Origin of the sequence: Bradyrhizobium huanghuaihaiense, from assembly GCF_007830635.1 — a bacterium.
Taxonomy (GTDB): domain Bacteria; phylum Pseudomonadota; class Alphaproteobacteria; order Rhizobiales; family Xanthobacteraceae; genus Bradyrhizobium; species Bradyrhizobium huanghuaihaiense.
The window spans coordinates 56,347-160,916 of the sequence record NZ_VLLA01000006.1 but is presented as its reverse complement, the minus strand read 5'-3'; the positions used below and the strand labels follow the sequence as shown (position 1 = coordinate 160,916).

106 protein-coding genes, 1 pseudogene and 1 riboswitch (1 of these 108 running past the window's edge) are annotated in these 104,570 nt (G+C 64.9%); of the genes and pseudogenes, 56 read left to right on the top strand and 51 right to left on the bottom strand.

All coding sequences use genetic code 11. The annotated features are described in order from the left end of the window. The first annotated feature begins 398 nt into the window (after positions 1–398). On the top strand, positions 399–2,660 hold the full coding sequence (locus IQ16_RS15310; RefSeq protein WP_018641065.1) for a cation:proton antiporter domain-containing protein: 2,262 nt from the start codon (positions 399–401) through the stop codon (positions 2,658–2,660). Positions 2,661–2,765: 105 nt separating this feature from the next. Here the strand turns inward: IQ16_RS15310 and IQ16_RS15305 are convergent, their stop codons facing one another. Both IQ16_RS15305 and IQ16_RS15300 read right to left on the bottom strand, forming a co-directional pair. Continuing rightward, on the bottom strand, positions 2,766–5,918 hold the full coding sequence (locus IQ16_RS15305; protein ID WP_018641064.1) for an efflux RND transporter permease subunit: 3,153 nt from the start codon (positions 5,916–5,918) through the stop codon (positions 2,766–2,768). Positions 5,919–5,930: 12 nt separating this feature from the next. Next, complete coding sequence (locus IQ16_RS15300; protein ID WP_020607783.1) at positions 5,931–7,124, bottom strand: efflux RND transporter periplasmic adaptor subunit; 1,194 nt, start codon at positions 7,122–7,124, stop codon at positions 5,931–5,933. Between the two features lie 234 nt (positions 7,125–7,358). Between IQ16_RS15300 and IQ16_RS15295 the strand changes: the two genes are divergently transcribed. After that, positions 7,359–8,150: an ABC transporter substrate-binding protein gene (locus IQ16_RS15295; RefSeq protein WP_018641062.1), complete on the top strand. Its 792-nt coding sequence runs from the start codon at positions 7,359–7,361 to the stop codon at positions 8,148–8,150. 37 nt (positions 8,151–8,187) lie between these two features. Here IQ16_RS15295 and IQ16_RS15290 read toward each other — a convergent pair whose 3' ends face one another. Continuing rightward, entirely contained in the window at positions 8,188–9,363 is a 1,176-nt protein-coding gene (locus tag IQ16_RS15290) for a YncE family protein (protein WP_020607782.1), read from the bottom strand. Between the two features lie 108 nt (positions 9,364–9,471). Here IQ16_RS15290 and IQ16_RS47285 point away from each other — a divergent pair. The 4 genes and pseudogenes from IQ16_RS47285 to IQ16_RS15275 all read left to right on the top strand — a co-directional run. Continuing rightward, a pseudogene (locus tag IQ16_RS47285) lies at positions 9,472–10,008 on the top strand (alkaline phosphatase family protein); the annotation flags it as partial. A 130-nt stretch (positions 10,009–10,138) separates the two neighbouring features. After that, positions 10,139–11,329: a phospholipase C gene (locus IQ16_RS15285; protein WP_283812181.1), complete on the top strand. Its 1,191-nt coding sequence runs from the start codon at positions 10,139–10,141 to the stop codon at positions 11,327–11,329. An 18-nt stretch (positions 11,330–11,347) separates the two neighbouring features. Beyond that, positions 11,348–12,691: a cytochrome-c peroxidase gene (locus tag IQ16_RS15280; protein WP_018641060.1), complete on the top strand. Its 1,344-nt coding sequence runs from the start codon at positions 11,348–11,350 to the stop codon at positions 12,689–12,691. A 104-nt stretch (positions 12,692–12,795) separates the two neighbouring features. Then, entirely contained in the window at positions 12,796–13,347 is a 552-nt protein-coding gene (locus tag IQ16_RS15275; RefSeq protein WP_035665907.1) for a DUF4240 domain-containing protein, read from the top strand. A gap of 4 nt (positions 13,348–13,351) precedes the next feature. Here IQ16_RS15275 and IQ16_RS15270 read toward each other — a convergent pair whose 3' ends face one another. The 4 genes from IQ16_RS15270 to IQ16_RS15255 all read right to left on the bottom strand — a co-directional run bounded on the left by IQ16_RS15270 (position 13,352) and on the right by IQ16_RS15255 (position 17,609). After that, positions 13,352–14,335 (bottom strand): NAD-dependent epimerase/dehydratase family protein, encoded by a 984-nt coding sequence (locus IQ16_RS15270; RefSeq protein WP_018641058.1) that lies wholly within the window; start codon positions 14,333–14,335, stop codon positions 13,352–13,354. Positions 14,336–14,425: 90 nt separating this feature from the next. Then, positions 14,426–15,499: a hypothetical protein gene (locus IQ16_RS15265; RefSeq protein WP_018641057.1), complete on the bottom strand. Its 1,074-nt coding sequence runs from the start codon at positions 15,497–15,499 to the stop codon at positions 14,426–14,428. Positions 15,500–15,569: 70 nt separating this feature from the next. Continuing rightward, positions 15,570–17,060, bottom strand: coding sequence for a flavin-containing monooxygenase (locus IQ16_RS15260; RefSeq protein ID WP_026311709.1), 1,491 nt, complete (start codon positions 17,058–17,060; stop codon positions 15,570–15,572). 99 nt (positions 17,061–17,159) lie between these two features. Next, positions 17,160–17,609 carry a cupin domain-containing protein gene (locus IQ16_RS15255; protein WP_018641055.1) on the bottom strand — a complete coding sequence of 150 codons (450 nt, stop codon included), beginning with the start codon at positions 17,607–17,609 and terminating at the stop codon, positions 17,160–17,162. Positions 17,610–17,797: 188 nt separating this feature from the next. On the opposite strand from IQ16_RS15255, the gene IQ16_RS15250 reads away from it, so the two are divergent. Then, on the top strand, positions 17,798–18,823 hold the full coding sequence (locus IQ16_RS15250) for an AraC family transcriptional regulator (RefSeq protein WP_018641054.1): 1,026 nt from the start codon (positions 17,798–17,800) through the stop codon (positions 18,821–18,823). A gap of 11 nt (positions 18,824–18,834) precedes the next feature. Here the strand turns inward: IQ16_RS15250 and IQ16_RS15245 are convergent, their stop codons facing one another. Continuing rightward, positions 18,835–20,679 carry an ATP-binding protein gene (locus IQ16_RS15245; RefSeq protein WP_018641052.1) on the bottom strand — a complete coding sequence of 615 codons (1,845 nt, stop codon included), beginning with the start codon at positions 20,677–20,679 and terminating at the stop codon, positions 18,835–18,837. 125 nt (positions 20,680–20,804) lie between these two features. Next, positions 20,805–21,437, bottom strand: a complete 633-nt coding sequence (locus IQ16_RS15240; RefSeq protein ID WP_018641049.1) for a cupin domain-containing protein — start codon at positions 21,435–21,437, stop codon at positions 20,805–20,807. Positions 21,438–21,656: 219 nt separating this feature from the next. On the opposite strand from IQ16_RS15240, the gene IQ16_RS15235 reads away from it, so the two are divergent. The 8 genes from IQ16_RS15235 (at position 21,657) to IQ16_RS15200 (ending at position 34,082) form a co-directional block, all read left to right on the top strand. Then, positions 21,657–23,348: a peptide ABC transporter substrate-binding protein gene (locus IQ16_RS15235; RefSeq protein ID WP_018641048.1), complete on the top strand. Its 1,692-nt coding sequence runs from the start codon at positions 21,657–21,659 to the stop codon at positions 23,346–23,348. Between the two features lie 27 nt (positions 23,349–23,375). Then, on the top strand, positions 23,376–24,326 hold the full coding sequence (locus tag IQ16_RS15230; RefSeq protein WP_018641046.1) for an ABC transporter permease: 951 nt from the start codon (positions 23,376–23,378) through the stop codon (positions 24,324–24,326). A gap of 3 nt (positions 24,327–24,329) precedes the next feature. Then, positions 24,330–25,205 carry an ABC transporter permease gene (locus IQ16_RS15225; protein WP_018641045.1) on the top strand — a complete coding sequence of 292 codons (876 nt, stop codon included), beginning with the start codon at positions 24,330–24,332 and terminating at the stop codon, positions 25,203–25,205. Positions 25,206–25,245: 40 nt separating this feature from the next. Beyond that, the gene (locus IQ16_RS15220) at positions 25,246–26,574 is read left to right on the top strand and encodes an NAD(P)/FAD-dependent oxidoreductase (RefSeq protein WP_018641044.1); all 1,329 of its coding nucleotides are present in this window, start codon (positions 25,246–25,248) and stop codon (positions 26,572–26,574) included. Between the two features lie 13 nt (positions 26,575–26,587). Beyond that, positions 26,588–27,514 (top strand): 2-hydroxyacid dehydrogenase, encoded by a 927-nt coding sequence (locus IQ16_RS15215; protein WP_018641043.1) that lies wholly within the window; start codon positions 26,588–26,590, stop codon positions 27,512–27,514. A 200-nt stretch (positions 27,515–27,714) separates the two neighbouring features. Continuing rightward, positions 27,715–29,583, top strand: coding sequence for an ABC transporter ATP-binding protein (locus IQ16_RS15210; protein ID WP_145831581.1), 1,869 nt, complete (start codon positions 27,715–27,717; stop codon positions 29,581–29,583). 337 nt (positions 29,584–29,920) lie between these two features. Then, positions 29,921–30,523, top strand: a complete 603-nt coding sequence (locus tag IQ16_RS15205; RefSeq protein WP_018641041.1) for a hypothetical protein — start codon at positions 29,921–29,923, stop codon at positions 30,521–30,523. A gap of 229 nt (positions 30,524–30,752) precedes the next feature. Next, a complete protein-coding gene (locus IQ16_RS15200) occupies positions 30,753–34,082 on the top strand; it encodes an adenylate/guanylate cyclase domain-containing protein (protein ID WP_018641040.1) in 3,330 nt (1,109 codons plus the stop codon). Between the two features lie 49 nt (positions 34,083–34,131). On the opposite strand, the gene IQ16_RS15195 is transcribed toward IQ16_RS15200, so the two are convergent. After that, entirely contained in the window at positions 34,132–35,355 is a 1,224-nt protein-coding gene (locus tag IQ16_RS15195) for a polyhydroxyalkanoate depolymerase (RefSeq protein WP_018641039.1), read from the bottom strand. Positions 35,356–35,537: 182 nt separating this feature from the next. On the opposite strand from IQ16_RS15195, the gene IQ16_RS15190 reads away from it, so the two are divergent. Next, positions 35,538–36,194, top strand: coding sequence for a glutathione S-transferase family protein (locus tag IQ16_RS15190; protein ID WP_026311707.1), 657 nt, complete (start codon positions 35,538–35,540; stop codon positions 36,192–36,194). Between the two features lie 280 nt (positions 36,195–36,474). Here IQ16_RS15190 and IQ16_RS15185 read toward each other — a convergent pair whose 3' ends face one another. Continuing rightward, positions 36,475–36,699 carry a hypothetical protein gene (locus IQ16_RS15185; protein ID WP_018641037.1) on the bottom strand — a complete coding sequence of 75 codons (225 nt, stop codon included), beginning with the start codon at positions 36,697–36,699 and terminating at the stop codon, positions 36,475–36,477. A 182-nt stretch (positions 36,700–36,881) separates the two neighbouring features. On the opposite strand from IQ16_RS15185, the gene IQ16_RS15180 reads away from it, so the two are divergent. After that, on the top strand, positions 36,882–37,238 hold the full coding sequence (locus IQ16_RS15180; RefSeq protein WP_018641036.1) for a hypothetical protein: 357 nt from the start codon (positions 36,882–36,884) through the stop codon (positions 37,236–37,238). Between the two features lie 9 nt (positions 37,239–37,247). Here IQ16_RS15180 and IQ16_RS15175 read toward each other — a convergent pair whose 3' ends face one another. Further along, the gene (locus IQ16_RS15175) at positions 37,248–38,351 is read right to left on the bottom strand and encodes a mandelate racemase/muconate lactonizing enzyme family protein (protein ID WP_018641035.1); all 1,104 of its coding nucleotides are present in this window, start codon (positions 38,349–38,351) and stop codon (positions 37,248–37,250) included. 178 nt (positions 38,352–38,529) lie between these two features. On the opposite strand from IQ16_RS15175, the gene IQ16_RS15170 reads away from it, so the two are divergent. From IQ16_RS15170 to IQ16_RS15150, 5 genes are all read left to right on the top strand, one after another. After that, positions 38,530–39,363, top strand: coding sequence for an AraC family transcriptional regulator (locus IQ16_RS15170; protein ID WP_026311706.1), 834 nt, complete (start codon positions 38,530–38,532; stop codon positions 39,361–39,363). 135 nt (positions 39,364–39,498) lie between these two features. Continuing rightward, positions 39,499–40,425 (top strand): SMP-30/gluconolactonase/LRE family protein, encoded by a 927-nt coding sequence (locus tag IQ16_RS15165; RefSeq protein ID WP_018641034.1) that lies wholly within the window; start codon positions 39,499–39,501, stop codon positions 40,423–40,425. 117 nt (positions 40,426–40,542) lie between these two features. Beyond that, positions 40,543–41,136 (top strand): GNAT family N-acetyltransferase, encoded by a 594-nt coding sequence (locus IQ16_RS15160; protein WP_018641033.1) that lies wholly within the window; start codon positions 40,543–40,545, stop codon positions 41,134–41,136. 16 nt (positions 41,137–41,152) lie between these two features. After that, positions 41,153–42,799: a GMC family oxidoreductase gene (locus tag IQ16_RS15155; protein ID WP_018641032.1), complete on the top strand. Its 1,647-nt coding sequence runs from the start codon at positions 41,153–41,155 to the stop codon at positions 42,797–42,799. A 161-nt stretch (positions 42,800–42,960) separates the two neighbouring features. Further along, positions 42,961–43,503: an REP-associated tyrosine transposase gene (locus IQ16_RS15150; protein WP_018641031.1), complete on the top strand. Its 543-nt coding sequence runs from the start codon at positions 42,961–42,963 to the stop codon at positions 43,501–43,503. Between the two features lie 995 nt (positions 43,504–44,498). Here IQ16_RS15150 and IQ16_RS15140 read toward each other — a convergent pair. Beyond that, a complete protein-coding gene (locus IQ16_RS15140; protein WP_018641030.1) occupies positions 44,499–45,341 on the bottom strand; it encodes an AAA family ATPase in 843 nt (280 codons plus the stop codon). 105 nt (positions 45,342–45,446) lie between these two features. Then, positions 45,447–45,692: a GlsB/YeaQ/YmgE family stress response membrane protein gene (locus tag IQ16_RS15135; protein WP_018641029.1), complete on the bottom strand. Its 246-nt coding sequence runs from the start codon at positions 45,690–45,692 to the stop codon at positions 45,447–45,449. A 123-nt stretch (positions 45,693–45,815) separates the two neighbouring features. On the opposite strand from IQ16_RS15135, the gene IQ16_RS15130 reads away from it, so the two are divergent. The 3 genes from IQ16_RS15130 to sseA all read left to right on the top strand — a co-directional run bounded on the left by IQ16_RS15130 (position 45,816) and on the right by sseA (position 48,566). After that, positions 45,816–46,991: a vWA domain-containing protein gene (locus IQ16_RS15130; RefSeq protein ID WP_018641028.1), complete on the top strand. Its 1,176-nt coding sequence runs from the start codon at positions 45,816–45,818 to the stop codon at positions 46,989–46,991. A gap of 108 nt (positions 46,992–47,099) precedes the next feature. Next, on the top strand, positions 47,100–47,513 hold the full coding sequence (locus tag IQ16_RS15125) for a rhodanese-like domain-containing protein (protein ID WP_018641027.1): 414 nt from the start codon (positions 47,100–47,102) through the stop codon (positions 47,511–47,513). Positions 47,514–47,711: 198 nt separating this feature from the next. Further along, the gene (gene sseA, locus IQ16_RS15120; RefSeq protein WP_018641026.1) at positions 47,712–48,566 is read left to right on the top strand and encodes a 3-mercaptopyruvate sulfurtransferase; all 855 of its coding nucleotides are present in this window, start codon (positions 47,712–47,714) and stop codon (positions 48,564–48,566) included. Between the two features lie 192 nt (positions 48,567–48,758). On the opposite strand, the gene IQ16_RS15115 is transcribed toward sseA, so the two are convergent. Next, positions 48,759–49,523: a hypothetical protein gene (locus tag IQ16_RS15115; protein WP_018641025.1), complete on the bottom strand. Its 765-nt coding sequence runs from the start codon at positions 49,521–49,523 to the stop codon at positions 48,759–48,761. A gap of 368 nt (positions 49,524–49,891) precedes the next feature. Here IQ16_RS15115 and IQ16_RS15110 point away from each other — a divergent pair, with 368 nt between their 5' ends. Continuing rightward, positions 49,892–51,088 carry a L,D-transpeptidase gene (locus IQ16_RS15110; protein ID WP_026311705.1) on the top strand — a complete coding sequence of 399 codons (1,197 nt, stop codon included), beginning with the start codon at positions 49,892–49,894 and terminating at the stop codon, positions 51,086–51,088. A gap of 59 nt (positions 51,089–51,147) precedes the next feature. Here the strand turns inward: IQ16_RS15110 and IQ16_RS15105 are convergent, their stop codons facing one another. Together IQ16_RS15105 and IQ16_RS15100 are read right to left on the bottom strand one after the other, a co-directional pair. Next, positions 51,148–52,110, bottom strand: coding sequence for a D-2-hydroxyacid dehydrogenase family protein (locus IQ16_RS15105; RefSeq protein ID WP_018641023.1), 963 nt, complete (start codon positions 52,108–52,110; stop codon positions 51,148–51,150). Positions 52,111–52,243: 133 nt separating this feature from the next. Continuing rightward, the gene (locus tag IQ16_RS15100) at positions 52,244–52,459 is read right to left on the bottom strand and encodes a hypothetical protein (protein ID WP_018641022.1); all 216 of its coding nucleotides are present in this window, start codon (positions 52,457–52,459) and stop codon (positions 52,244–52,246) included. A gap of 233 nt (positions 52,460–52,692) precedes the next feature. Here IQ16_RS15100 and ettA point away from each other — a divergent pair, with 233 nt between their 5' ends. Both ettA and IQ16_RS15090 read left to right on the top strand, forming a co-directional pair. Then, positions 52,693–54,342, top strand: a complete 1,650-nt coding sequence (gene ettA / locus IQ16_RS15095) for an energy-dependent translational throttle protein EttA (RefSeq protein WP_018641021.1) — start codon at positions 52,693–52,695, stop codon at positions 54,340–54,342. Between the two features lie 7 nt (positions 54,343–54,349). Continuing rightward, positions 54,350–55,576 carry a lytic murein transglycosylase gene (locus IQ16_RS15090; protein ID WP_018641020.1) on the top strand — a complete coding sequence of 409 codons (1,227 nt, stop codon included), beginning with the start codon at positions 54,350–54,352 and terminating at the stop codon, positions 55,574–55,576. An 80-nt stretch (positions 55,577–55,656) separates the two neighbouring features. Here IQ16_RS15090 and IQ16_RS15085 read toward each other — a convergent pair whose 3' ends face one another. Both IQ16_RS15085 and IQ16_RS15080 read right to left on the bottom strand, forming a co-directional pair. Continuing rightward, complete coding sequence (locus IQ16_RS15085; protein ID WP_018641019.1) at positions 55,657–55,938, bottom strand: hypothetical protein; 282 nt, start codon at positions 55,936–55,938, stop codon at positions 55,657–55,659. Between the two features lie 237 nt (positions 55,939–56,175). Further along, positions 56,176–56,496, bottom strand: coding sequence for a hypothetical protein (locus tag IQ16_RS15080; protein ID WP_018641017.1), 321 nt, complete (start codon positions 56,494–56,496; stop codon positions 56,176–56,178). Between the two features lie 131 nt (positions 56,497–56,627). Between IQ16_RS15080 and IQ16_RS15075 the strand changes: the two genes are divergently transcribed. From IQ16_RS15075 to bfr, 3 genes are all read left to right on the top strand, one after another. Further along, positions 56,628–56,936 (top strand): hypothetical protein, encoded by a 309-nt coding sequence (locus IQ16_RS15075; RefSeq protein ID WP_026311704.1) that lies wholly within the window; start codon positions 56,628–56,630, stop codon positions 56,934–56,936. Positions 56,937–57,095: 159 nt separating this feature from the next. Then, positions 57,096–57,368: a (2Fe-2S)-binding protein gene (locus tag IQ16_RS15070; protein WP_018641015.1), complete on the top strand. Its 273-nt coding sequence runs from the start codon at positions 57,096–57,098 to the stop codon at positions 57,366–57,368. 132 nt (positions 57,369–57,500) lie between these two features. After that, positions 57,501–57,989: a bacterioferritin gene (gene bfr / locus IQ16_RS15065; RefSeq protein WP_018641014.1), complete on the top strand. Its 489-nt coding sequence runs from the start codon at positions 57,501–57,503 to the stop codon at positions 57,987–57,989. Between the two features lie 99 nt (positions 57,990–58,088). Here bfr and IQ16_RS15060 read toward each other — a convergent pair whose 3' ends face one another. From IQ16_RS15060 to IQ16_RS15050, 3 genes are all read right to left on the bottom strand, one after another. Next, entirely contained in the window at positions 58,089–58,691 is a 603-nt protein-coding gene (locus tag IQ16_RS15060; protein WP_018641013.1) for an MSMEG_1061 family FMN-dependent PPOX-type flavoprotein, read from the bottom strand. 77 nt (positions 58,692–58,768) lie between these two features. Beyond that, positions 58,769–59,113: a hypothetical protein gene (locus tag IQ16_RS15055; RefSeq protein ID WP_026311703.1), complete on the bottom strand. Its 345-nt coding sequence runs from the start codon at positions 59,111–59,113 to the stop codon at positions 58,769–58,771. A 171-nt stretch (positions 59,114–59,284) separates the two neighbouring features. Continuing rightward, positions 59,285–60,346, bottom strand: a complete 1,062-nt coding sequence (locus IQ16_RS15050) for an alpha/beta fold hydrolase (RefSeq protein ID WP_018641011.1) — start codon at positions 60,344–60,346, stop codon at positions 59,285–59,287. A 128-nt stretch (positions 60,347–60,474) separates the two neighbouring features. Between IQ16_RS15050 and IQ16_RS15045 the strand changes: the two genes are divergently transcribed. Both IQ16_RS15045 and IQ16_RS15040 read left to right on the top strand, forming a co-directional pair. Beyond that, the gene (locus tag IQ16_RS15045; protein WP_018641010.1) at positions 60,475–60,741 is read left to right on the top strand and encodes a DUF2277 domain-containing protein; all 267 of its coding nucleotides are present in this window, start codon (positions 60,475–60,477) and stop codon (positions 60,739–60,741) included. A 99-nt stretch (positions 60,742–60,840) separates the two neighbouring features. Beyond that, positions 60,841–61,062 carry a hypothetical protein gene (locus tag IQ16_RS15040; RefSeq protein ID WP_026311702.1) on the top strand — a complete coding sequence of 74 codons (222 nt, stop codon included), beginning with the start codon at positions 60,841–60,843 and terminating at the stop codon, positions 61,060–61,062. A 149-nt stretch (positions 61,063–61,211) separates the two neighbouring features. Here IQ16_RS15040 and IQ16_RS15035 read toward each other — a convergent pair whose 3' ends face one another. Then, positions 61,212–61,721, bottom strand: a complete 510-nt coding sequence (locus IQ16_RS15035) for a collagen-like domain-containing protein (protein ID WP_018641009.1) — start codon at positions 61,719–61,721, stop codon at positions 61,212–61,214. 159 nt (positions 61,722–61,880) lie between these two features. On the opposite strand from IQ16_RS15035, the gene IQ16_RS15030 reads away from it, so the two are divergent. Then, complete coding sequence (locus tag IQ16_RS15030; protein ID WP_035665899.1) at positions 61,881–62,150, top strand: hypothetical protein; 270 nt, start codon at positions 61,881–61,883, stop codon at positions 62,148–62,150. A 21-nt stretch (positions 62,151–62,171) separates the two neighbouring features. On the opposite strand, the gene IQ16_RS15025 is transcribed toward IQ16_RS15030, so the two are convergent. Next, on the bottom strand, positions 62,172–62,417 hold the full coding sequence (locus tag IQ16_RS15025; RefSeq protein WP_018641007.1) for a helix-turn-helix domain-containing protein: 246 nt from the start codon (positions 62,415–62,417) through the stop codon (positions 62,172–62,174). A 265-nt stretch (positions 62,418–62,682) separates the two neighbouring features. Next, positions 62,683–63,450 (bottom strand): SDR family NAD(P)-dependent oxidoreductase, encoded by a 768-nt coding sequence (locus IQ16_RS15020; RefSeq protein WP_018641006.1) that lies wholly within the window; start codon positions 63,448–63,450, stop codon positions 62,683–62,685. Between the two features lie 111 nt (positions 63,451–63,561). Between IQ16_RS15020 and IQ16_RS15015 the strand changes: the two genes are divergently transcribed. Next, positions 63,562–64,047 (top strand): molecular chaperone DnaJ, encoded by a 486-nt coding sequence (locus tag IQ16_RS15015; protein WP_018641005.1) that lies wholly within the window; start codon positions 63,562–63,564, stop codon positions 64,045–64,047. Positions 64,048–64,170: 123 nt separating this feature from the next. Here IQ16_RS15015 and IQ16_RS15010 read toward each other — a convergent pair whose 3' ends face one another. The 4 genes from IQ16_RS15010 to IQ16_RS14995 all read right to left on the bottom strand — a co-directional run bounded on the left by IQ16_RS15010 (position 64,171) and on the right by IQ16_RS14995 (position 66,224). Further along, the gene (locus tag IQ16_RS15010) at positions 64,171–64,809 is read right to left on the bottom strand and encodes a hypothetical protein (protein WP_018641004.1); all 639 of its coding nucleotides are present in this window, start codon (positions 64,807–64,809) and stop codon (positions 64,171–64,173) included. Positions 64,810–64,940: 131 nt separating this feature from the next. After that, a complete protein-coding gene (locus IQ16_RS15005; RefSeq protein ID WP_018641003.1) occupies positions 64,941–65,192 on the bottom strand; it encodes a hypothetical protein in 252 nt (83 codons plus the stop codon). 242 nt (positions 65,193–65,434) lie between these two features. After that, positions 65,435–65,695, bottom strand: a complete 261-nt coding sequence (locus tag IQ16_RS45635) for a hypothetical protein (protein WP_018641002.1) — start codon at positions 65,693–65,695, stop codon at positions 65,435–65,437. Positions 65,696–65,840: 145 nt separating this feature from the next. Continuing rightward, positions 65,841–66,224, bottom strand: coding sequence for a RidA family protein (locus IQ16_RS14995; RefSeq protein WP_018641001.1), 384 nt, complete (start codon positions 66,222–66,224; stop codon positions 65,841–65,843). Between the two features lie 541 nt (positions 66,225–66,765). Between IQ16_RS14995 and IQ16_RS14990 the strand changes: the two genes are divergently transcribed. Then, positions 66,766–67,200: a hypothetical protein gene (locus IQ16_RS14990; RefSeq protein WP_018641000.1), complete on the top strand. Its 435-nt coding sequence runs from the start codon at positions 66,766–66,768 to the stop codon at positions 67,198–67,200. A 120-nt stretch (positions 67,201–67,320) separates the two neighbouring features. On the opposite strand, the gene IQ16_RS14985 is transcribed toward IQ16_RS14990, so the two are convergent. Together IQ16_RS14985 and IQ16_RS14980 are read right to left on the bottom strand one after the other, a co-directional pair. Further along, positions 67,321–68,013, bottom strand: coding sequence for a glutathione S-transferase family protein (locus IQ16_RS14985; RefSeq protein WP_018640999.1), 693 nt, complete (start codon positions 68,011–68,013; stop codon positions 67,321–67,323). A 248-nt stretch (positions 68,014–68,261) separates the two neighbouring features. Then, the gene (locus IQ16_RS14980) at positions 68,262–68,909 is read right to left on the bottom strand and encodes a glutathione S-transferase family protein (RefSeq protein ID WP_018640998.1); all 648 of its coding nucleotides are present in this window, start codon (positions 68,907–68,909) and stop codon (positions 68,262–68,264) included. A gap of 293 nt (positions 68,910–69,202) precedes the next feature. Here IQ16_RS14980 and IQ16_RS14975 point away from each other — a divergent pair, with 293 nt between their 5' ends. Then, positions 69,203–69,640 carry a VOC family protein gene (locus IQ16_RS14975; protein WP_018640997.1) on the top strand — a complete coding sequence of 146 codons (438 nt, stop codon included), beginning with the start codon at positions 69,203–69,205 and terminating at the stop codon, positions 69,638–69,640. A 321-nt stretch (positions 69,641–69,961) separates the two neighbouring features. On the opposite strand, the gene IQ16_RS14965 is transcribed toward IQ16_RS14975, so the two are convergent. Beyond that, positions 69,962–70,519, bottom strand: a complete 558-nt coding sequence (locus tag IQ16_RS14965) for a mismatch-specific DNA-glycosylase (RefSeq protein WP_018640996.1) — start codon at positions 70,517–70,519, stop codon at positions 69,962–69,964. A 56-nt stretch (positions 70,520–70,575) separates the two neighbouring features. Here IQ16_RS14965 and IQ16_RS14960 point away from each other — a divergent pair, with 56 nt between their 5' ends. Then, positions 70,576–70,779 (top strand): DUF6429 family protein, encoded by a 204-nt coding sequence (locus IQ16_RS14960; protein WP_026311700.1) that lies wholly within the window; start codon positions 70,576–70,578, stop codon positions 70,777–70,779. A gap of 65 nt (positions 70,780–70,844) precedes the next feature. Here the strand turns inward: IQ16_RS14960 and thiC are convergent, their stop codons facing one another. The 6 genes from thiC to IQ16_RS14930 form a co-directional block, all read right to left on the bottom strand. Further along, positions 70,845–72,743, bottom strand: coding sequence for a phosphomethylpyrimidine synthase ThiC (gene thiC / locus IQ16_RS14955; protein WP_018640994.1), 1,899 nt, complete (start codon positions 72,741–72,743; stop codon positions 70,845–70,847). A gap of 282 nt (positions 72,744–73,025) precedes the next feature. Continuing rightward, positions 73,026–73,631, bottom strand: coding sequence for a thiamine phosphate synthase (locus IQ16_RS14950; protein ID WP_018640993.1), 606 nt, complete (start codon positions 73,629–73,631; stop codon positions 73,026–73,028). Further along, the gene (locus IQ16_RS14945; RefSeq protein WP_018640992.1) at positions 73,618–74,400 is read right to left on the bottom strand and encodes a thiazole synthase; all 783 of its coding nucleotides are present in this window, start codon (positions 74,398–74,400) and stop codon (positions 73,618–73,620) included. The genes IQ16_RS14950 and IQ16_RS14945 overlap by 14 nt, the downstream gene beginning before the upstream one ends. 164 nt (positions 74,401–74,564) lie before the next feature. Then, on the bottom strand, positions 74,565–74,762 hold the full coding sequence (thiS, locus tag IQ16_RS14940; RefSeq protein ID WP_018640991.1) for a sulfur carrier protein ThiS: 198 nt from the start codon (positions 74,760–74,762) through the stop codon (positions 74,565–74,567). Continuing rightward, entirely contained in the window at positions 74,753–75,778 is a 1,026-nt protein-coding gene (locus tag IQ16_RS14935) for an FAD-dependent oxidoreductase (RefSeq protein WP_018640990.1), read from the bottom strand. Before IQ16_RS14935 ends, thiS begins: the two co-directional genes overlap by 10 nt. Continuing rightward, a riboswitch (TPP riboswitch) is annotated at positions 75,766–75,894 on the bottom strand. (Overlaps the previous gene by 13 nt.) 191 nt (positions 75,895–76,085) lie before the next feature. Next, on the bottom strand, positions 76,086–76,628 hold the full coding sequence (locus IQ16_RS14930) for a lytic transglycosylase domain-containing protein (protein ID WP_018640989.1): 543 nt from the start codon (positions 76,626–76,628) through the stop codon (positions 76,086–76,088). Between the two features lie 230 nt (positions 76,629–76,858). Between IQ16_RS14930 and IQ16_RS14925 the strand changes: the two genes are divergently transcribed. Next, positions 76,859–77,059: a hypothetical protein gene (locus tag IQ16_RS14925; protein ID WP_018640988.1), complete on the top strand. Its 201-nt coding sequence runs from the start codon at positions 76,859–76,861 to the stop codon at positions 77,057–77,059. Positions 77,060–77,068: 9 nt separating this feature from the next. Here the strand turns inward: IQ16_RS14925 and IQ16_RS14920 are convergent, their stop codons facing one another. Beyond that, entirely contained in the window at positions 77,069–78,394 is a 1,326-nt protein-coding gene (locus IQ16_RS14920) for an ATP-binding protein (protein ID WP_018640987.1), read from the bottom strand. A gap of 13 nt (positions 78,395–78,407) precedes the next feature. After that, positions 78,408–79,148 (bottom strand): response regulator, encoded by a 741-nt coding sequence (locus IQ16_RS14915; protein WP_018640986.1) that lies wholly within the window; start codon positions 79,146–79,148, stop codon positions 78,408–78,410. 180 nt (positions 79,149–79,328) lie between these two features. On the opposite strand from IQ16_RS14915, the gene IQ16_RS14910 reads away from it, so the two are divergent. Both IQ16_RS14910 and IQ16_RS14905 read left to right on the top strand, forming a co-directional pair. Continuing rightward, positions 79,329–79,883, top strand: coding sequence for a hypothetical protein (locus IQ16_RS14910; protein ID WP_018640985.1), 555 nt, complete (start codon positions 79,329–79,331; stop codon positions 79,881–79,883). A gap of 227 nt (positions 79,884–80,110) precedes the next feature. Further along, the gene (locus IQ16_RS14905) at positions 80,111–80,641 is read left to right on the top strand and encodes a PRC-barrel domain-containing protein (RefSeq protein ID WP_018640984.1); all 531 of its coding nucleotides are present in this window, start codon (positions 80,111–80,113) and stop codon (positions 80,639–80,641) included. Between the two features lie 172 nt (positions 80,642–80,813). On the opposite strand, the gene IQ16_RS14900 is transcribed toward IQ16_RS14905, so the two are convergent. The 8 genes from IQ16_RS14900 to IQ16_RS14865 all read right to left on the bottom strand — a co-directional run bounded on the left by IQ16_RS14900 (position 80,814) and on the right by IQ16_RS14865 (position 90,391). Then, the gene (locus IQ16_RS14900; RefSeq protein WP_018640983.1) at positions 80,814–82,025 is read right to left on the bottom strand and encodes an ABC transporter substrate-binding protein; all 1,212 of its coding nucleotides are present in this window, start codon (positions 82,023–82,025) and stop codon (positions 80,814–80,816) included. A 364-nt stretch (positions 82,026–82,389) separates the two neighbouring features. Next, complete coding sequence (locus IQ16_RS14895; protein WP_018640982.1) at positions 82,390–83,217, bottom strand: ABC transporter permease; 828 nt, start codon at positions 83,215–83,217, stop codon at positions 82,390–82,392. Continuing rightward, a complete protein-coding gene (locus IQ16_RS14890) occupies positions 83,214–84,476 on the bottom strand; it encodes an ABC transporter permease (RefSeq protein ID WP_018640981.1) in 1,263 nt (420 codons plus the stop codon). Before IQ16_RS14890 ends, IQ16_RS14895 begins: the two co-directional genes overlap by 4 nt. Before the next feature lie 22 nt (positions 84,477–84,498). Further along, positions 84,499–85,557, bottom strand: a complete 1,059-nt coding sequence (locus IQ16_RS14885) for an ABC transporter substrate-binding protein (RefSeq protein WP_018640980.1) — start codon at positions 85,555–85,557, stop codon at positions 84,499–84,501. Positions 85,558–85,605: 48 nt separating this feature from the next. After that, positions 85,606–86,715: an ABC transporter ATP-binding protein gene (locus IQ16_RS14880; RefSeq protein ID WP_018640979.1), complete on the bottom strand. Its 1,110-nt coding sequence runs from the start codon at positions 86,713–86,715 to the stop codon at positions 85,606–85,608. Positions 86,716–86,805: 90 nt separating this feature from the next. After that, on the bottom strand, positions 86,806–88,374 hold the full coding sequence (locus tag IQ16_RS14875; RefSeq protein WP_145831579.1) for a DUF4403 family protein: 1,569 nt from the start codon (positions 88,372–88,374) through the stop codon (positions 86,806–86,808). Positions 88,375–88,503: 129 nt separating this feature from the next. After that, a complete protein-coding gene (locus tag IQ16_RS14870) occupies positions 88,504–89,142 on the bottom strand; it encodes a Vgb family protein (RefSeq protein ID WP_018640977.1) in 639 nt (212 codons plus the stop codon). Positions 89,143–89,170: 28 nt separating this feature from the next. Next, a complete protein-coding gene (locus IQ16_RS14865; RefSeq protein ID WP_018640976.1) occupies positions 89,171–90,391 on the bottom strand; it encodes a hypothetical protein in 1,221 nt (406 codons plus the stop codon). 90 nt (positions 90,392–90,481) lie between these two features. On the opposite strand from IQ16_RS14865, the gene IQ16_RS14860 reads away from it, so the two are divergent. Together IQ16_RS14860 and IQ16_RS14855 are read left to right on the top strand one after the other, a co-directional pair. Beyond that, positions 90,482–91,276, top strand: a complete 795-nt coding sequence (locus IQ16_RS14860; RefSeq protein WP_018640975.1) for a DUF899 domain-containing protein — start codon at positions 90,482–90,484, stop codon at positions 91,274–91,276. Continuing rightward, positions 91,269–91,556 (top strand): hypothetical protein, encoded by a 288-nt coding sequence (locus tag IQ16_RS14855; RefSeq protein WP_018640974.1) that lies wholly within the window; start codon positions 91,269–91,271, stop codon positions 91,554–91,556. Before IQ16_RS14860 ends, IQ16_RS14855 begins: the two co-directional genes overlap by 8 nt. Here IQ16_RS14855 and IQ16_RS14850 read toward each other — a convergent pair. Continuing rightward, positions 91,535–91,951: a c-type cytochrome gene (locus tag IQ16_RS14850; RefSeq protein ID WP_035665896.1), complete on the bottom strand. Its 417-nt coding sequence runs from the start codon at positions 91,949–91,951 to the stop codon at positions 91,535–91,537. The two genes, IQ16_RS14855 and IQ16_RS14850, sit on opposite strands and share 22 nt — an antisense overlap. 112 nt (positions 91,952–92,063) lie before the next feature. Continuing rightward, positions 92,064–92,780, bottom strand: coding sequence for a L,D-transpeptidase (locus IQ16_RS14845; protein WP_018640972.1), 717 nt, complete (start codon positions 92,778–92,780; stop codon positions 92,064–92,066). A 274-nt stretch (positions 92,781–93,054) separates the two neighbouring features. Here IQ16_RS14845 and IQ16_RS14840 point away from each other — a divergent pair, with 274 nt between their 5' ends. The 3 genes from IQ16_RS14840 (at position 93,055) to IQ16_RS14830 (ending at position 95,644) form a co-directional block, all read left to right on the top strand. Then, positions 93,055–94,107: a glycosyltransferase family 4 protein gene (locus IQ16_RS14840; RefSeq protein WP_018640971.1), complete on the top strand. Its 1,053-nt coding sequence runs from the start codon at positions 93,055–93,057 to the stop codon at positions 94,105–94,107. Positions 94,108–94,140: 33 nt separating this feature from the next. After that, positions 94,141–94,830, top strand: a complete 690-nt coding sequence (locus IQ16_RS14835; RefSeq protein ID WP_018640970.1) for a class I SAM-dependent methyltransferase — start codon at positions 94,141–94,143, stop codon at positions 94,828–94,830. 154 nt (positions 94,831–94,984) lie between these two features. Further along, positions 94,985–95,644 carry a hypothetical protein gene (locus tag IQ16_RS14830; RefSeq protein ID WP_018640969.1) on the top strand — a complete coding sequence of 220 codons (660 nt, stop codon included), beginning with the start codon at positions 94,985–94,987 and terminating at the stop codon, positions 95,642–95,644. Positions 95,645–95,883: 239 nt separating this feature from the next. Here the strand turns inward: IQ16_RS14830 and IQ16_RS14820 are convergent, their stop codons facing one another. Continuing rightward, positions 95,884–97,548 (bottom strand): aminotransferase class III-fold pyridoxal phosphate-dependent enzyme, encoded by a 1,665-nt coding sequence (locus IQ16_RS14820; RefSeq protein WP_018640968.1) that lies wholly within the window; start codon positions 97,546–97,548, stop codon positions 95,884–95,886. A gap of 35 nt (positions 97,549–97,583) precedes the next feature. Here IQ16_RS14820 and asd point away from each other — a divergent pair, with 35 nt between their 5' ends. The 10 genes from asd to IQ16_RS14770 form a co-directional block, all read left to right on the top strand. Beyond that, the gene (gene asd / locus IQ16_RS14815) at positions 97,584–98,447 is read left to right on the top strand and encodes an archaetidylserine decarboxylase (RefSeq protein WP_018640967.1); all 864 of its coding nucleotides are present in this window, start codon (positions 97,584–97,586) and stop codon (positions 98,445–98,447) included. Positions 98,448–98,511: 64 nt separating this feature from the next. Then, on the top strand, positions 98,512–99,075 hold the full coding sequence (locus tag IQ16_RS14810; protein ID WP_018640966.1) for an NUDIX hydrolase: 564 nt from the start codon (positions 98,512–98,514) through the stop codon (positions 99,073–99,075). A gap of 500 nt (positions 99,076–99,575) precedes the next feature. Further along, positions 99,576–100,691, top strand: coding sequence for a site-specific integrase (locus IQ16_RS14805; protein ID WP_244635712.1), 1,116 nt, complete (start codon positions 99,576–99,578; stop codon positions 100,689–100,691). A gap of 122 nt (positions 100,692–100,813) precedes the next feature. Next, positions 100,814–101,278, top strand: a complete 465-nt coding sequence (locus IQ16_RS14800) for a hypothetical protein (RefSeq protein WP_145831577.1) — start codon at positions 100,814–100,816, stop codon at positions 101,276–101,278. 289 nt (positions 101,279–101,567) lie between these two features. Continuing rightward, on the top strand, positions 101,568–101,810 hold the full coding sequence (locus IQ16_RS14795; RefSeq protein ID WP_244635710.1) for a hypothetical protein: 243 nt from the start codon (positions 101,568–101,570) through the stop codon (positions 101,808–101,810). 150 nt (positions 101,811–101,960) lie between these two features. After that, positions 101,961–102,260: a hypothetical protein gene (locus IQ16_RS14790; protein ID WP_145831576.1), complete on the top strand. Its 300-nt coding sequence runs from the start codon at positions 101,961–101,963 to the stop codon at positions 102,258–102,260. Positions 102,261–102,322: 62 nt separating this feature from the next. Then, on the top strand, positions 102,323–102,511 hold the full coding sequence (locus IQ16_RS14785) for a zinc ribbon domain-containing protein (protein ID WP_145831575.1): 189 nt from the start codon (positions 102,323–102,325) through the stop codon (positions 102,509–102,511). Further along, entirely contained in the window at positions 102,511–103,617 is a 1,107-nt protein-coding gene (dnaN, locus tag IQ16_RS14780; RefSeq protein WP_145831574.1) for a DNA polymerase III subunit beta, read from the top strand. Before IQ16_RS14785 ends, dnaN begins: the two co-directional genes overlap by 1 nt. Further along, positions 103,614–104,456, top strand: a complete 843-nt coding sequence (locus IQ16_RS14775) for a bifunctional DNA primase/polymerase (RefSeq protein WP_145831573.1) — start codon at positions 103,614–103,616, stop codon at positions 104,454–104,456. The genes dnaN and IQ16_RS14775 overlap by 4 nt, the downstream gene beginning before the upstream one ends. Continuing rightward, positions 104,453–104,570, top strand: the start of a protein-coding gene (locus IQ16_RS14770) for a DEAD/DEAH box helicase family protein (RefSeq protein WP_145831572.1). Its footprint extends 1,388 nt past the window's final position; the window shows 118 of its 1,506 coding nt (coding positions 1–118); it begins with the start codon at positions 104,453–104,455; its stop codon lies beyond the right edge, outside the window. The genes IQ16_RS14775 and IQ16_RS14770 overlap by 4 nt, the downstream gene beginning before the upstream one ends.

The following is a 104,570-nucleotide window of genomic DNA, read 5'->3' as shown; positions in this document are numbered from 1 at the left end:
CTCCACTCGTCATTGCGAGGAGCGCTTGCGACGAAGCAATCCAGAATTTTTCCTCGGAGGGATCCTGGATTGCTTCGCTGCGCTCGCAATGACGGGGATGTGGCGGGATTGCTTCGCTTCGCTCGCAATGACGGGGGATGAGGAGGCACCCGGCCCATGCCACCCATGATGCCATTCTGCCCCTGTTTTGCCCGACGGAGCAAGTTGTTTCGGGAATACAGAAATTTTCTCGAGCTTTTTCAACGCCATCTCTACTGTGCATGGGGTTGTTCTCGCACTTTTTGTTTTCACCCCTTAATCCCCGCCGCGAGCGACGGGAACCCGCTCCACCTCCCGCGGGTTCTATTCCTGTGGCCTGGCAACCTCGCCGGGACAGCAAAAGGGGACAAGACACCTGCATGCAGTGGAGCCTGCTCCGACCGGTCGGCCTCGTCCCCGCGGTGCTCGTCCTCACCACCATTGCAGCGGGCGCCGAAGGCGGCAAATCGGCCGGCCCCTCCGAGTCCCTCCTGATTCTGCAGATCGTGCTGTTGATCGTCGTCGGCCGCGGCCTCGGCGAGATCATGCAGCGCGTCGGCCAGCCCTCGGTGATCGGCGAACTGCTCGCCGGCATCATCCTCGGGCCGTCGCTGCTCGGCTGGCTGTGGCCGGAGGCGCAGCACGCCATCTTTCCCAAGACACCCGAGCAGAAGGCGATGATCGACGGCATCGCCCAGTTCGGCATCCTGCTGTTGCTGTTGCTGACCGGCATGGAGACCGATCTCAAGCTGGTCAGGAAGGTCGGCAAGGCCGCGATCGCGATCTCGATCGCCGGCATCGTCGTGCCCTTCGCCTGCGGCTTTGCCCTCGGCGAGTTCCTGCCTGACGCGCTGCTGCCAAATCCGCAGCAGCGTCTGGTCGCCTCGCTGTTCATGGGCACGGCGCTGTCGATCTCCTCGGTGAAGATCGTCGCCGTGGTGGTCCGCGAGATGAATTTCATGCGCCGCGACGTCGGGCAGATCATCGTCGCGACCGCCGTGATCGACGACACCATCGGCTGGATCATCATCGCCGTCATTTTCAGCCTGGCCTCCCATAACACGCTGGATATCGGCTCGGTGGCGAAGGCCGTGCTGGGCACGCTCGTCTTTCTCGCAATCAGTTTCACCATCGGCCGCCGCCTGGTGTTCCAGCTCATCCGCTGGGCCAACGACACGCTGGTCAGCACCGCGCCGGTCATCACGGTCATTCTGCTGCTGATGGGCACGATGGCGCTGATCACGCACCTGATCGGCGTGCACACGGTGTTGGGTGCTTTCGTCGCCGGCATCCTGGTCGGGGAGTCGCCGATCCTGACGCGGCAGATCGACGAGCGTCTGCGCGGCCTGATCTCGAGCTTCTTCATGCCGGTGTTCTTCGGTCTCGCCGGTCTTGCCGCCGATCTGTCGGTGCTGCGCGATCCCAACCTCCTGATGCTCACCGGCCTCTTGGTCGTCATCGCCAGCGTCGGCAAGTTCGGCGGCGCGTTCGTCGGGGGCACATTGGGCGGCCTGAACTATCGGGAGTCGCTGGCGCTGGCGAGCGGCATGAATGCGCGCGGTTCGACCGAGGTGATCATCGCGACCATCGGCCTGTCCATCGGCGTGCTCAGCCAGAACCTGTTCACGATGATCGTGACCATGGCGATCGTGACCACGATGGCGATGCCGCCGATGCTGCGCGCGGCGCTGGCCAGGCTGCCGATGAACAAGGAGGAGAAGGAGCGCCTCGAGCGCGAGGAATTCGAGAAGCGCGGCTTCGTCGCCAATCTCGAACGTCCTCTGCTGGCGGTCGACGAGAGCGTCAACGCCACCTTCGCCGCCCACGTCGCGGGTCTGATCGCCGGCATGCGCGGCCTGCCGATCACCGTGCTGCATGTCGGCAAGCGCGCCACGGAGCAGGAGAGGGGCCGCGACGGGGAGGAGAGCCATGAAGCCGTGGTGAAGCGGGCGGCCGAAACGGTGACTTCCGATCCGGAGGCCGGGAACGTCGATGTGACGACGCGGATTCGCAGGTCGGACCTCGGCGAAGCGGTCGGCGAGGAGGCGAAGAAGGGCTTCGATCTCCTCGTCGTCGGCATCGACAAGGTCGTCGCGACCAGGGATCGTTTCGACAGGAAGGTCGAGGACATCGCCGCTCAATTCGAAGGGCCGCTCGCGATCGTCCTGGCCAAGGGCAGCCACCTGAAGCAGCCGGTGCCCGATGGGCTCAACATCCTCGTCCCGGTCTCCGGCAGCGCCGTCTCCAAACGCGGCGCAGAGGTCGCGGTCGCGCTGGCGCAGGCCGGATCAGGCTCGCTGCGTGTGATCTATGTGGCGACGACGCGGGACAAGGGCGCGCAACGCGGGGTGTCGCGTGGCCTCAGCCAGGAAACCGGCATCCTGAAGGACGCCAGTGATCTCGCCGCCCGCTACGATGTCGATATCACCACGACGCTGCGCGTGAACCGGTCGCCGGAGGCCGCGATCCTGCGCGAGATCGACACCACCGATGTCGATCTCGTGGTCATCGGCGTCGACCGCATCCAGGCCGATCATCTCTCCTTCGGCGGCGTCGCCGACGCCGTGCTGAGGCAGTCGAAGGTCTCGGTGCTGCTGGTCTCGAGCGGCGAGGCACGACGGGCATCAAGCGAGAAAGCCTAGCGGGCGGTGCGCATTCCGTCATTGCGAGCGAAGCGAAGCAATCCAGGCTGCCTCCGCGGAAAGACTCTGGATTGCTTCGCTTCGCTCGCAATGACGATCCGTTGTCTATCCTTTCACCTCCGCCACCGCCTTCGGCGCCTTCTTTGACGCGCGCCAGTTCTCGAAGCGCTGCACCACCACGAAGAAGGCCGGCACGAACAGCACCGCGAGGCAGGTCGAGGCCAGCATGCCCGAGAACACCGTGATGCCGATCGACTTGCGGGCGCTGGCGCCGGCGCCGGTCGCGAGCACCAGCGGCACCACGCCGAGGATGAAGGCGAACGACGTCATCAGGATCGGGCGGAAACGGGCGCGCGCCGCCTCGATCGCCGACTCCAGGATCGGCTTGCCGTCGCGGACGTGCAGCTCGAGCCCGACCTCGACGATCAGGATGGCGTTCTTCGCCGACAGCGCGATCAGGAGGATCAGGCCGATCTGGCAGTAGAGGTTGTTGTCGATCTTGAGGCCGCTCAGGATCAGCATCGGCCCGATCAGCGACAGCGGCACGGCGAGGATCACCGAGATCGGCGCGTACCAGCTCTCGTACTGGCCGGCGAGCACGAGGTAGACCAGCAGCATGGCGAGGCCGAACACCCAGTAGATCTGGTTCGAGACCGCCTTCTCCTGGTACGACATCGCGGTCCATTCATAGCCGGTGCCGGGCGGCAGCGTCTTGTCCGCGATCTCCTCCATCAGCTGCAGCGACTGGCCGGACGAGTAGCCCTGTGCCGGCAGGCCGATGATGGTCGAGGAGGGATAGAGATTGTAGAGGCTGATCAGCGACGGCCCCGTCGCCGGCGTGATCGTGGCGACGGTGCCGATCGGGATCATGTCGCCGTTCGAGTTGCGCACCTGCATGTTGGCGATGTCGCGCTCGGTGACGCGGAAGGCGGGATCGGCCTGCGTGTAGACCTGGAACACGCGGCCGAACTTGTTGAACTGGTTGACGTAGGATGAGCCGAGATAGGTCGACAGCGCCGAGAACACCTGGTCGGTGGTGACGTGCAGCGTCTGGGTCTTGATGCGGTCGATCTCGACGTTGAATTGCGGCACCGAGGAGCGGAACGAGGACTGCACGCGCTGCAGCGCGCTCTGGCTCTGGCCGTTGGTGACCATCGCGCCGGTGATCGCCTGCAGCTTGGCGAAATCGCTGTTGCCGTCGCGCAGCTCGACCTGCATCGAGAAACCGGCGGCGTTGCCGATGCCCTGGATCGGCGGCGGCGGCAGCACGATGGTCCGCGCCTCCATGATCACGGCGAGCTTGTCGTTGAGGCCAAAGACCAGCGAGCGCAGATCCTCGCCGGGGCCTTTGCGCGCATCCCAATCCTTCAGGATGATGTAGGCGACGCCCGCATTGGCAAGGCTCGCGCTGCTGTCGAGCGCGGAGATGCCGGCGATGGTGATGACCTGCGCCACGCCCGGCGCATCCTTGATGATATCGCTGGCACGATCGAGCACCTTCTGGGTCCGTTCCAGCGACGCGCCGTCGGGCAGCTGGATGGCGGCGATCAGATAGCCCTGGTCCTCGATCGGCAGGAAGCCGGTCGGCACCCGCGACAGGCCGTAGCCGCCGATCCCGATCAGCACCAGGGCGACCGCGACCGACGCCGTGGCGTGCCTGACCAGGAAGGTGATCAGCCGCGTATAGCCGCGCTCGACCCGGTTATAGACGTTGTTGAAACCGCGATAGAAGAAGTTGCGCTGCTCCGGCGGCACCGCCGGCCGCAGCCACAATGCGCATTGCGTCGGCTTCAAGGTCGCTGCGTTGATGGCGGACAATAGCGCAGTCGCCGCGATCACCAGCGCGAATTGCGAATAGATGCGGCCGGTGAGTCCTGCGAGGAACGAGGCCGGCAGGAACACCGAGATCAGCACCAGCGTGATGCCGACGATCGGCGCGAACAGCTGGTCCATCGCCCTGATCGCGGCGTCGTGGCCATTCATGCCCTGCTCGATATTGTGCGCGGCGCCTTCCACCACGACGATAGCGTCGTCCACGACGATGCCGATCGCGAGCACGATCGCGAACAGCGTCGACATGTTGATGGTGAAGCCGAGCGCCGCCATCGCGGCGAAGGCGCCGATGATGGTGACCGGCACCGTCGTCGCCGGCACCAGCATCGCGCGCCAGTCCTGCAGGAAGACAAGGATCACGACCAGCACCAGGAGGCCGGCCTCGATCAGCGTCATGTAGACCTCGTGCACCGAGGCCTCGACGAATTTGGTGGTGTCGAACGGCGTGTCGTATTTGATGCCTTCCGGGAAGCGCTTGGCGAGCTCCGCCATCTTCTTCTCGACCGCCTGCTCGACCTGGAGCGCGTTGGCGCCGGGCGACTGGAACACGCCGATGCCGGTTGCGGGCTGCTTGTTGAGCGAGAAGATCTGGCTGTAGGTCTGCGCGCCGAGCTCGACCCAGCCGACGTCGCGCACCCGCGTGACGTCGCCGCTGGTGCCCGTCTTGACGATGATGTTCTCGAACTGGGTGGTGTCGTCGAGTCGTCCGTTGACGTTGAGCGTGTACTGGAACGCCTGGCCCGGCGGCGTCGGCGGTGCGCCGACCTGGCCCGCGGAGACCTGCTGGCTCTGCTGCTGGATTGCGTTGATGACGTCCTGCGGCACGAGGCCACGGACCTGCAGCTTGTTCGGATCGAGCCACACCCGCATCGAATACTGGCCGGCACCGAACACCGTGACGTTGCCGACGCCGGGCAGGCGGGAGAGCTCGTCGCGGATGTTGATGGTGGCGTAGTTGCTCAAATAGAGGCTGTCATATTTGGCCTCCGGCGAGGTCAGCGTCACGAACAGCAGGATCGCGGTCGATTTCTTCTGGACGGTGACGCCCTGGTTCTGCACCGCCTGCGGCAGCTGCGCCAGCGCGCTGGAGACACGGTTCTGCACCAGCACCTGCGCGAAGTTCAGGTCGGTGCCGATCTTGAAGGTGACGGTCAGCGTGTAGGTGCCGTCGGAGCCGCTGTAGGACTGCATGTAGAGCATGTCCTCGACGCCGTTGACCTGCTGCTCGATCGGCAAGGCGACCGTGTCGATCACGGTCTTGGCGCTGGCGCCGGGATAGCGCGTGGTGACTTGCACTGTCGGCGGCACCACGTCGGGATATTGCGCGATCGCGAGGTTGAACAGCGCGACGCCGCCGATCAGGATCATCAGGAGCGCGATGACGTTCGAGAGGACCGGCCGCTCGATGAAGAACTTTGAGATCATGGCCGGCGGCTCCTACTTGGTGGACGCCTGGGACTGGTCGATCTTCGTCACCTGCGGGTCGATCTTCTGGCCCGGGATCACGCGCAGCAGCCCCGCGATCACGACGCGGTCGTCCGGCTTCAGCCCGCTTTCGATCACGCGCAGGCCGTTGTCGGTCGGCCCGATCTGCACCTTGCGCTGCTCGACGACATTGTCCTTGTTGACGACGAGGAGATAGCGGCCGCCCTGATCGCTGCCGAGTGCAGTGTCGGGGACGAGGAGGGCGCTCTTCTCCTGGTCGAAGGGCACGCGGACGCGAACGAAATAACCGGGCAGCAGCGCCCGCTTGTCGTTGGGTATGACGCCGCGCACCGCGAGCGTGCCTGTCGATGTGTTGAGGGTCGGCGAGACGTAGTCGAGGTGGCCTTCATGCGGATACCCGGTTTCGGTCTGCAGGCCCACCTGGACCGGCAACTGTTTGAGGTCGGCGACGGTCAGCCCGCGGCGGGCCGCTTCGGCGCGAATGCGAAGGACGTCCTGCTCGTTGACCGTGAAGTTCACCCAGATCGGGTCCAGCGCGACGATGGTCGCGAGCTGGGTCGGGGAGGAGACGCCGACAAGCTCGCCGACCGAAACCAGGTGCGCGCTGACGATGCCGTCGAACGGCGCGGTCACGTTGGTGTAGCCGTAATTGACCTCCGCGAGCCTGGTATTGACCTGGGCCTGCTGGAGGCTGGCCTGGGCGTTGTCGCGGGTCGATGTCGAGGTGTCCAGGGTGGACTGCGAGACCGCCTGACGCTGTACGAGATCGACCTGCCGCTTGTAATCGGCTTCGGCCTGCTTGACGGTTGCTTGCGCGCCGACCTCCGCGGCCTTCGCCTGCTCGACCTTGAGCTTGTACGTCTCCGGCTCGATCGTGAACAGCTGGGTGCCCTGCTTGACGAAGCTGCCGTCCTGGTAGTCGATCGATTGCAGGAAACCCTGCACGCGCGCGACGAGATCGACGCTCTTGATCGGCGCAGTATTGCCGGTGGCTTCGACATAGCGCGTCACCGGCCGCTGCACCGGGGGCGCCACGTCCACCTTCGGCGGCGGCGGCGCCACGAAGGCGTTCTTGTCCTCGCAGCCGGCGAGCGCGATCACGGCACTCGCGGCGGCCAGCGCCCGTCCGACATGTCTCCACGCGCCATTGCGATGGGCGAGCGATGTGGGATTCGCGCAGGTCATTCGGTGGCCCCCGATTTCTGTCTGTCGGTGCCGCAGGCTACCAATAAACGCCCGGCCGTGGAACACCATAGCCATGGCAGTCGCCGGCCTTGCACTGCAACCCGCGCCGTGGCCTTTGGCAGGTTTGTCATGACAAACCGCTTTTCACCGCGCGCACGATCGACCAGAATTGTGTCAGGCCGTGTGCCGGAGACGGAGCAGTTGAAAGAAGAAAAAAGGTGAGGAGAACATGACATGCCCACGATCCTCCACTCGGCCCTTGCCGGCCTCGTTCTCGCAGCGGCCCTCGTCATGCCCGCGCTAGCCGATGGCCTGAAGGACGAGATCGCGCCGACCGGCAAGCTCCGGGTTGCGATCGCGATCAGCCCGGCGGGCGGCGCGTTCTGGTCGACCAGGACGGACGCCGGCTTCGCCGGCGTGCCGGTCGACCTCGGCAAGGAGATGGCCGCGCAGCTCGGTGTACCCGTCGAATATGTCGTGCACCAGAATTCCGGACAGATCACCGACGCCGCCTCAAAGGGCACCTGGGACGTCACATGGCTGCCCAAGGATCCCGAGCGCGAGACCAAGATGCTGTTCGGCCCGATCTACGAGGTCGCCGACGCCACCTACATCGTCAAGCCGGGTTCGAGCATCGGCAGTTTCGCCACGCTCGACCAGGCGGGCATCAAGGTTGCGGCCGTCAACGCCACGACCACCATGCGCGGCGCCATTGCGCATCTGAAGAATGCGACGGTGACGGGCTATCAGACATACGATAAAATCTTCGGTCTGCTGAAGAGCGGCGAGATCGACGCCTTCGCGTTGTCACGCGACCAGCTCAACAAGATGGCGCAGAAGATTCCGGGGACACGCGTGCTCGACGAGACCTTCAAGAAGACGGTGACCGCCGTCGCCGTCCCGCTCGGCCATGGCCAGGCGCTCGCCTTCGTCAGCAAATTCATGAACGAAGCGGTGACGAACGGCACTTTGCGCAAGGCCTATGACAACAACGGCCTGAAGGACACGCCGATCCGGACGGAGTAGGGCAGGCGGCGCAGGGTGGCTGCGCCGCGCGCTGATCTCATGGCTCCGCGGTTCTGATCCCCGCGGGGCTCACCTGCAGCTTGAGCGTGGACGTCCTGGTCAGCGCCTTGCCGTCGAACGCGAATGCGATCAGCTCGTTCTCGACCATGCACTGCGCCACGACATGCTTGGAGTCCTTCGACCACACCATGCCCTGGCACCAATGGCCGATCTTGGCTTCCGCCACCGGCGCGAGCTCGGTACCCGAGATCCGGTAGACCTTGAGCAGGCCGAAATCGTTGAAGAACGGCGAGGCCGACGGCTTGTTCGAGCCGTTCATGACTGTGACGGCAACATGATTGCCGTCCGGCGACATCTTTACCGCTTCCGGCGTCTGTCCGACGGTCACCGTACTGACGACGCGGATCGGCTTTGCGGTCATGTCGATCAGGCTGATCGTGTCGTTGTCGCCGCTGCCGGCGCCGACATTGCCGACGACGGCCGCAGCGCTGCCGGTGAGGTCGATGTCATAGGGGCGAACGCCTGCGGAGAGGTCGCGCTTGGCGTACTCCACCTTGGTCCCGTCCACGGTGAGAAGCGAGATTTTGTTGTCGCCGTCGCGGGTGACCAGCGCGGTCGCGCCATCGCGCGAGAACACGGCGTGGCTCGGGCCCGACTTGGCATCACCAAGCTGGATCTTGCCGGCCGGCGTCAGCGTGCTCCCGCTGATCGCAAACACCGAGACGGTGCCTTCGCTGCGGTTCGCAACCAGCGCCAGCGTGCCCGCGCGGTTGATCGAGACGCCGGCCGCGCCCGCGCCGGCCTGGTGGGTCGCGAGCACTTTTGGCGGTGAGGACTTCAGGTCGATGACCGAAAGCTTGTCGTCGGGCACCGCCTTGGTCGGATCCGCCGGATCGATCTTCATCGCGCCCGTCACCAGCGCAAAGGCACCGTCCGGCGCAATTGCCACGCTCGGCGGAGGGCCGACGACGCTGGCAGGCGCCGGCACCTCGCCCAGCAGCTTCAATGCGCCGTCGGTGAAGTCGATGACGCTGACCGTATCCGGCAGCGGCTGCTTGCGCACCACGGCAGTGCCGTTCTCCAGCACCATCTTGCCGTCATTGGCGCTGACGACGATCTCGGCGTGGGCGGCAAAACTGGCAAGGCCGGCCAGGGACGTTGCGACCAGAGCTGACACGGCATGGCGCACGCGTATGCGAGGAGCGGCTTTCATGTTTCCCCCGAGGATTTGTTCTTGTCCGGCCAAGCTAAATGCAACCGGGCGCATGGCGCAACGATCTGGACGCGATCATTTTTGCCGTCGCCCACGGAATAAACCTGCATGCCTCGGCAAGGACGGCGCGAAGCAGGCGGCTGCGTGAAAAATCGAGTCTCGGCTACTGCGCAAAGTGTCTCGTGCGTCAAACTGACACAGCCCTGTCATCCGCCGCCATTACGTTCCCGAGCGTCGGCGTCAATCCTTCGGGGCAACACAACAATGAAAACCAGATTTCTGACGACGGTCGCGTTCTTCGCGGCCGCGACGGCACTCGCGTGCAGCATTCCCGTCCTCGCGGACGATTTCGGTCGGGACCGGGACCACGATCGGGATCATCACCGTCATCCGCACGACATTCATACGGAAACGCCGATCAAGCATCTCGTGATCATCTTCAACGAGAACCGCTCGTTCGACCATTATTTCGCGACCTATCCGAACGCGGCCAATCCGTCCGGCTCGATCCCCTTCGTGCCGAAGCCGCATACGCCGAAGGTGAACAACCTCGTCACGGCCAATCTGCTGGTCAACAACCCCAACACCAATCCGGCCAATGGCACTGGCGCGACCGACCCGTTCCGCCTCGACCGCACCCAGGCCAACACCCGCTCGCAGAACCATTCCTATACGCCCGAGCAGCAGGCCGTGGACAACGGCAGACCTGTTCCCGAAATTCACCGGCCGCGGCACCGCTGGCGGCGCCGGCGCATTCGGCACGAACGGGCAGGTGATGGGCTATTTCGACGGCAACACCGTCACTGCCTTCTGGAACTACGCCCAGCACTTCGCCATGAGCGACAACAACTGGACCGACACGTTCGGTCCGTCGACGCCCGGCATGCTCGAGGTGGTCGCCGCGCAGACCAACGGCGTGCAGCCGGTCATCGGCACGTCATCGTCGATCGCCGACGGTCAGGGCGGCCTGACACTGACCGGCGACACCGACCCCGGCAACGACGTCTGCTCGAGCGCGACGAGCACCATGCTGATGGGCGGCAAGAACATCGGCGACCTGCTCAACGCCGAGCACATCAGCTGGGGCAGCTTCATGGGCGGCTTCGACCTCACGCTCAAGAATGCCAACGGGACCACGGGCTGCGCCCGCAGCACCTTCTCCAGCAACGTCAACGGCACGATCGTGGACTACGTCCCGCATCACGCCTTCTTCCAGTATCATAAGTCGACGGCGAACCCGAGCCATGCGCGGCCGAGCTCGGTCCGTGCGATCGGCCATACCCATGACCTCAACGGCAAGGTCGATCCCGCCAATCACAATTACGACCTCGAGGACTTCTATGCCGCGGTGAAGGCCGGCAATTTCCCTGCCGTCTCCTACATCAAGATGCCGGCTTTCCGGGACGGTCATGCCGGCAACTCCGATCCGCTCGACGAGCAGGTCGGCAATGTCGAGCTGATCAACTTCCTGCAGAAGCAGCCGGAGTGGCGCGAGACCGCGGTCATCATCACCTATGACGACTCCGACGGCTGGTACGACCATCAATACGTCGCGCCGAAGAACGCCTCGTATGATCCGACCGCCGATCAGGTCAACGGCCCCGGCCTCTGCGGCCTTGGCGCCAGCAAGCAGCCGGCACCGAAGGGGCTCGAAGGCCAGCCAGTGAACGGCCGCTGCGGTCCGGGCACGCGCGTTCCCCTGATCGTGGTCTCGCCCTACGCCAGGACGAACTACGTCAGCCACACCTATACGACGCAGGCTTCGGTGGTTCGCTTCATCGAGGACAACTGGCTGCGCGGCCAGCGGCTCGGCGGCGGCGCATTCGACGCCACCACGGGGTCGATCATGGACCTGTTCGACTTCGACCATGACCACAGCCACGACCTCCGGGCCGATGCGCTGTTCCTCGATCCGACCTCCGGCACCGTCATCACCAGCCCGCCGGACGAGCACCACCACCACTAGTCCAATAGGATGCGACTAATGAACGGCCGCACCATGTGGCTCCTCGGCGCCGGCCTGCTTTGTCTGGCCGGCGCCGTCTTTGCTGCCGGAACGAAAAGATTTGCAGAGACGAATAAAGTGGGTGTGAACCCGAACCCGGTCCGTCTCATGCGTCCGGCGATCGCGCCGTTGTCTGCGATGGCACAGCTCGGCAAGGAGATCTTTTACGACGCCTCGCTCTCTTCGTCCGGAGCGCTGTCATGCGCCTCCTGCCACAGCCCGGATCACGCCTATGGGCCGCCCAATGACGGGCCGGTGATGCTCGGCGGCGCCACCCTGTTACGGCAGGGCGCACGCGCGGTGCCGTCGCTGACCTATCTCGAGCGCCATCCGAATTTCAGCATCGGCCCCGACAAGGGCGACGACGACAACATCATCGACCTCGCGCAGATGGCCGCGATCGGGCAGCAGGCCGCGCGCACGACCAAGACCGCGGGCGGCACCGGCGCATCGACGAACATCGTGCCGCAGGGCGGCCTGTTCTGGGATGGTCGTGCCGACACGTTGCAGGACCAGGCGCTGTTTCCGCTGCTCGATCCCAACGAGATGGACGGCGGCAGTGCCGAGATCGTCGCCGACAAGCTGCGCCGCGCGCCCTATACCAACCGCTTCGTCGAGCTGTTCGGCGGCGGTGTGCTCAGGAATCAGCGGCTCCTGATCGCGGAGGCGATGTTCGCGGTCGCGCGCTATCAGGTGGAGGAGCCGAGCTTCCATCCCTACACCAGCAAGTACGACTACTGGCTCGAAGGCAAGGCCCGGCTGTCAGAGAGCGAGCTGCGCGGCCTGCAGGCATTCAACGACCCTGACAAGGCCAATTGCGCGGGATGCCACACCTCGGCCCCGACGCGCGACGGCCTGCCGCCGCTGTTCACCGATCATCAATACGAGGCCCTCGGCGCGCCGCGCAATGCCGCGCTCGCCAATAATCGCGATCCCAATTACTTCGACCTCGGCGTCTGCGGCCCGCAGCGCACCGACATTTCCGAGCAGACGCAATATTGCGGCATGTTCCTGACGCCGACGCTGCGCAACACGGCGACGCGTCATGCTTTCTTTCACAATGGCGTTTTCCATAGTCTGGAGCAGGTGCTCGACTTCTACAATTTCCGCGACACCAATCCGGAGAAAGTGTTTGCGCACGCTGCCGATGGCACGGTGCTGAAATACGACGACCTGTCGCCAAAATATCACGCCAATGTGGATGTCACCGATCCGCCCTTCGATCGTCATCCCGGCGGCAAGCCGGCGATGACCGAGCAGGACGAGGCCGACATCATCGCGTTCCTGAAGACGCTGACGGACGGCTACAAGGTAGAGAATTGACGTCTGCGTGCGGTAGCGTGTAGCCACAATCTGGTTGACGTAAGCCGCACTATGCCCGGGCGTGGATGGTTCGAGCAGAGGTGCTGGTTCTGGTGGAGGAATTCATGACCGCACCCGCGATGCCGGCGGATCAGTTTTGGGAGATCATCGGGCGCGCCGGACAGGCCGACGCTGATCCGGTCGCTCATATCGATGCCTTGCGCGCGGAGCTGCGCGGGCTAGCTCTCGAGGAGGTCAAATCCTTCGAGATCGCGTTTCGGCGCCGTCTCAACGACGCGTACACTTGGGACCTTTGGGGGGCGGCCTACGTGATCCACGGTGGCTGCTCAGATGACGGGTTCGAATACTTCCGCCGCTGGCTCGTATCGAAGGGACGCGGCGTGTACGAGTCCGCGTTGGCCGATCCCGACAGCATGGCGCAATTGGATGTGCGAGCAGGCCCTGATGGGATGTGGGAGTTCGAGGAAATCTACTACGTCGCGAACCGGCTCTTCCAAGAGAAGGGCGGCCAAGGCGATGTGCGCGACTATTCCGAGCCGGAGGCGGGACTGGGAGGATCTGAGCCTTCCGGCGAGCCTTTCGAGGAGGATGAGGAGCATCTGGCCCGGCGCTATCCCAATCTCTGGCGTCGCTTCGGAGCCGAACCGCTGGGATAACGAGTTAAGGTGATCTTCCTACATGCCACGCGGCGAGCACGGCCTTCTCCTCATCCTCTGTCAGTCCGATGACAGCTCCGTTGCTGGCGCGGAGCCAGGCGCGCGTATCGCGCGCGGTGACCGCTGGCGGTCGCGAGGTCAGGCCAGCCTTCCGCGCCGGCGAAGTATCGCGCGTCATGAAGCCGGCGAAGTCGGGCAGGGGCAGCCACATCGGCAGTGACCGGGGGCCGGCCCAGCGCCGGACGTCATGCGCCTCAAGGAAGGTGCGATCGATCCAGGTGAATTTGCAGGACGGGTTCAGCGCAGATGCGCACTCGGCCAGAACTTCGCCGCGCGTGCGAACCGGTCCAATGCCGTCATAGATGCCCTTAAGGCCAATCTCTGCCGCATGCACGATCCATTGCGCGAGGTCGCGCACGTCGATGAACTGGACGGCGTCGTCAGGCGATCCCGGTGCCAGCACCTCGCCGCCGCGGACCAGTCGCGCCGGCCAGTACGAAAACCGTCCTGTCGGATCCTCCGGCCCGACGATCAGGCCGGCCCGGCAGATGAAGGCGTCGCTTCCGACCGCCTGTTCGCAGGCGACCTTGGCGGCGCCATAGATGGCGTCGGTGCTGTGCTCGGTATCCACTGTTACGGCCTCGCGGAGCGATGCCGTGTCGGCGCGCTGCCCGGGCGTGCGATTGTCCGCATAGACGCTGACGGTCGAGACGAAGCCCCAGTGTACGCCCGGCCGCTTCAGCGCCGCCACCGCGCGGCGGACCTGACCGGGATGACGTGAGACATCGACCACGGCATCGAACGTCCCGCCCGCAAGCGGCGCAAGCCCGTCAATGGTGTCGCGGTCGATCATCACGAAGCGGGCGGCCGCCGCGACCGGTCCCGCGAGGCCGCGGGCTGCGCAAGTCACATCGTGCCCGGCCGCGCAGGCATGGGTGGCGATCGCGCGCCCGAGAAACTGGCTGCCGCCGAGGATCAGCAGGCGCATGAGATGGCCGATGGCATCGTGGCGCGTCCTTCCCGATGACGAGTGGGAGAGGGAGCCTACGACGTCCGGTAGCAGTTGCAAACCGCTTCCTCAGCGCGACTTGATCTCCGCATATTTCGCCATCGCCCGCTCGAACTTCCGGTTGAACAGCCACATCGCCGCGAGGATCTCGCGGAAGCTGGCTGAGGTTCTCGCCCGGTCGGCCTGTCCGAACGCGAAAATGCTGTTGTTACGCAGGTGCTTCATGATGGTGGGGCTGGACACCCTGTAATTCAGCAGATCGCCCGATTTGAGCGCGGATCTGGTCGGGGTCGGCACGATCTGGATCAGCTCGAACAGCTTCATCTGGTCGATTGGGTCGGGCAACGTCTTCACGATTGCCGGGATCTCCCGGAAGATATCCGCATGCGCGTTCATCAGGCCGTCGCGCACATTGGTCCAGTGGTTGAAGCGGTGATCGGTGCCGCGGGCGCGCGCCTCTTCCTTGTCGTCACGCGCGTTCAGCTCGGGATCGATCGCTGCGATCTCGCCCTTGATGGTCTCCCATTTCCTGCGGCCGTTGCGGTCCTCGGACGGGCCGGTCTGGAAGCTGCCCATATAGGTGTTCGAGCGCCCATTGCGGACATTCTGCTTGCCGTTGGTCTCGGCAAAGAACAGTCCCAGGCTGATCCGGCCCGCAGCTTCGGCGTGAACAGGTGCAAGCCCCTTGGCGCGCGCGATCGCGGCCGCGAGATCGACGACGTCCTTGAAAGGCGTCGCCGAGTTCTGCGCATTGGCCGGCGGCGCCTCCATGATGTCGAATAACTTTCCGTATTCGTCGACCAGCGGCTCGATCTCGGCATCGAAATAGGCGGGAGGAATTTCGAACTTGTTGGGCTTGCCGATCCGTGACGGCATGACGTCGGTGAGATCCTTGTAGCTGCTGATCACAGCGACGCGCGCGAGATAGAGCGCCTGACCCGGCAGGTTCGGCAGCGGCTCCTTTGCCTCGATCTGGCGCCGCCGCTCGGCGAGGATCGATTTGAAATCACCGAGCGCGCGCTCGTAGGTGGCAAGCGCCTCGGATTGCTTCGGCGTCGGCGCGCCGCTCTGTGCAACGGCGGGCGTCGCGACGAAGAAAGCAACAGCCGCGAAAGCCGCGGCGGCAAGGCGTCTCGATCCCATGGCTGGTTCCCGTCGATTCGATGGCCAGGGAGATCGTAAGCACCAGACGCGAGCAGCCGCAATTCTCCTCTCATGCCGCCCGGTAGTCCGGCGCCGTCGCCAGGAACTTGGCATAGGCGTCTGCGTCCGGCGGCTGGAAGCGGCCTGCAAGTCCGCCGCGCTTCCAGTGTTTCGCGCCGATATCGGCCATCAGCTCGTCGAAATGGCGGTAGTGATAGGGCGCGACGCAGAGGCCGCCATAGACGCCCGCCGCCGGCCGCTCGACACGCTTGAAATGCAGCATCATCTCGATGTTGTCGCGCATCGCCTGCGCCGTCGGCTGGTTGGCCAGCTGGCCGTCGGCGTAGCGCACCAGCCAGTTGGCCGCGAGATCGGCGCAGAGCACGGTGCAGAACGAGGAGTTGAAGCCGACGAAGCCGAGCTCGGGCAGATCGGGATTGGCGATCAGGCGATAGAGCCGGTATTGCCCGTCGGCATCGACCAATTTCTGCCGATAAATCTCGGGCAGGAACGGCACCCCGAGCTTGTAGCCGATCGCGAGCACCGCGACATCGGCACTGACGCGCCCGCCGCCGCTCATCACGATGCTGTCGCCTTCGTAATGACCGAACGTGCCGAACACCGCCTTGATGCGGCCGTCTGCGACCATTGGATAGAAGCCCGGCGTTGCGATCGGCACCGAGCAGTTGACGCCGTCCTCGATCCGCTCCGTCGGGACCATCTTGCACTGCTTGAGCTTGAGCTGCGCCTTGAGCAGGCTCTCCAGCCCGCGCCAATTGGCCCACACCAGCGGGGATGCGATGCGATGCGCAAGCCTTGCCATCGCGCTCGCGCCCCAGCCCGGAAACATCTCCTCCTGCGCGCGGATGTAGAGGATGCGTTTGAAGTTCACGAGCCCGCCGATGAAATAGGGGATGCGCCAGACCGGCTCGCGCATCACGATCGTGACCTCGCGCGCGCCCGACTTCACCGCGTTCACGGCGATGTCGGTGGCCGACTTCGAGCCGCCGAGCACGACGACACGGCGGCCTTTCGCCAGCGTGGGATCGCTGTATTTCGACGAATGCAAAATCTGTCCGCCTTGCGCCAGGAAACCGTCCTCGCCCGGGCAGCGCAGCTCGCGCGGCTCGTTGAATTGGCCGGTACAGACCGCGACGAAATCGAAATCTTCGTTCGACGGCGTGCCGTCCTTGCTCGTCAGGGTGAGGGTCCAGCCCGGTCTGCCGTCGGCACGCCGAGCCATGCCGGCGACCTCGGTGTCGAGCCGCAGCATGCGGTCGAGGCTAAAGCTCTTCGCATAGTCGGAGAGATAGGCGTGGACTTGCGGCCCGGTCGGCCATTCAGGATAGACGTCCGGCATGGCGCGATCGGTGTAGCGGTAGAGATCTTTCGGGCTCTGGGTCTGCACCTCAGGATAGGAGCGCGCGGGCTCCCAGACGCCGCCGAGATCGCCGCTGCGCTCGACGATGGTGACGCGGTGGCCGCGGGTGGCGAACGCTTTTGCGGCGGCAAGGCCGGAGACGCCGGCGCCGATCACGCAGACATGCTTGGGACTGATCATGGGATTGCTCGATGTGTTCGCGCGCAAGCGGCCACGTTCGGCCGCTAGGCGCGGCCGGCAAGACCTGCAAGCAGATGACAGTGGACGAGGCGGCGACGGCTAGTCGTTGGCCTCGGGCGGCAGGAAGTCGACCTCGTGCAGCGCCGAGATGCGCACCACTTCGGCTGGGTCGGTCAGATTGTGCAGCTGGTTGAACAGCGCCTCCAGCTTCTGCATCGGCGAGACCCAGAACAGCGCGCGGCACGGCTTGTCGGACTTGTTGAAATAACCGTGCGGGATGCCGCGCGGCATGCGCACGAGGTCGCCGGCATGGGCCTTGACCCATTGGCCGTCGAGCTTGAGGTCGAGCGTGCCTTCCTGCACCAGGATGAACTCGTCCTGGGTCGGGTGGATGTGCACCGGCACGAACTGGCCCGGATCGCTGTTGGTCTCGAACGCGAAGGTGGAATCGGTGACGGCCTTGGGGAAATAGACCTGGCCAAGGATGTTCCAGCTCTTGCCGCCATAGCCCGTGCCGCTAGCGGTAATGCCCTTTTCGAGTGCAGTCATGGCTTGCTCCTCATGGATTCCGGCGGGGAGGGAGCTTCGGCCAGCCATGGGCCGCCTGTCTATCCGCTAAACGAATCCGGATGCGGCTATTGCCATGCAGCACGACGATTTTGCGGAGGCGGCCCTTTTCGCGTTCGGGGGACTATTATAGGCTTAAAGCAATTCCGTGACGCGAAGCGTGGTCGACGATGTCCGCAGCCGTGCAGGAGGTGAGCGCAAGGGCGTCCGCAGCCGAACGGCTTGCGGATTTCGCCTGCGTCACCACTGATGATGTCGACGAAGCGGCCGAGCAGATCGGACGCATCTTCTGCCCGCACGATCTCACACCGTCACGGCCACGCGCGGCCGGCTTCTCCGCCCGGCACAATTGCGCGGCATTCGCAGGGTTTTCCATCAACTACGTCGCCTATGGCGGATCGGTCAGCATCGATCCCGGATGCCTCGAGCGCTTCTTCCTGGTGCAGGTCCCGCTCACAGGCTCGGCCCGCATACGTGCCGGCGCCGGGGAGCTCGATGCCAGTCCGGGCCGGACGGCATCGCTGCTGTCGCCGACTATTCCGACCCGGATGATGTGGGCCGATTGCGCGCAGGCGATCCTGCTGCTCGACCGCCGTCTGGTCGAGCAGCGCGCCGCGGCGCTGTCGGGCAGGGCGGCTTGTGCGGTCGAGTTCGATGCTGCGATCGACCTGGACGCACCGTCCGGGCGCCGCCTGCAATCCAGTCTCGCCGAGCTGATGCTGATTGCCGAGCGCCTCGGGCCGTCCGGCAGGCTGTCGCCGGTCGCGATGTTCGATTGGCGCGAGGCGATGCTCGATCACCTCCTCAACGGGCAGCGGCATGGCTTGTCGGATGCGATCCGGACGTTCTCGGGCCAAGCCGAGCGACTGCCGCGCGCGCTTCGGGCCGCGCGCGACCATCTTGCGGACAATGCCGGCGAGCCGCTCGATCTCGTGCAGCTTGCCTGCGCCTCCGGCATCGGCATCCGCGCGCTCCAGCTCGGCTTCCGCCGTCACTTCGGCGTCTCGATCTCACAGATGCTGCTCGACATGCGCCTTGCCGGCCTGCACGCGCGTCTCGCCCAGGCCGCGCCTGATGCCTCCATCACCGGGATCGCCTTCGATCTCGGTTTCACCCATCTCGGCCGTATGGCCGGCGCCTACCGCGAAAAATTCGGCGAGACACCGTCGGCCACGCTGCGGCGAAGGATGAGCTAGGTCCAAGGCGGCTACTTTCGCGATCGCGAGGTGCCGCCGTCTTCAGCCGCCTGCCTGCGCAAGAAGCCGTCGACGTCCGCCTGCACCGAGTAGGGCGTCGGGATCGCATCGCCCGCGGAATCGACGGCGGTGTCGAGCGAGCGGCGCAGCATGCGCGCGAGCTCGGCCTTGCGGTACGGCTTCGTCAGCAGCGGTGCGCTCATCGTGGCGCGGCCCAGAGCTTGCGAGTCATATGCGTAGCCCGAGGTGAACAGCACCCTGAGCGAGGGCCGCGCGGCCACCATCTGCTCGGCGAGCTCGCGTCCGTTGATGCCGCCGCCCATGACGATGTCGGTGAACAGCAGGTCGAACGCCTTGCCTTCCGCCGCGATGGCGAGCGCTTCGGTGGCGTTCGCGGCCGGGATGACCTTATAGCCGAGGCTCTCGAGCTGCACCGTGACGTATTGGCGGACGTCGCGGTCGTCCTCGACGCAGAGGATGGTTTCCTGTCCCCCAACGATCTTGCGCTCGTCATAGCCGGCCGGGCGAAGCGTGCTGGTCTCGGCCTTCGGCAGGTAGATCGTGAATGTCGTGCCGCGGCCTTCCTCGGAGCCGACCTTGATGCCGCCGCCGGACTGCTTGACGAAGCCGAACACCATGCTGAGCCCGAGCCCGGTGCCCTTGCCGACCTCCTTGGTCGAGAAGAACGGATCGAAGATGCGTTCGAGAATGGCCCGGGCAATGCCGGTGCCGGTGTCGGCGATCTCGATCTCGACATAGTCGCCGGCATAGCCGGCACCGACCGCGACGGCCTCGCGGACGCCGAACACCACGTTGCGCGTCGTCAGCGTGAGCCTGCCGCCGCCCAGCATGGCGTCGCGGGCGTTGATGGCGAGGTTGAGCAGCGCCGAGCTCAGTTGACCGCGATCGGCGAAAGCCAGCCAGGCATTGGCGTCCAGCTTGGTCACGATCTCGATCTTCTTGTCGAAGGTCGCCAGCAGCAGCTTGGCCAGTTCCTCGAGCAGCTCGTTGACGTCGATCTCGGCCGGCTGGAGCGCCTGCTTGCGGGCAAAGGACAACAGGCTCGATGTCAGCGCGGCGCCGCGATCGGCGGCCTCGCTGATCAGCTTGGTGATGGTCGCAAGCGGCGGATTGTCCTTCACGGCGTCGGCGAGGATCTCGATCGTGCCGGTGATCACCGTGAGCATGTTGTTGAATTCGTGCGCGATGCCGCCGGTGAGCTGTCCGACCGCCTCCATCTTCTGGGCCTGGATCAGCTGCTCCTCGGCGGCCCGTTTCTGCGTGACGTCCTTGACGAAGGTGTTGATGATTTGGCGTTCCCCGAGACGCAGCGCCGTGCTGGACGCCTCGATCAGGATCTCGCCGCCATTCCTGTGCAGCAGGCTCGCCTCGAAGCGGATGCCGATCGGCGCATGCGCCAGTTCGGGCAGCAGCCGCATCATGCGTTGCCGGAAGCCGTCGCGGAGCGGCGCGGCGATGAGGAGGTCGACGACGTCGGCGCCGAGCGCTTCCTGTCGCGACCACCCGGTCAGGGCCTCGGCCTGGAAGCTCCACTCCAGGACGATGCCGCGCTCATCGGTCTGGACGAAGGCGTCGAGCGCGGTCTTGATGATGGCTTGCGTGATCTGCGCGCTCTCGGCGACGGTCTTCGCCTGATCGTGCTGCGTCGTCTCGATCGCACGCGTGCACAGACGCGCGATCAGCGCCGCAATGACAGTGCTTGCGAGCAGGGCAATGATCTGGGGCGTGCCGAAGCCGTCGGCGGCTCCGGTCACGGCATAGGAGGCGAGGAGGGCTGCGGCGGTCACGACGACCTGCACGGCCATCGCGAGTGTCAGAAGCCCCCTGAGTTTCATGTCTCACACCAAAGACGTCAGCCGCGCATGTCGACGAGCCCGGCATCATGTGAGCTACAGACTGCCCGGCTCTCCGTCGAGGGTCAATTTGCGCCCCCGAGGCCGCCGGGAACAGGGAACATGCTTCAACCTGGCGGCGAATCGGTCTTGAGCAGCGTCGTCACCCAGATTGCGCGCGCGACCTGCTGGGTCGGGTTGTCGAACATGTGCGGCACGATGCTCGGGAAGCGAAAGCTGTCGCCGGCCTCGAGCAGATGGGCCTGGTTGTCCAGCCACAGCCGCAGGCTGCCCGACAGGATGTAGCCGGCCTTCTCGCCGGTGTGCTGCAGGAAGTCGGTGCCCGAGGATGCCCCGGGATTGAGCGTGAGCTCGTAGAGCTCGAGCTGGCCCTTGCCGTCGGGGGTGAGGGCCTCCTTGACGACGCCGCTGGCAGTGAGCCGCAGCAGGCGCCTGGCGTTCTTGCGCACGATGTAGCGTTGCACGTTGTCGGGATCGCTGGTCTCGAAGAAGTAGGAGATCGGCACATCGAGCGCGATGCTGAGCAGGCGCAGCGTGCGGATCGACGGCATGGCGCGCGCGCGTTCGAGCTGGCTGATCATGCCGTTGGAGAGGCCGGTCTTGTTGGCGACGTCCTGGATCGAGAGCCCGGCGCGCTGGCGCAGCAGCCGCACGGTCTCGCCGAGGCGCTGGTCGACCGCATCGTCGGCCTCGATCGCCGGGACGTCCTTGGTGCCGTTCGTGTCGCCGCGACCATCCATGTCGCTCTCCCATGCATCGTCTCACCCCGCGACCGCATCGGGTCCGAGGTTCAGTCACAGTGAAAAGGTCGCGCATCCTAGCAATGTGATTGACAGCTGTATTTAGTCATGATGAACTTTTGATCGAAAAATTTAGAAGCACTAAAGCCCACTCCTTGTCCCTTGCCGGGGTCTCGGGGGCGCGGGAGACGGTGCCGCGTGCGACAAGGAGAGTGGGTCATGGCAGACGACACCGGCAGGTTCGGCGTTGGGGCAGTGCATCTCGGAGTTCCGAATCGCCGTCAGTTCTTCCAGCTCGGCGCCGGCGCCGCGGCGGGATGGAGTCTCGCGGGCAGCGCCTTTGCGCAGACCGAGCGCCCGACCAGCCCGCCGGACAAGCCGCGTGGCCAGGTGATCGCGGCGCTCTCGCAGGAGCCGACCGTCTTCCATCCGCTGATGCCCGGCATCGAGGTCGATCAGGGCATCTGGTGGCAGGTGTTTTCGCCGCTCTGGTACATCGACCCCGACGGGAATTTCGTTCCCGACCTCGCCCGCGAAGTCCCGACCCTCGAGAATGGCGGCCTGTCGGCCGACGGGTTGACCTGGAAGATCAAGCTCCGCAGCGACGTGAAATGGCATGACGGCACGCCGTTCACGGCGGAGGACGTCAAATTCTCCATCGAGCTGATCAACAATCCCGGTTTCCGCGCGCGCAGCCGGGTCGGCCATAGCCTCGTCAAGGACATCACCGTCGTCGCGCCCGACGAGATTCATTGGCGGATGGAAGCGCCCTATTCGCCCTACATGTCGATCCTGGCGTCGTTCACCTTCATCGTGCCCAAGCACATCCTGGAGAAGGTGTCCGATCCGAACGCTTCGCCGTTCCACAATGCGCCGGTCGGGACCGGTCCATTCCGCTGGGGCGAGCGCGTGCCTGGCGATCATATCCAGTTGAATGCCCACACCGGCTATCACGGCAAGGGGCCGTACGTCGAACGTGTGGTCTTCAAATACATTCCCGATCTCACCGTGCTCTACACCCAGTTCCGCACCGGACAGGTCGACTACACGGGCCTTGCGGGCATCCTGCCGAACTTCGTGCAGGAGGCGAAGACGCTGAAGGGCCGCAAGATCTTCGTCTCTTCGACGTCTTCGGTAGAGCATATCGCGCCCAATTTGGATTTTGGTCCCTTCACCGACCGCGCCGTGCGCGAGGCGCTCTATCTCGGCATCAACAAGCAGGCGATCATCGATGCGCTCTATTACGGCCTGCCGACGCAGACCGAGAGCTTTGTGCCGCAGCAGGCCTGGTCGTTCCAGCAGGGGCTGCCGCAGCACAAATACGATCCTGCCAAGGCCAATGCGCTGCTCGACGCTGCGGGCTGGGTTCGCGGCTCCAGCGGCATTCGCGAGAAGGGCGGCGTGAAGCTCGAATTCACCAATTCGACGACGGCGGGCAGTGCCGTGCGCGAGCAGTGCCAGCAGCTCCTGATCCAGGACTGGCGAGCCATTGGCGCGGCGATGCGCGTCAACAACATGCCGGCGGCCGTGATCTGGGGCGACTTCTGGCAGCAATCGAAGTTCAATTCCGTGATCGTCGGCGTCAACTTCATGCTGGGCAGCGACCCCGACGTGACGCCGCGCTTCGGCTCCGGTGCCATTCCCGCCAAGGGCGGTCGTGGCTACAACACTTATCAATACCAGAGTGCGGAGGCCGACCGGCTGCTGTCCCAGGGCGCCAAGCAATTCGACCTGGCGCAGCGCAAGGCGACCTATGGCGAGCTGCAAAAGCTCATCCGCAACGACCTCGCCATCCTGCCGCTGTTCCAGAGCTTCATCGCCGAGGGCATCAAGGAGGGGCTGCAAGGCTTCCGTCCCAACATCAACATGTCGATCAACAGCTGGAACATGCGCGAATGGTATTGGGCCTGATGTCTCAGGCCGGCTGGATCGCCTGAGATGGCCCGCTACGTCGCCAATCGCCTGGCACAGGCGATCATGCTGCTCGTGATCGTTTCGGCGATCGGCTTTGCCATTCTGCACCTGGCGCCGGGCGGCCCGCTCTCGCAGTTTGCCGTCTCCGGCCAGATGACGCAGGAGGATCTCGATCGCGTCACCAGGCAGCTCGGCCTCGATCGGCCGCTGCCGATCCAGTATCTCGACTGGTTCGGCCGCATGTTGAAAGGCGACTGGGGCAAGTCCTATCGGGACGGCGAGGCGGTGCTGTCGGTGATCTCCTCGCATCTCGGCGCGACGCTGGAGCTGATGGCGACGGCGACCATCATCGCGGTGCTGCTCGGCTGCTGGATCGGCATCCTTGGCGCGCTGCGCCGCTATTCGGTGTTCGATACGCTCGCCACCGTCGGCGCCATGATCGCGCTGTCGATCCCGACCTTCTGGTTCGGCCTCGTCACCATCTACGTGTTCTCGGTGAAGCTCGGCTGGTTGCCGGCCGGCAATCGCCAGACCGTCGGCGACGGCTCCTTCCTCGACCTGCTACATCATCTGATTGCGCCGGCGATGGTGCTGGCGCTGGTCGAGACCGCGATGTGGGGGCGCTTCATGCGCTCCTCGATGCTCGAGGTCATCAACCAGGACTACATCCGCACCGCGCGCGCCAAGGGCCTGCCGGAATGGCGCATCCTCACGGTGCATGGCTTGCGCAACGCGCTGCTGCCGATGATCACGGTGGCCGGCCTGCAATTTCCGACCCTGCTTGGCGGCGCGCTGGTGGCCGAGACCGTGTTCACCTGGCCCGGCATGGGCCGTCTGTTCCTGGATTCCATCGGCTACCGCGACTATCCCGTGGTGATGGGCATCCTGATGTTTTCGGCGACGATGGTGCTGATCGGCTCGCTGCTCGCCGACATCCTCTATGCCGTCGTCGATCCGCGCATCCGGGTGGGCTAGGCGATGGCGACTGTGGCCCTCTCCACCGTCCAGCGCACGCCCGGTCAGGCCGCGTGGCGGCGCTTTTGCCGTCATCGTCTTGCGCTTGCCGGTGCGATGATCATTCTCGTCCTCGTGCTCGGCTCGGCACTGGGTCCCTATTTCCTGCCGTTCGACGACACCTATATCGACATCATGAAGCGGTTCGCGCCGCCGCTGTCGGGCGCGCATATCCTCGGCACCGATGAGCTCGGCCGCGACGTGCTGGCGCGCCTGATGATGGGCGGACGGGTGTCGCTTTCGATCGGCATCGTCGCGATGGTGATGGCGATGGCGGTCGGTATCGTGGTCGGCGCCTTCGCCGGCTTCTATGGCGGCGCCGTCGGTGCGGTCCTGATGCGGCTCGTCGACGCCGTGCTGTGCTTTCCGACCATCTTCCTGCTGCTCGCGCTCGCGGCGCTCACCGAGCCCGGCCTCGTCACCACCACCGTGCTGATCGCAGCCACCGCCTGGATGGCCGTTGCCCGTGTCGTCGAAGCCCAGGTGCGTTCGCTGCGCGAGCGCGAGTTCGCCGTGGCGGCTCTCGCCTTCGGGTCGTCGAACCTGCGGATCATGTTCCGCGAGCTCGTCCCCAATGCGATCGCGCCGATCGTGGTGGCCGCGACGCTGAACGTCGCCAAGGCGATCCTGCTCGAATCCTATGTCAGCTATCTCGGCTTCGGCATCCAGCCGCCGGCGGCGAGCTGGGGCAACATGCTCAACAATGCGCAGATCTATCTCACCAGCGCGCCGTGGCTCGCGATCGTGCCGGGTGTCGCCATCACGCTCGCGGTGACCAGCTTCAACTTTCTCGGTGACGGCCTGCGCGATGCGCTGGATCCGCGAATGAACATTCCATGACGAGCAAGAGCTCGACCGAACTGAATGCCAGGAGTGCCCCATGTCCCCGCCGCTCACCCGTATAAATAGCGACGAACGCCTGCCGGCGCAGGCGGACGTCGTCGTCATCGGCGGCGGCGTCATCGGCGTGTCCGCGGCCTATCATCTGGCGAAGAAGGGCCACTCCGTCGCCCTCGTCGAGAAAGGTCATGTCGGCGGCGAGCAATCGAGCCGCAATTGGGGCTGGTGCCGCCAGCAAGGCCGCGCACGCGAGGAAATCCCGCTGGCGCGCGAGGCGCTGCGGCTGTGGGAAGACATGCAGAACGACGCCGGCGTCGATGCCGGCTTCCGCCGCACCGGCGTGTTGTTCCTCACCAAGAGCAAGGACGAGCTTGCCGGCTGGGAGCGCTGGGCCGCGATCGCGCGCGAGCAGCAGGTGCACTCCACCGTGCTGACGCCGGCCGAGGTCGCCGAGCGCTTGCCTGATAATGCCGACAAATGGGTCGGCGGCTTGCACACGCCGAGCGATGGCCGCGCCGAGCCGTCGATGGCCGTGCCCGCGCTCGCCACGGCCGCGCGCAAGCACGGCGTCACCATTCATCAGGGCTGCGCCGCGCGCGGGCTGGAGACGACCGGCGGCCGGGTCAGCGCCGTCGTCACCGAGAAGGGCACCATTCGCACGCAGTCCGTGCTGCTGTCGGGCGGCGCATGGTCGTCGCTGTTCTGCCGCCGCCACGGCATCGAGCTGCCGATTGGCCTCGTCAATGCCACCGCGTGCCGGACCACGCCGGCGCCCGAGATCACCTCGGGCGCACTCGGCACCGACTTCTACTGCATCCGCCGCCGCCTCGACGGCGGATTCACGCTGGCGCTGCGCAACCGCGGCACGGTCGAGCTGTCGCCCGATCTGTTCCGTTACGCGCGCACCTTCTGGCCGACCTATCTGCATCGCAAGAACGGATTGAAGCTGTCGTTCGGCAAGTCGTTCTTCGATCAGATCATGCGCGGCACGAGCTGGAGTTTTGACAAGCCGTCGCCGTTCGAGGCCGAGCGTGTGCGTGATCCCGCGCCCGATATGTCGCTGGTCAATGCGGCGCTGGCTTCGTTGATCAAGTCGAACCCCGAGCTGAAGGACATCGAGATCGCGGAAGCCTGGGGCGGCACGATCGACTGCACCCCGGACACCATTCCCGTCATCTCGCCGGTCGATGCGCTGCCGGGCTTCTTCCTCGCGACCGGCTTCTCCGGCCACGGTTTTGGCATCGGCCCGGCGGCCGGCAAGCTCGCCGCCGATATCGTGACCGGATCGACGCCGCTGGTCGATCCCGCCGCCTACAGCCACAAGCGCATGATCGACGGCCGCCGGCTCGCGCCGGTCAGCCCGTTCTGAGGGCGGGCGTGACATGACGGTTCTCTACAAGGCCAACACGGTGCGCGGCGCGGAGTGGGCGCGTTTCTTCGCGGAGCGCGCGCCCGACATGCCGTTCCGGCTCTGGCCCGACATCGGCGATCCCGCCGATGTTCGTTATCTCGTGACCTGGGTGCCGCCCGATGACATCGCGACGACGTTCCCGAACATCGAGCTGGTGTTCTCGGTCGGCGCCGGCGTCGACCAGTTCGACGTGACAAAGCTGCCGCCGCACATACCGCTGCTGCGCATGCTGGAGCCCGGCATCGCCGAGACCATGGTGGAATACGTCACCATGAGCGTGCTCGCCCTGCATCGCGACCTCCTGCACTTCATCAACCAGCAGACGGAGCAGGTCTGGCGCGAGATCCGGATCACGCCGGCCAAGCGCCGGCGTGTCGGCGTGATGGGGCTTGGCCAGCTCGGCCAGGCCGTGCTGGAGCGGCTCAAGGCGTTCGGCTTTCCGCTTCTCGGCTGGAATCGCTCGCCGCGCGAGATCGAAGGCGTCACTTGCTATGCAGATGCTGAGGCCTTGCCGGAGTTTCTCGCGCAGACCGACATTCTCGTCTGCCTGCTGCCCTTGACCGACGAGACCCGCGGCATCCTGAATGCGGACCTTTTCGCCCGCTTGCCGCGCGGTGCTTGTCTCGTCAATGTCGGACGCGGCCCGCATCTCATTGAGGCCGATTTCCTCGCCGCTCTCGACAGTGGCGCACTGTCGGGTGCGGTGCTCGACGTCGCCGAACCCGAGCCGCTGCCGGCGGGCCATCCGTTCTGGAGCCATCCGCGCATCCTGCTGACGCCGCACAATGCCAGCATGACCACGCCCGATACGGCCGTCGACTACGTGCTCGACATCATCGCACGTCACCGCCGCGGCGAAGACCTGCCGGGGTTGGTCGATCGTACGCGCGGCTATTGAGGGGTGGTGGTGATGGGAACATCGATGCAGCCGCGGACTCGGTGCACCTCTCCCGCTTGCGGGAGAGGTCGCGCCGAAGGCGCGGGTGAGGGCTCTCTCCTCTTGGGGGTCCTCGCCAGCGGAGACACCCTCTCCCCAACCCTCCCCCGCAAGCGGGGGAGGGGGCGGACCTCCGCCTGGGCACGTGCAGGGGTCCCCGCATGAACATTGGTGCAACGAGACCAGATCAAGTCCTGGCCGAAGCACAGTCCGCCGTGCTGTCCGTCTCGGGCCTCACCACGTCGTTCATGCTCGAGCGGCAATGGGTCCCCGTCGTCCGCAACGTCTCGTTCGAGATTGCGCCCCGCGAAACCGTGGCGATCGTCGGCGAGTCCGGTTCGGGCAAGAGCGTCACTGCGCTCTCGATCATGCGGCTCGTCCCGAAGGAGATCGGCCGCGTCGAGGGCCGCGTCACGCTCGCCGGGCGCGACCTCCTGACGCTGCCCGAAGCGAGCATGAAGGACATTCGCGGCAACGACGTTGCCATGATCTTCCAGGAGCCGATGACGTGCCTCAATCCCGTGCTCACCATCGGCTTTCAGATCGCGGAGGCGTTGATCCAGCATCGCGGCCTGTCGCGCGCGGCGGCAGAGGCCGAGACCGTCCGTCTGCTCGACCGCGTCCGCATCCCGGCGGCGAAATCGCGCTTCCACGAGCACCCGCACCGCTTCTCCGGCGGCATGCGCCAGCGCGTGATGATCGCGATGGCGCTCGCCTGCAAGCCGAAGCTCCTGATCGCCGACGAGCCGACCACCGCGCTCGACGTCACCATCCAGGCCCAGATCCTGGAGCTGCTGAAGGAGCTCCAGCAGGAGGAGGGGATGTCGATCCTCTTCATCACTCACGATATGGGCGTGGTCGCCGAGATCGCGGATCGCACCGTGGTGATGTATGGCGGGCAGGCGGTGGAGACGGATGCCACCTCGCGCATCTTCGCCGCGCCCTCGCATCCCTATACCCGTGCGCTGCTCGCGGCCGTGCCGCGGCTCGGCTCGATGGACGGGCGCCAGCGGCCGATGCGTTTTCCGATCGTCGACAAGGTGACGGGCACATCGGACGAGCCGATGGAGACCCCCGATACGGTCTCGATCGCCGAGCGGCCGCTGCTGGAAGTCTCAGGCCTCACCACGCGCTTTCCGATCCGCTCGGGCTTGTTCGGAAAAGTCTCCGGCCGCGTGCACGCGGTCGAGAACGTCTCCTTCACCTTGCGCGCCGGCGAGACGCTGGCGCTGGTCGGCGAATCCGGCTGCGGCAAGTCGACGACGGGCCGCTCCATCCTCAAGCTGCTCGAGCCCGACAGCGGGACGGTCCTGATCGACGGCCAGGATGTTCTCGCCATGAACGGTCGCACTTTGCGCGATTTCCGCAAGCACATGCAGATCGTGTTTCAGGATCCGTTCGCGAGCCTCAATCCGCGCATGTCGGTGGGAACGGCGATCGCCGCGCCGCTGCTCGCCAACGGTCTCGCCACCGCGTCGCAGGCGCGCGACAAGGTCTCGGACCTGCTCGTGCGTGTTGGTCTTGCCGCCGACATGGCCGCGCGTTTCCCGCATGAATTCTCCGGCGGCCAGCGCCAGCGCATCTGCATTGCGCGCGCGCTCGCGCTCGGGCCGAAGCTGATCGTCGCCGACGAGGCGGTCTCCGCGCTCGACGTCTCGGTCAAGGCGCAGGTCGTCAATTTGATGCTCGACCTTCAGGCCAGCATGGGGCTTGCCTATCTCTTCATTTCTCACGACATCGCGGTGGTCGAGCGGATGAGCCACCGCGTCGCGGTGATGTATCTCGGCGAGATCGTCGAGATCGGCCCTCGCGCTTCGGTGTTCGGCGATCCGCAGCATCCCTATACCAAGAAGCTGATGGCGGCAGTGCCGGTGCCAGACCCGTCGCGCCGCGGCACCAAGCGTGAAGCCTCCAACGACGAGATCAGAAGCCCGGTGCGCGCACCGGATTACCAGCCGCCGGTACGGCAGTATCGCGAAGTGTCGCCTGGCCACGTGGTGCAGGTGTGGGGTGAGGAGTGGTCGGCCTGATTGCGAACATCCTCCGGAATTCGTGATCGGATGGAGCGACAGGAAACAGCGGTGTGTGAACCGCTTCATAGTTCATCCCTCTCGTTTTGAACTAACACTCCGGCAAGAAATTGCCGCACCCGGACTCGAATTCGACAAATACGGGTGAGATGCAATGCCTGCGCAGCCGCGTGCGCGCAGCTTTGGATGGCTCCTCGTCTTGCGCACGAGCAAGCCAGCCCCATCACTCAGCACAGATTTTTCAGAAATTGGAATCGAGGGCATCGAGAAACTCGTCCAGGCAGATTCTATTTGGGGTCAGCCAGTAGGCTGCCAATTACTCAGAAGGAGCCCCCCAATGAAGATTAGCAGCGGAATTTCCAGCGCATTCTCTCTCCAAAGGCACGTCGGCAATCTTGGGATCGCCCGTTCCAGTCTGATCAAGTCGGCCCACATCCTTGAAAGAATTGGGCTGGCGGCCGTTGGGGCCTCTTGCGGCCTCTATGTCGGTGCAACCCTGTTGCGTCAGAAAGGCGGATTGTTCGAAAGCGGCTGGATTGTGCTCCTGACAATGCTCTACGGAGCTGTCAGCTGTTATGTCGGAATTGATTTGTCCGGCAATGTCTCGCGGAAGCCGACATCGAGCATCTCGGAAGAATGGACCGGCTCCGAGCCGGCTGAGATCATGAGTGCGGCCGGAACGTTCGGCGCGGCCATCGCCGCAACTTTGTCCGTCAGCATCCTTGTCCTTGATCAAAATCTGCCCAACGGCCTGATCGGCTTTGTTGCCGGCTGCTGGGTGGTTGGCTCTTCGCTTCAGATTGCAGCGGGCACGATGGCTCGCAGCCACGAAGCGTCCGCGAATGAGCCAATGAAGGAAGTGCGCTCACGGAAAGACGTCGGCTTGGCATCGCACGTGAGCGAAAGCCGCAGTGTTGGTTCGGCTTCTGGTCTGGAGTGAGCAGTGACGACTCATCGCAACCTCTGCCGTCCAACGCGGCGTGCCAACGATGTTTGGTAGCGCGGCCGTTTGCTTCGAGCACCGTCCCGGCCGAAATCCTATCGGTATCGAGTAACCTAAATTTTCGCACAGCAAACAAGACGTGCCATCATGGTGGCGTTGGGTTATTGTCTGCGCGCGGTCGTGGTCCAAGATTCTGCTAACTGCCAGCCACAACATCGGTGGTGCCATGCAGATTGCGGAGTGGCTCGAGAAGCTGGGGCTTGGGCAATACGCGGATTGTTTTGCCCAGAACGGGATCGACGTGGGCGTCCTCCCCGAGCTGATGGACGAGGACTTTGACAAGCTCGGAGTCCTGCTCGGTCATCGCCGCAAAATGCAGCGTGCCATTGCCGACCTCGATCCAGCCGCGTTGATCGCATCGCCCGCTCCTCCTCACGACGCCGAGCGGCGCCACCTCACCGTGATGTTTTGCGATCTGGTCGGCTCGACTGCGCTCTCGGCGCGTCTCGATCCCGAGGACATGTGGGAAGTGATCCGGGCCTACCGCGCCGCATGCGCGCGTGTCATTGCCGCTTATGACGGCAGGATAGCCAGGTTCGTCGGTGACGGGATACTCGTCTATTTCGGCTATCCGCGCGCCCACGAAGATGATGCGGAGCGCGCAGTGCGAGCGGGCCTCGACATCATCTCCGTAATTCGCCAGCTCAAGACAGGCGCCGGCGAGAAGGTTGAGCTGCGGATCGCCATTGCGACGGGGCTCGTAGTGGTCGGCGACCTCATCAGCGGAGACGCGTCGGAGGAGCACGCGACCGTCGGAGATACGCCAAACCTCGCTGCCCGGCTTCAGAGCCTGGCGGAGCCGGGAGTGGTCGTCGTTGCATCGTCGACGCGCCGGTTGCTTGGAGATCTCTTCACCTTTCGCAATCTCGGCCGCCGCGAAGTCAGGGGGATAGGCGAACCCATTGCGGTGTGGGCGGTGGAAGGAGCGACCGCATCCGAGAGCCGCTTCGAGGCGGTCCGCGCCGCGCGCTCGATCGGCTTTGTCGGCCGCAAGGACGAGATCGAATTCATTCTCTCGCGCCAGCGTGAGGCATGGCAGGGCCAGGGCCAGATCGTATTGATTTCCGGCGAAGCGGGCATCGGCAAGTCGCGCATTGTCGCAACGCTGTCCGAAAGTCCTTCGTTGGGGACACACCGTCGGGTGCGATATCAGTGTTCGCCATACCATACCAACAGTGCCCTGCATCCTTTTGTCGCGCAGCTCGAGCGCGCCGCCGGAATCCGCTCGCACGATACGCCAGAACAAAAGCTCGACAAGCTCGAGGCAATGCTGGCGCTGGGGACCCAGCAGGTCGCCCGGGCAACACCGCTCATTGCGGCCCTGCTTTCGATTCCAACCAGTGACCATTGCCCGCCCCTTGGCTTGAGCCCGGCGCAGCTGCGGCGACAGACATTTGCCGCCCTTCTCGATCAGCTTGAGGGGTTGGCGCGCGATCAGCCTCTGCTGATCATCTGCGAGGATCTGCATTGGGCCGATGCCACGACACTTGAACTGTTTGATCTCGCGGTCGATCGGATCAGGGCATTGCCGATACTCGTGCTCATGACATCCCGGCCGGAGTTCGAGCCTTCCTGGTCGGGCCTTGCCAACGTCGGTCTGTTGCGACTCGATCGGCTCGATCGGCAGGACACGCGCGCGCTGGTCGAACAGGTGGTCGTCGGTCGCCAGCTGCCGCGCGAGATGATGAAGCAGATCATCGACAAGACGGATGGTGTCCCGCTGTTCGTCGAGGAGTTGACCAAGATGGTGCTGGAGTCCGGCCTGCTCGTCGAAGATGCCGGGCGCTATCGCCTGAGCAGTCCGCTCCCGGCGCTTGCTATTCCCGCGACGCTGCAGGATTCGCTGATGGCGCGGCTCGACCGGCTCGCTCCGGTCAAGGAGGTGGCGCAGATAGGCGCCGCCATCGGGCGCGACTTCTCATACGCGCTGCTGAAAACCGTGGCGGGACGCGATGATCTGACGCTGAGCGATGCGCTGGCACAGCTTGAAGAGGCCGAACTGCTGCTTCGCCGCGGGGCTCCGCCCGAAGCAAATTATAGTTTCAAGCACGCCCTGGTTCAGGAAGCGGCCTACGAGAGCCTGCTCAAGAGCAAACGGCATCTGCTTCACACGCGAATTGGCGAGGTCCTGCGCGAGAAGTTTCCAGTCGTCGCCGAGACCGAGCCGGAGGTTCTCGCGCACCACTTCACGGAAGCGGGGCTGAGCGAGGTCGCCCTCGAATGGTGGCGCAAGGCGGGCCAGCAGGCGCTGAAACGCTCTGCCTATTCCGAGGCGATCGCGCATCTCGGCAAGGCCATTGCGACCGCCGACGAGCTGCCTGACGAACCTCGCCGGATGATCAGCAGGCTGCATCTTCAAATCTCATATGGCCGTGCCTTGCGGGGCAGCCTCGGGCACAGCGCTCCCGAAACCGTCGCGGCGTGGACGCGTGCGCGCCAGTTTGCAGTCGACATCGATGATCCCGTTGAACTTGCGCCGATCCATTCGGGGCTCTTCAATGCCTGCCTGACGCACGGCGAACTCGCTCCGATGCGGGAGCTGGCGGATGCCATCAGGAGTGCCGCTGACCGACGACCGGACTCGCCGGTGGCCGCCGTCGTCGCCCATTGGACGGGCGGCGTCACCAGCTGGTTCGCCGGCGATTACCTGAACGCGCGAACGCATCTCGAGCGGGCGCTCGCGATCTATGGCGCCGAACCGGATCCCGCGACATTCAGGGCTTCGGCGCTGGATCTGCCGTTCGTGATCATGAGATTCCTTGCACTGGTGCTCTGGCCGCTCGGTATCGTCGCGCGCGCACGCAAGCTCGCTGCCGAAGCGGTGGGTGCTTCGGCAGAAAAGCGCGCTCTGTCCCAGGCCAACGCGCTGGTTCATCGCGCCGTGTTCGACGGGGTATGCGGGGGCATGTTGCAGCAAACAGAGACGATCCTGGCGCTCGGTCTCGCGCGCGACCACACGATGCCGTTGTACGTGGCCGCGGGCACCTACCTGAATGGCCTCGCCAAGTGGCGGGCCGGCGACCGAATGGCCGGACTGGCGGACATGCGTCAGGGCTGGAGCTTGCTGCACGAGAACGATTGCTACCTGTGCGAGCCGTTTTGGGGGATGCATGTTGCCGTGGCGAATGCAGAGGTCGGCCAAGTCGAGACCGGGCTGGAGATCCTGAACGAACTGATCGCCCGGACCGAACAGTCCGGCCAGCATTGGCTTGATGCCGAGCTGCATCGTGTCCGCGGTAAACTCTTGTCGCGCCATGGTTCATCGAACGAATCCAGCGCCGAAGACGACCTCAGGCGAGCGCTGGACATCGCGCGACACCAGCAGACCAAGACCTTCGAGCTGCGCAGCGCTCTTGGACTTGCCCGCCTGCACAGGACAAATGGCCGAGCAGGTAGGGTGTCCGAACTGCTCGCTCCCGTGCTCGCTGGATTTGAGACGGAGCGAGATCTTCCCGAGCTCGTGGAAGCGAAAGAGTTGCTCACGCAAGCGCATTAGGCACGTGCCGCTTCCGCTGGCTGGCCGTCCTGTCGGCAGGGGATGACGGTTACGAATTCACGTGCACGAAATCCCGCAGCAGCGGATAGATCTCGTTGTTCCAGCGCTTGCCCGAGAACACGCCGTAATGGCCGACGCCGGCCTGCATGTGGTGGACGCGGCGGTAGGCGCGCACGCCGGTGCAGAGGTCTTGCGCCGCCAGCGTCTGGCCGATCGAGCAGATGTCGTCCTTCTCGCCCTCGACCGTCATCAGCCCCATGCGGCTGACGGCCCTGGTGTTCACGGGACGGCCGCGGTGCATCAGCTTGCCCTGCGGCAACAGGTGCTCCTGGAACACGTCGCGCACGGTCTCGATGTAGAACTCCGCCGGCAGGTCCATCACCGCGAAATATTCGTCGTAGAAGGTCTTGATGGTCGCGGCCTTCTCCTTCTCGCCCTTGGCGATGTGGTTGGCGAGGTCGAGATGCTGCTTGATGTGGCGCTCGAGATTCATCGAGACGAAGGCGGTGAGCTGCACGAAGCCGGGATAGACCTTGCGCAGCGCGCCGCGGCACTGCATCGGCACGTAGTTGATCAGGTTGCGCTCGAACCACTCGATCGGCCGGCTCTTGGCGAACTCGTTGACCCGGGTCGGCTGGATGCGCGTGTCGATCGGCCCCGCCATCAGCGTCAGCGTTGCGGGGCGCGAGGGGTGATTGCCCTCGCACATGATCGCGGCAGCCGCGAGCGCCGAGACCGAGGGCTGGCAGATCGCGACCATGTGCGGGCGCGGACCGAGCTGTCCCAGGAAGTCGATGAGATGCTCGGTGTAGTCGTCGAGCCCGAAGCGGCCTTCGCTGCGCGGAATGTCGCGCGGATTGTGCCAGTCCGTGATGTAGACGTCGTGGTCCTGGAGCAGCGTCTTCACGGTGCCGCGCAAGAGCGTCGCGAAATGGCCGGACATCGGCGCCACCAGCAGCATGCGCGGCTGCTCGCCCACGTCGTCCTTCCTGAAATGCAGCAGCGAGCCGAACGGCGTCGCGTAGGCGATCTCCTCGCGCACGGCGACCTCGCGGTTTCCGACCATCACGCTGTCGATGCCATAGGCCGGGCGGTCATAGGTGAGGGTGGAGCGCGAGATCAGCTCCAGCGCGGCCGAGAGTCGGCCGACCACCTGGTGCGACATTCCCTGGGGCGCCAGATTGAGGAATTTCAGCGCGGACGAGGCGCCCGCCCGCCACGGCGCCGTCAGATCCATATGGTTCTGAAAGGCCTGATAATACATCGACATCATACCGAATTGCCCACCCTGTTCCCTGCCGTCATGCAATATCGAAGCCAGACGGGAGCAGGACCGCCCGCAAAATTGGCACATCGCTTGCTCCGGAAGCGGGGTGAGGACACCGGGAAGCTCAGCGAATGAGCAAATCCGCGGCCGGGCGGGGTGCGGGTCACAGGCGTGAGGGAAGAGGCCATATGGCGAAAGCGACACTGACCATCAGCAGTAAGAACTATTCGTCCTGGTCGCTGCGTGGCTGGCTGCTGACGAAATTTTCCGGGCTCGACTTCGAGGAAGTTGTGACCGCGCCGGATGACGCATCGGCGCGTGCGGAGATCCTGCTGCTGTCGTCGTCGATCCTGGTGCCGTGCCTGCGGCACGAGGGCGCCGTGGTCTGGGATACGCTTGCGATCGCCGAATATCTCAACGAGGTGATGCCGTCAGCCGGGCTGTTGCCGGATGACCGCGTCCAGCGCGCCCATTGCCGCTCCATTTGCGGCGAAATCCATTCCGGCTTCACCACGCTGCGCGCATCGCTGCCGGTCAATCTCAAGGGCCACTTCCCCGGGTTCAAGATCTGGTCGCGCGCGCAGGCGGACATCGACCGCGTCTGGTTCATCTGGCGCGACTGTCTGGAGAAATCCGGCGGTCCGTTCCTGTTCGGCGAGCGGCGCACCATGGCGGATGCGATGTACGCCCCCGTGGTGACGCGCTTCGTCACCTATGACGTCAAGCTCGAGCCGCGCCTCAAGGCTTATGCCGATACCATCATGGCGATGCCCGAGATGAGGGAGTGGATCGCGGCGGCGAAGGAAGAGCCGGCCGAGATCGAGGAGCTCGAGGTCGAATATTAGGCAGGAGCGGCGTCGCCCTGCCTGTTTTGGGAGCGAGGCCTCGCGCCGCCGCCCCCTGCAGCCATGTCATTGAAGCCGTTAACTTTTGGGGCTCGTCCTCGGACGGGGCGGCCCCTCACGGTACGCAGATATTGTATGGGCCTTGGGGTTGGTTGCGATATCTAGCCGTGAACAGCTGTGTACGGAGCCGCTCCGCTGATTCGGACGTGATTCGTTCGGGCCGCGTTCCGTTCGTTAAGGCGGAGCGCGGCCCCGTCGCATTTTGGAACACAAGCCGCGGTCAGGCGACGCCCGTGTGCTTCACCCGCGGCAGGCGCCAGCCGATGACGGTCGCTTCGACTGCGATGCCGGCCTCGTGGTTTTGCCAGCGTCCTCCGACATAGCGGCAGGCGAACGGCAGCTGATATGTTCCGCTGTGATCCTCGCACAGCACTTCGACCGGCAGGCCAGGTGGCGGTTCTCCAGCGCCATCGAACTCCGCCAGACGTCTATCGCGCGTTGCCATTGTAAAAATCTCCCCTAAACAAAGCCGCGAAAGTGCGCCCACTTCCTTCGCGTGCGGTTCACTGCTCCCCGTCCCAGGGAACAAGCCAAGCTCAACGCGAGAATGCGGTACGAGTGTGGTAGCGTCCGGCCGCTGTGCGCAATCGGCGCACATTGCTGTGATCATTTGGCGAGGAACCCTGCATGCCGCTTCGAAGCACCGGCATTTTTTTCCCGATGTTGCTGCTCGCGACGCTGGCGGCTGCGCCGCTCCGCGCGCAGGATGTGCCGGGCATCGAGATCTGCACCGTCGAGAAGACCATGGAGCGCCGCACCAGCTGTCTCCAGAGCAATATCGACTTCCTCCAGAAGACGATCACCAAGCTCAACCTCGATCATCAGCAGAAGCTGGATGCGGCAGGTCGCCAGATCGACGCGCTGAAGACGAGCGTTGCCGGCCTGCAGAAGACGATCAGTGATCTCCAGGCCGCGCAGGCGAAGACCGCCGAAGATTTGAAGAAGAAGCAGGACGCGCCGCCGCCAAAGGACGCTGCGAAATAGGCGCGTCGATCACGCCACGCGATAGCGCTCCATCACGTCGCGATCGGGCTCATGGCCGAGCCCGGGTCCTGCCGGCACCGCGACATGGCCGGTGGCATCGGCATCGGCGCGGCCGCCCCACAGACAGGCTTCGCGCTTGAGGTAGAACATCTCGACCAGCCCGTCGTCGCGCGTCGCGAGCAGGTGCACCGTCGCCAGCAAGCCGGGACCGAAATAGGGGGAATGCGGGACGATCTTGACGCCGCGTTGATCGGCCTGCGCCGCGACCTTCAGGAACTCCGTGATGCCGCCGACCTTGATCACCGACGGCTGGGCGTGGCTCACGGCGCCGGCATCCATCATCTGGCGGAATTGATATTCCGTGCAGGCATTCTCGCCGGCGGCGATGCCGAGCCCGCCCTTGTTGCGAACGTCGGCGAGCGTGGCAAAATCCTCCGGCGGCCAGACCGGCTCCTCCAGGAACATCGGCTGCGCGTCCTTGCACGCCTTCGCGAATGCAATCGCCTGCTCGCCTGACAGCGGGCAGTTCATGTCGACCATCAGGGGAATGTTGGGCCCGATCGCCTCGCGCGCGGCGAACACCGCAGGTGTCGTGGTCTCATGCAGCTTGATCGCGCCATAGCCGAGTGCGAGCGCCTTCCGGCATTCGCCGGCGATGTTGTCGGGCGAGCCGATCCGCAGCAGGCTCGCATAGGCGGGAATGGCCGGGCGCCGGATCTCGCCGAGCAGGCGGTGCAGCGGCACGCCCCTGATCTTCGCAGCGAGGTCCCACAGCGCGATGTCGAGGCCGGAGATCGCGAACATGGTGATGCCGTAGCGGCCGAACAGATGCAGATTGCGCTGGATCTGCTCCATCGCCGCGGCAATGCCGGCGGCGTCAGGAACCTCGAGGCCGATGGCCTGCGGCGCGATCATCTCCTCGACGGCGCTCCGCGTGGTGCGCGGGCTGACATAGGCGAAGGCATCGCCCCAGCCGGTCAGTCCGGCATCGGTCGTGACCTCGACCAGCACCATGTCGAGGGCGGTGATGGCGGAGGCGCCCTGGCGGAAGCTCGCAACACCGGCGTCGTAGGGGATGCGGATATGGTGCGCCCGCACATCGGTGATCTTCATGTGGCGGTTCCTCCTGCTTTCTTGTGAGCGGTTTTGAGTTGTCGAATGTAGCCACGAACGCCCGGACGTTGCCAGTGGCAGTTCCGGCGCTATCTTCCTAAAGGACCGCAACGCCGATCAAGCGAAGCCGGCGGCCTTCGGTGCATCATGGTCTTGCTTCGAACGAGGTCCGACCGTCATGAACCCAGCCCAGCGCGCGCTCTGGTACATCGAGAGCCATCTGGCCGAGCCGATGACGCTCGACGAGATCGCCGCGGTCGCCGGCGTGTCGCGGTTCCACCTGGTGCGTGCGTTTGCCGCAGCCACCGGCCTGCCGGCGATGCGCTACCTGCGCGCACGGCGGCTGACGGAGGCCGCGCGCAGCCTTGCGAACGGCGCGCCGGACATCCTCAGCATCGCGCTGGAGGCGGATTACGGCTCGCACGAAGCATTCACCCGCGCGTTCCGCGACCAGTTCGGCACCACGCCCGAAGCTGTCAGGACCGCGACATGCGTCAGCCATCTCAAGCTTCAGGAGCCGATCCTCATGGACTCCACCATGCTCGACAACCTTGCCGCACCGCGTTTCGAGACGGCGAAGGCCTTCCTCGTCGCCGGCCCCACTGAGCGCATCGCCTGCGACAACGGCGCCATGATCCCGGGCCTGTGGCACCGCTTCCATCAGGAGGTCGCCGACATTCCCGCGCGCATCGGCAATGTCGCCTATGGCGTCTGCTGCAACGGCGATGATGCCGGCAATTTCGACTACATCGCCGGCGTCGAGGTCGCGGACTTCTCCGACCTGCCGCGCCGCTTCGGTCGCATCCGCATCCCCGAGCAGCGCTATGCCGTGTTCACCCACACCGAGCACGTCGCCTCGATCCGCCGCACGGTGAATACGATCTGGAATCAATGGCTGCCGGCCTCCGGCTTGCAGGCGGCCGATGCGCCGAACTTCGAGCGCTATGACGAAAAGTTCGATCCCGCGACCGGCAATGGCGGCTTCGAAATCTGGGTGCCCGTGCGGGAGTAAGCTGCAGGGCTGGCATACCATCCCGCTTGCTTGGCAAGCGGGGGTGACTTTGTCATAACCGCAGGCAAATCTTGCGTGTGGGGCCCGTGCCGGACATCCCGTGCAAGCCATAACAAGCAGCCGGGAGGGTCCCACATGTCCAACGTCCGCGTTCTCGCCACCGACCTCGAATTTCCCGAAGGGCCGGTCGTGATGCCGGACGGCTCGGTGGTGCTGGTGGAGATCCGCGGCCAGCGCCTGACGCGCGTCTATCCCGACGGCCGCAAGGAGATCGTGGCGAAAATTCCGGGCGGCCCGAATGGCGCCGCGCTCGGGCCCGACGGCAAGATCTACATCTGCAACAATGGCGGCTTCTCCTGGATTCCGACCCGCAACATGATCATGCCCGGCCCGCAGCCGGACGATTATCTCGGCGGCTCGATCCAGCGCGTCGACCTGCAATCCGGCAAGGTCGAGACCGTCGTGACGAAATGCGGCGAGCACGATCTGCGCGGGCCGAACGATCTGGTGTTCGACAGGCAGGGCGGCCTCTGGTTCTCCGATCTCGGCAAGCGCCGCGCGCGCGAGATGGATGTCGGCGGCATGTATTACCTCAAGCCCGGCATGACCGAGATCGTCGAAATCGTGCACGGCGTGCTGCCGGCCAACGGCATCGGGCTGTCGCCGGACGAGAACACCGTCTATATCGCGGAGACGCCCACGGGGCGGCTGTGGGCCTATGAGCTCTCCGCGCCCGGCACGCTCAAGCCGCGCGACGCGATCTATCGCGGCGAGCGGGGAAAACCGATCTGCGGCCTCGGCGGCTACCAGATGTTCGACTCGCTCGCGGTGGAAGCAAACGGCAATGTCTGCGTCGCCACCCTCGTCTCCGGCTGCATCTCGGTGATCGCGCCCGACGGCACCCTGGTCGAGCAGGTCCCGACCGGCGACCGTGTCACCACCAACATCGCCTTCGGCGGCCCCGGGCTGAAAACCGCCTACATCACGCTGTCGGGCAAGGGCGAGCTCGTCGCCATGGACTGGCCGCGCGGCGGTTTGCCTCTCAATTTCCTAAACAAGTAAACGGTGCTAGTGACCGTCATTGCGAGCGAAGCGAAGCAATCCAGGAATGCCCCCGCGGTGACAGTCTGGATTGCTTCGTCGCTTCGCTCCTCGCAATGACAACGGAGAGAGACTTCAATGCCCTGGCCTGATCCCATCACCCTGCGCGGACAGCATGCCCGTCTCGAGCCGCTGTCGCATCAGCATCGCGAGGGGCTGGTCGAGGCCGTCAAGGACGGCGAGCTGTCAAAACTCTGGTACACTGCGATCCCGCTGCCGGAGAACATGGGCAAGGAGATCGACCGCCGCCTGGCCTTGCAGGCCGCCGGCTCGATGCTGCCCTTCACCGTGTTCGACGCCGGCGGCAATATCGTCGGCATGACGACCTACATGAACATCGATGCCACCAACCGCCGCGTCGAGATCGGCTCGACCTGGTACGGCAAGGGCGCGCAGCGCGGGCCGCTCAACACGCAGTGCAAGCTGCTCCTGCTCCGGCATGCCTTCGAGACGCTGAACTGCATCGCGGTCGAGTTCCGTACGCATTTCTTCAACCACCAGAGCCGCCGCGCCATCGAGCGCCTGGGCGCCAAGCAGGACGGCATCCTGCGCAGCCATCAGGTCGCGCCGAACGGTACGCTGCGCGATACTGTAGTCTACAGCATCACCGCCGCCGAATGGCCGACGGTGCAGGCGCATCTGGAATTTCAACTCAACGACAAGCCGCGCTAGGGGCGGCCGAGGGACCATGGATAGATTCGATTATGTGATCGTCGGCGCGGGCTCCGCCGGTTGCGTGCTCACCAGCCGGCTCAGCGAAGATCCCAATGTCAGCGTCTGCGTGCTCGAAGCCGGGCCGAGCGACTGGCACCCCTACATCCATCTGCCGGCGGGTTTCATAAAAACCTTCCACATGAAGAGCATCAACTGGGCCTACCAGCAGGAGCCGGGACCCTATACCGGCGGGCGCAGCATCTACGCGCCGCGCGGCAAGACGCTCGGCGGCTCGTCCTCGATCAACGGCCACATCTACAACCGCGGCCAGCGCATGGATTTCGACACCTGGGCGCAGATGGGCAATCGCGGCTGGGGTTATGCCGACGTGCTGCCGTACTTCCGGCGGCTGGAAAGGCGCGTGGGCGAGGGCGAGGACACCTATCGCGGCCGCGACGGCAAGCTCACCGTCACCACCATGGACTGGCGCGATCCGCTCTGCGAGGCCTTCATGGAAGGCGCAGTCTCGCTCGGCATCCCACGCAACCCCGACTACAACGGCAAGACCCAGGAGGGCGTCTCCTACTGCCAGCGCACCATCGACAAGGGCCTGCGCGTCTCCGGTTCGACCGCCTTCCTCAAGCCCGCGATGAAGCGGCCCAACGTGCATGTGCACACGCATGCGCATGCGACCGAGATCTTTTTTGAAGGCAAGCGCGCGGTCGGCGTGCGTTACACCAAGGGCGGCCGTGGCGGCCAGCCCGTCGAAGTGCGCGCCAACAAGGAAGTGATCCTCTCCGGCGGCACCTATAATTCGCCGCAGCTCTTGCAGCTCTCTGGCGTCGGCTCGCCGGATCTGTTGCAGCAGCACGGCATCGCGGTGCGTCACGCGCTGCCCGTCGGCGAGGGCCTTCAGGACCATTACGCCCCGCGCACGGTGGCGCGCGTGAAAGACATCAAGACTATCAACGAGCTCCGCCGCGGCTTCTCGCTGTGGATCGAGGCGTTGAAATGGGCGACCGCGCGCCGCGGCCTGCTGTCGCTGTCGCCGACCATGGTCTATTGCTTCTGGCACTCCGGCGAGAGCGCTGAGAGCTCCGATCTCCAGCTCACCTTCACGCCCGCCTCCTACAAGGAAGGCGTGCAGGGGCAGCTCGAGGACGAGCCCGGCATGACGGTCGCCTCCTGGCAGCAGCGCCCGGAGAGCCGCGGCTATGTCCGCATCCGCTCCTCCGATCCGTTCGCGCCGCCGATCATCCAGACCAACTATCTCGATGCCGAGCTCGACCGCCGCGTCATCGTCGGCGGCATGAAGCTCGCGCGGCGCCTGCTGAAATCGGCGCCGCTGTCGCCCTATTACGCCTACGAGGATTTCCCCGGCCCCAACGTCAACACCGACGACGAATTCCTGCACGCCGCCACCGAGCGCGGCACCACCACCTTCCACCCCGGCTGCACCTGCCGCATGGGCCCGGCGGACTCGACCTGGGCGGTCGTCGACGACCAGCTCCGAGTCCACGGCCTCGAAGGCCTCCGCGTCATCGATGCCTCCGTCATGCCCCGCATGATCTCGGCGAACCTCAACGCATCAACGATGATGATCGCCGACCGCGCCTCGGACCTGATCCGCGGCAAGCAGCCGATGGAAGCCGCACGCATCCCGGACGCGGCGGTGGCGTGAGGCAAACTTCGTAGGATGGGTAGAGCGAAGCGAAACCCATCATCGTGCCGCGTTCTTTGAAGGTGCGATGGGTTTCGCTGCGCTCTTCCCATCCTACAAGCCCTTCACTATAGGTTGAGGTCGGAATTAGAATCGTCTGCAAGGTTGTGCTAAAATGAGGCATGACCTCCTATCGACGCAATTTCATTCCCGGCGGAAGCTTCTTTTTCACCGTCAACTTGGCGGATCGGTGCCTTCCGCTTCTGACGGCGAACATCGACCTATTGCGCGCGGCCTTCCGCGAGGTTCGCCAGCGGCATCCTTTCATGATCGATGCAATCGTGGTGCTGCCGGAGCATCTTCACACCGTCTGGACGATGCCTGGCGGAGATGCAGATTTTGCAATGCGCTGGCGACAAATCAAATCCGCCTTCTCCCGCCACCTCGTGCCCGGCGAAGTAGTCTCAGCGAGCTGCGTCAGCAGGGCAGAGCGGGGCATCTGGCAGCGCCGCTATTGGGAGCACACCATCCGCGACGAGGAGGATTATGCTCGGCACATCGACTACGTGCACATCAACCCCCTCAAGCACGGTCTGGTTAATCGGGTCTGCGATTGGGCACCGTCGTCATTCCATCGCCACGTCGAGATCGGCAACTATCCGGCAGATTGGGCCGGAGATCTGTCGCAATGCGACGACGGAGCCAAGTTCGGAGAGCGGAGTTGAGGGAGCAGTAGGATGGGTAGAGCGAAGCGAAACCCATCACCATCACCGCGGAAAGAACGCGATGGGTTTCGCTTCGCTCTACCCATCCTACGAAACTGGTCTCACGTCGGGCAAAACACCCCGCACCCCGTCAATCCCTTCCATCAAAAATATTCCACTTTACCGAAATTCGGAATTGCGGCATATATCGACACAGCCCGGCCCGACGAAGAGGGGCGGTTCGCGAGTCGTTCGAAACGCGGGCCGGGTTGCGGTGGACGCGGCAGCGTCGGCACGAGATGGTGCGGGCAGGGCGGGTAGTCCCTGTGAGTCCGCGGCCGCGTGTAGACGAACGGCGCTGAGTGCGTACGGCAAAACCGTGTGGTCCTGGCCGTCGTTGCTACGGTCAAGCCTTTGCGGAGATGTGCGCGAGCCCAACCGGGTCAACGGCATCGTCAATTCGCGAGGTGAGGGAGGTCAGAGGGAAAGTTCGGCTCCCGGGAGAGCGCGGCATAAGCCGTCCGACCACTGCGCAGGGAAGGCCGAGTGATTGGCTACACCTGTATGCTGCTGTGCGGTTTCTCTGCGCACCATTCGCGCAGCAGACCGCGGGTGCCGGTCGGCACCCGGCCTTCCCTGCGCCCTCTTTCTTTGAGGGGCGAGGAATGAAGCAAAGCTCGGGCGAAATGCGCCGCGAGGCTGCGAAGGTGTGTCTGCAATTAAGATGCGAGTTGGAGAATGGCGCCATTGCCCCTTGCTCCGTCATTGCGAGCGCAGCGAAGCAATCCAGAGTCTTGTCGCAGAGGGATTCTGGATTGCTTCGCTGCGCTCGCAATGACGATGGGGTGATAGCGTGCACCGAGCTCAGCTCTCGTGCCCCGGACGCAGCGCAGCGTCTCTTCGACGGTGCGCTGCAGAGCCGGGGCCCATGTCTCCGAGCAATCCGTGCGGCCTTCTGGGTCCCGGCTCTGCGCAGCAGCGTTTCACGCTGCAGCGCGTCCGGGACACGAGAGGCCCTACACTTCCCTTCTGCTCAAGAACGCCAGCCGCTCGAACAGATGCACGTCCTGCTCGTTCTTCAGCAGCGCGCCGTGCAGCGGCGGGATCAGTTTTCGCGGATCCCGTTCCCTCAACTGCTCGACGCTCATGTCCTCGTTGAGCAGCAGCTTGAGCCAGTCGAGCAGCTCCGACGTGGACGGCTTCTTCTTCAGGCCGGGCACCTCGCGCACCTCGAAGAAGATGCGCAGCGCTTCCTCGACCAGGCGCTTCTTGATGCCGGGGAAGTGGACGTCGACGATGCGGCCCATCGTGTCGGCGTCGGGGAACTTGATGTAGTGGAAGAAGCAGCGGCGGAGAAAAGCGTCCGGCAGCTCCTTCTCGTTGTTGGAGGTGATCATCATGATCGGGCGCTGCTTGGCCTTGATCGTCTCGCCGGTCTCGTAGACATGGAATTCCATGCGGTCGAGCTCGAGCAGGAGGTCGTTCGGGAATTCGATGTCGGCCTTGTCGATCTCGTCGATCAGCAGCACCGGGCGCTGCTCGGCCGTGAAGGCCTCCCACAGCTTGCCGCGCTTGATGTAGTTCTTGATGTCGGACACGCGGGCATCGCCGAGCTGGCTGTCGCGCAGGCGCGACACCGCGTCGTATTCATAGAGGCCCTGCTGCGCCTTGGTGGTGGACTTGATGTGCCAGGTCAAAAGCGGCGCGTTCAGCGCCTTGGCCACTTCCTCCGCCAGCACCGTCTTGCCGGTGCCGGGCTCGCCCTTCACCAGGAGCGGGCGCTCGAGCACGATCGAGGCATTGACGGCGACCTTGAGATCGTCGGTCGCAACATAGTCCTTGGTGCCGGTAAATTTCATTGCACGTCCTTGTTGGTCGTCGTCCCAGGCGTTGCCACTTTCATTGCTCTGGTCGCGACAAGGGAACGGCCGCTCGCGGCGGCCGTTCCTGGTTCGGTCAGGCTTTCAGACCCGTTTTATCAGCGAAAGGATGACGAGCACAATCACCGCGCCGATCGTGGCGTCCACGATGGCGCCGAGCGTGCCGGTGGCGAGCGCGATGTGCAGCTGGGGCAGCACCCAGCTTGCGACCAGCGCGCCGATGATGCCGACGACGATGTTGCCGATCAGCCCAAATCCCGCCCCGTGGACAATCTTGCCGGCCAGCCAGCCGGCAATCGCGCCGATGATGAGCGCTGCGAGAATTCCCATTGCAAACGTCCCCGAAACAACCCCTTGAGGCGGTCAATTCTAGAGCAAAAAGCCTCCCGGTCCAGCGCAGAGCGCCGGTCTCCGCCCCTTGACGTTCGCCCCCCGACGGGCAATCTGTCACCCATGTTCCTGCAATTCTTCACCTCTCTGCGCGACGCGCAGGTCCCCGTGACGCTGCGCGAATACCTCACGCTGATGGAGGCGCTCGACGCCGACCTGTCGGACTATTCGGTCGAGAATTTCTACTATCTGTCGCGCACCTCGCTGGTGAAGGACGAGCGCAATCTCGACAAGTTCGATCGCGTCTTCGGCACGGTGTTCAAGGGGCTGGAAAGCCTGCTCGACGCCATGGAGAAGGCGGAGATCCCCGAGGAGTGGCTGAAGAAGCTCGCGGAGAAGTATCTCACCGAGGAAGAGAAGAAGCAGATCGAGGCCATGGGCTGGGACAAGCTCATGGAGACCCTGAAGAAGCGCCTCGAGGAGCAGAAGGGCCGCCACCAGGGCGGCTCGAAGTGGATCGGCACCGCCGGCACCTCGCCGTTCGGCGCCCACGGCTACAATCCCGAAGGCGTCCGCATCGGCCAGGAGAAGAACCGCAACAACCGCGCCGTGAAGGTGTGGGACAAGCGCGAGTTCAAGGATTTGGACGGCAATGTCGAGCTCGGCATCCGCAACATCAAGGTGGCGCTGCGGCGCCTGCGCAAGTTCGCGCGCACCGGCGCGCCCGACGAGCTCGATCTCGACACCACCATCCGCGAGACCGCCAATCACGGCTATCTCGACGTGCACATGCGCCCCGAGCGGCGCAACGCGGTGAAGCTGCTGGTGTTCTTCGACATCGGCGGCTCCATGGATTCGCATATCGAGCAGGTCGAGGAGCTGTTCTCGGCGGCGAAGAGCGAGTTCAAGCACATGGAGTATTTCTACTTCCACAACTGCCTCTATGAAGGCGTCTGGAAGCAGAACAAGCGCCGCTTCACCGACCGCACGCCGACCTGGGACGTGCTGCACAAATACCCGCATGACTACAAGGTCGTGTTCGTCGGCGACGCCTCGATGTCGCCTTACGAGATCATGGTGCCCGGCGGCTCGGTCGAGCACGTCAACGAGGAGCCCGGCTCGATCTGGCTCGACCGCATCATCCGCACCTATCCGCATGCGGTGTGGCTGAATCCGGTCGCTCAGAAGCACTGGGACTATTCGGAATCGACCACCATCATCAAACGCATCTTCGCCAACCGGATGTATCCGATCACGATCGAGGGGCTGGAGAGTGCGATGAAGGAATTGACGCACTAACACGTGTCGTCATTCCGGGGCGCGCGTAGCGCGAACCCGGAATCTCGAGGTTCCGGGTTCGATGCTTCGCATCGCCCCGGAACGACGGAGAACAAGAGGGAGAACCACATGCCCCAGACCATCACACGCGGCATCAAGGCGCTGATCGACGAGGCCAATGCCGAGATCGAGACGCTCACCGCCAAGGACGCCATCGAGATCTCCAAGAACGGCGACGTCGTCATCGTCGATATCCGCGATCCCCGCGAGATCGAGCGCGACGGCCGTATCCCCGGTGCCTTCGCCTGCACCCGCGGCATGCTCGAATTCTGGATCGATCCGCAGAGCCCTTACGCCAAGCCGATCTTCCAGGAGGACAAGAAGTTCGTCTTCCACTGCGCCGGTGGCTTGCGCTCCGCGCTCGCCGCCAAGACCGCGCAGGACATGGGCCTCAAGCCCGTCGCCCACATCGCCGGCGGCTACGCCGCCTGGCGCGATGCCGGCGGCCCGACGGAGCAGTGGGAGCCGAAGAAGAAGGGGTGAGGGGGAGTCACTGCTCTCTCCACCCGTCATTCCCCGCGAAAGCGGGGAATCCAGTACGCCGCGGCCTATCAGTTGAATCACAGCCGTCTCGGAGTACTGGATCGCCCGGTCAAGCCGGGCGATGACAGCGGAGTTTGACGCGCGCTGTATCAACTTCGCCCGCTTCGCGCGCCCCGGAATGCCTACAAGGAAAGTTCGATGACCGCCACCGACCCCCTCGTCTCCACCGAATGGCTCGCCGCCCACATGGGCGAGGCCAACGTCAAGATCATCGACGCCAGCTTCAAGCTCCCGGGCGTGCTGCCGCTGCCGAAGGACGACTACCTCGCCGCGCACCTTCCTGGCGCCGTGTTCTTCGACGTCGATGCGGTGTCGGATCATTCCAACCCGCTGCCGCACATGTATCCGAGTGCCGAGCAGTTCGGTCGTGACGTCGGCAATCTCGGCATCTCCAACGCCGACACCATCGTGCTCTACGATGCCGGCGGCTGGGTGGCAGCGCCCCGCGCGTGGTGGATGTTCCTGGCCTTCGGCCATAGCAATGTGCGCATCCTCAATGGCGGCCTGAAGAAGTGGCGCGCCGAGGGACGCGCTGTCGAGAGCGGCGAGGTGAAGCCGAAGCCGGCGACGTTCAAGGCGAGCTACGATCCAAAGCGCGTGCGCAGCATGCAGCAGCTGATCGCCAACGTGGAAACCCGCGCCGAGCAGGTGATCGATGCGCGCGCCGCCGATCGTTTCGAGGGCCGCGCACCCGAGCCGCGGCCGGGCATCCGCTCCGGCCACATCCCCGGCGCCCGCAACGTGCCCTACAATCTGCTGTTCGATGCCGCGACCGGCGAGATGAAGCCGCTCGACGACTTGCGCGCCGCCTTCACCGGCGCCGGCGTCAAGCTCGATGCGCCGATCGTGACGAGCTGCGGCTCCGGCGTGTCCGCGGGCGTGCTCACGCTCGCGCTCTATCGTCTGGGGATCACCGATACCGCGCTGTACGACGGCTCGTGGTCGGAATGGGGCCAGGAGAAGGGCCCGCCGATCGCGACCGGGCCGGCGTGAAGCGGTAGCCACGACGACGGTGCGCGCCCTCGCCCCGTTCTTACGGGGAGAGGGTTGGGGTGAGGGGCCTCTCTCCGCACGATGAGACTGTCGAGGGACCTGTACCCCCTCACCCGGATCGCGCCGGACGATGCTCCGCATCGCCGGGGGCGATCCGACCTCTCCCCGCAAGCGGGGAGAGGTGAAGAAAGATCAGCGCGGGCGCGTGGTCGTCGTCGCGAAAGTCTGCTGCGGCTGCCCGAAGGGATCGAGCTGTTGCCGCAACTGCTGAGGCGGCGGACGCCGCACCACGACGCGATGCCGCTTCTTCGCCTTGGGCTTGGTCGCCTTGCTCTCTGGCTTGTTGGCGTCTGCCTTGGCTTTCGCCGGCGGATCCTTCGAGGCGATGGTCGCGGGATCGTTCAGTGCGGCCAGTTTGGCCGGGGCAACGTCGACCGCAGGGGAGGCTGGAGCGGCATCGGGATCAGCCGGCGCCGGTACGCTGGCGGTCGCGGCAGGCTTCGCCTCGGGAACGGATGCCGTGGTATCGGCGGGCGTGAGCGTGTCTGTCGCGGCGGGCGCTGCGGCTTCCGTCGTGGTCTCGGCCTTGGCCGGCTCGGTGGCGGGGATGTCAGCCGCGGGTGCGGCGACCTTTGGTGCCACCGCTTCGGCCTCGCTGGCCACCGAGGTCGTCGTCTGTTCAGGCTCCTGAACCGGCAATCCGATGGTCGGCACCTGGTCGCGCAGCGTCGGCGCGGGCTCGGCCGGCTCCGGCTCCGCGCGCAAGGCTGCGAGCACCGGCTGGACCGGCTCGGACGCTTGCGCGAACACCTGCTCCTGCGGGCCGTTCCGCCAGGAGGGGTTGCTGACATACTGCTCATGGGTCGCCCGCAGCAGCGCGGCGGCCCCTAGGCCGAACACCAGGATGGAGGTTGACAGCACGATCGCGGCAAACAGGAAGCGAAAGCCGGGAAGCATCGGACGGGTTATGAATTTCCGCCCCGGCGGGTGGCGACCGGGACCCAAGAGCCATCTGAACGCGGTGACGGTACTGCTTGCCGCGTTCGCCACGCGGGGATCGGAGCTCAAAGCGGAGGCGAATCAGGCTGATTCGAACATACCGCAACGATTCCGGCCCAATCCCTAAAAATCGGGGCCGAAGCTCCGGCAATTGACGGCGCAACACGATTTCCGCCCCGTGATGCAACGGGGCAACGGTAATCTTGCGGATCACAATTCGGCAAATCCGGCGCAAACCGGCCTGATATGTCTTGAATGTGCCGCTATCTTCGGTCATCTGGCCGTTAACGGTCCTGATGGGGCCCCGGGGCTATACAAGAGCGATGATGATCAAACATTTTCTGACGATATGCGCTGCCGCAACAGTCGCTGCGGCGGGAACCTCGCTCGTGCAGGCTCAGAGCTATCCGGTCCAGCAGGCGCCGGGTTATGGCGCCCCGGCCGAGTATCGGCCCGGTGACCGCACGCCGAACTTCGACGCGCTGGAAGATGACGACGACGCGATGCCGCAGGCCGCGTTGCCGCCGCCCGGCCCGGGTGGTCCGATCACCTCGCCCAACGATCCGCGCTACGGCCGCCCTGCAGGTCCCCCGGTCTATTCGGCGGCCCCGCCGCAGGGGCCGGTGATGTCGCCGGACGATCCCCGTTATGGCCGTCCGGCCGGCGCTCCGCCGGTCTATTCGGCTGCCCCGCCGCAGGGACCGGTGATGTCGCCGGATGATCCCCGCTACGGCCGCCCCGCCGGTCCGCCGCCGGTGATCTATGCCGACCGTCCGGCCCAGGCACCCGCGGGTGACGGCTTGCGTCCGCCGGAAGCAGTCGGTGGTCCCGCCGCGACCGGAACGGTCCAGGCCGGGCAGGCGCCCGTCGGCGCCGATGGCCGGCCGATGACGATCGCCTCGCTGCCGCCCGAGGAGCAGCCTGATGCTGCGCCGGCGCAGTTGCCGCAGAACCTGCGCCGCCAGGAGGTCGCGTTCCAGACCAAGGAGCCGGCCGGCACGCTCGTGGTCGATACGCCCAACACCTACCTCTATTACGTGCTCGGAGGCGGTCGCGCGATCCGCTACGGCGTCCGCGTCGGCCGCGACGGCTTCACCTGGACCGGCGTGCAGAAGATCACCCGCAAGGCGGAGTGGCCGGATTGGCATCCGCCGACCGAGATGATCGAGCGCCAGCCCTATCTGCCGCGCTTCATGGCCGGCGGCCCCGGCAACCCGCTCGGCGCCCGCGCGATGTATCTCGGCTCGACCGTCTACCGCATCCACGGCACCAACCAGCCCTCGACGATTGGCAAGTTCGTCTCGTCCGGCTGTATCGGCATGCTGAACGAGGACGTCTCGGACCTGTTCGATCGCGTCAAGGTCGGCACCCGCGTGGTCGTGATGCCGGGTGGCCCGCCGCCGGGAACGGCGACCGCGTCCGCAGCGCCCGCGCCGGCTCCGATGTCGGCCCAGGCCGGCCCGGTCCCCGGCACGCAGCCGACGGTCGTGCCGCCGCTGCCCGCCCCGGTCACCGTGCGCTAAGCGCTTCGGTCTATACCCAGATTGCAGAAAGGGCGTGCCGTCGGCACGCCCTTTTCGTTTCAGGCCAGCTTGCGCGGCAGTTCGCCGCCCTTGGAGAAGGCGTCGATCGCCTCGACCATCTGGCCGTAATGGATGCGCAACCCGTCCTCGGTCGCGTAGCCGAGATGCGGCGTCAGCACGAGGTTGTCGAGCTTGCGGAAGGGATGGTCGACCGGCAGCGGCTCGACCGAGAACACGTCGATGCCGGCGCCCGCGATCTTGCGCTGCTGCAAGGCTTCCAGCAGCGCCTGCTCGTCCACGATCGGCCCGCGTGCGGTGTTGACGAGGAAGGCCGTCGGCTTCATCCGCGCGAGATCGGCGCGGCCGACGAGGCCACGCGAGCGCTCGCTCAGCACCACATGGATGGTGACGATGTCGGCCTTCGCGAACAGCTCCTCCTTGGTGGCGTAGCCGACGCCGGCCGCCGCGCACTTCTCGGGCGTGAGGTTCGGGCTCCAGGCAATCACGTTCATGCCGAATGCCTTGGCGATGCCCGCCATCTTGGTGCCGAGCTTGCCGAGCCCGACGATGCCCAGCGTCATCCCCTCGATCTCGACTCCGGCAAAGGTCTGCCAGGCTTCGCCCGCATGCATGCGCGCGTTCTCGCGGCCGATGCCGCGGGTCAGCTCCAGGATCAGCCCCATGGTCAGCGGTGCCGTGGGATCGCGCGAATATTGCGTGCCGCCAATTGCAACGCCGCGTCCCTTCGCAGCCTCCATGTCGATCGAGGCGTTGCGCATGCCTGATGTCAGCAGCAGCTTCAGCTTGGGCAAGCTGTCGAACAGGCTCTTGGGAAACGCCGTGCGCTCGCGCATCGCGCAAATGATCTCGAAATCGGCCAGCGCGCTCGCCGCGGCCTGCTCCGAGGCGAAAGGATGGTTGAACACGGTGACGTCGACGCGGTCGGACAATTTCGGCCAGTCGGCGACGTCGAGTGCGAGATTGAAATAGTCGTCGAGAATTGCGCAGCGCAGCCGGCTCATCAGCGTTCATCCATGGCGAGAGGTGACGGCGCCGGGCGGGAAGCGCCATCGTCGGAACCGGGCCATGGTTGCGCGCAATCAGCCTCGTGCGCAAGCAACCTGCGTCTTCAAAAATCCGATAGGCGAGGGAGCTTTAGAGGTCCCGGGGCTTCAGCCGGATCGGCGCATCCATGCCATGCTTGGCGCGCCAGGCAGGGCCGGGGCCGCGCATGTAGTGCAGTTCGGGCCGGTAGGGGTTGAAGGCGGTGGCGAAGAAGCGCTTCCAGAAGGCCTTGATCTCCGAGGCGAAGCCGGAGACGTGTCCGGCTTCTGCCGGAACGGGAAGGGAATGGGTCTCGATCAGAGCCATGATGCGGCCTCGCTGTGCTCCCCGTTCGTTCTGACGGGCGGCGCTGTTTCCGCGCGAAACCGAGCTTTGGCCTGCTTTATTAAAAAATGGTTTCAATTGTCCGGATCGGTGGCCGGATGGTGTCCGTCCCGTATTCATCCGTGGTGAACGGAGGGAAAACGTTGCCCTTTGGGGGCGGGATCGTTACATCGGCGGCAAGCAAATTTCCTCAAATCGAAGGTTTCACGGGACCGATGGCGCGCCAGTTCATCTATTTCATGCAGGGCCTGACCAAGAGCTACCCGACCCGGAAGGTGCTCGATAACATCCATCTGAGCTTCTACCCGGACGCCAAGATCGGCGTGCTCGGCGTCAACGGCTCGGGTAAGTCGACGCTGCTCAAGATCATGGCCGGCCTCGACAAGGAGTACAACGGCGAGGCCTGGGTCGCGCAGGGCGCCCGCGTCGGCTATCTCGAGCAGGAGCCGCATCTCGATCCCGCGCTCAGCGTGCGCGAGAACGTCATGCTGGGCGTCGCCAAGCAGAAGGCCATCCTCGATCGCTACAATGAGCTGGCGATGAACTATTCCGAGGAGACCGCCGACGAGATGACCAAGCTGCAGGACGAGATCGAGGCCCAGGGCCTCTGGGATCTCGACAGCAAGGTCGACCAGGCCATGGACGCGCTGCGCTGCCCGCCCGACGACGCCGATGTGACAAAACTCTCGGGCGGTGAGCGCCGCCGCGTCGCGCTGTGCCGGCTGCTACTCGACCAGCCCGAACTGCTGTTGCTGGACGAGCCGACCAACCATCTCGACGCCGAATCCGTGTCGTGGCTGGAAGGCCATCTGCGCAACTATCCCGGCGCGATCCTGATCGTGACCCACGATCGCTACTTCCTCGACAACGTCACGAGCTGGATTCTCGAGCTCGATCGCGGCAAGGGCATTCCGTACGAGGGCAACTACTCGTCCTGGCTGGTGCAGAAGCAGAAGCGGCTGGAGCAGGAAGGCCGCGAGGACGCCGCGCATCAGAAGACGATCGCCCGCGAGCAGGAATGGGTGGCGTCCTCGCCCAAGGCACGCCAGGCCAAGTCCAAGGCGCGCTATCAGCGTTACGAGGAACTGCTCAAGCAGGCCAGCGAGAAGCAGACCCAGACCGCGCAGATCATCATTCCCGTCGCCGAGCGGCTCGGCGCCAACGTCGTCGATTTCGAAGCCCTCAGCAAAGGCTATGGCGATCGCCTTCTGATCGACGATCTCACCTTCAAGCTGCCGCCCGGCGGCATCGTCGGTGTGATCGGCGCCAACGGCGCCGGCAAGACCACGCTGTTCAAGATGATCACCAAGCAGGAAACGCCTGACAAGGGCACGATCACGGTCGGCGAGACCGTGCATCTCGGCTATGTCGACCAGTCGCGCGATGCGCTCGACGGCAACAAGAACGTCTGGGAGGAGATCTCCGGCGGCAACGAGCTGATCCTGCTCGGCAAGAAGGAGGTGAACTCGCGCGGCTATTGCTCGTCGTTCAACTTCAAGGGCGCCGACCAGCAGAAGAAGGTCGGTGCGCTCTCCGGCGGTGAGCGCAACCGCGTCCATCTCGCCAAGATGCTGAAGTCCGGCGCCAACGTGCTGCTGCTCGACGAACCGACCAACGACCTCGACGTCGACACGCTGCGCGCGCTCGAAGAGGCGCTGGAGGACTTTGCCGGCTGCGCCGTGATCATCAGCCACGATCGCTGGTTCCTCGACCGCATCGCGACCCACATCCTGGCCTTCGAGGGCGACAGCCATGTCGAATGGTTCGAAGGCAATTTCCAGGACTACGAGAAGGACAAGATGCGCCGGCTCGGCCAGGACAGCATCATCCCGCACCGCGTGAAGTACAAGAAGCTGACGCGGTGATGACGGCATGATGCGGCGGGCGCTCATCGCTGCGGTGATCGTCGTCACCTGCGGCTGGTCGTCCGCCCGCGCCGCCGATGCTGCCTTCACGCAGTTCATCGCCTCGCTCTGGCCGGAGGCGCAGGCCGCCGGCGTCTCACGCGCCACGTTCGACGAGCAGACGCGCGGGCTCGAGCCCGACTACAAGCTGCCCGATCTGATCCTGCCGGGCCGGCCCGCAACCGGCGCGCCGTCGCAGGCCGAGTTCGTGCAGGTGCCTGCGGACTACGTCAAGGACGCTTCGATCGCGCGGCTTGCCGGCGAGGGGCAGCGGCTGCTGCAAAAGTACAATTCCGCGCTGACGAAAATCGAGCAGAGCTCCGGCGTGCCCGCGACCGTCATGCTGGCGATCTGGGGCCGCGAGACTGACTACGGCCGCTACACGCTGCCCTATGATCTGGTTCGTGTGTTGGCGACGCAGGCCTATGTCGGTCGGCGCAAGGACACCTATCGCAACGAGTTCATCCTGGCGCTGAAGATCCTCGGCGAAGGCGTGGTGACGCGCAAGGACATGCGCTCGTCCTGGGCCGGAGCTACCGGGCTCACGCAGTTTCTGCCGTCGGAGTATTACAAGCACGGCGTCGATTTCGATCGCGATGGTCGCATCGACATCTGGCATTCGGTGCCGGATGCGCTGGCCTCTGCCGCGCAGCAGCTCGTCAACAAGGGCTGGCAGAGTGGCGTACGCTGGGCCTACGAGGTGCAGGCGCCGGCGAAGGTCGATTGCACGACGGGCGTGCCCGAGGTGACGAAGCCGATCGGCCAGTGGCTGCGTGAAGGCTTCGTGCCGGTGCGCGGGCAAAAGCTCAGCGCCGCAGAGCAGGCGCAGCCGGCCTCGCTGCTTCAGCCCGAAGGCATCTATGGTCCGTCGTTCCTCACGACGAAGAACTATTTCGTCATCAAGGAGTACAATTTCTCCGACCTCTACGTGCTGTTCGTCGGCCACCTCAGCGATCGCATGACGAGCCCGCTGCCGTTCGCGACGCCCTGGTCGGCCTCGAAGCAATTGCGCACCAAGGATGTCGAGACCATGCAGCGCGGGCTCACCCGCGTCGGGCTCTACAAGGACAAGATCGACGGCAAGGCCGGCATGCAGACGCGTGCCGCGCTCGGCGCCTATCAGAAGTCGGCGGGACTCAAGGTCGATTGCTGGCCGAGCGAAGAGGTGCTGCGTTCGATCCAGGCGGCCCGGTAGCGGATGACCAAAGAAAAAAGCCCGGCCGATGCGCTCGGCCGGGCTTCTTGATCGCGGCGCGCATGCGCCAGCCGATCAGATCAGTAGCAGACGCGAACCGGGCGGCTGACCCAGCCGTAGCCGTCCCAATAGCGCTCACGACGCCAGTAGCAGGGCGCGGGCGGCGGGGGCTCGGCAACGTAAACGGGGCCGCCATAGGCGGGGCGGCTCGACGCGATGGCGCCGCCGACGATGGCGCCGCCAATCAGGCCGGCTGCGATGCCGGCGCCGATGTTGTCACCGGCTTTGGCAGACGGAGTGGCGGTCACCAGCGAACCGGCGACCGTCGCAACCGTGAGGGCGGCAACTAAAGTCTTCTTCATGCTCTTGGCTCTCCTGGGAGATGGGTTCCTCTTGTTAGAGGCGCCCGGGGTTCAAAGGTTCACGCACACTCTGATGGAATTGGCCTTGCGGCTAGGAAGCGCGCAAATGGTCAATCCACGGTAAACGCACACGGAGCTGTGACGAGAAAAAGCGGTCTTTTTCGGGCTCCCAGATGAACGGCATATCCGTAGTCAACCGGTCCAGGCAAGCGCTGCAAACGAGCCGGCTCAAGCGCCTCAGCCGCAAACCCGGACGCGGCGGACGCGCCAGGCATAGCCGTCCCAGAAGCGCTGCTTCTGCCAGACGCAGCCTCCGTAATAGTCGTCGGCGACATATCCCGGGCCCGGCGCGTAGTAGCGGGGCGGGTAGTAGCCCGGTTCGTAATAGCCGGGGCCTGGTCCGTAATAATACGGAGAAGCCAGCGCGCCGCCGACGATGGCGCCGCCGATGATCCCCGCCGCCACGCCGGCAGCGACGCCGCGCTGGGCATGGGCCGGGGTACCGGCCGTCAGAGCCAATGTGGCGAGGGCAGCGACTGTCAGGAGGGACTTCTTCATCGATTGACCTTTTGCATAAGCACGCGGGAACTCTTTGGGAACAGAGTTCCATACTTCGTTTGAATGATCAATGAACGGCACCTTTGCCGGAGGCGACCAATTGGTATGCACCGCAGGTCGCCAGGGAGACGATGATGGGCAACGCGATGATCAATGCATTGATTGCGGCCGGGGTCATCTTCGCCATCGGTTACGGCTGGATCACCCATCTCAAGAACCGCGGTCAGCGGCGCTCGCGCGCAGGGGCCGGCGGTGATGGCGGAGCCGGCGGCGACAGCTATTCGGGGACCAGTGACGGCTTCTCGCTGGGCAGCTGGTTCTCCAGCGACAGTTCGAGCAGCTCGACCGACAGCGGCAGCTGTTCGAGCGGCGACAGCGGCAGCAGTGGCGGAGATTGCGGGGGCGGCGGCGACGGTGGGGGAGGCGGTGGCGGCGACTAGGCGTTGCAATCTTGATCCACCGCAATACCTTATTTTAGAGCCGTTCTAGGCTGTTTCCGGGCCAGTTTGGAATAGCTTCAAATACCGGTTTTTCCCTTTGCATCCGGCTGGCCCGTTAAATATCGATGATGGCGCATCACCGAAGGGCCTGCCGCTTCCATGATCGTTTGTTCCTGTAACGTGTTGAGCGATGATGATATCCGCGCCGCCGTCGCCGAGTCCGACGACGCCGTGCGTCATGCCAAGCAGGTCTATGGATGTCTCGGCTGTAGCGCCGAATGCGGCCGCTGCGCCCGGACCATCAAGACCATCATCGACGAAGCGCTTGGTCCCTGCGCAAAGTCCTGCTGTGCCGGCTGTCCGCATTCCCACACCGTGGCCGCCAATGACGAGACGGCCGAGCCCGCCAAGTTCGCACTCGCGGCCTGCTGAAATCTTCCGCACTATCGGCTGAGCTTTTCCCCGGCTGCGTCTCCGTAGCCGGTTGCTCTGGTCTTCGAACTGACTTAGAAGCATTCTAAATACGGTTAGGCCCGTTTTGGACTGCAAGAGCTGGAGTGAACCATGCAGGGCGACGCAAAAGTCATCGACTATCTCAACAAGGCACTGCGTCACGAGCTGACTGCGATCAACCAGTACTGGCTGCACTATCGCTTCCTCGACAATTGGGGCCTCCTCGACATGGCCAAGGTCTGGCGCAAGGAGTCCATCGAGGAGATGGAGCACGCCGACAAGCTCACCGCGCGCATCCTGTTCTTCGACGGCTTCCCGAACATGCAGGTGCTCGATCCCCTGCGCATCGGCCAGAACGTCAAGGAGATCATCGAGTGCGATCTCGCCGCCGAGATGAGCGCGCGGGCGCTCTATCAGGAAGCGGCCACCTATTGCCACAGCGTCAAGGACTACGTCACGCGCGACCTGTTCGAAAAGCTGATGAGCGACGAGGAGCATCACATCGACTTCCTCGAAACCCAGCTCGACCTGATCGGCCGCATCGGCCTCGAGCTCTACACCCAGAAGCACGTCGGCGGGCTCGAGGGCGAGGGGCATTAAGCTCCGGCGCTAGCCGCATACTCCGCGTTAGCTGCATACTCCGGTGTCGTCCCGGCGAAGGCCGGGACGACACTGTGGCTGCTGTAGTCGCCGCGCCAACTACAGCTGCGCCTTGTAGCGCTCTTCCGTAATCGCCTGGCTCTCCGGCTCGCCGAGGCCGGTCTGCTCGTGAATGACCTCGGTGATGCTCGGCATCACCGAGCGCTGCACCTTGTCCCCCGACCATAGCTTCGAGCGCATCAGCGCCTTGCCGCAGTGGAAATAGACTTCGCTGACGGCGACGCTCAGCACCGCGCGCGGCGGCTTGCCGAATTCCACCATGGAGGCGAGCAGGTCCGGATCGGCCGACAGCGTGCCGCGTCCGCCGACGCGCAGCGTCTCGTCGATGCCGGGGACGAAGAACAACAGGTGCACGAAGCCCGAGCCTTCGACGACGTTGCGAAAACTGTCGATCCGGTTGTTGCCGGAGCGGTCGGGCATCAGCAACTGGTTGGGACCGGCGACGCGGACGAAGCCGATGCCGCCACCGCGCGGCGAGGCGTCGACGCTCCCGTCAGTGCCCGACGTTGCGAGCACGCAGAACGGCGACATCTCGATGAACTTCTTCGCATGCGCATCGATCGCGGGACGTGCCTTCGCGATCACACGCGGCGTCGGTTTGGCATAGATGGTGGCGAGGGCTTCGGCGCAAAGATCGGTCAACGGCGTGCCTCCCTGTCGGCTCGGCGTCAAACTACCCGATCGATCTGCTTCCAGCCAATGAAATCCACCACGACGCGCTACACCGCATCGGCCGGCACGAAGCAGCTGATGATGATGGTGCCGCGATGGTGGACGTACCAGACCACGGCCTGACCGACCGGATTGCCCTGATCGCGGATGATGGCGCGTTCGGGGACCTCCATCCACTGACCCTCGATCGGCACCCAATAGGTGCCGCCGCGCACGTCGTATTCGGTGCGATGGCCGTCGGAGATGTCGCAGCAGGGCACGCCGTTCGGCGCGATCACGCTCTTGAACCAGGCGCGAATGTCGGGCGGGACGTGATCGTATTGCCCGTTGTCGAATGCGAACGCGGCGCTCGTCAGCGCGGCCAGCCAGACGCACAGTGCGAGCCTGTGCATGCGATCTTCCTCCTCGCGCATCGTTCATTGGCGCGCGACTGTCCCGCGCGTCGATTCGTCTCGTTGACGCGATTAAGCCCGAGCTGCCGCCGCATTGCATGCTCAAATAATATGCGGCGCCGAGGCGCCGCATATGATGCATTGCGATATGTGGATTTGCGCCCCGTCGTCCTACATCGTCCGCTGCGGCGCGGTTTGCAGAAATTGTCTGACTTGCTCGCTGTAGAACTTTGCATTGCTGGTGGTGCCGTGGCCGCGCGTCTCGGTGCTGGCGGGGATCAGGTAGAGGCGGCCGTTCTTGACGCGCTTCATCGCAGCGTCCGTGAGGCCGGTCTCGGGCGGGTTGCGCTCGTCGTCGGCGGAATTGATCAGCAGCAGCGAAGCCTCGATGGCTTCGAGCTTCTCGCTCGCATTGTAGTCGTGCGAGGATTCCCACTGGTAGAGGAAGTCGTTGGTATCCGCCGTGATCGGCGTCGCCAGCCGGTCGTCGACGATCTTGTCGGCCTTGGCCGCCGTCGGCGCCTGCGATTGATAGGCCAGCGTGCCGCCGATGCTGGCGATGCCGTAGGCGGTGATGGCGTATTTCATCATGCGCGGCTGGGTGGTGTAGTTGCCGCCGTTGTAGTCGGGATCGTTGCGGATGGTGTCGAGCATGATCCGCCGCAGCATCCAGTTGCGCGATGCCATCTCGGTCGGCTGCGAGGCCATCGGGATCAGCGCGTCCATCGCCTTCGGATATTTCTCGCCCCACAGCCAGGTGTGCATGCCGCCCATCGAATTGCCGATGACGAGCCGCAGATGCTTGACGCCGAGGCCCTCCGTCACCAGGCGATATTGCGCCTCGACCATGTCGTCGTAATCGTATTTTGGAAAGCTCGTCTTCATGCCGTCGGACGGTTTTGACGATTTGCCGTGGCCGATGCTGTCGGGAATGATGATGTAATATTTGGACGCGTCGAGCGGCTGCCCGGCGCCGAACAGCTCGCCGGCAAAGGACGGCGTCAGCATGCTCGCGCCGGAGCCGCCCGTCCCATGCAGCACCAATACTGGCTGGCCGGTCGGCTCGCCGATTGTGGTGTAGTGCAGCTTCAGCTCCGGCATGGCTTCGCCGGTGTGGAACTTGAAGTCCCTGGCGACCCAGTCGCCTTGCTTGGGCGTGGGATAATCGGCAGCCACCGCCCATGTCGAAAAGGACAGCAGAGCGCCTGCCAGCGCCGCGCAAGAAGCTTTCATGTCTCTCTCCCCGTGCGGCTCATGCTCAGCGGCCGCCTTGCGGCGGAACTTAGCAGAAGTGCGGGGAAGGATGTAGGATTTCGCCTCCGCCGATCGTCCTTATGGAAACCCAGGGAGAGAGACGCCGCATGTGCCGCAACATCAAGACGCTGTTCAACTTCGAGCCGCCGGCGACGGAGGACGAGATCCACGCCAGCGCGCTCCAGTTCGTGCGAAAGCTATCCGGCTTCAACAAGCCGTCGCAGGCCAACGAGGCCGCCTTCGACGGCGCCGTGGCAGAGGTCTCGGAAGCCGCGCGAAGGCTCCTGGTCTCGCTGCACACCCATGCCCCGGCGCGCGACCGCGAGGTCGAGGCGGAGAAGGCGAAGGAGCGTTCGCGGTTGCGGTTCGGCTAGCGGCGGGCTTCCCGGCCTGTTCCGTGATCTGGCTCACGGTAAGGGGCGTCTCACCTTGCGATGGTGCCTGCCGGGGTTTTGACAGCCCGGAGCACGACCATGAGCCGCCCCCTTCTTCCTCTCAAGGCAGGTGCCATCATCTTCACGCTGCTGTGGACCGCGTGGATGATGTGGTGGAGCGGCTCGTTCTCGAGCGCGAGCGTCGTCATCCTGGCCCTGTGCGGCGCAGCGGTCGGCTATCTCTGGTATCGCGCCATGCGCTGGCAGTTCGAGCGCATGGGCATGCTGTCGCGCCGGGATGATTCCTCCGGGGCTTCTTGATCGCTGCGTGTCCCGGACGCGGCGCAGCGCGCTAGCGGTGCGACGCAGAGCCGGGACCTAGAGGTCGCCTCCACGGCTCAGCGTCGTGGGCCCCGGCTCAGCAGCGCATCACTGCGTGCTGCGCTGCGTCCGGGGCACGTGTGCGGCCGCTAGCTCTTGTTGCCGTGCTTCTTCTTTTTCTTCTTTTTCCTGTGATCGTCGGCTTCGCCGTCGTCGCCCTCGTCATCGGCGATCGGCTCACCGGCCTCCTGAACGGCGGCCTCGAGCGCCGCGCGCTCGGCGGCTTCACGTTCGCGCTGGCGGCGGCGCTCGTCCCAGGCGTCGAAGAGCTGGTCGAGCCACGGCAGCACCTGCTCGATCGACGGCAGCGGGCCGGGCGGACCTTGCTCGCCGCGCGCACCTTGCGGCCCCGCCGGTCCGACCGAACCCTGCGGGCCGGCCGCGCCACGCGGGCCGGCTTCGCCCTGCTTGCCTTGCGGACCGGCCTTGCCCAGCGGTCCCGCCTTTCCGATCAGTCCCGGCTTGCCCTGCGGCCCCGGCTTGCCGCGCGCTCCGTCCGGGCCCCGCTTGCCCGGATGACCCTGCGGTCCCGGCCGTCCCGGTTCGCCCTGCCGCCCACGCGGACCCGGAGGTCCCTGCCGTCCCTGATCGTCTGCCACACCACTGCTCCCTTGACCGGAAGCAAGCTACTTAGCGGCGTTTGACGACAGCAGCAATTCCACCGGCGCATCGTGCTGCGCTTGATCAACATCAATCGACGGAGCGAGGCGACGTGTCATTGAGCTTTGCAGGGCCACGATCATCGCGAGGAGCGATCGATGCGCGCAGCATTGAAGATCTTCTGCCTGTCCGCCGCGATCCTCGCCGCGGCTATCGTCATCGCCCAACTGCTCGTGCCTGGCATCATGCCGATTGCCTTCGCCGAGGAGCCGCAGCCGGCATGGGCTGTCATGACGGCTTTCGCTCTCCGCGCCATCGAGCTGATTGCGGCGGCGGTCGCGGTCATCGCACTTGCGATGCTGGCTGGCATGTGTGCACAGCGCGGGCTGCGCCGCTTGTCTGGCGGCACAGCCTCGCAGGCGGATTGATCGTCCGCACGCAGTTGCGCACTACTCCTGACAGGTCGGCACCTCGATGCCGGAGGCGGCATAGAGCCTGATCTTGTTGCGCAGCGTGCGCACCGACAGGCCGAGCACGCGCGATGCGCGTGTGCGGTTGCCGTCGCAGCGAGCGAGCGTCTGGAGCACGAGCTCGCGCTCGACCTCGTCGACGGTTGCGCCGATCAGCAGTGGAACGATCTGGTTCGGAGCGAGGAATTGTGCGTCCTGCGGCGCCGCGACATGAACAGTGGTCATCAACACACCCCGATCAACGCCCGCTTCCTTCGCTGGAAGCGGATCGAGAACAACGACCCCCAGGCCGTAGAACCACGGTGGGCGGGTTTGGTTAATGAAAGGTTAATTGCGGACGATCGCACCAGATGACCTCAGGAATGCCGCGAAGCGGCCGCGTTTGGCAGAAGATGCATGGCGATGCGGACCTATCTCGCGCGCGACAAACACGGTGTCATGCCTCGCGAAGCGGACGATGACACCGCGTGTGATGACAGAGGGCCGCGCCTCACACCGTCCGGTACCCGCCGTCGACCATCACGATCGTGCCCGTGACATAGGCCGACATGTCCGAGGCGAGGAAGATCGCGGGGCCCACGATGTCCTCGGGCTTGCCGGTGCGCGCCAGCGGCGTGTGATCGACGAAGGCCTGCACCAGCGCCGGATTGGTCGCACGCACTTGGGCGTTGATGTTGGTCTCGATGAAGCCCGGCCCGATCGCGTTGACGCGCACGCCTTCCTTGCCGAGCTCGACCGCGAGCGCCTTGGTGAAGCCGAGCACGCCGTGTTTCGACGTCGTATACGCCGCCGAGCTCGGCGTGCGCAGATGCACGAAGGACTGGATCGAGCCGATATTGACGATGCGGCCTTTGCTCGCGCGCAACGGCGCGAGGAAGGCCTGCGTCATGTTGAAGACGCCGTTGAGGTTGAGCGAGATGATGTCGTTCCAGTCCTTCGCCACCGTCTCGGTCTCGGCGGTGAAGGCGTTGCGGCGGGTGATACCGGCATTGTTGACGAGGATCGAGACCTGCCCGACCTTGCCCGCGACCTGCTCTGCGAGCGCAAAGCAATCATCGCGTCTGGTCACGTCGAGTGCGAAGCTGTCGGCCTTGCCGCCCGATTTTCGGATCTCCTGGGCGACCTCCGCGACCGTGTCGGCGTTGACGTCGAGCAGCACCACGTGCGCGCCCTCGCGGGCGTAGCCGGCCGCGATCGCGCGGCCGATACCGGACCCGGCGCCCGTGACGACAGCGATGTGGTTTGCGAGCAATGCCATGACATTTTCCTCCCGATTTCGTTTCTAAGTTTCATGAAAGGCTAACCCGAAATTAAGGGGTCGGAAACGGCGGCCTTGGCATACTGATCTTCATTGCTAAACGTTGCGCGCATGATGGAACGGCTTGAATCCTGGAAACTCGCTCTCGAGCGCCTGCGGTCGGCACAGCCGGCCGACTGGGCCGAGGCTGGCCGGGTCGTGGCCGAGATCGTGCGGATGAGCACGGATGCCACGCTGCGACAGGCCGCCGAGCAAGCGCTTCCGGTGCTGCGCCAGGCCGTGGTCAACGACGATCACAGCGTCACGCAGGCGGCCCAGCGCCGGCTCTGTGTGGTGCTCGAGGTCGTTCATGGGCTGACCGCGCCGCGCTTCGGCCGCCGCAACGCGATGCCGAAGAAGCTCTCCAGCGAGGATCGCGCGCGCAAGATGCTGGGCCTGCCGCTCGCAGTGCAGCTCACCTGCGACGACATCAACCAGGCCTACCGCCGTGCCGCCAAGGGCATGCATCCCGACCACGGCGGCACCGCGCAGGCCTTCATCGACCTCGCCGCCGCGCGCGACGTCCTGATCCATCCCGGCGCGCACAAGGACGCGTGAGGGAAGCGATATCTTGTAGGGTGGGCAAAGGCGCACTTGCGCCGCCCACCATCTTCGTGATGGTTGGAATGGTGGGCACGCTTGCGCTTTGCCCACCCTACGGAGCCTGAGCTCGCGGCGCGCTCAGCTCTTGTTCACGCAGCTCGGATAGGGCGCGGCTTCGCCTGGCACGATCGGACAGAGGGCGATCGGGTTGAGATCGTTCAGGCGCGTCTGCCAGCGTTCGTCCCTGATCGGCGGCTCGTCGGTCTCGGGGCCGCGCTCGGCCCATTGGATGGTGTAGTAATCGGTGCTGCCTTTCAGCGTGATCAGCAGCGCGGTCTCGCTGTGCCGGGTCGGGCCGCTGTCGATGCGGCCGCAACCGATCACGGCGGCGAAAGCCTCGAAGCGGCCGAACGTCATGGCGCCGAGCGGCTGCGCCGCAAAGCTGTCGGGGCAGGCCGATCTGAAGCCGCCGGCGATGGTGCCGGCGAAGTTTTCGGGCGATGCATCCGGCGTCAGCGTCATGCCCTTCTCGCCCGTGACCGTGATCATCTGGCTCCACTGCTCGGGCGTCTCGCCCTTAAGCACGGCTTCACGGATGTAGTGGCCGCCTTTGGTGTTCTCGAACACCACCGCGAAATTCGACGGCATCGCGAAGCTGACGAGCTGGCCGAAGATGGGCGAGATCACGCGGAAGGATTGCGGGGCCTGTGCCGGTGCCGCGGAGACGAATGCGAGCGACAAGGCGAAGATGGCTGCCGTCGTGGTGAGCGTGCGCATCGATTGATCCCGCCAGGACTTAACAGAAACGCTGAATAGAAACGCTGAATGAAACGCTGGATGGAAACGCGAACGGGCAAGGATGCTAGCATCGCATCCTTGCCCGGCCCTTGTCGTCCGCCGATCGAATCTTACCAGCTGCAGTGACCGGCCTTCAGCGCATTGTCTTTCACCACGAGCGCGTCGAGGAAGGTCGGCACGGTCGCGCTGGCGCGGTGATAGCCGGCCGGCCACGGCGCGGTCGGGATGCTCTCGTCCCAGATCTGGCAGAAGCCGGTGTCCTGCCAGCGGATCAGGTGATAGCTGGCTTCGGCAGGGCTCGCGGCGACGAAGGCAGTGACGGCAAGACCCGCAGCAGCGCACAGCATGGAAAGACGACGCATGATCAGCTCCTCAAAATGAAAGATGTGATGCGCCTCCCGACAATGATGGGGAGGCGTGGCGCGGAGCGCTTTTGGCCTGCGCCCCGGACAAGATGTGAGTAGTTCCGCGCGCTGACGAGGTTCAAAGCGCGGGCGCTGGAAATGCGCGCATTCGGCTGAAAAAGCGGGCTGTCCGCCAAAAAGAGGAAGGGCGGGCCGCTGCGTGCGACCCGCCCTCTTGAATCCGATCTGTCGCCTCAAGCCTAGAGCGTGCACTTCCGCTCGGCGCGCATCTTGACCTGCAGGTCGGAGGCGGCCGTGAAGGTCGGGACCGGCTTGCTGACGACCTTGTAGGTCGACACGCCCCACTGGAACGGCTTGTACTTCAGGTCCTCGTTCCAGACCTGGCAGATGCCGGTATTGTCCCAGCGGATCACGTAATAGCCGACTGCCGCCGAGGCGGGCACGGCGAACACGGAACTAGCGATGCCGGCAACGGCACAGAGGGCGAGAACGCGACGCATGAAATATCTCCTTGTGGGGAAGTGTGACCCGAAAATTCGTGCGGTAAAAGCCGGCCCTTGGCAAGCCGGGGAGGTGCCGTTTCACGGATACGTCAGGCGGCGCAGGGCATTTGGTTCGGCTGCGTGCCCGGCAAGCCACACGTGCTTACTTCGAAAGCGACGCGACCGCCTCGATCTCGATCAGCATCTTCGGATCGGGCAGCGCATGCACCACGCATGTGGTGCGCGCGGGGTAGGGCGGCGGGCCGAAGGCGCCGGCATAGAGCGCGTTCATGGCGGCAACGTCCGAGGCGCGGGTCAGGAGCACGTTGACCTTGGCGAGGTCGCGCAAGGTGGCCCCGGCCTCGTCCAGCACGCGCTTGATGTTGACGACGACATTGGCGAACTGCGCCTCGAAGCCGTCGGGCAGCGCGCCATGGGCGTCGAAGCCGGGAATGCCCGAGACGAACAGCAAATCGCCGACGCGTGTCGCAAAGGACAGCGGCGGCGCCTTGACATGCGGCGGGGCCGCGAAATGCTGGATCGGCATGGCATCACCTCGTAGGCGTGTCGGGAGCAGGAGCGTAGCGGGATGCGGGGGAGTTGCAATCGGGTTGCAGAGGGGCAGAAACAAAAAATGCGAAAACAACCCCATGCACAGTAGAGATCAAGCCGAAATCATTGGGCTTTTTCGATTTCGGGAAGAGCGAAATATTCGTTTGCGTCGTCGGGCAAAACAGGAGCAGAATGGCATGGTGGCGACGGTTGTCCGCGAGCGCAGTGGTCCGCCTCTCCCCGCATGCAGCCGCTGGCAGGAAAGGCCGGAATGCAGCCACCCCGTCATTGCGAGCGTAGCGAAGCAATCCAGATTGGCCCCGCGGAAGGATTCTGGATGCTTCCGCCTTCGCCGAGGCTTCGGCGGACAAGTCGCTGCGCTCGCAATGACGGAGAATGAGGGACCTTCCGCGAGTCCAGCCGCCGCCGTACTGGCGGAAACGCCCTGCCATCATGTTGCCGCCGCGATCGATCGGATAGATTGGCCGCGTCTGATTCGTTTCCCTCCCAAAAAAAATAGCCCCCGGAGACACTCCATGAAGATCGCTAGCACCCTTCGCGCCGCGCTGGTCGCCATTGCCGCGCTTGCCGGCCTCTCGACCTCGGCGCTGGCCGACGGCGGCACCGTGGTGCTGACGATCTACAAGGCGGGCTGGATCATCGGCGGCTCGGGCGGGAGCGGCGTGCTGAACTTCCGCGGCCGCTCCTATGGGCTCTCCACCGGCGGGCTCGACTACGGCCTCGTGTTCGGGGGGTCCAAGACCGTGCTGCGCGGCCGCGTCTCCAACATCAACCGTCCCTCCGACGTCGCCGGCGTCTATGGCGCGGCCGGTGCAGGCCTCGCGGTCGGCCGCGGCGCCCGCGCCATCGTGCTCACCAACCAGAAGGGTGCGGTGCTGGAGCTCACGGGCACGCAGGTCGGCCTGATGGCGAATGCGGATCTCAGCGGTCTCGCGATCACGATGCGGTAGAAGACGGTGCCGTAGGGTGGGCAAATGCGCGCAAGCGCCGTGCCCACCATTGCTCTCCTGTGTTCGCAGTGACGAAGGTGGTGGGCACGCTTCGCTTTGCCCACCCTACGAGACTGCGGACTAGGCACTCACCATCGCATGAATCCGCTCGCAATGCGCGACGAGATTCGCGTGCGCATCGACGAACGCCTTCAGCGGCGTCGGGATCGGAAAATAATAGATGTTGGCGACGAAGCCGTAGATGCCGGCATCACAGCTGGTCGGCGCCGCGCCATGGACGAAGCCTGCGGCCGGCACGAGCTCCGCCAGCACCTGCAGGTCGGCGAGCCCCCGCGCATAGGCCTGATCGGGCGTGTAGCGGCCGATGCCCTGGTAATGATAGCGCTGCGCGTTATAGGCCTTCGCCTTCTCGAACCCTTCGGCGCTGACCTGCGGATGCTGCGCGATAAAACCGTCGCGGAACGCCGGGTAGAAGCGCTCGTCCTTCCAGCGCGAATACGACATCACCCAGTAGAGATCGTCCAGCATGCGCGTGACGAGATGATTGGTCCGGCGTGCGTCCTGTGACAGCGCCGCATCGATGGTCAGGCGATATTTGGCGATGACATGCGCGATGATGCTCTCGCTGTCGCCGATGGTCTCGCCATCGTCGACGATGTAAGGCAGCTGCCCGCGCGGCGCGGCGGAGGCATCGAAGATGTGCTCGTGCACGAACGGCACGCCCGCAAGCTTCAGGAACGCATAGACCTTGAGGCCGTAGCCGTTGTTGTCGGCGACGCCGAACAGTTGCGGGTAGGAATAGAGGGTCAGCATGGGCGGCTCCTCCGGGGTGGCGGAGGTAGAATGCAGGGGTGGGGAGATGGACGCAATGGGGGACGGAATTTGCCAAGTCCACGCTGTCGTCCCGGCGAAGGCCGGGACCCATACCGCGTGATCTAAGTGTGGTGGGCGGGCGTAGTACCGAACGACAAGTCTTCGCCAAACCTCTCCCTGGGGGTATGGGTCCCGGCCTTCGCCGGGACGACGATAGAGTGTGTGGCGCCGCTCCGAACCTTGCTCTCCTACGAACGCGACGCCGCCTGAAACACCGCCAATTGCGCATCGAACGCACGCCGGAACGCCGGCCGCGCCTCGCCGCGGGCGACATAGGCGGCGATGTCGGGATATTCCTCCAGCAGCCCCGAGGTGTTCAGCCGGCGCAGCACCGTCACCATCATGAGATCGCCGGCGCTGAACGCGCCGTCGAGCCAGTCGGCTTTGCCGAGGCGGCGGGACAGTTCGCCGAGCCTGGTGCGGACGCGATCCTGCAGCATCGGCAGCCGCTCCGCGTACCAGCTCCTGTCGCGCTCGAACAGCATCGCCATGCCGAGCTCGACGATCGGCGGCTCCAGCGTGTTCAGCGCGGCAAACATCCACGCGATCGCGCGGCTTCTGGCGTTCGCGTCCGTCGGCAACAGTCCGGCATGACACTCGGCGATGTGCAGCACGATCGCGCCGGTTTCGAACAGGGCGAGGTCGCCGTCCTCGAAGGTTGGAATCTGCCCGAACGGATGCAGCGCAAGATGCGCCGGCTGCTTCATCGTCGCGAACGACACGAGGCGGACGTCATAGGGCTGGCCGACCTCCTCCAGCGCCCAGCGAACGCGCATGTCACGCGCCTGCCCGCGGCCGCGGTCGGGCGAGTTTTCGAAGGCGGTGATGGTGGGCATGGGGGGGCTCCGGGGTGGTTGAGGCTTGCGTCCAGAGGACGAATGGCGGGCGCGGATTCCGACAACCTATCCGGTTTTCCAATGCGTAGGATGGGTAGAGCGAAGCGAAACCCATCGCTTCGTCACAGCGCCATTGAACCGCGACACCGTGGTTTCGGCCCGATTGATGGGTTTCGCTGCGCTCTACCCATCCTACGGCCGGCCGAAAAAATCCGCCGACTTGTCGGAACGCCCCTCCCGGCCACGTCCTTGGAGCACCCGTGCGCCGCCCCCTGCCGAAAGGAGCCCCATTCATGACCTCGATCACGCCGTTCCTCTGGTTCGACAACAACGTCCCCGAGGCCGTCGCGTTCTACAAATCTGTGTTTCCCAATGCCAGGGTCGAGACGGTCAGCGACTTCATGGCGGTGTTCGAGCTGGAAGGACAGCGCTTCAACGCGCTCAACGGCGGGCCGCAATACCGTTTCAACGAGGCGGTGTCGTTCTTCATCAGCGTCGAGACGCAAGGCGAGGTCGACTATTTCTGGAAAGCGCTCACCGCCGACGGCGGCGAGGAATCGCGGTGCGGCTGGCTCAAGGACAAGTTCGGCCTGTCCTGGCAGGTGATCCCGACAGCGCTCGGCCGCTACCTCGGCGACCCCGATAGGACCAAGGCGAACCGCGTGATGCAGGCGATGATGGGGATGCGGAAGATCGTGATCGCGGATCTGGACAAGGCGTATGCGGGCTGAGGGGGCGGCGGTGCCGTAGGGTGGGCAAAGGCGCGCTCTTCGCGCGCCGTGCCCACGCACTGTCGGGGCCCACGGAGAAATCGTGGGCACGGCGCTGACGCGCCTTTGCCCACCCTACGAGGCCTTCGTGTTTGAGCAAGATCACGAGCCACACCCACAAGTGTCGTCCTGGCGAAAGCCAGGACCCATACCGCGTGATCCATCGATTGCGATTGGTCGCAGTACCGGGCCACGAGTCTTCGCCAAACTTTGCGCTGGGGTAATGGGTCCTGGCTTTCGCCAGGACGACGACTGAGTTTGCGGCGCCAGCGCCAACCCACCCTACGCAGCGATCCACGCCGCCAATTCCCGCCACGGCTCCAGCGTCCAACTCCCCGAGGCAGCACCAGACGGCGAGGGCAGCACAAAAATCTCCGGCCAGTCTCCATCGCGCGGCTGCCGCCCCAGCGAAATCGCGGCTGACGGCCTGCCGTAAAACAAGCTCGCCGCCTTCTTGCTCGTGAACGCAATCGTCCGCGGCCGGTACTTCTCCATCTTCGCCCTGAAGCCGGGCATGTCGATCATCTCAGTCGCGATCTGGTGATCCATCCCGGCGCCGGTCTTGGACAGATCGGTGAAGCCGATCCCGAGCGCGATCAGGCTCGCGAACTCGCCCGGCTGATAGCGCCGCGGCGTGATCCCGGCCTCGTGGATCGCGCGCCAGAAGCGGTTGCCGGGATGGGCGTAGTAGTGCCCGAGCTCCGCCGAGCGCGTCGAGGCGGCGGTGCCGACGAAGACGAGGCGGAGGTTGGGATGGAGTTGGTCGGGGAGGCGGTGGAGGGAGGGAGCGGGCAAATCATCTATCCGCAGAATTGTAGCCCGCATGAGCGTCAGCGACATGCGGGGCGACTGTCAATCCCGGATGTCGCTTCGCTCATCCGGGCTACACTTGCCGCATCGACGACGCGGCGTTGGCCTTGCTCTATCTGACCTTGCACGATGGCGATCGGGCATGGAAGGGCTTCGACTGGGATGTGCTCGGCCGTCTGCATACCAAGGGAATGATTGATGATCCCGTTGGCAAGGTAAAGTCCGTGGTGTTCACGCAGGAAGGCCTTGAACGCGCGAAGAAGCTATTCAGGGAGCTGCTCGGAGAATAAGTCCGCGACAAAAAGGCCGGGCATATGCCCGGCCTCGCTTGAAATGAATGCAGAGAATCAATGCCTCACAACACCCGATTGCTCTCCTTCACCTTCTCAGCATCCAGATAAACGCTGCTCCCCATCTCCTTGAACTTCGCGCTCATCTGCTTCATGCCGTCCTCGGCCGTGCCGCTGATCGACATGCCGACGCTGTTCGGATCGTTCAGCGTCGCGGCATAATCCCGCACGTCCTGCGTGATCTTCATCGAGCAGAATTTTGGGCCGCACATCGAGCAGAAATGGGCGACCTTGTGGGCTTCCTTCGGCAGGGTCTCGTCGTGGAAGCTTTTTGCGGTGTCCGGATCGAGGCCGAGGTTGAACTGGTCGGTCCAGCGGAATTCGAACCGCGCGCGGGAGAGGGCGTCGTCGCGCAGTTGCGCGGCGGGGTGGCCCTTGGCGAGATCGCTCGCGTGGGCGGCGATCTTGTAGGTGATGACGCCGGTCTTGACGTCGTTGCGGTCGGGCAGGCCGAGATGCTCCTTCGGCGTGACGTAGCAGAGCATGGCGCAGCCGAACCAGCCGATCATGGCGGCGCCGATGCCCGACGTGATGTGGTCATAGCCCGGCGCGATGTCGGTGGTCAGCGGTCCAAGCGTGTAGAACGGCGCCTCGCCGCACTCCTTGAGCTGCTTGTCCATGTTGATCTTGATCTTGTGCATCGGCACGTGGCCGGGGCCCTCGATCATGACCTGGCAACCCTTGTCCCACGCGATCTTGGTGAGTTCGCCGAGCGTCTCCAGCTCCGCGAACTGCGCGCGGTCGTTGGCGTCCGCGATCGAGCCCGGGCGCAGGCCGTCGCCGAGCGAGAACGAGACGTCATACTTGCGCATGAGGTCGCAGATCTCGTCGAAATGCGTGTAGAGGAAGCTCTCCTTGTGATGCGCCAGGCACCACTTCGCCATGATCGAGCCGCCGCGCGAGACGATGCCGGTGACGCGGTTGGCGGTGAGGTGGATGTATTGCAGGCGCACGCCGGCGTGGATGGTGAAATAGTCGACGCCCTGCTCGCACTGCTCGATCAGCGTGTCCTTGTAGAGCTCCCAGGTCAGCGCCACCGGATCGCCGTTGCACTTCTCCAGCGCCTGGTAGATCGGCACGGTGCCGATCGGCACCGGCGAGTTGCGCAAAATCCATTCGCGCGTGGTGTGGATGTTGCGGCCCGTGGAGAGGTCCATCACGGTGTCGGCGCCCCAGCGGATCGCCCACACCATCTTCTCGACCTCTTCCTCGACCGAAGACGTCACCGCCGAGTTGCCGATATTGGCGTTGATCTTGGTGAGGAAGTTGCGGCCGATGATCATCGGCTCGAGCTCGGAGTGATTGATGTTGGAGGGGATGATGGCGCGGCCGCGCGCGATCTCGTCGCGCACGAACTCCGGCGTGATGAAGGCGGGCACGGAAGCGCCGAAGCTCTCGCCGTCGGCGAGGGCTGCTTCGGCGCGCTCGAGCTGCTGCTTGCGGCCGAGGTTTTCGCGGGCGGCGACGTAGATCATCTCCTTGGTGACGATGCCGGCGCGGGCGAATTCGAGCTGCGTGATCTTGTGGCCGTCGAGGCCGCGCAGCGGCTTGTGATAGGCCGAGAAGGCGCGCGCGGCCTTGTCGGTGGAGACGCTGCCATTGTCCTCCGGCTTGATCTGCCGGCCCTCATATTCCTCGACGCCGCCGCGCTCCAGCACCCATTGCTTGCGGCTCCGGGCAAGGCCGGCGTTGACATCGATGGTGACGGAGGGATCGGTGTAGGGGCCCGAGGTGTCGTACACCGGCAGGTTCGGCTCGCCCGCGCCTTCGGAGAGGATGATCTCGCGCAGCGGCACGCGGATGTCCGGCGCGGCGTCGGGCGAGGCGAAGATCTTGCGCGAGGAGGGCAGCGGGCCGGTGGTGACGGCGGGGACGGTCTGTTGCGGGTTGGAGCGGATGTTCATGGGGTCCTCCGGTTTAATTCGTGTTCGCAGTGTTCGTTCTCGTCATCCTGAGGTGCGAGACCAGCGGCGCGAAAGCGCCGCTGGTCGAGCCTCGAAGGATGAAAGAGCCGGGCCGTCGCCCTTCGAGGGCCGCTGAAGAAGCGGCCACCTCAGGGTGACGGGATGAAGAGGGTGTCTCCGTCATTGCGAGGAGCTCTTGCGACGAAGCAATCCAGACTGCCTCTCCGAAGAGACTCTGGATTGCTTCGCTTCGCTCGCAATGACGGGCGGAGAGATTTTCGGTCATGCCGCCTCCTTCAGGCCGAGCCACTGCCGCACGCGGGCGTCGGGATCAGCGTTCTGGGTGACGTCGGACACCACGGCGATGGAATCCGCGCCGGCGGCAAAGATCTCCGCGGCGTGCTCGAACTTGATGCCGCCGATCGCGACCAGCGGGATGTTGCCGACGCGCTTCTTCCATTCCGTGATTTTTGGAATGCCCTGCGGCTCGAAGCGCATCGACTTGAGCGTGGTGAAGAAGATCGGGCCGAGCGCGACGTAATCGGGCTTGGCGGCAAGCGCGGTTTCAAGCTCGGCGTCGTCATGGGTGGAGATGCCGAGGAGAACGCCGGCCTCGCGGATGGCTTTCAGGTCCGCATCCGCCAGATCCTCCTGGCCGAGATGCAGATATTTCGCGCCGGCGACGATCGCCGCGCGCCAATAGTCGTTCACGACCAGCTTGGCTTGCGTGCCCGCAGTGATCGCCAGCGCGTCGGTGACGATCTGCAGCGCGTCGGCGTCGTTGAGCTCCTTCGCGCGAAGCTGGATGGTGCCGACGCCAAGTTTTGTCAGGCGCTCGACCCATTTCAGGTTGTCGACGACGGGATAGAAGCGATCAGGATACGGCATGCCAGAACGGGGTCCCAACAACAGGGGTGGAGGGGGAGGCGAAGTCGCGCGCGTTCATCAGCCCGGCTTCGTAAGCGGTGCGGCCGGCATCACAGCCGAGGCGAAAGGCATTCGCCATCGCGACGGGATCGGCGGCTTTTGCGATGGCGGTGTTGAGCAACACGGCGTCGTAGCCGAGCTCGAGCGCCTGCGCGGCGTGGGAGGGTGCGCCGATGCCGGCATCGACCACGAGCGTGATGTCGGGCAGGCGCTCGCGCAGGAGCTTGAGTGCATCGCGGTTGGTGATGCCCTTGGCGCTGCCGATCGGCGCTGCCCACGGCATCACCACCTTGCAGCCGGCGTCAACCAGGCGGTTGGCGACCGAGAGGTCCTCGGTGCAATAGGGGAACACCTCGAAGCCGTCCTTGATCAGGATGGTCGCGGCTTCGACGAGGCCGACGACGTCGGGCTGCAGCGTGTCGTTGTCGGCGATGACCTCTAACTTGATCCAGCTGGTGCCGAACAATTCGCGCGCGAGCTTGGCGGTGGTCACGGCCTCGCGCACGGTGCGGCAGCCGGCGGTGTTCGGCAGCACTGTCACCTCGAGCTCGCGGATCAGATTCCAGAACGCGTCCCCGGTCTTGCCGCCGGCGGATTCGCGCCGCAGCGACACCGTGACGATGTTCGAGCCGGAGGCGCGGATCGCATCCTGCATGATCGCGGGCGAGGGATAGAGCGCGCTGCCGATCAGCAGGCGCGAGGCGAAGGTTTTGCCGTAGAAGGTCACCATGTGGGAGGTGTCTCCTTAATTGTCGTCCCGGCGAAGGCCGGGACCCATACCGCGTGATTTCGCTCGGGGCACGCAGGGAGAGATCATCCGTCCCAATAAAGGGCGGTGGTTATGGGTCCCGGCCTTCGCCGGGACGACGTGGAAAGAGTGTGCCCGCATCATCATCACCCTCCCTGCCGCGGCGTGATGATCTCGATCTCGTCGCCGGCCTTCAGGCTCGTCTCGGCCCAGCGGCTTTTCGGCACGACGTCGTAGTTCAGCGCGATCGCGAAGTGGGTGCCTTCGTAGTCGAGCTCGGAAAGCAGCGCGCCGACGCTGACTGAAGCTACCTCGCGCTGTTCGCCGTTGACGATCACGCGCATTGCATCACCTCATTGTCGATCTGGCCGCGCTGGACATAGGCAAGCGTCAGCTCGGCGAGCGCCGGCGCGATCAGGAAGCCGTGGCGGTAGAGGCCGTTGACGGCGATGGTCTCGCCGCGGATGCCGATGCGCGGCAGATTGTCGGGAAAAGCGGGGCGAAGGCCCGAGCCGAATTCGACGATCCGGGCTTCGCCGAACGCCGGATGCACCGCATAGGCGGCGCCCAAGAGCTCCAGCGCCGAGCGCACGCTGACGCCGGTGTCCTCGGCCTCGATCGAGGTGGCGCCGAGCATGAACAGGTTCTGCTCGCGCGGGATCACGTAGAGCGGCCAGCGCGGATGGATCAGCCGCACCGGGCGCGACAGCTGCACCTCGTCCGTCTCGATCAAAATCATCTCGCCCTTGACGCCGCGCAGCTCGGGCTGCTCCTCGCGTGCGGACAGGCCGCGGCAGTCGATCACGATGCCCTTAGGATCAAGGTTTGCGAGATCAGCGGCGGTAACGTCGCTGTCGAACTTGATGGTGCCGCCGGCAGCTTTGATGCGCTCATGCAGCTTCGGCAGCACGCGGCGCGGCTCGACATGGCCCTCGGTCGGGAAGAACAGTGCATCGCGGAAGCGTCCCTCCAGCGACGGCTCGAGCTCGGCGAGGCCAGCGGCATCAAGCCGGCGATGGCCTTCGGTCATCCTGGCAAAGCGCTCGAAATCGCTGCGCTCGCGCGGATGGGCGACGACCAGCGAGCCGTTGAAGGGGGTATCCGGCAATTCGCGCCGCCAGATGTCCAGGGAGCGCAGGCCCAGCCTGGAGATGATGGGTTCGGCGACCTCGGCCTCGCAATAGGGCGCCAGCATGCCGCCGGCCCAGTGGCTGGTGGAATCGGTCATCCCGACGTCACCGCGCTCGTGTAGCGTCACGGCGTGGCCGGCCTGTGCGAACAAAAGCGCCTGCCAGGCGCCGGCAATGCCTGCGCCGATAATGGATACCGGGGAATCCGGTCGCTTGGTCGTGTGCAACATCCCTGTCCCTTCGCCGGCATGACCCGGATCAGGTTCAAAGGGTCACCGCGGTCCTGGGCGGTATTGCCCATTTAGCGGTATCTCAGCTCCTCCTCGGAGCACCCCTCGGAACGGGTCTAATGTATGCCAGGGAGGCGGGGTGGTCAACGCGCTTGGCGGGAACCGCAGCCGTGCCCCGGACGCGATGCAGCGCGCCGCCCTTGGCGGCGTGGTGCGTCGCAGAGCCGGGGCCCATTTTCGCGTGGAGCGCTGGGTCCCGGTTCTGCGCAGCAGCGTTGCACGCTGCAGCGCGCCCGGGACACGAAAGTTACTTTGGCGCTTGCGCGCGCGCGTTGCGGACGCCTTGCGCCAGCTTCCGGTGCGGCGTTGGGCCGAACACCGGCTGCGGGTTGCCGTTCGGCTCCAGCCAAGCCTGGGAGTTCGTCTCGTTGCTCGCCTGCTGCACCATCTCCTGCCGCTGCCGCTTTGCAACGTAGTAATAGCCGCCCGCGAAATAACGCACAGCTCGCGCGTGGTCGCCATTGGCGGCGCGATAGGCGCCGGCGAGGTACTTCACCGCATAGGTGAGATTGGTGTTGGGATCGCGCAGGCCGGCGGCATCGCCGGTGTAACCGACGCCGCGGGCGGTCGCGAGCTTGATCTGCATCAGCCCGATGGTGCCGCCACGGCCGACGAGGCCGGGCTGGTAGCGGCTTTCGCGCATGATGACGCGATGCACCAGCGCCTCCGGCACGCCATTGGCGCGGGCATGCATCGTGACCATCTCGGCATATTCGGCTTCGCCCGCGAATGCGGCCTGCGTCATCATCAACCCTGCCGCAGCAAGCGCGGCAATATGCAAAATTTTCATCGAAATATTCCTCGGCAGAACGGACCTGCACCCTTGCGGGTTAGGCCGTGGGAACACGGCGATGATGTGGCGAAATGCCACCCGCGGCGATTTTCGCCGGGCCGTCGCTTTTACGACTTAAACCTAGGTTAAGTTCGGAGCTGGCGGAGTGCCTTACGCGACAGCGGGTCTGTCCATTCGCGCATCCGCCCAACAATCGCAATTCAAGAGCAGCACTCGGGAGGACGTCCATGACCCCAGCAGACATCGACGACATTCCCATGCAGAACCCTTGTGCACAATGTGGCACACCGATCCCGTTCCCCGACTGGATCGAGCCGGGCGAAGGCCGCGTTTCCTATCTCTGGAAGTGCCAAGCCTGCGGCTACCGCTTCGAGGCGGTAGCGATCTTCGATGAGCACGCGATCAAGCATCCGCCGCTCGCCGCCTGAGTTGCTGGCTTAAGCCGCGAGCCGCGGCTCCTGCCACACCGGCAATTGCATCCGCACGATCAAGCCGTGCGGCTCGCGGTCGTGCAGCGACAGCTCGCCGCCATGGGCGACCGCGATCGCGCGCGCGATCGACAGGCCGAGTCCGAAGCCGGTGGAGTCGTCCATGGTGCGCGCGTCGTCGCCGCGCACGAACGGCTCCAGCATCTCCTGCTTGCGCGCATCCGAAATGCCGGGGCCGTCATCCTCGACGTCGATGACGAGCTTGGTGCCCGATATGTCGAGACGGATCGTGACCTCGGCGCCGAAGCGCACCGCGTTCTCGACGAGATTGGTGACGCCGCGATGCAGATCGTCGGGCCGCGCGGCGGCAGTCGCCGACACGGGACCCTCATAGTGCACGACGTGGCCCATGTCGCCGAACTGGTCGGCGACGAGCTGCAGCGTGCTGGCGACGTCGACCAGGGTCACGGCCTCGATCTTGCGGTCGTTGCGCAGCAGGGACAGCACCGATTCCAGCATCGAGCGCATCTGGTCGAGATCCATCAGCATGCGCTTGCGGTTGCCCTCGTCCTCGATGAACTCGGCGCGCAGGCGCAGCCGCGTGATCGGCGTACGCAGATCATGGCTGATCGCGGCCAGCATCCGCGTGCGATCCGACATCAGCCGTGCGATCCGTTCGTGCATGCGGTTGAGCGCGCGCGCCACCGAGCGGATCTCTTCCGGCCCGCGCTCGGGCAGGGGATCCGCCCCGCCGTCCAGGCTGAAATTCTCGGCGGCTCTGGCGAAGGAGGACAGCGGCGCGGCCAGCGCGCGCGCCGCCCACAGGCCGAGCACGGTGACGCAGATGAAGGCCGTCATCAGCGTCATCAACCACGGGGCGCCCCAGAACCACGGCCGCGGGCCGCCCTCGACACGGCCGGCAATCACGCTGCCGTCGGGCAATTCGACGCCGACGCGGTGCGCAGGGCCATCGGGGGCGAGCCGCACCACCTTGTAGCCGCGCCCGAGATGTCGGCGCATGCCGCGCAGATGCTGGCTGTCGCTCTCCTCGACGATTTCAGCCGTGCCCGGCGCGAGCATCTCGATGCCGAGCTTGGGAAAGGCGCGCGCGAGATCGGCAACGAGGCGCGGCCGCTCGGCGGCGTCAGCCGAGCCGAGCAGCAGCGCGGCATCGGTCAGTTGATGCGCGCCGTCCGGCGGGGCGTCCGGACGGTCCGGCCGGCTGATCAGGAAGGCGGTGGTCACGACGAGATGGAGCGCGACGGTCGAGGCCAGCACCAGCGCGGCGATCTGCCCGCCGATACCCCTGAGGTGAAAGAACCCGAACGGCTTCATCGTCGCCGTTCCCTCAGCTGCTCAGGGTGGCCGCGACCGCCTCGGTTCTCGGCGTGAACAGATAGCCGCCGGAGCGCACCGTCTTGATGATGGTGGGATCGGCCGGATTGGGCTCGATCTTGCGGCGGATGCGGCTGACCAGCACGTCGATGGAGCGCTCGAACGAGCCGGTGTTGCGCCCTTGCGTGAGGTCGAGCAGGCTGTCGCGCGACAGCACGCGGCCGGGCCGCTCGCAGAAGGTGCGGAGCAGGTCGAACTCGGCGCTGGTCACCGCGACGCGCGCGCCTTCGGGATTGCGCAGCTCGCGCAGGCGCAGATCGATGCGCCAGCCCTCGAAGGCGAGCGTGCTTGCGCCTTCGATCGAGCTTGCCGCCTGTGCCGCGGCCTGGCGGCGCAGCACCGCGTTGATGCGGGCGAGCAGCTCGCGCGGGTTGAAGGGTTTCGGCAGATAGTCGTCCGCGCCCATCTCGAGGCCGACGATGCGGTCGACGTCCTCGCCGCGCGCGGTCAGCATGATGATCGGCGTCTGCGTCTCCGAGCGCACCTTGCGGCAGAGGCTGAGCCCGTCCTCGCCCGGCAGCATGACGTCGAGGATGATCAGGTCGACGCGGTGATCGGCCATGGCGCGCGACATCTCGCGGCCGTCGCTCACGGCGGTGACGTTGCAGGCGTTGTTGCGCAGGTACTTCGCAATCAACGTCCGGGTTTCGCGGTCGTCCTCGACGACCAGGATGTTGGGATTGGGAATGGCCATGCGCTTTGTTTGTCCAAGATTCGGGCCAAATGGCGAAGATTTTTGTTTCAGATTGTTTCCGCGGGGCTGTCCGCAACGTGGGGACACGCCCGGGCAGGGAAGCGGCAAGGTCTCGTTAAGGCCGTTAACCATACCGTGGCGAGGTCACACAAGAAACCCCGCAAAATCCACGGAGCCATCATGACTTCGATTTCGGCGGCATCCGCCGGTAGCTACCAGTCGCCCTTGCAGCGGCTGCAGCAGGAATTGCAATCGCAAGTTTCCGCCGGCACGATCTCGTCGTCGGACCAGTCCGCGCTCTCGACGGCGCTGACGGACATCGACACCGCGCTCCAGCAGAGCCGGTCGAGCGACCAGTCGAGCGGCACGCGTCCCTCCAAGGAGGACATGCAGTCGAAGATCGACGATCTCATTTCCAGCGAAGTGTCGAACGGGACGCTGACCTCGGACCAGGCCGAGGAGCTGAAGAACGTCTTTCAGTCCGCCTTCGCGAACGGTCCCGGCGGCGCCGGTGGACCGCCGCCCGGCCCGCCGCCTGACGACAGCTCTTCGGATTCATCGTCGACGGACCAGACGAGCAGCAGCAGCTCGACGGACCAGGCCACGGCCGAGATCCTCCAGCAGTTCCTGCAGGCGCTGCAGCAGTCGCAATCGTCGAGCTCGTCCTACGGCGCCAACGGCGGCTCATCGAGCAGCTCGAATTTCTCCGCGCTCCTGATCGACTACAAGAGCTGACCCCGAGCGACGCGGGTCGGCGCGTTCCCCGCCGCGATCGTGCTTCACCCAGGGCGCATGATCGTCGGCGGGGAACAGTGCGCCCGGGGAGTTTCGTGCGCGACTGGAGGAACTTTCCTCGCAGTGCAGCGCCATCATTGCACGGCGAAATTGCAGCATCTTTAGGAACCGCGCGTGTTCAGCGCTGTTCTCTCCTCACGAGTTTGCTGCTGAAGGAGAGGACAACAATGTTGATGAAATCGATCGTCGCCGGCCTCGCCGGCACTGCACTGCTTGCGACCGCCGCGTTCGCGCAAAACCCGACGGCCACCACCGACAAGGCAGCGCCTGCAGCCACCGCGACAACGACAACCACGACCGCGTCGGGCGAGTGGCGCGCCTCGAAGATGTCCGGCCTGAAGGTCTACAACGAAGCCAACGAGAACATCGGCTCGATCAACGATCTCCTGATGGACAAGAGCGGCGCCATCAAGATCGCCGTGATCGGCGTCGGCGGCTTCCTCGGCATGGGCGAGCACCTGGTCGCCGTGCCCTACGAGAAGCTGAAGTTCGTCAACGAGGCCGTGGCTTATACCGGCGCCAGCACGAACCCGGGCGCCAAGCCCGCCGCGACCACGACGACGGGCGCTGCGACCGGCACCGACAGGCCTGCGGCGACCACGACGTCGTCCACCTCGAAGTGGTATCCGGACCACGCCGTGTTCAATGCGAGCAAGGACGAGCTGAAGAACATGCCCGAGTTCAAGTACTCGGAATAATGGGCTTCTAGTCGGCTGAACGAAGCGCGCCTGGTTTTCACCGGGCGCGCTGTCGCGTCTCTCGTCATTGCGAGGAGCTCTTGCGACGAAGCAATCCAGACTGTCGCCGGTGAGGGATTCTGGATTGCTTCCGCCTTCGGCGGACAAGTCGCTTCGCTCGCAATGACGGCAACTAATGCGTCACCAGCGGGCAGCCGCCCTTGTCGAGCGGACGGAACGCCTCGTCGCCGGGCACGGTGGCGATCAGCTTGTAGAGGTCCCACTCGCCCTTGGACTCTTCGGGCTTCTTGACCTCGAACAGATACATGTCGTGGACCATGCGGCCGTCGATGCGGATCTTGCCGTTCTTCGCGAAGAAGTCGTTGACCGGCGTCGCGCGCATCTGCGCCATCACCTTCGGCGCCTCGTCGGTCTTGATGGCCTCGATCGCCTTCAGATAGTGCATGGTCGCCGAATAGAGGCCGGCCTGGATCATGGTCGGCATGTGGCCGACCTTCTCGTTGAAACGCTTGGAGAAGGCACGCGTCTCATCGTTCATGTCCCAGTAGAAGGCGTCGGTGACGATCAGGCCCTGCGTCGCCTTGATGCCGAGCGAGTGCGTGTCGGTGATCTCCTGCAGCAGCGCGATCATCTTCTGGCCGCCCTGGGTCAGGCCGAACTCGGCCGCTTGCTTCAGCGCATTGGTGGTGTCGCCGCCGGCGTTGGCCAGCGCGACCACCTTGGCCTTGGAGGCCTGGGCCTGCAGCAGGAACGAGGAGAAGTCCGACGAGTTGAGCGGATGACGGACCTCGCCGAGCACCTTGCCGCCGCTTTCCTTGACGACGTTCGCGGCGTCGCGCTGCAGCGCCATGCCGAAGGCATAGTCGGCGGTGACGAAGAACCAGGTGTCCTCGCCGCGCTTGACCATCGCCTTGCCGGCGACGTTCGACAGCGCATAGGTGTCGTAGGTCCAGTGCACGGTATTGGGTGAGCAGGCAACGCCGGTGATGTCGGAGGAGCCGCCGCCGGAATTGATGTTGATCTTGTTCTTCTCGCGCGTCAGCGCGGAGATCGGCAGCGCCACCGACGACGTCGGCACGTCGAAGATCGCGTCGACCTTGTCGTTGTCGTACCAGTTGCGGGCAATGTTGACGCCGACGTCGGGCTTGTTCTGGTGATCGGCGGCGACCACCTGAACCGGCTTGCCCGCGACCTTGGCGCCGTAATCGGCGACCGCCATCTCGACGGCGGCGAGCGAACCCTTGCCGGTCGCGTCCGCATAAAGGCTCGACATGTCCGTGAGCACGCCGATCTTGACGACATCGTCGGAAACCTGCGCCTGCGCGGCGCCGGAGGTCGCGGCGAGCGCGAGACCGGCCACGACCGCGGTAATGAGTTTTTGCATGTTGTTTCTCCCTGTGTGTTGTTGTTTGGGCGTTATTTGCGGGGACTGTTCTAGCGGCAATCGGTCGTGGCAGCTAAGCGGTGTGCGCCGTAGCAGAATGCAAAATCAGAAGGGGTGGCCGGTGTTCCCTTCGCCTCTCCCCGCAAAACGGTAGGGCTATTGCATACGGCATTTTGAGCGACCCGAGCGCGCGCCTCGTCCTTCGAGACGACCGCTTCGCGGTCTCCTCAGGATGAGGCTAAGCAGCATCGGTGCTCGTTGAACTCCAGCCGCGCACTCGTCCCTCATCCTGAGGGCCCGCCAACGGCGGGCGTCTCGAAGGATGGCCCAGGGGAGATCGCTCCGATATGCGATTGCCCGCCGCTCAGCCGCTGCCGCCCTTGAGCCGTTCGTTGCGCCGGCGCAGGCCTTCCAGCGTCGCGAGGAGGATGACCGATACTGTCGTCAGGATCACCGCTGCTGCCGTGATGGTCGGACTGATATTCTCGCGGATGCCGCTGAACATCTCGCGCGGCAAAGTGCGCTGCTCGGGGCCTGCCATGAACAGCACGATCACGACCTCGTCGAAGCTGGTCGCGAAGGCGAACAGTGCGCCCGAGGCGAGGCCGGGCAGGATCAGCGGCAGGATCACGCGTCGGAACGCTTGAAGCGGCGAGGCGCCGAGCGAGGCGGCGGCGCGCGCCAGATTGGTGTCGAAGCTCTGCAGCGTCGCGCCGACCGTGATCACCACGAAGGGCGTCGCCAGCGCGGTGTGGGCCAGGATCAGTCCGAGATAGCTGCCGGTCAGTCCGATCGGCGCGAAGAAGAAATACAGACCGACCGCAGTGATGACACCGGGCACGACGACCGGCGACAGCACGAAGGCCAGCACGAGCGGCTTGAACCGGCTCTTCCATTGCGCCAGCCCCAGCGCGGCCAGCGTGCCGAGAACCATGGACAATAGCGTCGAGGCGACGCCGATGATCATGCTGTTCTTCAGCGAGTTCATCCAGCGCGGCGAATTGATGAAATCGTCGTACCAGCGCAAGGAAAAGCCCGGCAGCGGATAGGTCAGGTACGAGCCCGAGCTGAAGGACAGCGGCATGATCGCAAGGATCGGCGCGATCAGGAAGATGAACACCAGCGTCGAGACAACGATGGTCGTGGTCCACGCGATGCGCTGGCTGGGCGCGCGGAGAGAATTGTCGCTCAATTCTTCATCCCTCCCGTGACCTGCTGGCCCTGCACCAGCTTGCCGTAGACGAGAGCGAGCAGAACGGTGGCCAGCAGCAGCACCGCGCCCAGCGCCGAGGCAAGGCCCCAATTCGCCGTTTCGGTTGTGTACAGCGCGATGAAGTAGCTGATCATCTGGTCGGCGGCGCCGCCGACGAGCGCCGGTGTGATGTAGTAGCCGAGCGCCAGGATGAAGACGAGCAGGCTTCCGGCGCCGACGCCGGGCAGTGTCTGAGGCAGGTAGATGCGCAGGAAGGCGGTGAGGGGTGGTGCGCCAAGCGAGGCGGCGGCACGCATGTAGGCAGGCGAGATCGCCTTCATGCTGCTGTAGAGCGGCAGGATCATGAACGGCAGCAGCACGTGGGTCATGGCCACGCAGACGCCGAAGCGGTTGTAGATCAGGCGGAGCGGCTCGTCGATGATGCCGAGCCAGTGCAGGCTGTCGTTCACGACGCCCTTGCTCTGCAGCAGCACGATCCAGGCGCAGGTGCGGACCAGAAGCGAGGTCCAGAACGGCAGCAGCACGAAGATCATGAGCAGGTTCGACCGGCCAGGTGGCAGCGTCGCCAGCAAATAGGCGACCGGGAAGCCGAGGATCAGGCAGAGTGCGGTGACACCGAGGCTGATGAGGAAGGTGCGGGCGAAAATGTCGCGGTAGATGGCCTGATCCGGCGGGGCCGCGACGATCGCGCCGTCCGCATTCCGCGTCAGGTCGAGCGCGGCGAGAAGGTAGAAGCCGGTGACCGGGCCACCGGCATTCTTGATCGTCGTCCATGTCGTGCGCTCGCGCCAGGCCGGGTTGATCTTGCCCAATGTCTCCTTGGCGGTGCCGGGCTCCGGCATCGCCTTCAGATTGCGGGCCGTGCTGGTCAGGATCGTGCGAAAACCGTTCAGCGCGTAATTGAGCCGCTTGGCCGCAATCGCAACGGTGCCGGCGGCGCGCGCCGCCAGGATGTCGCTCGCCAACGCCGCATAGGCTTTTTCGTCCGGCAGGTCCTTGCCGTCCCAATTGGCGAGAGCCGCGACCGTCTGGGGCAGAACCTGGCGCACCTCGCGGTCATCGACGGCACGCCACAGCATGCCGGCGATGGGGCCTGCGAAGGTGAAGAGCAGGAAGACGAGAAGCGGTGCTACCAGCGCCAATGCCTTGACCTGGCGTGTCCGCTCCGCACGCCTCAATCGGCGCTTGAGCGGCACCTCTGTCGATGCATTGGCGCTGGTCAAGCGCGTATCCGTCATTGGGCGAGTCTTGTGGGGCGCTTTATTTCGCGGCCCATTTGTTGAAGCGCTCGGTCAGGCGATCGATGTTCTCGAGCCAGAAGGCGACGTTGATCTCGACCGCGTTCTTGATGTTGTCGGGCGCCGTCGGCAGGTCCTTCAGCACGGCGGGCTGCAGCTTACCGGCAGCGTCCTTGTTCGAGGTGCCATAGGCAATGTTCTCCGACAGCTTGGACTGGTTCTCCGCCTTGCCTGCGAAGTCGAGGAACTTGTAGGCCGCATCCTTGTTCGGGCTGCCCTTCAGGATGACCCAGCTATCGAGCGTGAAGAGCGCGCCGTCCCACACCATGCCGAAATTTTTCTTCTCGTTCTTGTTCGCGGTGTCGATGCGGCCGTTGTAGACCGAGGTCATCGCCACCTCGCCGGAGGCGAGCAATTGCGGCGGCTGGGCGCCGGCCTTCCACCACACGATGTCGCCCTTGATGGTGTCGAGTTTCTTGAACGCGCGATCGACACCCTCGTCGGTCGCCAGCACCTTGTAGACGTCCTTCGGCGCGACGCCGTCGGCCATCAGCGCGATCTCCAGTGTGGTCTTCGGGCCCTGACGCAAGGCGCGCTTGCCGGGAATCTTCTTGGTATCGAAGAAGTCGGCCCAGCCGCTCGGGGCGTCCTTCAGCTTGTCCTTGTCGTAGCCGAGAACGAAATCGTAGAGGATGGCGCCGACGCCGCAAGGATTGACCGACGGCGGGATATAGGCGGCCTCGCCGCCGATCCTGGAATAATCCAGCTTCTCGAACAGGCCTTCCTCGCAGCCGACCGCCAGCTCGTCGCTCTCGACCTGAACGACGTCCCAGGTCGCGGCACCTCCCTGCACCTTGGCGCGCAGCACGCCGACGCCGCCGTCCCAGGATTCGTCGTTCATCGGAGCGCCCGACGCCTTCTTGAACGGCTCGAAATAGACCTTCTTCTGGGCGTCCTGATAAGCGCCGCCCCACGACACGACGGTCAGGTCACGCGCTTCTGCGCCCGTGGCCAGCGCAGCGCTGGCGCTGAACGCCGCGACGAACCCCAGTGCAATCTTGCCAGTCTTGCGCTTCAGCATGGTCGTTGTTCCTTCTTCATGTGCATTGCGTTGATGTTGATCGCTGGATCAGACGGGATCGAGGGCGAGGCAATCCTCGGGCCGGAAGGTGATGAACACGCCTTCGCCAGGTTGCAGGCTGTGATGCGCTCCCGGTTGAAGCTTGACCATGAACTCCCCATTGCCGGCGACCTCGAGCACGGCCAGCGCGTGGTCGCCGAGATAGATGGTGTTCTGCACTTTTGCCGGCAGCCGGTTGGGTCCTTCGCCGGCGTCGCCATCCCGAACAATCGCGACACGCTCCGGCCGCACCGAGAGCGAGGTCGATGCGCCCGCGCCCGAGACATTGACCGCCCGTGCGGTGACGGCGCCGCCGCCGGCCAGCGCGACGCGACAATAGTCCTTGTCGATGGTCTCGACGGTACCGGCCAGCACATTGTTCTCGCCGATGAAGTGGGCGACGAAGCTGTTCACCGGATGCTCATACAGCGCGTCGGGCCGGTCGATCTGCTGCACGATGCCGTCGTTGAACACGGCGATGCGGTCGGACATGGTCAGCGCTTCGCTCTGGTCGTGGGTGACGTAGACGATCGTGATGCCCATCGTCTCGTGCAGCTGCTTGATCTCCAGCTGCATCTGCTCCCGCAGGCGCTTGTCGAGGGCACCAAGGGGCTCGTCCATCAGCACGAGTTGCGGATTGAAGACCAGCGCACGGGCCAGCGCCACGCGCTGCTGCTGACCGCCGGACAGCTGCCCGGGTCGCCGCTGCGCCATGGTTTCCATCTTGATCATGCGTAGCGCCGCGCTGACGCGCTCCTGCACGTCCGCCTTGCTCGTCTTGCGAACGGAGAGCGGGAAGGCGATATTTTCCGCGATCGTCAGGTGCGGGAACAGGGCGTAGTTCTGGAACACCATGCCGATGTCGCGCCTGTGCGGCGGCACGTTCTTGATCGGCCGGTCCGCGAGGTAGATCTCGCCATGGGTCGGAACCTCGAAGCCGGCCAGCATCATCAGCGTGGTCGTCTTGCCCGAGCCCGACGGGCCGAGCAGGGTGATGAATTCGCCCTTCCTGATGTCGAGATCGAGGTTCTTCACCACGAGGTTCTCGCCATCGTAGGTCTTCTGAATGCCGGAAAAGCGCACCAATGCCGGCGCAGGCGTGACCATGCCGGCTTCCATGTTGTCCTCGCGTTGTCCCCTACAGTGCCGTGTGAGACTAGCATCCTGCGGCGAGAATGCCAGCGGCGCAAGCGAGGCGTGCGGGGTGCGCTACGTGCCCGACAGCTTCGTCACGGACACGTTGAGCGTTCCGCCGGCTTCCGCGACCACGCGCAGCGTCTTGGAGTCGAAGGCGATGTCGGCGAGGGTCAGGCTGTCGATCTTGGCGTCGACCTTGAGGCCGTCCTCGCTCTTCTGGTAGTCGGCGATCGCGGCCGCGATCTTCTCGCGCGCGTTGGCGGCGATCGGCTTCAGGTCGAGCGTCGCCTTCTGCAGCAGCGCCTGCTGCATCTGCGGCACGACCGCGCGCGCCGCCGCTCCCAACAGGCCGAAGGCCGCCTCGGACTCGACCGCGAGCTGGATGTCGGCGAGGCGCAGCGTCTGCTGTGCCTGGTCGAGCATCGGCCGGCCCCAGATATGCACGGTCGCCTCCGCGCCGAGACCGAGCCAGCTCTTCTTTTCCTTGGCGCGCACCAGGAGCGAGATCAGCAGCCGGTCGCCCGACGGGATGACGTTGACGCTCTTCACTGTGACGTCGACCGGGCCCGAACCGTCCTCGGGATAGGTGTGGCCGACCATCTGCGCGGCGATCAGCTTGTTGATCTCGGTGAAGGGCACGTCGATCGGCACGCCGATGTTCACGCCGGTGCCGGTCGGCGGCACGATCGAGATCTTGTCGGGGAACGGGCACTCCGGCTTGGTCGGGCTCGAGGTCACGCGTGTCTCGGCCTCGAGGCCGAGCAGCAGCGTCACCGCCTGCGCATCGACGCGCGGCTGCGCCGCGATGGCGCGGACCGGCTTCATCTCCAGCCAGAGCGGCGGCAGCGCCGCCGAGCTGCCCGAGCCTTGCAGCGGGATCGAGCGGCAGGCCTTGGCCCATTGCACCTTGGCGTTCTCCCGCAGCGAGGGATCGTTGCGGATGCGCTCGGAGACGATGTTGATCTGCTCGCCGACATTCTTGTCGATCAGCGGCTTCACCTGCGCCGGCACGTTGACCTTGGCGCCGGAGACATTGAGGTTGGTGTCGCCGAGATTGACCTGTGCGCCGAGATTGGGCTCGAGATGCCAGTTCGCGGCGAGCTTCGGACGCGAGGTGACGATGACGTTGCCCTTGATCTCGGCGCTGGCGTTCAAATTCTTGATGTTGACCGCGCCGATCCGCTTCGCCGCATCACCGCCGAGCACGCTGCCGAGCGCGTCACCGAGCGCGCCTGTGGCCTTCGCCGACAGCGAGCCCGTCACGTTCAGCTTGCCGGAGAGCGGCGTCGAGATCGTCAGCACGTCCTTGTCGCCGGCGGCCGCCATCGGTCCGCGCACCGCGGTCCAGCCGATATCGGCATTCTCCAGGATCTGCGAGATCGGGTTATCGGCCTTGCCGGCGAAATTGCGCGGCGCGGCCTTCTCGGCCTGTTCGCGGATCGCCGACAGCGCGATGGCGACCGGCGCGACCACGATCGAGCTCTTCGCGACCGGCGGCAGCGGCGGCAGTTGCGCCACCGGCGGCGCGGAATTCGTCGCGCGCGGCGACAGCAAGTCCATCGCCTTCAGGCTGATGAAGAACGACGCCGCGAGCACCGCGACGGCGATCAGGATAGTCTTCAGATTCAACGTCAGACGCATCAATCCCCCAAGCCGCCCCGGTGGGGATTTTACAGGGCGGGCGAGGAGGGCGCTAGAGCGCACCAAGGGGGTGGAATTGGGGCGAACAGGTTAACGGTCGCTAACGCGCCGTTGCCGCGTATCGCGCACCTAGCCGCGCCGGGGACGGCGGACCGCTCTCACATTGCCGCGATCTCCGCCACCGCAATAGAAGCGGTCACCGCCGTCGGACTCCAGGCCCGAGACCATGGTGCCAGCGGGCAGGTCGAGCTGCTCCAGCACCTTGCCCGTATCAGGGTCGACCCGCCTGATGTCGCTGTCCTCGCCTTCCCAGGTGCCGTGCCAGAGCTCGCCGTCGACCCAGGTGACGCCGGTGACGAAGCGCTTGCTTTCAATGGTGCGGAGGACCTTCCCTGTGGCCGGATCGATCTGATGGATCTTGCGCTCCCGATATTGACCGACCCAGAGCGAGCCTTCCGCCCAGGCCAGCCCGGAATCGCCACCACCGCCAGGCGCCGGGATCGTGCTGATCACCTTGCCCGTCGCCGCATCGATCTTCTGGATGCGGTCCTCGGCGATCTGGAATAGGTGCCGACCGTCGAACGCAGTGCCCGCATGCGCGGCGACGTCGATGGAGCGGTCGATCCTCCCGCTGGACGGATCGACAGCGTTCAGCTTGTCGCCGGATGCGAACCAGACATGGGTGCCGTCATAGGTGACGCCATGCACGGCTTCGACGCCCGCAAAAGGTCCGTATTCCCTGACGATCTCGGCGGCTGAACGCTTCATGTGGTTGATCCCTGTGAGGTGATGCAGCTTACGTCTTCAGCAGCGGCGTGGGGAGTAACAAGCCTGTCGGGAAACCCGGGACGGGCGGGGTCATCCAGCGGCGCGCACGCCCGTGCCCGAAGCACTGGACCTTGTTCGACCGCGCCAGCTCCTCGAGGGCCCGCTGCACCGTGCGCGGACTGATTCCAAGCGCAAGGGCGAGCGCGGAGCTCGACCACGGCTCGCCGTCGGTGAGAAAGGCGAGGAGGGCGGCGTGCTTCTCCTCATTGGGGCGCGCCAGCACGAGGACGTCGCGCGTCTTCCGCGGCGCCAGCACGAAACCCTGTTTCGTCGCGCTGATGTCGGCCAGCGGCTTGAGCTGGGTGCGGAGCCGCCCGATCTCGACGCGCAATCGCGCGCGGTGCGACTCATCGACGTGCCTTGCTTGAAACGCACCGCCTATCAACCTGTCCCGCGTGACATCCGCGGGCCATGCCTGCGCCAGAAGGCGGGCGAGCGCGAACAGCACCGGCCGCGTTCCGAGCGGCACGGCAACGCCTTGCCTACGCACGACATGATGGAAGGTGTCCACCACGAGCGCGGTCGAGCTCGCCAGCCGTTCGACCTCTCCGAGCAGCAACGGGTGTTCGCTGCCGTGTGCTATCAGGCGCGCGGCCGGTGTGTCGAGGATCAGGTTGGCGCTGTCGACCTCGGCCATGAGCGCCGGGATTCTTGCCTGCCGCGCTGCATGGCCTGCGCGGTCGAGCGCCGTGCGGGCATCCGTCGTTCTGAGTCGTCTGATGGCGATACCGGCAATCACGAGCTCGCGCACGACTTGCGATGCCGGCGGGAGCGCGGAGTTGCCGAGGGCGGCCAAGGTGCGCTCGGCCTCGTCGAGCCGCCCGAGGAGAAGGAGACGGCGCGCTTCGATGTGGCCCGCATGGGCCGCATTGGCGAGATCGCCGTGCCTTTCGAGTGTCGCGCGTGCTGCCGCGAGCGTTTTCACCGGCCAGCTCAGGTCGCGTGAGACCAGCGCGATCTCGGCTTCGGCCACCACGCATCTTGCACGCGCCACAGCCTCGCGCGGACCGAAGGCGCGCGCAGCGCTGCGCAGCAGCGTCTTGGCCTTGGCGAGATCGCCGAGCTGCGCCATCGCGATGCCGCGCAGCGCCAGCGACGGTGCATCGTTGCGCAGCGCCACGCGGTTCAGCGCGCCGAGCGGATCGCCGGCTTCGAGTGCGCGGGCGGCGGCGGTGATCAGCGACTCCATGTCAATCCCGCCACACTTGTTACTCCCACCGCGCAACCGCTTGGTGCCAGAAGTCGTTGGCAGGACGTCAAGCAAACGCTTTGGAGAGTCATGATGACATCAGCAGAAAAGGCCGGAACCAACGGACAGACCGCCATGCAGACCCCGCCGGTGGTGTCGGCGCAGGACTGGGAGGCCGCCCGCCAGCAACTGCTCGTGAAGGAAAAGGCGCATACCCGTGCCCGCGACGCCCTGGCCGCCGAGCGCCGGCGCATGCCATGGATGGAAGTTGCCAAAACCTATGCGTTCGAGGGGCCGGGCGGCAAGGTCAGTCTGGCTGATCTGTTCCAGGGCCGGCGGCAGCTGATCGTCTACCGCGCCTTCTTCGAGCCCGGCGTGTTCGGCTGGCCCGATCATGCCTGCCGCGGCTGCTCCATGGTGGCCGACCAGGTCGCCCATGTCTCGCACCTGAACGCCCGCGATACCACGCTGGTGTTCGCCTCGCGCGCGCCGCAGGCCGACATCATCAGGCTGAAGAAGCGGATGGGCTGGGAGATCCCGTGGGTCACCGTCACCGACAGTTTTGACAAGGATTTCGGCGTGGACGAGTGGCACGGCACCAACGTGTTCTACCGCGATGGGACGCGCATCTTCCGCACCTATTTCGTCAAGAGCCGCGGCGATGAACAGATGGGCGGCACCTGGAACTATCTCGACATCACCCCGCTCGGCCGCCAGGAGGTCTGGGAGGATTCGCCGAAGGGCTATCCGCAGACGCCGACCTACAAATGGTGGAACTGGCACGACAGCTACGAGGAAGATGCCGCGCCCGACAAGAGATGGGTCGAGGTCACGGATGCCGGCGAGAAGGCGTTTCGCAAGGAGGCCGCGGAAGGTCGTGACTAGCCCCGTCAGCGCAACGGCGCCTACGAGCTACGATGGTGTGACGGCCGCGCGCCGTCTCGCCAGATGGCTGGCCTTGGCGGCGACGCCGACCTTCGCCGTCATGGCCGTGCTGACCGCCGCGCCCGGCGGCGGCCCGGCGGACATGCTGTGCGGCGCCGGGCAGGGGTCTCTGCTCGGCGGCATGGTGCCGATGTATCTCTTGATGAGCGCGTTTCATTCGGCCGCGTGGCTGAGGCTGATGGCGGAGCGGTGGAGGCGTTATTGCCCACCCGCCGCCTGAAGATAAGCAACGATCTTGCCTGCTTCCTCTGCCGAGATGCCGCCATAGGGCTGCATCTTGTTGCCGGACACGACCTCGTCCGGCTTGACCATGAAGCGGGTGAGCTTGTCCTGGTCCCAGGCGAAGCCGGCGTCCTTCATCGACGGAGAGTAGTTGTAGTCCGGCAGTGCGCCGGCCTTGCGGCCGACGATCTTGTTGAGGTTGGGACCGAGGCGGTTGTCGCCTTCCTTTACCGAATGGCAGGTGCGGCAGGCATTGTTGAAGGCCTGCTGAGCCGCCGCGTCGCTCGACGGCTGCTGCGCGGAGGCGGTCGCGGAGACGAGCGATGTCAATGCTGCCGCACTGACAATCGTGCGCAGCCAGGCGCTTGGCGATGTTTGCAGGCATGATTGCATCTGCGCCTCCATCGGGGACCGCGCCGCAGCGAGCGCGCGTCGGGATGTCGAGGGCAAACGAAAACGGCCCCGGTGGGTTCCGGGGCCGTTCGCGTCACAATGTCCTGTCGCGCTAGCGCGTCGCGGCGCCGAGATCCGCGCGGCGTTCCGTCATCGGCAGCACGATCACCTTGGTGCCGACGTTGACGCGGGAGTAGAGGTCGGTGACGTCGTCGTTGGTCATGCGGATGCAGCCGGACGAAACGTGCTTGCCGATGGTCTCAGGCGCGTTGGTGCCGTGGATGCGGTAGATGGTGCCGCCGAGATACATGGCGCGGGCACCGAGCGGATTGCCGGGGCCGCCGGCCATGTGGCGCGGCAGATAGGGCTGGCGGGCGATCATCTCCGGCGGCGGGGTCCAATCCGGCCACTCGGCCTTCTTGCTCACCGACTGGATGCCGGACCAAGTGAAGCCGTCGCGGCCGACGCCGATGCCGTAGCGCAGTGCCTGGCCGTTGCCGAGCACGTAATAGAGATAGGTGTTGGGCGTATCGATGATGATGGTGCCCGGCGCCTCGCGCGTCGCATAGGAGACCGTCTGGCGGCGGAAGCGGGCCGGCATCTCGACGGTGTCCTGATCTTCCGACGGCGCGGCCTGGGAGGGCGCCGCCTGGTAGGGCTGATAGGGCTGGATCGGCTGCGGCGCGGCCATAGGCGGCAGCGGCTGGAAGAAGGGGAAGAGCTGCACCGGCGCGGCCTCGGCCGGACCTGCGAATGCGATCGCGGAGATCGCGACTGCGCCGAAAGCAACGGCGCGCGAATACGTCTTGAACGTGTCCAGATTGAACATTGGTCGCCCCTGTTTGCGCGGGTGTTCTTGGCCACCCCGGCACCGTTGCGGTGCTCCGTTGCGTAAGTCACTAACGGAAACAAGTTTCGGGACGTTTGCGCGGAAAACCGAAAACGGTTTCATCGCGGCAAGGATTGTTTCATGACAGTTTCGTGGCTGCAGGGCTCCGTTAACGAACAAAACAGCGGGCCGACACTTCTATGACGTCACACGCCTGAAATATCCTTGGTTGATGGTCGAAAGCCGAGAATCATCAAACTCTCGGGATTTCCCCATGCGGGTATTAATCGCGACTGACGCCTGGCATCCGCAGGTCAACGGTGTGGTCCGCACCCTGACCTCGCTGGCGAACGCGGCCAAGGCGCTCGACGTCGAGATCGACTTCCTCACTCCGGACGGCTTTCCGTCCTGGCCGCTGCCGACCTATCCGGGCCTGCGCATCGCGCTGCCCTCGGCGAAAGAGATCGCGCGGCGGATCGAGAGGTGCGCGCCGGAAGCGCTGCACATTGCGACCGAAGGGCCGATCGGCTGGGCGGCGCGGACCTATTGCCGGCGCAACCGGCTCGCCTTCACCACCTCCTATACGACGCGCTTTCCGGAATACGTCTCGGTGCGGACGGGCATCCCTGATGCCGTCGGCTATGCCGTGCTGCGCCATTTCCACGATGCCGCCGCGATGACCATGGTGGCGACGCCCTCGCTGCGGCAGGAGCTGTCCGAGCGCGGGTTCAAGCGGCTCGGCTTCTGGACCCGCGGCGTCAACACCGAGCTGTTCCATCCCGATCATCCCGCCCAGCTCGATCTGCCGGGCCCGATCTTCATGACGATGGGGCGTGTCGCGGTCGAGAAGAATCTCGAAGCGTTCCTCTCGCTCGATCTGCCCGGCACCAAGGTCGTCGTCGGCGACGGCCCGCAGAAGGCGGCGCTCGAGAAGAAGTATCCGGACGCGGTGTTTCTCGGCGAGAAGAAGGGCGCCGATCTCACCGCGCATCTCGCTGCCGCCGACGTGTTCGTGTTCCCGAGCCTCACCGACACCTTTGGCGTCGTGCAGCTCGAGGCGCTCGCCTGCGGCACGCCGGTTGCGGCGTTTCCGGTGACGGGTCCCAAGGACGTCATCGCCGATCATCCGATCGGCGCGATCGACCACGATCTGCGTACCGCGTGCCTGCGCGCGCTCACCATGTCGCGCGAGACCTGCCGCAATTTTGCGCTGGAGCGTTCCTGGGAGAACAGCGCGCGGCAGTTCGTCGGAAATCTCACGTCACTTCAGCCCAGCCGCGTCCTGCGCGCCTCGCCTCGCATGGCGCGGCGGCCGGTGCGCGGTTGACCTTTCATTGGACCCACAGCGAGAACCTCATCGATGGCTAAGATCATGAACCTTGACGGCACCCAGCAGCTCGACCTCACCCGTGGCACGGTCGAGCAGGCCTATGACCGCTGGGCGCCCGTCTACGATCTCGTGTTCGGCGGCGTGTTCGCCAAGGGCCGGCAGGCCGCGATCGCGGCCACCAACAAGATCGGCGGCCGCGTGCTCGAGGTCGGCGTCGGCACCGGCATCTCGCTGCCGCTCTATGCGCCGCACCTGCGCATCTTCGGTACCGACATTTCGGAAGCGATGCTCGACAAGGCGCGCCAGCGCGTTGCCGAAGGCAATCTGAAGAACGTCGAGGGCCTTGCGGTGATGGACGCCGAGAAGCTCGAATTCCCCGACAATTCCTTCGACGTGGTGATGGCGCAGTACGTCGTCACCGCCGTGCCGAATCCGGAGAAGGCGCTCGACGAATTCGCCCGCGTGCTGCGTCCGGGCGGCGAGCTGATCATCCTCACCCGCGTCAGCGCCGATGCCGGCATGCGCCGCTTCATCGAGCAGAAGCTGCAGCCGGTGGTGCGTCCGCTCGGCTTCCGCACCGCGGAGTTCGCCTGGTCGCGCTATGTCAAGTGGCTCTCCGGTGCCAACGGCATCGAGCTCGCCGAGCGCCGCCTGATCCCGCCGCTCGGTCACTTCTCGCTGGTGCGCTTCCGCAAGGTCGACGTCGCCAAGGCGGCTTGAGCAGCCTGCGTAAGAGCGGCGGCACGATCCGCCGCTCACGCGTTCACGTGCGTCATCGCGCCGCTGCACATCGTCACATGACAAAATGATGATGTCACACGGCCTACATCGAATCCCTGTAAATCCTGAACCCGAAAGCATTTTGGGGGAGAGCATGATCAAGAACTATCTCGAGCAGCTGCGGATCCAGCGCTGGGACGACCATCGCTACTATCACCACAGCCGCATCAATCAGAGCCTGCACTTCGTCAGCGCGCTGAGCTTCCTCTTCGCCTATGTCTGGCTGTTCATCGATCCCGTGGTCTCCGCGCTGGTCGGCTGGCTGGTATCGATGACCTCGCGCCAGGCCGGTCACTTCTTCTTCGAGCCGCACACCTACGACCACATCAATCAGGCGACCCACGAGTACAAGGAAGAGATCAAGGTCGGCTACAACCTGCAGCGCAAGGTGGTGCTGATGGCGATCTGGGCGCTGTCGCCGCTGGTGCTCTTCGTCGATCCGACGCTGTTCGGCCTGTTCACGCCCTGGGCGAGCGCGACCGACTTTATGCGTCAGGTTGCCAAGATCTGGCTCGTGGTCGGCGGCGGCGGCCTTCTGTTCCGCACCGTGCACCTGTTCTTCATTCGCGACGTCGAGACCGGCCTCGTTTGGATGACCAAGATCCTGACCGACCCCTTCCACGACCTGATGCTTTATCGCAGCGCGCCGCTCGCTTTGATGCGCGGCGAGCTGATGGACCCCGGCCTGCACCTCAACCCCGAGCACACGCTGGGCTTCATCGATGAGCCCGTGCTCGAAGAGCAGCACGCCTGAGCGCGCAGCGCATACGACACACTCCGATGTCTGATGGTTACGTCATGCCCGGGCTTGTCCCGGGCATCCACGTCTGGGAGGCTGCAAATGCTGTGGGCCTCGCCGCACACGCCGTCATTCCGGGGCGGTTCGAAGAGCCGAACTATGGTGCGCGGTTGCGCACCAGAGAATCTCGAGATTCCGGGTTCGATGCTTCGCATCGCCCCGGAATGACAGTGGTTATGTGGAGAGAGCCAGCCTCAGCGCCCAAAGCGCTTGGCCAGCATCTCTTTCAGAATCTGCCGCTTGATCTGCTTGTTGGTCAGCACGCCGTCGTGCCACCAGAAGCCGTCGGCTTTCATCTTCTCGCCGGCGCGGACGAAGCGTTCGGCGACTTCGGTGAAGTCGGCGTCGGTGTAGTTGAGGCTGAAGATCAGGCGGCCGGTGCCGACCCAGCTCAGCGCCAGGCCTTCGGCGCGCAGGTAATATTGCAGCATCCAGTTATAGCGGGACGGCGTGGTGTATTTCACCGTCCAGATCGAGGAGAAGTTGGCGAACCGCACCGGCAGGTCGGCGCTCTCCATCATCTGGTTGAGCTTGTTCACGCGCCCGTTCCAGGTCTCCTCCAGCCCGTCATAGACGGCGCGGAAATTCGGACTGGCGAGCCGGCTCAGGAACTCGTCCATCGCCGTCATGACGTAGGGATGCGAGTTGAAGGTGCCGCGGGCGAAGCAGATGTCGGCGGGGCGGTCGTCGCGGAAGCGGCGCATCAGCTCGCGTCTGCCGCAGACCACGCCGACCGGCAGACCGCCGGCGAGGCTCTTGCCGTAGGTCACCATGTCGGCCTTGACGCCAAAATATTCCTGGGCGCCGCCGGCGGCGAGGCGGAAGCCGACGAAGACCTCGTCGAAGATCAGCACGATGCCGCGCTCGGTGCAGATTTCGCGCAGCTTCTTCAGCCACTCGGTGTAGGCGGCGCGGTCAAAGTTGCCGCCGCGGGAGGAATCGACCAGCGAGGAATCGCCGGGCGCGTTGCTGTTCGGATGCAGCCCCTGCAGCGGATTGACCAGCACGCAGGCGATGTCCTTGCGCGTCTTCAGGACATGCAGCGTCTTCTCCGACATCTCGGAGAGGGTGTAGGTCTCGTGCGCGGGGATGGGATTGCCGACGCCGGGCTGCACGTCACCCCACCAGCCGTGATAGGCGCCGGCGAAGCGGACCAGATGCGTGCGCTTGGTGTGGTAGCGTGCCAGCCGCACCGCCTGCATCACGGCCTCGGTGCCGGACATGTGGAACGAGACTTCGTCGAGGCCCGAGATCTGGCAAAGCCGCTGCACGTTCTCGAGGATGACGGGATGATAGGGGCCGAGCACGGGACCCAGCGCATGCGCCCGCTTCTCCGAGCCCTCGATGCACTCCTTGTAGAAGTCGTTGCCGAAGATGTTGACGCCGTAGGACCCCGTGAGGTCGTAGGAGGTGTTGCCGTCGACATCCGTGACGGTGACGCCGCTCGAGGACTCCATGAAGGTCGAGGTGCCCAGGTGCTCACGCACCAGGCGCGAGAACTGGAACGGCACGCGGTAGCTCTCGGTGAAGTTCAGGTCGGAGATCGTCTCAGCGGCCTCCTTCGTCATCGCGCGACCCCTGGGGTAGCGCTCGGCGTAGAGCGCTGCGAGCCGGAAGAAGGCGTCCTTGCGCTGGGCCACGATGTTCGCGGGCGCGCCGTCGCATCCGAAGTACTTGTCGCCCTCGAACTCGTAGAACGGGAGCAGCTTTGCCACCCGGCGAGACATCTTGGAGTGCCCGGCGAGCGACCGGTGCTTGGCGCGGGACAATTCGACCCGCGCCTTGATCTTCGGGAAGACGGCGGCAGCGGACGCTGCGGCGGCCACGGACATCGAGAGAATCGGGAGTGTCGTTTCCATGACAACAAGCGCTAATACTGTGAGCTGACAGATTCATGACAGTCAAAGCCCTCATCGCCTCTTTCACCCAGCAGGAAGACCTCAACTTCCTGTTGACCAACCGCATCCCGCGCGCGGCGCTGACCCGCTTCATGGGCTGGTTCTCCAAGATCGAGAATCCCCTGGTGCGGGACTTTTCGATCGCGCTGTGGAAGCTGTTCTCCGATCTCGATTTGTCGGAGGCGCGCAAGACCCATTTCAAGAGCCTGCACGACTGCTTCACCCGGGAGCTCAAGCCGGGCCTGCGTCCCTTTGATCTCGACCCATCCATTGTCGCCAGCCCATCCGACGGCATCGTCGGTGCGCACGGGAAGATCGCCGACACCGAGCTGTTCCAGGTCAAGGGCGCGCCCTATTCGCTGCTGGACTTGCTTGGTGACTCCGCGCTGGTCGAGCAGCACCGCAACGGCTCCTTCGTCACGCTGCGGCTGACCTCGAGCATGTATCATCGCTTCCACGCGCCCTATGACGCGCATATCGAGCGTGTCACGCTGATCCATGGCGATGTCTGGAACGTCAACCCGATTGCCTTGAAGCGGGTCGAGCGTCTGTTCTGCAAGAACGAGCGCGCGGTGATCCGCACGCATCTTTCGACCGGCGAAGCCGTGACGCTGGTGCCGGTGGCGGCGATCCTGGTCGCGAGCATCCGCCTGCACTTCCTCGACATGGTGTTGAACGCGCAGACGCGCGGGCCGGTCAACTTTCCCTGCGACGTCAAGGTGAGCAAGGGCGAGGAGCTCGGCTGGTTCGAGCACGGCTCGACCATCATCATCCTCGCGCCCGGCGATTTTACCTTCTGCGATGGCATCGCAGAAGGCACGCGCATTCGCGCCGGTCAAGCGCTGCTCAGAAGAAAGTAGCCTTCAATCCGCCGCGCCGGCCGCCTATATCGTCTTTCGGGGACGACGATACTGGATGTGAGCGATGGCGCGGGCGCCGGTGATGGCGGCGGGGGGTATTGTGCTGCGGCGTGGCGCGCCGCCGCTGGTTGCGGTCGTGCGCCAGCGCAAGCGCAATGAATGGGTCCTGCCCAAGGGCAAGCTCGACGACGGCGAAACGCCGAAGGAAGCGGCGCACCGCGAGGTGCTGGAGGAGACCGGCCACGACGTCGCCATCCACGAATTTTTGGGCACGCTGGTCTACCAGTCTGGCGGCCGCTCAAAAGTCGTGCATTTCTGGCGGATGGAGGCCGAGGGCGGTCAGGTTCGCAAGCTGATGAACGACATCAAGGCGGTCGACTGGCTGACGCTGGACGATGCGATCGCCCGCCTGTCGCGCGAATATGAGCGCGCGTTCCTGACTCAGATCGGCCCGATTGCGCTCGCGGCGGCAGGACTGGCGCCATCGCCGGCGCCCGCGCCATCGCTGGCGGCGGACGATATCGATGCTGCCTTGCAGACGCTGACACCGGCGGAAGCCGCTTCCGTTGAAGAATTGCGGCATGGCCTGCTGCAGAAGGTGAAGGCCTGGCTGCGCGGCGAGGCGTGAGGCCTTTTCACGCCTCGTAATTTGCGGTGAGTCGGTCTTCGCGAGCTAGTATGCCTGCAGAGCCTCAGCTCTCTCCAAGCCGTCATTGCGAGCGCAGCGAAGCAATCCAGAGTCCCTCCGCGGAAAGATTCTGGATTGCTTCGCTGCGCTCGCAATGACGGAGGAGAGGGCCGCCGCGTTGACGCCACCTTCTCCCGCAAGGGGAGAATATGCAAGTTGCTGCCTAGCGCCTGCTAGCGTTGCACTCGCAAGTAAGGCATTGAAATTTCAAAAAAACACGCGCATGCTATGCAGGCGCTAACAGGCGCAGGGCCTCTGCTTTTTTTTACACCAGCCCTACACTGTGAGCCTTTCCCATGCCAAAGCCACGCAAGATCACACTGGAAACACCCACCGCCCGCGCCAAACTCATGCCGCGCAAGGCAGGCTATTTTGTCCGCGTCGCGCCGAACATCGCACTCGGCTATCGCCGCAATCAGAGCGGATTTGGGACATGGAGCGTGCGTTTCGCCGACGGCAGCGCGAGCGGTTGGCTGAAGAAGTTCGGCGTCGCCGACGATCTGGAACCCGCCAACAACACGAGCGTGTTCAACTACGATCAGGCGCTGCGCCAGGCGCGCAAACTGGCGCGCGGTGAGGCCGACGCCGAAACTGAGATTATTGCGACAGGCTTTGCGCCGATCTCGCTGGATGGTGCCTTGACCGACTATCAGGGCGACCTCGAAGCCCGCGGCGCCAGCATCTACAACGCCAGTGGACTGCGGCGGCATCTCAGCTCGCAGTTGCTCGGCAAGCCCGTGGCGCTCCTGGACGCCAAGGAGCTGCGCAAGTGGCGCGATGGTTTGCTCGCCAAGGGCCTGCAACCGTCCAGCGTCGTGCGCTACTGCAAAAGCCTGCGCGCTACGCTCAATCTTGCCGCTTCCCACGACAAGCGCATCCAGAACGCGGATGCATGGAAAGCCGGCCTGGAGTCGCTGCCTGACGCCACCGTCGCCCGCAATGTCATCCTTGGAGATCGCGACGTGAGCCGGTTCGTGGCCGCCGGCTACCGCGTCGATGCCCACTTCGGTCTGTTCGTCGATGTGCTGGCGGTGACCGGCGCGAGGCCGTCGCAAGCCGCCCGGCTTCTGGTCGAGGACCTGCATGGGGGTGCCAAGCCGCGTCTGACGATGCCGCGCTCGGCGAAGGGTGGATCGAAGAACCGCGCCGCGCGCAAGCACGAGCGCATCAGCGTGCCGATCACTCCAGCGCTGGCGGCGAAGCTGAAGCAGGCGGCAAAAGCCCGTCCGGGCGACGCGCCGCTGCTGTTGCAGGTCATCGGGCTGCCCTGGGGCGGCTCCGACGACTACCGCGAGGACGTCGCCGCGATCGTCGCCGCTCTGAAGCTCGATGCAAAGACGACGCTGTATGCGCTGAGGCACAGCAGCATCGTGCGCGCATTGTTGCGCGGCCTGCCGATCAGGCTGGTCGCCGCGGCGCATGACACGAGCGTGCAGCAGATTGAAACCACATATTCCAAATACATCACGGATCACTCGGATGACATCTCGCGCGCCGCGCTGTTGCATCACGCGCCAATGGCACTCGCTGACAACACCCTGGAAGCGACGGGCTGATCTTGGTTAGCCGGGAAAAGAAGTCACCAAACTGGCGCAGGCGGCGCCCTCCGCTCGAAGACCTTTCCTTTTGGTCAACGATTACGCTCGTTCACCGCACCCTCTCACAGAAGATGGATGGCGTGGACTTCTCGCCCGCCGCTAACCTAAAGATAGCGCGATGCATTGCAGCGGAAGAGCTGATCTGCATGCGAGAAAGCAGAATAACCGGCGTGCGTGAATACGTTCCACCGTCTCTTCTGGATCCACGAGCACTGGTTGCCGCGCTTAATAGTTCCACGGCGGTGTCTGTACCACGGGCTCACGGTCCCATCCAGGGCTGGATCTACTATTGCAGTAAAGAGGACTCCAAAAAGCTACTCGGGTCGCAGGACGATACACCGCCAGGTCGGGTTGCGTCGGGCCCGAAAACCAGGGTGGATTGGAAGTGGGTCGTTGCTCGCGAGGTAATTCGCCGGCTCATGCCCGACAAAAAATTTCCTACGACAAAAGAGATGCTTGATTATTGCGGCACAAATATTCGCTACGTCCCGGACGCGAGCGACATGCGTAAACTTCTCAAGGAGTTGAAGGAGAAGAAAGATTGATCATCTCGTCGCCGTATTGCTGGCGACCTGTCGCCGAATTCGTGAAACGCGCATGCTAACGATTTGATCTTAAATCGTTTTTTCATTTTCTTTCCCCTCCCTCGCTTCAACCACCGCGCAAGTCGTAGCGTATTGGCAGCATCAATGACCAAGGAGCTGCACCAGAATGGCGCGCAGGGAAGTTACTGGCCGTGGCCCGAGCGTCACCGCCGCTCCTCGCGTGGAGCTTGCAAGCGGTCCTCCGCTTCCTAATGAGAAAACGTCGGCTCCCCCTGTCGAGCCGAAGCGGGTGAAGCGCGCCGTGTTGCCGCCGGTGCGTGGGCCGCCCATTGCACCGATGGCCTATTCGATCCGGCAGTTTTGCGAAGCGCACAACATCAGTGTCGACACCTACTTCCGCATGCAGCGTGTCGGCTTTGGGCCGGTGACGATGAAGGTCGGTGGCCGCACGCTGATTAGCGTCGAGGCTGCCGCAGCATGGCGTCGCGAGCGGGAGGCTGAGACGAGCACTCGCACGGTCGCCGCCGAGTAATCGGCGCAGGCACATCAAAATTTCAATCTGAGTTCGACCGGCAGTGCTGCTCGGCCGGGGGCAACCTGTTGCCCAAAATGAGCGGAGCCGAACCAGGTGCACCCGCCTCAGAAACCGATGCACCTGGTCGATCAAGAAGGAGGGCTTCTTATGCCCAATTCCGCGACTGAAACCGCTGCCGCTCCTCATGCGGTAGCGGTCCCCGACTCGCCTGTCAACGTCATCGTGCGGCTGTTGAAGCACATCGCCGAGCGGCTCGATGACGTCGGCGAACGCGTCTCCCTTGCCTGCGGTGTGGCTTCGGTCGAGCTGGAAGTGTTGGAATCGTTCGATCTCGGCGATGACCTGAACGATCGGCGCAAGGCGCTCGGGGATGATTTGCTCGAGATCGAGATTGCCTTGCACGGCCTCAATGAAGTGGTCGATCTCATCAACGAGCTCACGTCGTAGCAACTGACACAGGGGGGCGTCATCGAGAGATGGCGCCCTTCGTTTTTTTGGAGCAAACGCAAATGACTGACTTGCCTGGTATTCGGACCGCGACCTTCCTTGATGCCACTGTGCGCCTGATCGCGAAGGCGCGTTGCCCGAACTGCGGCACGCCGCTGCGCCCGCATGACTTCGAGCCGCTTGAACATGGTGATTGGCGCCTTGTCTGCACCGGTTGCCACATCGTCCTGGTTGAAATCGAGAACCGGTGATGCCAGGACGCATCAAGGCGCAGAGCGGCGCGATGGCTGCCGCGCTCGGCCTCGCCTCACTTCCAGCCGATGCATGGCAATCCCAGCGCAATCCGGCGCTGGAGGCGGTTCGCCTCGTCGCCGATGGCGACGGTCTTTTCATCATCTCCACCAGCTTCCAAGGGGCTATCAGAATCCGGATTGATGCGGAGGCCGAGGGCGAGTTAGCGGTCCCGTTGACTGTGCTCACGACCCTGGTGCGGCATTTCCCGGCCGATGCGAAGATCGCAATCGTCGCCGAAGACCAAGCGGCAATGGTCACTGCGGCCAATTCGAGCTTCAAGGTACCGATCTCGCCCCTCGCAGCTCTGCGGGAGCTGCCCGTCCTGGGAACCGAGACCGGCCGCGTTGAGCTCGATGCTAGGATTGCTCGCGATCTTTTTGCCCGGCCGGCGTTCGCTGCTGACGACGACATGTCACGGGCATATCTCAGCGGCATCCTCCTGCACAGCGTTGGTGAAAACCTTATCGCGGTGGCTACGGACGGTGTCCGGCTCTGCCGTATCAGCGCGCCGGCGACGACGACACTTTCGGATGATCGCACGCTGATCATTCCGAAAGGGATGGTGAGGATCATTAGCCGCCTGCTCGGCAACGCGTCGGGCAACGTGACGCTGCGTCGGTCCGAACGGTTGTTCGCCATCGAGGGTGCGGATTTTGCCGTCGTCAGCACAAGGATTGATGCGACCTACCCGGCTTACGAGAGGTCGATCCCGTCGGCCGGGCCGAACGTGATCACGACGAGCCGTGCCGAAATGCGCGATGCGCTGGCACGTTTCGCTGCGGTGGCCAATCCCCAGACCCGCCCGCATATCCTCAGTTTGCGCTGGGACGGCCGTGGTTTGTACCTGCGGGCCGACGGCAGTGAGGACCGGCTCCCGGCTGCGACCGAGGGTGAGGCTGTGCTCGCGGTTCGGACCCGCTTTCTCGCCGAGACTATCGACGCTGTGCGCGGCAACAGCGTCAGGATCCATGCGACTGAACCCGGTCGCATAGTCCTCATCACTGATCCCGAGGATGAGAGCTTCCTCGCAGGACTGATGCCGATCCGGCCGAGGTCCTCATGAGTGATCTGCTTGCCGCGGCGCTGGACTTTGCGGCCCGCGGGCTGCCAGTGTTCCCGTGCCTGCCATACGGCAAGACACCGGCGGTGGTGCGCGGTTTCCATGCCGCCACCACCAACCCAGCAACAATCCTCCGCTACTGGACTGATCCCGAACGCAACATCGGGATTCCGACCGGGGCGCCCTCCGGGATTTGGGCTCTCGACATCGACGGCTTGGAGGGTGAGGCGAACCTGCGTGCGCTTGAGGCGAAACACGGAGCGATTCCGAAAACGCGCACCGCGCTGACGGCCAGGGGGCGGCATGCTTGGTTTGCATATCCGGGCTCGTTGCCAACCACGGCAGGGAGGATCGGCCCGGGCATCGATACCCGAGGCGACGGCGGATACGTTGTCGTGCCTCCCTCTGTCCATCAAACGGGCCACCGCTACGCCTTCCTCGGTGACCCCTGGGGGCCGATTGCAAGCGCACCAGCGTGGTTGATCCATGCGGCCCACAGGAAGCCGCCTATGCGGCTCCCCGAGCCCATGGAGCCCGTCACAGCAGCGGGCCCTAGCCGGCCGCCTGGCGCCTACGGTCACGCCGCATTGCGAACCGAAATCGCCGCGCTTGCTGCCGCTGCGCCGGGGCGGCGCAACGACGCGCTCAACCGTGCATCTTTTAATCTTTTTCGTTTAGTCGCTGGCGGAGAGCTTGCCGAGGACGAGGTGCTCGCCGAGCTGCACCGAGCCTGCGTCATCAACGGCCTCGTCGTCGATGACGGCCTATCGAGCGTGAACCTCACCATCCGTAGCGGTCGCGCCGCTGGATTGCGGCACCCGAGATCGCGACGCGCGCCATGACCGAGGTGCTGCGCCCGTACCAAATCGAGGTGATCGCCGAGTTCTGGCGCTCCGTCGACGCGGGGCAGCGCAGGATCATTCTCGTGGCGCCCACAGCCTCGGGCAAGACCGTGA

Bases quoted from the DNA above. Each gene is read 5' to 3' on its own strand.
- IQ16_RS15310 (WP_018641065.1), top strand. From the start codon at position 399: ATGCAGTGGAGCCTGCTCCGACCGGTCGGCCTCGTCCCCGCGGTGCTC.
- IQ16_RS15305 (WP_018641064.1), bottom strand. From the start codon at position 5,918: ATGATCTCAAAGTTCTTCATCGAGCGGCCGGTCCTCTCGAACGTCATC.
- IQ16_RS15300 (WP_020607783.1), bottom strand. From the start codon at position 7,124: ATGACCTGCGCGAATCCCACATCGCTCGCCCATCGCAATGGCGCGTGG.
- IQ16_RS15295 (WP_018641062.1), top strand. From the start codon at position 7,359: ATGCCCACGATCCTCCACTCGGCCCTTGCCGGCCTCGTTCTCGCAGCG.
- IQ16_RS15290 (WP_020607782.1), bottom strand. From the start codon at position 9,363: ATGAAAGCCGCTCCTCGCATACGCGTGCGCCATGCCGTGTCAGCTCTG.
- IQ16_RS15285 (WP_283812181.1), top strand. From the start codon at position 10,139: ATGGGCTATTTCGACGGCAACACCGTCACTGCCTTCTGGAACTACGCC.
- IQ16_RS15280 (WP_018641060.1), top strand. From the start codon at position 11,348: ATGAACGGCCGCACCATGTGGCTCCTCGGCGCCGGCCTGCTTTGTCTG.
- IQ16_RS15275 (WP_035665907.1), top strand. From the start codon at position 12,796: ATGACCGCACCCGCGATGCCGGCGGATCAGTTTTGGGAGATCATCGGG.
- IQ16_RS15270 (WP_018641058.1), bottom strand. From the start codon at position 14,335: ATGCGCCTGCTGATCCTCGGCGGCAGCCAGTTTCTCGGGCGCGCGATC.
- IQ16_RS15265 (WP_018641057.1), bottom strand. From the start codon at position 15,499: ATGGGATCGAGACGCCTTGCCGCCGCGGCTTTCGCGGCTGTTGCTTTC.
- IQ16_RS15260 (WP_026311709.1), bottom strand. From the start codon at position 17,060: ATGATCAGTCCCAAGCATGTCTGCGTGATCGGCGCCGGCGTCTCCGGC.
- IQ16_RS15255 (WP_018641055.1), bottom strand. From the start codon at position 17,609: ATGACTGCACTCGAAAAGGGCATTACCGCTAGCGGCACGGGCTATGGC.
- IQ16_RS15250 (WP_018641054.1), top strand. From the start codon at position 17,798: ATGTCCGCAGCCGTGCAGGAGGTGAGCGCAAGGGCGTCCGCAGCCGAA.
- IQ16_RS15245 (WP_018641052.1), bottom strand. From the start codon at position 20,679: ATGAAACTCAGGGGGCTTCTGACACTCGCGATGGCCGTGCAGGTCGTC.
- IQ16_RS15240 (WP_018641049.1), bottom strand. From the start codon at position 21,437: ATGGATGGTCGCGGCGACACGAACGGCACCAAGGACGTCCCGGCGATC.
- IQ16_RS15235 (WP_018641048.1), top strand. From the start codon at position 21,657: ATGGCAGACGACACCGGCAGGTTCGGCGTTGGGGCAGTGCATCTCGGA.
- IQ16_RS15230 (WP_018641046.1), top strand. From the start codon at position 23,376: ATGGCCCGCTACGTCGCCAATCGCCTGGCACAGGCGATCATGCTGCTC.
- IQ16_RS15225 (WP_018641045.1), top strand. From the start codon at position 24,330: ATGGCGACTGTGGCCCTCTCCACCGTCCAGCGCACGCCCGGTCAGGCC.
- IQ16_RS15220 (WP_018641044.1), top strand. From the start codon at position 25,246: ATGTCCCCGCCGCTCACCCGTATAAATAGCGACGAACGCCTGCCGGCG.
- IQ16_RS15215 (WP_018641043.1), top strand. From the start codon at position 26,588: ATGACGGTTCTCTACAAGGCCAACACGGTGCGCGGCGCGGAGTGGGCG.
- IQ16_RS15210 (WP_145831581.1), top strand. From the start codon at position 27,715: ATGAACATTGGTGCAACGAGACCAGATCAAGTCCTGGCCGAAGCACAG.
- IQ16_RS15205 (WP_018641041.1), top strand. From the start codon at position 29,921: ATGAAGATTAGCAGCGGAATTTCCAGCGCATTCTCTCTCCAAAGGCAC.
- IQ16_RS15200 (WP_018641040.1), top strand. From the start codon at position 30,753: ATGCAGATTGCGGAGTGGCTCGAGAAGCTGGGGCTTGGGCAATACGCG.
- IQ16_RS15195 (WP_018641039.1), bottom strand. From the start codon at position 35,355: ATGATGTCGATGTATTATCAGGCCTTTCAGAACCATATGGATCTGACG.
- IQ16_RS15190 (WP_026311707.1), top strand. From the start codon at position 35,538: ATGGCGAAAGCGACACTGACCATCAGCAGTAAGAACTATTCGTCCTGG.
- IQ16_RS15185 (WP_018641037.1), bottom strand. From the start codon at position 36,699: ATGGCAACGCGCGATAGACGTCTGGCGGAGTTCGATGGCGCTGGAGAA.
- IQ16_RS15180 (WP_018641036.1), top strand. From the start codon at position 36,882: ATGCCGCTTCGAAGCACCGGCATTTTTTTCCCGATGTTGCTGCTCGCG.
- IQ16_RS15175 (WP_018641035.1), bottom strand. From the start codon at position 38,351: ATGAAGATCACCGATGTGCGGGCGCACCATATCCGCATCCCCTACGAC.
- IQ16_RS15170 (WP_026311706.1), top strand. From the start codon at position 38,530: ATGAACCCAGCCCAGCGCGCGCTCTGGTACATCGAGAGCCATCTGGCC.
- IQ16_RS15165 (WP_018641034.1), top strand. From the start codon at position 39,499: ATGTCCAACGTCCGCGTTCTCGCCACCGACCTCGAATTTCCCGAAGGG.
- IQ16_RS15160 (WP_018641033.1), top strand. From the start codon at position 40,543: ATGCCCTGGCCTGATCCCATCACCCTGCGCGGACAGCATGCCCGTCTC.
- IQ16_RS15155 (WP_018641032.1), top strand. From the start codon at position 41,153: ATGGATAGATTCGATTATGTGATCGTCGGCGCGGGCTCCGCCGGTTGC.
- IQ16_RS15150 (WP_018641031.1), top strand. From the start codon at position 42,961: ATGACCTCCTATCGACGCAATTTCATTCCCGGCGGAAGCTTCTTTTTC.
- IQ16_RS15140 (WP_018641030.1), bottom strand. From the start codon at position 45,341: ATGAAATTTACCGGCACCAAGGACTATGTTGCGACCGACGATCTCAAG.
- IQ16_RS15135 (WP_018641029.1), bottom strand. From the start codon at position 45,692: ATGGGAATTCTCGCAGCGCTCATCATCGGCGCGATTGCCGGCTGGCTG.
- IQ16_RS15130 (WP_018641028.1), top strand. From the start codon at position 45,816: ATGTTCCTGCAATTCTTCACCTCTCTGCGCGACGCGCAGGTCCCCGTG.
- IQ16_RS15125 (WP_018641027.1), top strand. From the start codon at position 47,100: ATGCCCCAGACCATCACACGCGGCATCAAGGCGCTGATCGACGAGGCC.
- sseA (WP_018641026.1), top strand. From the start codon at position 47,712: ATGACCGCCACCGACCCCCTCGTCTCCACCGAATGGCTCGCCGCCCAC.
- IQ16_RS15115 (WP_018641025.1), bottom strand. From the start codon at position 49,523: ATGCTTCCCGGCTTTCGCTTCCTGTTTGCCGCGATCGTGCTGTCAACC.
- IQ16_RS15110 (WP_026311705.1), top strand. From the start codon at position 49,892: ATGATCAAACATTTTCTGACGATATGCGCTGCCGCAACAGTCGCTGCG.
- IQ16_RS15105 (WP_018641023.1), bottom strand. From the start codon at position 52,110: ATGAGCCGGCTGCGCTGCGCAATTCTCGACGACTATTTCAATCTCGCA.
- IQ16_RS15100 (WP_018641022.1), bottom strand. From the start codon at position 52,459: ATGGCTCTGATCGAGACCCATTCCCTTCCCGTTCCGGCAGAAGCCGGA.
- ettA (WP_018641021.1), top strand. From the start codon at position 52,693: ATGGCGCGCCAGTTCATCTATTTCATGCAGGGCCTGACCAAGAGCTAC.
- IQ16_RS15090 (WP_018641020.1), top strand. From the start codon at position 54,350: ATGATGCGGCGGGCGCTCATCGCTGCGGTGATCGTCGTCACCTGCGGC.
- IQ16_RS15085 (WP_018641019.1), bottom strand. From the start codon at position 55,938: ATGAAGAAGACTTTAGTTGCCGCCCTCACGGTTGCGACGGTCGCCGGT.
- IQ16_RS15080 (WP_018641017.1), bottom strand. From the start codon at position 56,496: ATGAAGAAGTCCCTCCTGACAGTCGCTGCCCTCGCCACATTGGCTCTG.
- IQ16_RS15075 (WP_026311704.1), top strand. From the start codon at position 56,628: ATGATGGGCAACGCGATGATCAATGCATTGATTGCGGCCGGGGTCATC.
- IQ16_RS15070 (WP_018641015.1), top strand. From the start codon at position 57,096: ATGATCGTTTGTTCCTGTAACGTGTTGAGCGATGATGATATCCGCGCC.
- bfr (WP_018641014.1), top strand. From the start codon at position 57,501: ATGCAGGGCGACGCAAAAGTCATCGACTATCTCAACAAGGCACTGCGT.
- IQ16_RS15055 (WP_026311703.1), bottom strand. From the start codon at position 59,113: ATGCACAGGCTCGCACTGTGCGTCTGGCTGGCCGCGCTGACGAGCGCC.
- IQ16_RS15050 (WP_018641011.1), bottom strand. From the start codon at position 60,346: ATGAAAGCTTCTTGCGCGGCGCTGGCAGGCGCTCTGCTGTCCTTTTCG.
- IQ16_RS15045 (WP_018641010.1), top strand. From the start codon at position 60,475: ATGTGCCGCAACATCAAGACGCTGTTCAACTTCGAGCCGCCGGCGACG.
- IQ16_RS15040 (WP_026311702.1), top strand. From the start codon at position 60,841: ATGAGCCGCCCCCTTCTTCCTCTCAAGGCAGGTGCCATCATCTTCACG.
- IQ16_RS15030 (WP_035665899.1), top strand. From the start codon at position 61,881: ATGCGCGCAGCATTGAAGATCTTCTGCCTGTCCGCCGCGATCCTCGCC.
- IQ16_RS15025 (WP_018641007.1), bottom strand. From the start codon at position 62,417: ATGACCACTGTTCATGTCGCGGCGCCGCAGGACGCACAATTCCTCGCT.
- IQ16_RS15020 (WP_018641006.1), bottom strand. From the start codon at position 63,450: ATGGCATTGCTCGCAAACCACATCGCTGTCGTCACGGGCGCCGGGTCC.
- IQ16_RS15015 (WP_018641005.1), top strand. From the start codon at position 63,562: ATGATGGAACGGCTTGAATCCTGGAAACTCGCTCTCGAGCGCCTGCGG.
- IQ16_RS15010 (WP_018641004.1), bottom strand. From the start codon at position 64,809: ATGCGCACGCTCACCACGACGGCAGCCATCTTCGCCTTGTCGCTCGCA.
- IQ16_RS15005 (WP_018641003.1), bottom strand. From the start codon at position 65,192: ATGCGTCGTCTTTCCATGCTGTGCGCTGCTGCGGGTCTTGCCGTCACT.
- IQ16_RS45635 (WP_018641002.1), bottom strand. From the start codon at position 65,695: ATGCGTCGCGTTCTCGCCCTCTGTGCCGTTGCCGGCATCGCTAGTTCC.
- IQ16_RS14995 (WP_018641001.1), bottom strand. From the start codon at position 66,224: ATGCCGATCCAGCATTTCGCGGCCCCGCCGCATGTCAAGGCGCCGCCG.
- IQ16_RS14990 (WP_018641000.1), top strand. From the start codon at position 66,766: ATGAAGATCGCTAGCACCCTTCGCGCCGCGCTGGTCGCCATTGCCGCG.
- IQ16_RS14985 (WP_018640999.1), bottom strand. From the start codon at position 68,013: ATGCTGACCCTCTATTCCTACCCGCAACTGTTCGGCGTCGCCGACAAC.
- IQ16_RS14980 (WP_018640998.1), bottom strand. From the start codon at position 68,909: ATGCCCACCATCACCGCCTTCGAAAACTCGCCCGACCGCGGCCGCGGG.
- IQ16_RS14975 (WP_018640997.1), top strand. From the start codon at position 69,203: ATGACCTCGATCACGCCGTTCCTCTGGTTCGACAACAACGTCCCCGAG.
- IQ16_RS14965 (WP_018640996.1), bottom strand. From the start codon at position 70,519: ATGTCGCTGACGCTCATGCGGGCTACAATTCTGCGGATAGATGATTTG.
- thiC (WP_018640994.1), bottom strand. From the start codon at position 72,743: ATGAACATCCGCTCCAACCCGCAACAGACCGTCCCCGCCGTCACCACC.
- IQ16_RS14950 (WP_018640993.1), bottom strand. From the start codon at position 73,631: ATGCCGTATCCTGATCGCTTCTATCCCGTCGTCGACAACCTGAAATGG.
- IQ16_RS14945 (WP_018640992.1), bottom strand. From the start codon at position 74,400: ATGGTGACCTTCTACGGCAAAACCTTCGCCTCGCGCCTGCTGATCGGC.
- thiS (WP_018640991.1), bottom strand. From the start codon at position 74,762: ATGCGCGTGATCGTCAACGGCGAACAGCGCGAGGTAGCTTCAGTCAGC.
- IQ16_RS14935 (WP_018640990.1), bottom strand. From the start codon at position 75,778: ATGTTGCACACGACCAAGCGACCGGATTCCCCGGTATCCATTATCGGC.
- IQ16_RS14930 (WP_018640989.1), bottom strand. From the start codon at position 76,628: ATGAAAATTTTGCATATTGCCGCGCTTGCTGCGGCAGGGTTGATGATG.
- IQ16_RS14925 (WP_018640988.1), top strand. From the start codon at position 76,859: ATGACCCCAGCAGACATCGACGACATTCCCATGCAGAACCCTTGTGCA.
- IQ16_RS14920 (WP_018640987.1), bottom strand. From the start codon at position 78,394: ATGAAGCCGTTCGGGTTCTTTCACCTCAGGGGTATCGGCGGGCAGATC.
- IQ16_RS14915 (WP_018640986.1), bottom strand. From the start codon at position 79,148: ATGGCCATTCCCAATCCCAACATCCTGGTCGTCGAGGACGACCGCGAA.
- IQ16_RS14910 (WP_018640985.1), top strand. From the start codon at position 79,329: ATGACTTCGATTTCGGCGGCATCCGCCGGTAGCTACCAGTCGCCCTTG.
- IQ16_RS14905 (WP_018640984.1), top strand. From the start codon at position 80,111: ATGTTGATGAAATCGATCGTCGCCGGCCTCGCCGGCACTGCACTGCTT.
- IQ16_RS14900 (WP_018640983.1), bottom strand. From the start codon at position 82,025: ATGCAAAAACTCATTACCGCGGTCGTGGCCGGTCTCGCGCTCGCCGCG.
- IQ16_RS14890 (WP_018640981.1), bottom strand. From the start codon at position 84,476: ATGACGGATACGCGCTTGACCAGCGCCAATGCATCGACAGAGGTGCCG.
- IQ16_RS14885 (WP_018640980.1), bottom strand. From the start codon at position 85,557: ATGCTGAAGCGCAAGACTGGCAAGATTGCACTGGGGTTCGTCGCGGCG.
- IQ16_RS14880 (WP_018640979.1), bottom strand. From the start codon at position 86,715: ATGGAAGCCGGCATGGTCACGCCTGCGCCGGCATTGGTGCGCTTTTCC.
- IQ16_RS14875 (WP_145831579.1), bottom strand. From the start codon at position 88,374: ATGCGTCTGACGTTGAATCTGAAGACTATCCTGATCGCCGTCGCGGTG.
- IQ16_RS14870 (WP_018640977.1), bottom strand. From the start codon at position 89,142: ATGAAGCGTTCAGCCGCCGAGATCGTCAGGGAATACGGACCTTTTGCG.
- IQ16_RS14865 (WP_018640976.1), bottom strand. From the start codon at position 90,391: ATGGAGTCGCTGATCACCGCCGCCGCCCGCGCACTCGAAGCCGGCGAT.
- IQ16_RS14860 (WP_018640975.1), top strand. From the start codon at position 90,482: ATGATGACATCAGCAGAAAAGGCCGGAACCAACGGACAGACCGCCATG.
- IQ16_RS14850 (WP_035665896.1), bottom strand. From the start codon at position 91,951: ATGCAATCATGCCTGCAAACATCGCCAAGCGCCTGGCTGCGCACGATT.
- IQ16_RS14845 (WP_018640972.1), bottom strand. From the start codon at position 92,780: ATGTTCAATCTGGACACGTTCAAGACGTATTCGCGCGCCGTTGCTTTC.
- IQ16_RS14840 (WP_018640971.1), top strand. From the start codon at position 93,055: ATGCGGGTATTAATCGCGACTGACGCCTGGCATCCGCAGGTCAACGGT.
- IQ16_RS14835 (WP_018640970.1), top strand. From the start codon at position 94,141: ATGGCTAAGATCATGAACCTTGACGGCACCCAGCAGCTCGACCTCACC.
- IQ16_RS14830 (WP_018640969.1), top strand. From the start codon at position 94,985: ATGATCAAGAACTATCTCGAGCAGCTGCGGATCCAGCGCTGGGACGAC.
- IQ16_RS14820 (WP_018640968.1), bottom strand. From the start codon at position 97,548: ATGGAAACGACACTCCCGATTCTCTCGATGTCCGTGGCCGCCGCAGCG.
- asd (WP_018640967.1), top strand. From the start codon at position 97,584: ATGACAGTCAAAGCCCTCATCGCCTCTTTCACCCAGCAGGAAGACCTC.
- IQ16_RS14810 (WP_018640966.1), top strand. From the start codon at position 98,512: ATGGCGCGGGCGCCGGTGATGGCGGCGGGGGGTATTGTGCTGCGGCGT.
- IQ16_RS14790 (WP_145831576.1), top strand. From the start codon at position 101,961: ATGCCCAATTCCGCGACTGAAACCGCTGCCGCTCCTCATGCGGTAGCG.
- IQ16_RS14785 (WP_145831575.1), top strand. From the start codon at position 102,323: ATGACTGACTTGCCTGGTATTCGGACCGCGACCTTCCTTGATGCCACT.
- dnaN (WP_145831574.1), top strand. From the start codon at position 102,511: ATGCCAGGACGCATCAAGGCGCAGAGCGGCGCGATGGCTGCCGCGCTC.
- IQ16_RS14775 (WP_145831573.1), top strand. From the start codon at position 103,614: ATGAGTGATCTGCTTGCCGCGGCGCTGGACTTTGCGGCCCGCGGGCTG.